The following is a 112,295-nucleotide window of genomic DNA, read 5'->3' on the forward strand; positions in this document are numbered from 1 at the left end:
ATCGGGGCGTTCGGCAGAGCCGAGGACAGGGTGGCCTTGGCGTATTGGGCGTCGAAGCCGGCGCCGATGTCCAGCCAGTCGGTGACCTTGGCGGCGGCGACCAGGCTGACATTTGCGGAACGCAGTTCCGAGGTCAGGGCGTCGTAGCGGGCGAAGTCGTCGGCCAGATATTTGGTGGTGAAGTTGTAGGGCGCCTGGACGGCCAGACCGACGTTGAAACGATCACCGATAGGGGTCGAGATGGCGAAGTTCGGCACGATGCCGCTTTCGACCACGTCATGGACGTGCGGATCGCCGTTGACCGGATAGGTGCGGCTGACCACGCCGACGCCGGCGACGGGCACATTGTAGGTCAGGGTCGAACCACGGTTGTCGACGCTGGAGTCCAGGATCAGGCCGTGCATGCCCGTATAGACTTCGCGCTGGGTGCCGGCGATGGCGGCGGGGTTCCACCACAGCGACTGGACGCCCTTGTCGGCGCCGACGCCGGCGTTGGCGCGGCCCTGGCCCCGCGTCGATTGTTCCTGAACATAGAACGAACCGGCCATGGCGGGCGCGGCGACGCCGGCCAGAAGCGCGGTGGTCAGGGCGATGCCGCCCGCGCGGGCGAGAGTCCTGGAGGTCATGTACCATTCCTAAGTGCAGCCCCCGCCATCAAACGCGGCGGTGGGGTGTCGGGGGAGAGACGTTGCCGCAGCGCTTTCGACCAGAAAGCGTTGCACGCATGGCCGCTCTCTGCTCCGATCCGGGCGAAACTGTGTCATCAAAGCTGCACACGATCACACCCGCGCGAGGTTCCGTTGCGGCAAGAAGCCGTCGTGGAATCACCGACTTACGCAGGGTAAGGCGCGTGGAACTCTGTTCCGCCGGATTTCCTTGCCCAGCCCTGTCGCCCCAAGATCGCCTTGTGCATCCGTGATATAAGGGCCATCTGCGGCGCGCCCCGCCATCAAGCCTGATCGAAGCCCATGTACGAAACGCCCGAACTGGAAACCGACGTCCTGGTCCGCTCCAGCGCCATCCGCATCCACAGCCCTGAAGATTTCGAGGGGATGCGCAAGGCCGGCCGGCTGGTCGCCGAGGCCCTGGACATGGTCTCAGCCCATGTGAAGCCGGGCGTCACGACCGGGGAGATCGACGATCTGGTGCGCGAGTTCACCCTGGACCACGGCGGCCTGCCCGCCTGCCTGGGATACAAGGGCTATGAGAAGACGGTCTGCACCTCGATCAACCACGTCGTTTGCCACGGCATCCCCGGCGACAAGGTTCTGAAGGACGGCGACATCGTCAACATCGACCACACCGTCATCGTCGACGGCTGGCACGGCGATTCCAGCCGGATGTATGCGGTGGGCGAGATCAACGCCCGCGCCAAGCGCCTGATCGACGTCACCTATGAATCGCTGGAGCTGGGCCTGGCGCAGGTCAAGCCGGGCAATACGTTCGGCGACATCGGCTTCGCCATCCAGAAGTTCGTCGAGGCCCAGCGCATGAGCGTGGTGCGAGACTTCTGCGGCCACGGCATCGGCCGGGTGTTCCACGACAGCCCCAACGTCCTGCACTACGGCCGCAAGGGCGACGGCGCCGTGCTGAAGGCCGGCATGTTCTTCACCGTCGAGCCGATGGTGAATCTGGGCAAGCCGCAGGTGAAGGTGCTGTCCGACGGTTGGACCGCCGTGACCCGCGACAAGTCCCTGTCGGCCCAGTGCGAACACACCATCGGCGTGACCGAAGACGGGCTGGAGATCTTCACGGCCTCGCCCAAGGGCCTGTTCCGGCCGAACTGATAGCGAGCGAGCGGGGTTCGTTCGGCCGCTCTTGCCAACCCGTCATTCCGGGGCTGAGCGAAGCGAAGAACCTGGAATCCAGGACTACAGTCACATCGTCGGATGCGTTCGACGCCAGATGCACGCCTCCTGGGTTCCGGGTTCGTCCTTCGGACGCCTCGGAATGACGGGGGTCTAGTGAGTGTCGCTTGTGCGGCGACGAAAGAGTTGGCGTTCTCTCGCTGCACCCAGCCACGTCGACCGATCGATCCAGCGAAGGTTGCGCACCGCAGAACAGCGACGCTAGGCTGCCGAAGCGCAATCTGGAGTCTGACATGAAGGGGGCCTATGTCGTCGTCGGCCTTTCGGCCGTGATGTCGGGGTGTGTGGCCGACCGGACGCCGCCGAAGCCCGCGATGACGGTTTCTGCGAACGTCTCGCCCGAAGTTCAGCGCTGCGTTCCGCTGCAGACCAAGGCGACCTTCAGTTGTTGGTGGTCGGGCCCGGACGCGCCGCTGACCCATTGCGTCAACTACTCCGATGACGCGCCCGCCTGTAATCTGAAAGTCCGTGGCGGCGCCTATCTGAACCGCGGGGCGCCGGGCGGCGGCAATATGCTCGAACAGCAAAAGCCGAAGTGGCAGGTCGTCAGCATCTTCGCAGACGCCGAGGGTCGGGTGGGGCTGGCGGCCGAACGGATGGACGGCACGCGGTTCCTGAGCCACCACGACCAATCGCCACCGCCGAACGGACGCTCGTCTGAGCCGGTGTGGCCGAGGTGGCCGGCCGGACTGGAGTTCGGTCCAGAACAGACGGTGCAGCGATGACGGACGAAGCCTTGCAGCCGTCGCAGCCAGACGCCGGCACGGCCAAGCCCAAGCCCCGCCACAGCGGCCATCGCGACCGGCTGCGCGAGCGGGCGGCCAAGGGGGGATTAGGCGCCCTGCCCGACTATGAGCTGTTGGAGCTGCTGCTGTTCCGAAGCGTGCCCTACAAGGACGTCAAACCGCTGGCCAAGGACCTGCTGGCGCGGTTCGGCGGGCTGGAGGGGATCGGGGCGGCCAGCCACGAGGCGGTGGAGGATCAGGTCGCGCGGTCGATGGGCTATGTGCCCGGCAAGGCGACACGGGCGGTGGCGCTGGACCTGCAGCTGATCTTTGACGTGACGCGCAGGATCGCGCGCGAACCGGCGGCGAAACGTGCGGTCATCTCGTCATGGACGGCGCTTCTGGCCTATGTGCGGGTCGCCCTGCAGCATGAGCCCCGCGAGCAGTTCCGGGTGCTGTATCTGGACAAGAAGAACCAGTTGATCCTGGACGAGGTGCAGAACCGGGGCACGGTAGATCATGCGCCCGTCTATCCGCGCGAGGTGGTGCGCCGCGCGCTGGAGCTGTCGGCCAGCGCGCTGATCCTGGTGCACAATCATCCGTCGGGCGATCCGACCCCCAGCCGCGCCGACGTGGAAATGACGAAACAGGTTGTGCAGGCCGGCCGCGCCCTTAACGTCGAGGTGCACGACCATCTGGTCGTCGGCCGCGACGGGGTGGCCAGTTTGAAGCAACTGGGGTTGATGTGACGACGACGCTGACGACGGAACGCCTGGTCCTGACCCCCGCCGGGCCGGATGACTTCACCGACATCGCCGCCCTGTGGAAGAACCTGGACTTCACCCGCTTTCTCATGGGCCGCGCCCTTTCGGATGAAGAGGTCTGGTTCCGGCTGCTGCGCGACATCGGGCATTGGTCCGCCCTGGGTCACGGCAACTGGTCGATCCGGTTGAAGGATGGCGGCGCCTATCTGGGCAGCATTGGGGTGCTGAACTATCGCCGCCAGATGACGCCCGCCTTGGATGCGCCGGAGCTGGGCTGGGGGCTGGACCCGGCGTTTCAGGGCCGTGGCTATGCCGCCGAGGCTCTGGGCGCCGCCTTGGACTGGGCGGAAAATGTTCTGGGCGTCCAGCGCACCGTCTGCATGATATCGCCGGACAACCTGGCCTCGTTGAAACTGGCCGCCCGTCTCGGCTATCGGCCCTATGCCGAGACGACCTACAGCGACCATGCCGTGCGGCTGTTCGAACGCCGCCGCCCCGTAGTCAGCCATTAAGGTTTATCGGTCACGCTGGCGGGGAAAGCTCCGAGAGTCTCGCCCATGCCCATGTCCGTCGAAACGCTGCGCCAGCATCTGGTCGAGGCCTTTCCCGACGCCGAGATCGCCATCGAGGATCTGGCCGGCGACGGCGACCATTACCGCGCCCGCATCGTGTCCAGCGCCTTTTCCGGCGTGCCGCGCGTGCGTCAGCACCAGCTGGTCTATGCGGCGCTGAAGGGTCAGATGGGCGGCGAACTGCACGCCCTGGCGCTGGAGACCTCTGCCCCGGTCCAGGAGGGGTAGGGTCATGCGCTATCGCCCGTTCGGCGTTTCCGGCTCCGCCATCTCGAACCTGACGCTCAGCTTCGGGGCGGCGGCGCTGGCGCGCGGGCGCGAGGCCGGGCTGGACCTGCTGTATTCGGCGCTGGAGGCGGGGATCAACAGCTATCGGCTGGAGACGGCAGACCCGGTGGCGGCCGAGGTGCTGGGCCAGGCCCTGTCGCACGTGGACCGCAAGCTGGTCTATGTCAGCGTGACCTTGGGCGCCGGCGAGGGACCGGGCGATGCGGGCGCTCGCGACTTCTCGGCCGAGGGGATGACCGGCGCCATAGACCGGGTGCTGCACTTCTCGGGCCTGGGCTGGATCGACATGGCCGTGCTGCACGAGCCCGGCGAGACGGAGCTGGCGCAGTCGTCGCTGGCGGCGCTGAAGGCGCTGCGCAAGACCGGGCGCATCCGCCTGTTGGGGATCGCCGGGGGTGGGCCGGTGATGGACGCCTATGTCTCGACCGGCGCATTCGACGCCCTGCTGACGCCGTTCGACATCAACGCCGGCTGGCCGATCCGCAACCGCATCCGCTCGGCGCGCGAACAGGACATGGCCGTCTTCGCCTACGACTTCTACATCGACCGGCGGACCCGCGAACCGGACGCCCCGGTGTTCAAGAAGGGGCTGTTCGGCCTGGGCGGCGGCAAACGACCCGCGGACACGCCCAAGAAGGACGCCTTCGGTTTTCTGTACCGGACCCCGAATTGGACGGCCGAGGCCATCTGCCTGTCCTACGTCCTGACCGATCCGTCGGTGTCCAGCGTGGTCGTGGGGCCGACCGACACGGACCGGCTGGCGGTGCTGGCCGCCGCGCCCGAGCGCGACATGCCGCCGGGCCTGGCCGCCCAGATCGAAATGGCGCGCGTCGTGGCGAACGCCGCCTGATAGACACGACGGATCGTCGCGCACGCCTTGACCGCGCCCCTCGCGCTCCCTAGCTGACGGGCTTCACGAAAGGCCCACCCCGTGACCGACACCGTTCAAGCCGCCGATCCCGTCCACGCCTTCATCGGCGACACCGTCGCCCAGCACGACGTGGTGCTGTTCATGAAGGGCACGCCCGACCAGCCGCGCTGCGGCTTCTCGTCCCTGGCTGTGCAGATCCTGGATCATGTCGGCGCCGCCTTCGTCGGCGTGGACGTCCTGCAGGACGAGGCCCTGCGCGAGGGCATCAAGAGCTTCACCGACTGGCCCACCATCCCCCAGCTGTATGTGAAGGGCGAGTTCGTGGGCGGATCGGACATCATCCGCGAGATGTTCCAAGCCGGCGAACTTCAGGCCCTGATGGTCGAGAAGGGCGTTCCGCTCGGCGAGGCCTGATGGCCAAAAAGACCCTGACCCCGCGCGGGGACCGGGAGGTCTTCGTCGTGCCTCTGGACGTGCGGCCCGAGCACATCGACGCCAACGGCCATGTCAACAACGTGGTCTATGTCGGCTGGCTGCAGGACGCGGGCACGGCCCACTGGAATGCGCGGTTCGATGAGACGACGCGGGCGAAATGGTCGTGGGTCGCGACCCGGCACGAGATCGACTATCTGCGCGGCATCGAGCCAGGCGCGATCGGCGTCGTGGCCCGCACCTGGGTCGGAGAGCCGCAAGGGCCGCGCTTCAACCGCTATGTCCGTATCGAGGACGACCAGGGCCGCGTCTGCGCCCAGGGCGTGACCGAATGGGTTCTGGTGGACGCCAGGACCCTGAGGCCCCAGCGCATTCCGCCAGAGATGCTGAGCGTGTTCGAGGCGGCGGCAGGCTGACCTCGCCAATGATGCGTCATCCTAGGCCCTGCGCCTGGGATCGATAATCGCGCTGTCCGACGTCAGCGCACGCCCTGGACATACCAGGAGTAAGGATCCTCGCCACACGGGCGAGGATGACGAGGCTGGATGGGCTCTAGGCTCAAGCGACCTTCAGCTCCACGCCGTTATTCCGGGGCGTCCGTAGGACGAACCCGGAATGACGATCAAAGATTTCGGCCCACTGAATGCCGATTGGCTCCGGCCGTTACTTCAACGGATTGAGGATGCGGGCGGGCGCGCCGGCCTCCAGGCCGAGGTCGGCGTAGGTCCAGCGCAGCTCGGCACCGTCGGGGACCAGGGCCTTGCACAGGTCCTGTTTGGTGCGGCGCAGGGTGATCTCGACCGGATTGTTGTCCGCCACCGCCACCTCGAAGTCCGAGGCCTGTGTGCAGCCGTTGGAATCGACGCGCACGACCAGGGCGCCGTCGGCGAAACGGGCCTCGCGGATGGCTTCGGCGGGCGGGGCGTCGTTGCGGGTGACGTTGACCGAGACGTTCTCGCCCGCGGTGCTGTCATAGATGACGCAGGCGCCCAACAGGGGGGCGGCCAGGAGCGCCGCCGCCAGACCCTTGACCACGCCCCGCATTACTGGCCCGCAGCCGGGGCGGTGATGACGCGCGTGGTCGGCTTTTCAGTCGAGACGATGATGCAGCCCGACAGCAGAGGCGCGGCGATGGCGATGGCGAGAGCGAGACGAAGCATTTGGGTTCCCCTTTGAAAGCTTGACCCTTTGTGCCGCGCGGGTCGCATCGGCACACGTGAATTATCGGCAAGCTGGATGAACAATCCGAAAGGCGCCGGTTGAACCGGTCCCCTGCGGACCTCGTTGAATAGCCTCCCCTCCCCCATCGGACGCCTTGTCATGAGCCTGCTGTTTTCGCCCCACGCCGTGGGCCCGCTGACCTTGAAGAACCGCGTGGTGATCGCGCCCATGTGCCAATATTCGGCCGTCGAGGGCGTGCCCCAGCCGTGGCACGTGCAGCACCTGGGGCGGCTGGCCATTTCCGGCGCAGGGCTGGTCATCGTCGAGGCGACGGGGGTGGAGGCGGCGGGCCGCATCACGCCCGACGACACCGGCCTGTGGAACGACGAACAGGCGGCCGCCTTCGCTGCGATCATAGCGGGCGTGCGGACCTACAGCGACACGCCCATCGGCGTCCAGCTGGGCCATGCGGGCCGTAAGGCCTCGACCAGCGCGCCGTGGAAGGGCGGCGGGGCGCTGGCGGCGGACGATGGCGCCTGGGAGACGTTCGGCCCCTCGGCCCTGCCGTTCAAGGCCGACTGGCACACGCCGACCGAGATGAGCGAGGCGGACATGGATCGCGTGATCGCGGCCTTCGTGGCGGCGGCGCGGCGGGCCGAACGCGCCGGGTTCGACCTGGTCGAATTGCACGCCGCCCACGGCTATCTGTTGAGCGAATTTCTGTCGCCGATCTCCAACCAGCGGACCAACGCCTTCGGCGGCTCGGCCGCGAACCGAGCGCGCTTTCCGCTGCGGGTCGCCCAGGCCCTGCGCGACGCCTGGCCCACGGAAAAGGCGCTGGGCGCGCGGTTCAACGGCTCGGACTGGGTCGAGGGCGGTGTGGCGCTGGACGAGGTGACGGCCTTCGGCCGGGCGCTGCACGACATGGGCTATGATTATCTGCACCTGACGTCGGGCGGCAATGTCGCGCGGGCGGCCATTCCCGGCGACCAGCCGGGGTATCAGTTGTCTTTCGCAGCGGCAGTGAAGGCGGCGGCGCCCCACGCGGCGGTCATGGCGGTGGGCATGATCTTCGACCCGAAACAGGCCGAGGACATCGTGGCGTCGGGCCAGGCGGACCTGATCGCCATTGCGCGGGCCGCGCTGGACGACCCGCACTGGGCGCACCACGCCGCCGTCGCTCTGGGCGAGGAGGAGCGGCTGCCGGAACAGTATGCGCGGGCCGGCAACACGACGTGGCCGGGATACGGCCGAAGCGTCTAGCGCGTGTTGCTCTTCGTCAGGCCGCCGCAGCGACCGTCGGCGGCTTGTCGTCCCACAGCACCCGGGCGGCGGGCTGGATTTCGGCGTCGGCCGTCTTCTGCGGCCGTCCCAACAGATAGCCCTGCACCTCGTCACAGCCCTGGTCGCGCAGGAAGCTGAGCTGATCCAGCGTCTCAACCCCCTCGGCCAAGACCGGGATGTGCAGGCTTTCGCCCAGGGCCAGGACGGCGCGGATGATGGCGGCGGATTCCGGCCCGCCGTCCAGTTCGGACATGAAGGAGCGATCCAGCTTGATCTTGTCGAACGGGAAGGCGCGCAGGGTCGACAGCGACGAATAGCCGGTGCCGAAATCGTCCATGGCGATGGAGACGCCCAGCAGCTTCAGCTGGCGCAGAACGTGGGTCGTGCGCTCCATGTCGGTGATCATGGCCGTTTCGGTGATCTCCAGCTCCAGCCGCGACGGCGAAAGGCCGGTCTCGATCAGAACCTGATGCACCAGGCGCGGCAGATCGACGTGACCCAGTTGGACCGGCGACAGATTGACGGCGATCTTGTGCGGTTCGGGCCAGAGCGCCGCCTCGGCGCAGGCGGTGCGCAACACCCATTCCCCGATCGGCAGGATCAGGCCGTTTTCCTCGGCCAGGGGAATGAAGTCGCCCGGCGAGATGAAGGTCCCGTCGGGCTGGACCCAGCGCAGCAAGACCTCATAGCCGGTGATCGCGCCGGTATCGACGGCGGCCTGAATCTGCCAGTTCAGGCTGAATTGGCCTTGGTCCAGGGCCTCGCGCATCTGCTGGGCCATGCGCCGGCGGATGCGGACGGCCTCGTCCATCTCCTCTTCATAGAAGCAGACGTCCGTGCCCAGCGAAGCCTTGGCCCGGTACATGGCCAGGTCGGCGTCATTGATCAGGGTCGAAGTATTGTCGGCGTCGTCGGGCCACACGGCGATGCCGACGCTGAGACCGCAGGAGACCTCGGCGTGATCGAGAACGACGGGCGTGGTGACGGCGACGCGCAGGCGTCCGGCCAGGTCCAGCGCATCCTCGCGATGCTGGACCGGCACGACGGCGACGAACTCGTCCCCGCCCAGACGGGCCACGAACTCGCCGGGGCGCAGGGCGGCGCGCATCCGCTCGGCCACCCGGATCAGCAGTTGGTCGCCGGCGGCGTGGCCGTGGACATCGTTGACCTCCTTGAAGCGATCCATGTCCATGGCCAGAAGGGCCACCTTGGTCGCGGCGATCGGGTCGGACGTCTGGCGCGTCAGCCACTCCAGGAAGGACGAGCGGTTGGGCAGGCCGGTCAGGCCGTCGTTGCGCGCCAGATGGGCGATGCGACGCTCCTGCGCCAGGCGGGTGCGGAGATCGCGCACCGCATAGATCATGATGTCGCTTTCGACCGCGCGGCCGCCGTCGCGACGGGCGGCGATCTCCACCGGAATTTCTGCCCCAGCCGGGCCGACCAGACGCGACTGGGTCAGGCAGCCGACCTGAAGATGGGCCAGATCGGTCATCCACCGCGCCAGCGGCTCGCCGACCAGCGTGTCGTGATCGACGCCGACCAGATTGGCGAAGGCGGCGTTGGCGGCGAGGATCAGTCCGTCCTGTTCGACCACCATGCCGTCGACGCTGCCCTCCAGCAGCTGTTCCAGACGCGCCTTGGCCTGGACGCGAAACTGCAGGTCCAGAGCATAGGTGGCGACGCCCGTGCCCAGCATCATCAGCCCCACGGCCGCGACGGCGAAGGCCAGGACCACATTGGCGTTGTCGGCGGCGGAGGCGTCAATGATCGGCGCCAGGGGGATCACTGTCATGGCCGCCATTCCGGTGAAGTGCAGGGCCACAATGCCCAGAACCATCAGCACGACCGGCGCCGCCTTGCCCGGACGCCGGGCCAGGTGGAAGGCCAAACCGCCGAAGATCAGCGCCCCGGCGACGGAGGCGGCGACATAGATCGCAGACCAGTGGATGATCGCGTCCGTGGCGAAGCCGGCCATGCCCGTATAATGCATCGCCACCACCGTCAGGCCGAACAGCACGCCGCCCAGTTCGGCGGACCCGCGCATGGCGCGCGAGGCGACCCAAAGGGCCAAGCCGCTGCCCAGCATGGCCACGCCCAGCGACAGGCCGGTCAGCAGCGGTTCGTAGTTGACGGTCGCGCCGGGCTCATAGGCGATCATGGCCACGAAATGGGTGCACCAGATGGTCGCCCCGGTCGCCACGGCGCCCATGAAGCTCCAGGCCAGACGGGTGCCCTTCTCGGCCGCGCGCAGACGGCGGAACAGACGGAAGGTGATGATCGACCCGATCAGACACAGGGCGGCGGCGAGCCCGACCAGCCAAAGGTTATGGTCGTCGGTCAGGCAGGTGAGGAAACGCATGAAAGCCAAGAACCGGGAAGGAAACAGCCCGGCTGATTAGCGCACGAGTTTTAACCAGACGCGCCCGAACAGGCTTAACGAAACCCTTCGCGCGGGGCGGTCAGGAGCGTGGAAGCTGGTAGGGGTTGTTGACGCTGACCGGCGCGCCGGGCGTCAGGCCCAGTTCCTGAAACGACCATTTCAGCTCGACCCCCTGGACCAAGTCCTGGCGGCATTTGTCCTCGTCGATGCGACGCAGGGTGATGACCGCCTGTCCGCCCTGCAGACTGACGATGGGGATCAGATCGTCCTTCTTGGTGCAGCCGTTGGAGCTGACCCAGAAGATGGCTTCGTCCTTGGTGAAGGTCGCGGCGTGGATCGGCTCCAGTTCGCCTGGCATGCCGCGCGTCGAGACGGTGGGTTCGGTCGTGGCGCAGCCGGACAGGACCGCAGCGCTGGCGGCGACGGCGCATAGGACGATGCGTGCGATGATGGAGCCGCTCAACCGACGACCTCCCCAGATCTCCAGGCCCGATGGCGTAGAGTGCGCCTGTTCGCCCGTGAAGGGAACAGGGCGAAAGACGAAGGGCCCCGGACGAATCCGGGGCCCTTCCAACTCAAACGGTCGAAACGCGACTTACGAGGCGTAGTATTCGACGACCAGGTTCGGTTCCATCTTCACGGCGTAAGGCACGTCCGACAGTTCCGGCACGCGAACGTAACGGACCGAGAACGAACGATCCGACAGTTCCAGATAGTCCGGCACGTCACGTTCCGACGACTGCTGGGCTTCCAGCACCAGCGCCATGTTGCGCGACTTTTCCTTCACGGTGACGACGTCTTCCGGCTTCACGCGGTAGGAGGCGATATCGACCTTCTTGCCATTGACCAGGACGTGGCCGTGGCTGACGAACTGACGGGCGGCCCAGACGGTGGGCACGAACTTGGCGCGATAGACGATGGCGTCCAGGCGCGATTCCAGCAGGCCGATCAGGTTTTCCGAGGTGTTGCCCTTGCGGCGAGCGGCCTCGTCATAGGTCTTGGCGAACTGCTTCTCGGTGATGTTGCCGTAGTAGCCCTTCAGCTTCTGCTTGGCCTTCAGTTGCAGGCCGAAGTCGGAAACCTTGGATTTGCGACGCTGACCGTGCTGACCGGGGCCGTAGGAACGCTTGTTGACCGGCGACTTGGAGCGGCCCCACAGGTTTTCACCCATGGCCCGGTCGATCTTGTACTTGGCGCTGTGGCGCTTGGACATTCTATTCTCTTTTCGACGATGCGGCCCGGCATCCCTGGATTGGGAATGCGATCTCAACGGCGGTCCACGCATCTTCCGTCATGACCGCGCCCGGCGGCGAACCGTCGGACGTGGAAGGCGGCGCTTATGGCCAGACGCGCCCACAGAGTCAAGGCGCGCGGGCCGTTAAGCACGATGGACGGGAACGAAGGCGCGATCCTCCGCCTTCTGTCTGATGACGCAACCGAGCCCTGCACCCGAACAAGGAGGAGTCGAATGCATCGCGAAGACAAGAGCTTCCAGACCGGCCTCTCCGAACAGGCGGTCGAGGCGCTGAAACGACAACTGGTCGACCTGGTCGAACCGCTGTCGGATGGTCAGCTGCTGGAGCTGGCCGACGGCATCCATGAGATGCTGCGCCAGCGCCGCATGGTGCGCCGCCACCACGCCGAGCGGATGCAGGATCTGATGCCGCCCGGCGTGGACCTGCTGGTCTGAGGCCTATTTGGAAGCCGACTGGGTCGATTGGGCTTCCGAGATAAACATGGCCCGGCCCTCGCGCGTGGCGATCTTGCCCAGGCCCGGGAACGGGAAGTGATAGGCGTAGATGTGGGCGCCGGAGTTGCGCAACGCCGTCACCTCGTCCAGCCGCGCCTTCTCGCCCGCCGCCTGATCGTCGTCATAGCCGACCTTCCAATCGGGATGTTCCACCGACAGAATCCAGTGATGCATCAGGTCGCCGGTATAGAGCAGTTGGTTCTGAGCATCGGCGATCAGATAGGCGACATGGCCCGGCGTGTGGCCGGCCGTGTCCTGGGCCGTGACGCCGGGCGCCACCTCCCCGCCGGGGTTGAAAGCCTGGACCTTGGGCGTGATGATCCGCACAAGATCGGCCATCTCGGTATTGGCGCGCAGAGAGGCCCATTCCGCCTGCGACATCCGAATGGCGGCGTTGGGGAAGGCCAGGGCGCCGTTCGCGACCAGACCGCCGACGTGGTCAGGGTGACCATGCGAGATCAGGACATCGGTGATGGCGGACGGATCGACGCCAGCGGTGCGCAGGCTCTGCATCAACTGGCCCTTGCCCTGACCCAGGCCGGTGTCGAACAGCATCGTCCGGGCGCCGTTTCTGACCAGCAGCGGATGGATTTCGAGCGTGATGGGATCGGCCGGCTGGCCGGCGGCGGTCAAGGGGGCGGCCACCGCCTGGGGCGTCAGGCCGACGCCGAACACCTTGTTGTCGTTCGGCACGGGGTTCTGGCCGTCGAACAGGGCGATGGCGTCCAGCCCCCCGATCTTGAAGCGATAGACCGGCTTCTCCGCCGGGGCCGCGACCGTCTGGGTCGGGTTGGGCGGGGCGGGATCGCCGGCCTTCTGCTCGCCGGCCGGCTGCTGGCAGGCCGCCAGGGTCAGGCAGGCCAGGGCCGCCCCCGTCATCATCATCCGCATCGCATTCGTCTCCGTTGGAATGAGATGAATCGAAAACGCCCGCCGGAGGTTCCGGCAGGCGTCGTCATGTCTCGATCTGGGGCCGGCTTTACTTGGCGGCGGCGTACAGTTCGTTGACCTTGTTCCAGTTCACCACCGTCCAGAACGACTTCAGATAGTCTGCGCGGCGGTTCTGATATTTCAGATAGTAGGCGTGTTCCCAGACGTCCGCGCCCAGGATGACCTCGCCGCGTTCGTCCACGACGTCCATCAGCGGGTTGTCCTGGTTCGGGGTCGAGGTGATCTTCAGCTTGCCGTCCTGAACGATCAGCCAGGCCCAGCCGGAGCCGAATTGGGCGGCGCCGGCGGCGTTGAAGTCTTCCTTGAACTTGTCCATCCCGCCCAGATCGGCGTCGATGGCGGCGGCGAGGTCAGCCGACGGTTCGCCAGCCTGATCGGCGGGGGCCAGCAGTTCCCAGAACAGGCTGTGGTTCCAGTGGCCGCCGCCGTTGTTGCGAACGGCCTTGGGCGCGGTGGAGATGCTGGTGAAGATTTCCTCCAGCGACTTGCCCTGCAGGCTGGCGTCGGCGTCGACGGCCTTGTTCAGATTGTCGACATAGGTCTGGTGGTGCTTGTCGTGGTGGAAGGTCATCGTCTCCTTGTCGATGGCCGGCTCCAGCGCGTCATAGGCGTAGGGCAGCGGGGGCAGGGTGAAGGCCATGGAGAGCTCCTTTTTCCGACAGTCTTGATGGGCGACACATAGGCGCCCGTTCGTGAAACCCAAGCGACAAAGCCCGGATTCGTTCCGACTTATCGGTCCCTAAAGGTCAAGCTGGCAAGTTCGCCTTCAGACAGTCGCGCACGGCCCGCTTCAGATCGCCCGGCGCATTGGGTTCATCCACGCCCTCGGCCGCGAAGACCGCGCGCACGGCGGCGTCCAGACCCTTGGGCAAAGCCTCGATCACACGCTTCTGACCCTTTTCGTGCAGGCAGAAGCCCACCTCGCGGCACAGGGCGGAAAACATCGGTTCGTAGGCGTCGAGAGCGTTCATGCCGCCCCTCTAGCATCAGGGAAGAAGCCGTGACAGCCAGTGCAGCAGGTTCAGGGCGAACTGCTGGTCATCATGACCGGACGTGTTCAATCCCATGAGGCGCGGCGCCCGCCCGTCCGAGAAACGCAGCATCTGCGCCGTCAACATGCCCGCCTCGCCCAGGACCACAACGCGCCCAGCCCCGAAAGCGAACGCCAGTCCCTGCGCCGACAAGGCGGGACGCGCCATTTCCATCGTGACAAGTCCTGCATTCTCACCGGCGCGCAGACGGTCACGGATCGCCTGCAGCGTGGTCAGATCAGGCGCTTCCAACGCATCGTCGCTCATGGCCAGAAGGACTGTGGCTGATCGTGGTCCGCTAATAGACTGCCCCGTGAAGGTCCGCACCAAGCCTATAGCTTCGGAAGGCGTGCGCCCGCGCATGATCGGATGATCGCCCAAGGCCGGCGAAGGAAAAACGAGATTGGTCGTCAGGTCCGCCCCGGCGAGTTGAAAGGCGTACCCCTTGCCCATGCTCACGCCGAAACGGCGGCCCAGCGCTTCCGCCGCAGCGCCGTAAGGCGCGTGATCGACCGCAAGAAGCAGCGCACCGCCCTGTTCGACCCAAGCCGCGACCGCCTGAATTTCCTCCTCTGAGAACGCCGACCCCATCCGCTGGGACGACGAAAGACGAGGATTGGAAATGACCAGAATGTCGGCGCCGTGAAGGGCGCCTGGAGCGTCGAAACCTTGGCGCAAGGCTTCCACCCTATAGCCGTCAGCGCGCGCCAGCGTGGCGAAACCCGCATATCGGCCCGCCACGGTCTGGAGGGTGTCATGCGCCTCGTCGATCAGAATAACAGGCCCTGAAGCGGGGGCGTAGCCAGGCGACGACAGCTCTGGCCGCCAGTCGAGATCAGGCGCCTGTTCCTGCGCCGCGACATTCCGCGGCCAGGCCGCCAAGGCGGCGAACCCGACAAGAAGGCTGCGCCGCTGCACCGATCAGCCCTTCAGACGCCGCGCATGGAAGGCCACATGGTCGGCGATGAAGCTGGCCATGAAGAAATAGGAGTGGTCATAGCCCGGCTGCATCCGGATGGTGATCTTCTGGCCTGTCGCGTCGGCGGCGGCCTGCAGCAGTTCGGGCTTCAGCTGGTCGGTCAGGAAGCTGTCGGCGTCGCCCTGGTCGATCAGGATGTCGTCGTACACGTCCTTCCCCGCGCCGGACGCCATCAGTTTGGCGGCGTCATGCCGATCCCATACGGCGCGATCGTCCCCCAGATAGGCCGTGAAGGCCTTCTCGCCCCACGGCACGACCGACGGCGACACGATGGGCGCGAAGGCCGAGACAGAGCGAAACAGGTCGGGATATTTCAGCGCCAGGGTCAGGGCGCCATGCCCGCCCATCGAATGGCCCGAGATCGCGCGTACGCCCGTCGTCGGGAACTCGGCGTCGATCAGGCGGATCAGTTCGCCGGCGACATAGGATTCCATGCGGAAGTTCGGCGCCCACGGCGCCTCGGTCGCATCGATGTAGAAGCCCGCGCCCTGCCCCAGATCATAGGCCGGATCGTCGGCGACCCCTTCACCACGCGGGCTGGTGTCGGGGGCCACGATGATGACCCCATGCTCGGCGGCGGCGCGATAAGCCCCGGCCTTGGTGGTGAAGTTGTCCTCGGTGCAGGTCAGGCCCGACAGCCAGATCAGGACAGGAAACGGCCCCTCTCCGCCCGGAACGAAGACCGACAGGGTCATGGGCGTGCCGGTCGTCTCGCTGTCGTGCTTCAAATAGCGAAGGGTTCCGCCGTGGACGATGTGCGTCTTGGTGGTTTCAAAGGTCATGCGATCGATTCCGGAAAATTCAACAAGCGAACATCCATCCCCTCAACCACGCCCAGCTTTCGAGCCAACTTGAGGTCGGCTGTGACGAGCGGCACACCGCGCCGCCGCGCCATCACGGCATAGAGGCAGTCAGTCATGGAATGGTTCAGGTCGCAGGCCATGGCGAAGGCCTCAGGGATCAGGCCTCGGTGATCGACCAGGTCGACCACCTGCGGGATAAGGGCCAGGTTCTCTGCCGCCGACGACGACTGCAACTCGCCACGGACGACATATCGGCGGAAGACGTTCGCCACTTCGATCAGCATCAGATCAGGCGCAACTGTGGAAGCGTAGGTCCTACGCGCCTGAATCGCCGCGTCAGCCAAGGGATCATCCACGAACCATTTGACGATGACGCTGGCGTCGAAGACCGCGCTCACCGATCACGATCTTCGCGGATCAGGGCCGTGGAGTCGAGCGACGAGCCCCTCGTCTGCTCACGAGATCGACGGGACGCTTCCTCGAAGCGGGCCTCGACATCCATGGCTTCGCGCGCCGCCATATCCCTGAACTTCTGCTCCAGGGATATGTTCTGCGCCTTCGCCATCACCTTGAGGCGGGCGACGATACGATCATCCAGATCACGCACGAGAACCTGAGCCATACGCTTATGATAGCGTAGCGCTAGCATAGAGGCAAGCTCGTCACCCCTCGCGGTGCATGGCGCAAATCTTGTTGCCCGAAGGATCGCGCAGATAGGCCAGAACCATCGGGCCGTAGGGTCCGTTGCGTTCGCCCGGCGGGTCTTCGATGGCGCGGCCGCCGGCGGCGACGCCCGCGTCGTGGAACGCCTGAACCGCCTCGGCGTCCTTGGCGAAGAAGCCGATGGTGCCGCCATTGGCGTGGCAGGCGGGCTCGCCATCGATGGGCGCCCCAACCGCGAAGGCGCCCAGCCGCGTCCGCCACCAGTAGCGCCCCTTCGGGTCAGGCCCCTGCCCCGGCCCGACGCCAAGCGCGCCAAGCGCAGCATCGTAGAACCGACGCGACGCTTCGATGTCGTTGGCGCCGACGGTGACGTGTGTGAACATGGCGAGCCCTCCTGATCTGTGGCCGGCTAACGATAGCCATGACCGTTTCTTTTGACAACGAGCCCCATCACCAGGGAACGGGCTGACCCTCGCGGTCCAGATAGCGCAGGCCCGGACGCCCTCTCTGGCCCAGGATCACCTCGACCAGTTTGGGAATGCTGTCCTCGATCGTATAGGGCGCATCGGGGCCGCCGAGATCGGTCTTTATCCAGCCGGGCGCCAGCAACAGCAGGGCGCGGGGGTCGTCGGCGTGTCGCGCGGCATAGCTGCGCATCAGCATGTTCAGGGCCGCTTTCGAAGCGCGATAGGCGTCCAGCCCGCCGCCCTTGTTGCTGGCGAGGCTGCCCTGCCCCGAGGACATGACGCCGATCACCCCGTCCTCCGCGACCTGGCCGCCCAGCGCCTCGACCACCTGTAGCGGCGCCCAGGCGTTGATGGCCATCAGGCGAGTGAAGTCATCAAGCGAGGTGGCGGCGATGGAATCGGGCGCATCGGCCACGCCCGCATTGACGAACAGACAGTCGAACCTTCGATCCGAGAGCCGGTCCGAAAGCGCCCTGACTTGGGCGCCGTCCGCGATGTCCAACGCCTCGATTTCTAGCGCCGGATGGTCGGCCGCCAGGGCGTGCAGGGGCGTTGCAGAGGACCGGACGGTGGCGACGACGGACCAGCCCAGCCCCAGGAAGGCCTCGGCCAGGGCCAGGCCCAGCCCCCGCGACGCCCCGATCAGCAGGATGGAGCCCCTCGTCGCCCCTGCCATGGTCAGAACACCACGACGCTGCGGATGCTCTTGCCCTCGTGCATCAGGTCGAAGGCCTTGTTGATGTCTTCCAGCCCGAAGGTGTGGGTGATCATCGGGTCGATCTCGATCTTGCCGTCCATGTACCAGTCGACGATCCTGGGCGTGTCGGTACGGCCGCGCGCGCCGCCGAAGGCCGAACCGCGCCAGACGCGGCCGGTCACCAGTTGGAACGGACGGGTGGCGATCTCCTTGCCGGATTCCGCCACGCCGATGACCACGCTCTCGCCCCAGCCGCGGTGGCAGGCCTCAAGCGCCTGGCGCATGACGACGGTGTTGCCGGTGCAGTCGAAGGTGTAGTCCGCGCCGCCGCCGGTCAGTTCGACCAGATGGGCCACGACGTCAGGCACATCCTTGGGATTGACGAAATGGGTCATGCCGAAGCGACGGCCCCACTCCTCCTTGTCGCCATTGATGTCCACGCCCACGATCATGTCGGCGCCGACCATCTTCAGCCCCTGGATGACGTTCAGGCCGATGCCGCCCAGGCCGAAGACCACGGCGTTGGCGCCCGGCTCGACCTTGGCCGTATTGACCACGGCGCCGACGCCGGTGGTCACGCCGCAACCGACGTAGCAGGCCTTGTCGAACGGCGCGTCCTTGCGGATCTTGGCCAGGGCGATCTCGGGAAGAACCGTGTAGTTCGAGAAGGTCGAGCAACCCATATAGTGGGCGATGGCCTGGCCCTTGTAGGAGAAGCGGCTGGTGCCGTCGGGCATCAGGCCCTTGCCTTGTGTGCCACGGATCGAGGTGCACAGGTTGGTCTTGCGCGACAGGCACGACTTACACTGGCGGCATTCGGGCGTGTACAGCGGGATGACGTGATCCCCAACCTCGACCGAGGTCACGCCCGGCCCCACCTCAACCACCACGCCCGCGCCTTCGTGGCCCAGGATGCTCGGGAAGATGCCCTCCGAGTCCAGACCGTCCAGCGTATAGGCGTCGGTGTGGCAGATGCCGGTGGCCTTGATCTCGACCAGCACCTCGCCCGCGCGCGGCCCTTCCAGATCGACCTCGACGATTTCGAGGGGACGTTTGGCTTCGAACGCAACGGCGGCGCGGGTTTTCATGATCTCAGGTCCTCTGGAGCCCCCATCGCTCGCCGCGCGGCGGCTCGCTGCTTGAGGGGGATTTGGTGCGTTACTACGCCCGTTAGAGCGCGGTCGAAACGGCGACAAACGCAAAACATTATTGCTGAACGGGGATAATCGTGCACGATCATCCGCATGAGCAGCCGCTGGGACGGGATCGACGAGTTCACCGCCGTGGCGGAGCAGGCCAGCTTCTCCGCCGCCGCCAGACGGCTGGGCCTGTCCACATCCGCCGTAAGCCGCGAGATCGCGCGCCTGGAGGATCGGCTGCAGACGCGGCTGCTGAACCGCACGACGCGCCGGGTCGAACTGACCGATGCGGGACGCGACTTCCTGGCCCGCTGCCGCCGCCTGATCGACGAGCGTGACGAGGCCCTGGCCGCCGTCCAGCCCGACGACAGCGCCCCGCGCGGTCTGTTGCGGATGACCTGTTCGGTCTCCTATGGCGAACGGTTCGTGGCCCCGGCGGTCAACCGCTTCGCCCGCGCCCATCCCGAACTGTCCATCGAACTGGACCTGGACAACCGTCTGCGCGACCTGGTCGGCGACGGCTATGATTTGGCGATCCGGTTCGGCCATCTGACCGATTCGCGCCTGATCGCCCGCAGGCTGGCGTCGCGGCGGCTGATCCTGTGCGCCAGTCCCGACTATCTGGCGCGGCGAGGGGCGCCGCGCGATCTGTCCGAGATCGCCAGCCATGACGGACTGCTGGGCTCATCCGAACACTGGCGTTTCACCGAGGGCGGGCGCGAGGTGACCCTGCGCCCGACCGGCCGCTGGCGCTGCAACTCGGGCGCCGCCGTGCTGGATGCGGCGCTGCAGGGTCTGGGCTTGTGCCAACTGCCGGACTTCTATGTGGCCGAGGCCCTGGCGTCGGGCGCCCTCATGCCTGTCCTGCCCGACCATCGACCGCCCGACGAAGGCGTCTGGGCCGTGCATCCCCATCCGCGCCACGTGCCGCCCAAGGTGCGGCTGATGATCGACTGGCTGCGCGCCAGCCTGTCGGTCCGGGCCTGAGCGCCTATTGCGCGGCCTCGTGCGCCTGCACGCGCGACCGGATGTCGGCCAGCACCCCATCCAGTTCAGCCCGATCCAGCAGGCGTCCGTCCCGCACCACCGCATTGATCCGGCGCGTGGCGGCGATGTCGGTCAGCGGGTCGGCGTCCAGCACGATCAGGTCCGCCGCCTTTCCGGGCGCGACCGCGCCGTAACGGTCGCTGACGCCCATCAGGGCCGGGCCGTTGATCACCGACGCCTCCAGCGCCTCACGCGGGGTCAGACCGTTGGCGACGTAGAGGGCCAGTTCGTCGTGCAGCGAAAAGCCGGGATAGTTGAATGAATTCAGGAAGCCCGCGTCCGTCCCCGCCAAGATCCGCACCCCGGCCTCACGCAGCAGGGGCAGGGTCTTCAGGGTCGTCGCCTCGACCTGATGGCGCGCCTGGACCTGTTCGGGCGTCGCGCGGGCCGCGCGCTCAACCCGCCATCCATAGGTGCCGCGAATGCCCGGACCAATATAGGCCAGTTCGGGGTCGCGGCTGTGGTCGTCGCGGTCCAGCCAGGCCAGGGTCGACGATCCATGCTGGGTGGGCGAGGCCATGACGCCCAGTTCGGCCAGGCGGCTATAGACGCGGCGCGCCGTGGCGGGATCGAAGGTCGCGGCATAGCGGGCCATGGCCTCGGCATAGGTGTGGCGCCCGGCCAGATAATCCGCCGAAATCGCCGCCTCGTCGCGCGATCCCGCCTTCATCAGATAGCTGAGGTGTTCGATGGTCGACAGGCCGGCCTCTGCGGCGTCCAGCACCGTGATTCCCATAGGAATATGGCCCGAGGTCTTCATGCCCCGCGCCTTGGCCTGACGCACGGCGTAGAGGAATAATTCGGGCTTAAGGGTGCTGTCGGTGATCTTGACGAAATCCACCTTCAGACCCTGCAGACGGTCCAGGGCCGCGTCGACATCAGCCTCGCCGCCGACCTCGATCACGCCTTTCCAGACCGGCGCGATCCCCTCGATCTTTGGACCGGAGGTGAACAGGCGCGGCCCGATCGGGCGCGGCGGCGCCGCCCGCCAGTCCAGCACCGTCTGAGCCAGGTCGCCCGCCGCATCCCGCACGGCGACCACGCCGTTGGCGACATAGAGGGGCAAGAGGTCGGCGTTTTCGTCCTCCAGACCCGCGCCGCCGAAATGGACATGGTTGTCCCACAGTCCGGGCATCACATAACGGCCCGCCGCCTCATAGGTGCGGGCGGCGGTGAAATTCTGCGCCGCCTCGGCGTCCGGCGTCACGGCGAAGATGTCATGGCCCCTCACCAGGACCGTCTGGCCGGGCGTGACCTGTCCGGTCTTCACATCAATGACATTGGCCGACCGTATCATCAGATCGACGGTCTGAGGCGCTGCAACAGCAGGCGACGGCAGGCCGCATGCCACAACGGCGCTGGCGGCGAGAGCGGACATGAAGGTCAGAATCTGGCGCATGATTGGCTATAGAATCGGTCTTCAGCCTCGCCAAGGCGAAGCCGTCGTCGTCCCCAGCCGGAAACCTGCATGAACCTCGTCATCCTCACCGGCGCCGGCATCTCGGCCGAGAGCGGCGTGCCGACCTTTCGCGCATCGGACGGGCTGTGGTGCGGACACAGGGTCGAGGACGTCGCGACGCCGGAAGGTTACGCCGCCGACCCGGCCCTGGTTCAGGACTTCTACAACCAGCGCCGTCGCCAATTGGCCGAGGTTGAACCCAACGCCGCCCATCGCGCCCTGGCCGATCTGGCGGCGCGCTGGGAGGGGGATTTCATGCTGGTGACCCAGAACGTCGACGACCTGCACGACCGCGCGCACGAGGCGGCGCCCCCCGCGCCGGGATTCGAACTGATCCACATGCATGGCGAACTGCTGAAGGGGCGCTGCACCCGGTCGGGCGTGGTCAGCGACTGGCCCGGCGACATGGCGGCGGACGAACCTTCGCCGGATCACCCGCAAGGCCGCATGCGGCCGCACATCGTCTGGTTCGGGGAAACGCCGCTGCACATGGATCGGATCGAGGCGGCGCTGGCGGCGTGCGACCTGTTCGTGTCGATCGGCACGTCTGGGGCGGTCTATCCGGCGGCGGGGTTCGTGCAGGCGGCGCGCCACGCCGGGGCCCGGACGGTGGAGATCAATCTGGAGCCGACCGCCGGGGCGCGCCTGTTCGACGAGGGCGTCTATGGGCCGGCGACTGTCGCCGTGCCTGGCTTCTTCGACGGTCTGTAGACACGAAGACGGCGGCCGCTGCGAAGCGGCCGCCGTTCCAATGTTCGGCGCCGAAGCGGATCAGGCCAGGACGACGATGGTCACGCGGCGGTTCTGCGACCGGCCTTCGGGCGTATCGTTGGAGGCCACCGGCTGTTCCTGACCATAGGAGATGGTCGCCATACGGTTCAGGGCCACGCCCTGACGGTTCAGGAAGCGACGCACGGCCTCGGCGCGCTGTTCGCCCAGTTGATCGTTATGCTGGGGCGTGCCGGTCGCGTCGGTATAGCCCTGGATTTCCAGATAGACGTTGCGGTTCTCGCTTTGCAGGCGCTGGGCGAACTGGGCCAGACGTTGCTCGGCTTCGGGCGACAGGGCCGCCGCGTCGGTGGGGAATTTCACGGAGTCGTCGGACAGCACCACCTGATAGAGGAACTTGCCCTCGGCCAGCTTGTGGGCGTCGTTGGCGCGCTGAAGCGCCTGGCCCGCCGTGCCTTCGACCGTGGTCACGCGGTTGTCGACGACTTCGACCTGATCACGCACGAAACGATGGCTGGCGCAGCCGCTGGCCGCAAAGCCGAGGGCGATGAGGGCGCCGCCGACGACCGCCGTCCTGAGTTTCGATCTGCTCAAGTTCTGTCTCCTTCTTGCCGGGGGCGCCACGCCCAGTTCATGCGCCAGATGAAAATGGCGTAGGCTGAAAGGCGGAGTAATGACGTGCGTTGGGCAGGAAGATGTCAGCTTGACCATAAGCGAACGGGCGCATTTCAGCGATTTTCGCCAGATCATGGAACCGGCGGGCGAGATGCGACGTTGGTCCGCCGACGGCCATGCCGGAGGGCGGGCCGACTAATCTCGACGAAACCTGAAACGTCGCCCGGTTGTATTGGGCCTGCGCCTCTTTCCTGACGCGCCCGAATGTTTTCAACGGGGCGTCGTGATTTTTTACAGGCGTTTCGTTGCGATGACCATGCGACCAAGGCTGTCGGCCTCATCACGGATCGGCGATTGAGACCGGCGCGGACACGGCGATGGGCGCTGGCGGCGACGCCGATTCTGGCGGCGCACCTGGGCCTGGGTCTGTTGATGACCGGGCAGCCCCCGACCACGCCCGAGCTTTCGGAGCCGCCGTTGGTGATGGTGGAGCTGGTCGATCCGCCCCTGCCGCCCCTGCCGCCCCTGCCGCCGCCGCCGCCGCCCGCTCGCGTGATCGCGCCCCAACCGTCGCCCAAGCCGGACGCGCCAGCCGCCGCCGCGTCCGCCGCACCGCCCAGACCCGCGCCGCAGCGTCGCCCGCCGGCCGTGGCGGCGGCCCGGCCGCGCCCGGTCATGGTCAAGCGCCCGCCCGACGTCGAACCGCTGCACGTCGCCCCCGCCCCGCCGGGGCCGCCCCTGCCCCTGCTGGGTCCGGCCGAGATCGCGGGGGCCCTGACCGTGGGCGCGGGGCCGGGAGGCGGCGGCGGTCAGGGCGTCGGCGCGGGCGTAGGCGCCGGGCCGGGCGGCGCCGGAACAGGGCGCGGCGGCGGATCATGCGACATGGTGCGCTGGGTCCAGGATGCGGTGCGGGACGACCAGGACGTGCGCCGCGCCGTCATCGACGCCGCGCAGCAGATGAACGCCTCCGGTCGCGCCATCCTGGTGTGGAACGGCGACTGGCTGCAGAGCCGAAACCAGTCGGGCAAGGGCCTGGCCGGGGTGCGCCAGGCCATCGCCCTGGAGGTCGCCTTCGCCCCGGCCGAATGCAAGGCCCAGCGCATGACCGGCCTGGCGGTGTTGAAGCTGGAAGACCGCCCCGGCGGCGCGCAACTGGCTTTGGGCAAGGGCAACTGGCGCTGGTCGGACCTGTTGGGGGCGGGTTAGACCGCGCGCGGCCCGACCAGGATGATCCCCGCGCCGACCAGGCAGACCAGCCCGCCCAGCACGTCCCACCGATCAGGCGGCGTCTTTTCGATCACCGCCATCCAGATCAGCGAGGCGCAGATATAGACGCCGCCATAGGCCGCAAAGGCCCGCCCCGCCGCGTCGGTGGGGATCAGGGTCAGCAGCCAGGCGAACGCGATCAAACAGACGACGCCCGGCGCCAGCCACAGCGGCGAACGCTCCAGCTTCAGCCACGCCCAGAAGGCGAAACAGCCGCCGATCTCCGCCAAGGCCGCAAGGGGATAGATGAGGATCGGCGTCATGGGCTTTTCCTACGCCGTCTTTTCCCCCTCCGTCATCCTCGGGCTTGACCCGAGGATCGGATTGTCCGCACGCAAATCGCCGGTGGGATAACCGACGCCTGTCACACCCGATCCTCGGGTCAAGCCCGAGGATGACGGAGGAAGAGGAGGGGCGATCCCCTATTAGTCCGTCTTTTCCTTCGCCGCCCGCTCGGCCGCCAGCTTGGCCAGCACCCGGCCGCGACCGCGCGACAGGGCGTGGATGGCGCCGCGCATGGTGGCGACTTCCTGTTCGGTGAAGGCGGCGCGGCCCAGCATGACGCGCAGGTTCTGGCTCATCGAGCGTTTCTTCTCGGGCGGATAGAAGAAGCCGCCGTTTTCAAGCTCTTCCTCCAGATGCTCGTACATGCCGACCAGCAGGGCGTTAGACGCCGGCGGTTCGCTGTCGCGGAAGCGGGGCGGCGGGGCGTCCAGGATCAGGGTGCGCCATTCATAGGCGTTGATCGCCACGGCCTGGGCCAGATTCAGCGAGTGATGTTTGGGATCAATCGGAATGGTGACGATGCCGGCGCACAGGGCGATGTCGGTCGTCTCCAGACCGGCGCGCTCGCCGCCGAACAGGAGGCCCGTCTTCAGGCCCGAGGCGGTGTCGTCATAGAGAACCCGGCCAGCTTCGCGCGGCGTGCGGACGGGCTGGCGTGTTTCGCGCGGGCGGGCGGTGGTGGCGAAGACGGTGTTCAGGTCGGCGATGGCTTCGGCGACGGTCGAGAACACCCGCACCCCATCCAGCACCCAGTCGGCGCCCGAGGCCGTGGCCCAGGCCCGTTCTTGGGGCCAGCCGTCGCGAGGGCTGACCAGGCGCAGGTCCGTCAAGCCGAAGTTGGCCATGACCCGCGCCACGGCGCCGATGTTCTCGGCCATCTGCGACTTGTCGAGGATGACGGCGGGGGGTGTGAAGTCGGACATGGGCGCTGCTTAACGCCTCGGGCCACGCTCGCAAAGCACCCCTCTTTTTCGTCATCCTCCGGCAAGCCGCGCAGCGGCGCAGACCGGGGGGATGATGAAAGTAAGGGGGCTCAGTCCTCGCCCACCATGGCGATCCAGGGGTCGGCGGTTCCGGCCTCGACCTCGGCGACCTTGACGGCGGGCCAGCCTATGGAGGCGCTGCCGGACGCGGTCCAGGCGGAGACGATGAAGTCGCGCAATTCGCCCGCGCCCGCCGCCAGGCGTTCGTTGACGAAGGCCGCGCCGCGCGGGTCCTGATCCTTGAACCCGCCCGCCTTCTCCAGGCGGTAGAAGGGGATCACCGTGCCCAGGGTGGTCTTCAGATAGGCGACGGTGCGCGTCTTGGGATCAAAGCTGTCAAGCCGGGCGGCCGGCATGGCGGCCTCGATGGCGTCCAGGCGCGCGACGCGGGCGGTGAACTCGCCCTCGAACAAGGCATGGGTCTGACGCGAGTTGGTGAAACCTTCCGGGTTCGGGAAATCGCCCCAGCCGTTGAAGTGAATGCTGGTGTGGTGCGGCTGAGAGCCGTCGCCGACGTAGTGCCCCATGACGCCGATGTCGCGCAGGATCAGGGCCTCGCGACGCAGGCGGTCGGCGCGGTACCAGGCCTGGCGCTCCATGTTCGTCTCGCGCTTCTCGGCGGCGTTCAGCACGCGCCAATAGGCGAAGTCGCGGCCCAGCTGCTGCCAGCCGTCGATCATGGCGTAAGGCAGATATCCGGCGTCATTGACGCTCAGGCCAGCCTTGGTCAGCGCGGTGTCGTATTCGGATTTGAGGCGCGGCAGGTCGTCGATGCTCATGCCGCGCTGGTCAAAGACGCGGCCCTGGTCGTCCAGGTCGATGAAGTGGGCGGTGTCGCGCTCGCGGTCGTGGGGCTGGCCGGCGCCCTTCCAGCGATCGGGCTCGCGCGCCAGCTCGCCCACGTCGGCGATGGCGGACGGCGTGCGCAGGAAGGCGGGCAGATCGTCCGGCAGGGCCCGCATCGCCGCCACCCCGATCAGACGGTGGCCGGTGTTGCCCCAGGCGGTGACGGTGATGGCGGGCGCGACTACGGCGAGCATGGCCACGGCGGCGATGGCGAGACGTTTCATGGGGAGCGACCTCGAAAGACGGGAACGGCTCGCTCTAGCGCATCGTCACGCGCGCCTCCAGCCGCGTCAGGCGTCGGCGGTTTTTACAGGCGCAGGGGGCCCGGCCTCGTCCTCGTTAAGCAGACGGCCTTCGCGGCGGGGCTTGATGTAGGGCGCGGGCTGAGGCGTCGGCATATTGCCGCGCATCAGTTGGCGACCGGCGGTGACGCCGCCGGTCAGCTGCAAGTCCAGACGGGCGTCGTCGCGGCGGCGCACGTCGCCGATAGTCTCGGCCGCCTCACGCTCGTCCAGGCCCAGTTCGACCAGGGCGCGTTCGCCGAACTTCAGGGCGGATTCGAAGGTCTCGCGAATCTGGTAATCAACCCCCGCCTGGATCAGCCGTATCGAATGGCCCCGGTCGAAGGCGCGAGCCATGATCCTGGTGGTCGGGAACTCGGACTTGACCAATTCGACGATGCGGTCGGCGGCCTCGGGCTTGTCGACGCAGACCAGGACGATCTCGGCCTCTTCCGCGCCGGACGCCCGTAGAGTGTGAAGCTGGGTGCCGTCGCCATAATAGACCTTGAACCCGAACTGAGAGGCGGCCTGGATCATCTCCACGTCGTTTTCGATGATGGAGACGTCCACGTCGCGGGCCAGCAGAGGTTGGGACACCACCTGGGCGAAACGGCCGAAGCCAATGATCAGCACCTGGCCGCGCAGGTCCTTGGCGAAATCGACGCCCTCGGCGCTTTCGGCGTCCTGGACCGGATGGGGCGACAGCCGTGCGATCAAGAGCGAGGTCAGGGGCGTCAGGGCCATCGACAGGATGACCACCGCCGACATCATCGCCCCGATCCGGGCGTCGAACAGGCCGGCGGCGACGGCGGCGCCGTAAAGGACGAAGGCGAACTCGCCGCCTTGCGCGAACAGGCCGGCACGCTCGACCGCCTCATGATGCGGGGCTCTGAACAGGCGCGCGATCGCATAGATGCCCACGCCCTTGACCAGCATGAAGGCCACGACGCCGCCGATCACCAGCCGCCAGTCGGCGACCACCACCGACACGTCCAGCGACATGCCGACCGACAGGAAGAACAACCCCAGAAGGATGGCGCGGAACGGCTCCACATCCGCTTCCAGCTGATGGCGGAAGGTGGATTCCGAGAGCAGCACCCCGGCCAGGAAGGCGCCCATCGCCATGGACAGGCCGCCCAGCGACATGGCCCAGGCGGCGCCCACCACCACCAGCAGGGCGGCGGCCGTCATCACCTCGCGTCCGCCGTACCGCGCCAGAAGGCGGAAGATCGGATTGACCGCATACCGGCCCGCCAGCAGCACCCCGCCGACCGCCGCGAGGGCGAAGCCGATGGTCTGCCACAGGGGCGGTGCGTGTTCGGCGGCGCGGCCGGTCAGCGAGGCCAGGACGGCGACGATGGCCAGCAAGGGCACGATGGCCAGGTCTTCCAGCAGCAGGATGGACACCGCGCGCTGGCCCGGCCCGCCAGCGATCTCGCCCCGCTCCTCCAACATCTGCATGATGACGGCCGTGGAGGACAGGACGAAGCCCATGGCCCCCACGAAGGCGACCGAGGGCGAAAAGCCGGCCAGCATGGCCGTGCCCGTCAGGATCAGACCGCAGAACAGGACCTGCGCCGCGCCCAGGCCGAAAATCTCCTTCCGCAGCCCCCACAGCCGTTTGGGCCGCATCTCCAGCCCAATGATGAACAGGAAGATGACCACGCCGAACTCGGCGACATGCAGGATGGTCTGGGGCTCGCGGAACAGTTTCAGGCCGAAGGGGCCGATGGCGAGGCCCGCCGCCAGATAGCCCAGCACCGACCCCAGGCCGATGCGTTTGAACACCGGCACGGCGAGCACGCCTGCCGCCAGCAGGGCCGCCGCCGCGCCCAGATCCAGTCCCGCCGTCGCTTCGGCCATCGCGTGTCCCATCAAGCTTGGCGTCTATTGTGGGGAAGGCCGCGCGCGATTGCGAGAGGACGCGAAAGACACGGCGCGCGATCCGATGTCGGCGCGCGTCGCGGGCGCCACAGTTTCGCCCCAGGACCGAAGATCAGTGTTGTTCAATCAACAACCGGAGGACGTCATGCCCCGTCTGGCCAGGATCGCCGCCCTGTCGCTGCTCAGCATCTCGTTCGCCGCACCGCCGGTCGCCCTGCCCTCCGTGGCTTTGGCCAAACCCCTGGATGGGGAGGCGACGCCGGCGGCCTGCGGCCCGCTGGGCTTCGACCTGGGACAGCCTGCGCCCGTGGTTGCCCCTCCGGTGGTGCGGCGGGTCGGGCCGCCGACACCGCCCATGAACATTGCGCCGACCCGCAGGGAGGACCGCGTTCCCTACGGCGCACCGCCTCCGCCGCCTCCGCCTCCGCCGCCGGCGCCTATGCGGCCGAACGTCATTCAAGGTTCATCGTCAGGGTCAGGCGCGGTGAACGACATCGTCGTATCCGGTTCTCGGGTCATGGCGTCGCCGGGCATGACGCCGCCGCCGGCCGACACCGAACGCTATCCCGACGCCACGCCCAATCCGGTGAAACGGACCAGCGACCAGCCGGTCTCGACCTTCTCCATCGACGTGGACACCGCGTCCTATTCCAATGTGCGCCGCTTCATCAGCGAAGGCCGGACGCCGCCCAAGGACGCGGTGCGGGTCGAGGAGCTGATCAACGCCTTCGACTACGACTACGCCCGGCCCACGTCGCAGAGCCAGCCGTTCGCCGTCACGACGGCCGTCGCGGCCTCGCCCTGGGCGACGGGCCGGCAGATCGTGCACATCGGCCTTCAAGGATATGAACTGCCGACGGACCAGCAGCGGCCGCTGAACCTGACCTTCCTGGTCGATGTGTCGGGGTCGATGCGGTCGCCCGACAAGCTGGACCTGGCCAAGAAGGCGATGAACCTGGCCATCGACCGGCTGCGGCCCCAGGACACCCTGGCCGTCACCTACTACGCCGAGGGGGCGGGCACGACGCTGCAGCCGACGCCCGGCGACCAGAAGCTGAAGATGCGCTGCGCGGTGGCCAGCCTGCGCGCATCCGGCGGCACGGCCGGGGCGACCGGCATGACCAACGCCTATGACCAGGCCCAGGCCAGCTTCGCCCGCGACAAGGTCAACCGCATCCTGATGTTCACCGACGGCGACTTCAACGTCGGCGTCACCGACGACAAGCGGCTGGAGGACTATGTCGCCGACAAGCGCGGGACCGGCGTCTATCTGTCGGTCTATGGCTTCGGACGCGGCAACTATCAGGATGCGCGGATGCAGGCCATCGCCCAGGCCGGCAATGGGGTCGCGGCCTATGTCGGGGACCTGAGGGATGCGCGTCGCCTGTTCGGCCCGGCGTTCGACAAGGGCGCCTTCCCCATCGCCGACGACGTCAAGATACAGGTCGAGTTCAACCCCGCCCGCGTCGCCGAATGGCGTCTGATCGGCTATGAGACCCGGCTGCTGAACGAGCAGGACTTCAACAACGACCAGGTCGACGCAGGCGAGGTCGGATCGGGCGCCAGCGTCACGGCCCTGTACGAGATCACCCCGGTCGGCGGGCCGGCCCAGATCGGCGAGCGCCGCTATCCCGACAATCGGATCGGCGTGGGCGGCGGCGATCCGAACGGCGAGATCGGCTTCATCCAGGTGCGTTACAAACAGCCGGGCCAGAGCCGGTCGGACTTGATCCAGCAGCCCCTGACCAATCGCACGACCGGCCCCGTCAGCGCCCAGCCGCCCGAGGCCACGCGGTGGGCGCTGGCCGTCGCCGCCTTCGGGCAGAAGCTGCGGGGCGATCCGTGGATGGCCGGCGATTATGGCTGGGACCGGATATTGGATCAGGCGCAAGGGGCCAGGGGCGACGATCCCTATGGCGACCGTGCCGAATTCGTCCAACTGGTGCGGGCGGCCGAGACCCTGCCCCCGCGGCGAACGCCCTGATCGGAACCGCCACGCTCGCGGCGGGTTTTCAGCGCAACCTTCAGCTCAGGAAACCCGCCATGAAAATTCGCGACGTGATGACCAAGGACGTTCACCTGGCCCGCCCCGGCGACACCCTTCAGGACGTCGCCAGCCGCATGGCCAAGGGCGGCTTCGGCTTCGTGCCCGTGGCGGACGGCGATCAGTTGATCGGCACGATCACCGACCGCGACATCGTGGTGCGCGCCCTGGCGACCGGCGCCGCGCCGTCGGCGACGGTGGTGGAGTTCATCACCCGCGACGCCCAGACCGTGCTGGACACCGACGACCTGAAGGTCGTGCTGGATCTGATGGGATCGAAGCAGATCCGCCGTGCGCCCGTGGTGGACAAGCACGGCCGCGTGGTAGGCGTGGTGTCGCTCGGCGACCTGTCGACGCGGGTGAAGGAGAAATACGCCGGCGAGACGCTGGAAAGCATCTCGCGTTAAGGTCTGCGTAACCGCGCCCTGACACCGCGCGTCAACGATCGTCATCCATCCTGGCCGTTGGTTTCGGAGAATGGCATGGCGCGCGCGCAGTTCCAGAAGGGTCAAAAGGTCTGGGTCGAGTGCGTCGGCGCCTGGGCGTTCGTCGAACAGGTTCAGCCTGTCTGGGCCAAGGGGTTCGACGAGCCCGTGCGCGTCACCTACGACGTCGGTCTGGGGCGCGAGTTCACGGCCAACGAACTGATGCTGGCCGCCGACGATCCCGGCGCGGACCAGGGCGGCGGCGACTGGCGCGTGCTGCGCGCCCGCAACAAGTGGCAACAGCCTGAGGATTGCCTGCATCACCCCCAGCCCGGCACCTATCCGGTGGTCGTGACGGACCGCGCCGACTGGGGCGGCTGGCGCGTGCCGGGCGCCGAATACGACCGCGACCCCCAGCAGATCGAGCGTCAGGCGCGTCTGATCGCGTGCGCGCCCCAACTGATGCAGGTGGCGCAGGGTCTGGTGGACCTGGTGTCGGAAAACCCCGACGACGCCCCGCCCGCCGTACTGGGCCTGGCGCGGCAGGCCCGCGGCCTGCTGCAGGGCGTGAACCGGGTGCTGGAAGCCGCGCCCGAGCGCCTGCCAGCCCCGGCCGTCCTGGCCTAAATCGGCCGAAAAGACCCCGCGAAGGGTCGACACGAATCCGCGACGCAGCCTAGATTCCCGTCTCAGCCGGTATTGGTCGGGAGGGGTGGCTTGCGCGACGCGGAGCGGCGGGAACATGGGCGAGGGCGGCGCGCGTCCGACCGCGCCCCTGGCGCGCCCGCCTGGCTGCGCATCGGCGTGCTGGTCGCCGCCCTTCTGTCCACGGGCTTTGGGCTTCTGGCGTCTCGTGAAATCAGTCGGCCAGCGCGCGAGGCGGATCGACTGACGGCCGAGAACCTGATGCTGAACGCCGGCCTGGCCGCCAGCCGCATCGAGGTCCTGACGCGCGCGGCCGACGCGGGCCTGACCGCAGCCGCCGCCGCCGCAGGCCGCCCCGCCGTGGAAATGATCGATGCCGCACGTCGCGCGGCGCCGGATGTCGGCTTCACCCTGATCGGGCCGGACGAAACGGTGCTAGCCCAGGCGGGCGACGGCGCCCTGCCCGCCGCCTCGGCCCTGACCCCAGCCGGTCGTCTGGAGGCGCGCATCACCGCGCCGCTGGCCGAGGCGAAGGGCGTGCGGATCGTCTCGCCCGCCGGCGTGGTTCTGGCGTCGCCCCGCGCCGCCGAGATCGGCCAGCCGATCCGCGCCCTGATCGGCGCGGACATCGCGACGCTTGCGCCCCTGACCGCGCCCGCCCCCCTGTCCATCGGCGGCCAAAACCGGCTGACGGCGACGGCGCGCGCGGGGGCGCAGGGCCCCTATGTCGTGGCGGTGTCAGACGATGCGACGGCGGGGATGATGGACGACGCCTGGCTGATCGGCGCGCCGCTGCTGCTGGGTCTGGCGGTCATAGGTCTGTTCGGCCTTTACGGCCTGCGCCGCAATCGCCAGCACCGCGAGCGGATCGCCACCGAAAAGCGGTTCCGCATCGCCGTGGAGGCCGCGCGGTGCGGCGTGTGGGAGTGGGATCTGGCCAGGAACGAGGTGTCCCTGTCCGACTATATGGCGACCCTTTTGGGCTTCTCACGCGGGGGCGCGGCCGAGGCGGAGGAGGTGATCGCCCGCGTCCATCCCCGTTTCCACGAGGATTTCCGCCACGCCCTGCGCCAGGCGGCGGCCTATGGCGCGTTCGAGATCACCTTCCCCGTACCCGGCGCGGACGGGCGCACGCGCTGGATCGACGCGCGAGGCCAGGCGCGCGGCCCGCGCGGCGACACAGGCTTTACGGCCATTCTGGGCGTGGCGCTGGACATCACCGAGGCCCGTCGCGCCAGGGCCGCCGCCCAGGCCGCCGAGAGCCGCCTGCGCGACGGGGTGGAAAGCATTTCCGAGGCCTTCGTCCTGTTCGACCGTCAAGGTCGGCTGATCCTGTGGAACCAGGCGTTCGAGGACGCCTTCGGCTTTGGGCGCGGCGTCGTGCGGCGCGGGGCGCTGAAGGACGAGTTGAACCGCATCGCCGCCCTGGCCATCAAGGCCGAGCATCCGCCGGCCGGCGGCCGGGCGGGGCTGCGCGAGGTCGAACTGCACGACGGGCGCTGGCTGCAGCTGTCGGAACGTTTCACCTCCGAGGGCGGCTCGGTCGTCACCGCCGCCGACATCACCGCCATCAAGCGCGAGGAGGCCGAGCGCCGTCGCGCCGCCGACGACCTGCGCGCCACGGTCGATCAATTGGAATCCAGCCAGGAGAAGCTGTCGCTGCTGGCCCGCAAATACGAGGTCGCCATGACCCGGGCCGAGGCCGCCAACCAGGCCAAGTCCGAGTTCCTGGCGAACATGAGCCACGAGTTGCGGACCCCGCTGAACGCCATCAACGGTTTCTCGGAGATCATGGCCAGCGAGCTGTTCGGGCCGCTGAACGAGAAATACAAGGGCTACGCCGCCGACATCCTGAAATCGGGCCAGCATCTGCTCAGCCTGATCAACGACGTCTTGGACATGGCCAAGATCGAGGCCGGCAAGATGACCCTGCACTATGAGGCCGTGTCGTTGCAGGCGGTGTGCGAGGACGCGGTGCGCCTGATGCGCGGCAAGGTGCAGGACGCGGGGCTGACGATCGCGGTCGAGGCCGACGACCTGCCCGACATCGAGGCCGATCAGCGCGGCGTCAAACAGGTGATGCTGAACCTGATCTCCAACGCGGTGAAGTTCACGCCCGAGGGCGGGTCCATCGTCGTGTCGCTGCAACCGTTCCAGGGACCGGCGGGCGAGGGGCGCGTCCGCGTCGCCTGCGCCGACACCGGCATCGGCATCGCGCCCGAGGACCTGGTGCGCCTGGCGCGCCCGTTCGAACAGGTCGAGGGCCAGCATTCCAAGACCACCCAAGGCACCGGCCTGGGCCTTGCCCTGACCAAGTCCCTGATCGAAATGCACGGCGGTCAGCTGAGCATGGAAAGCCAGCCGGGCGTCGGCACCGTGGTCAGCTTCGACCTGCCGGTGAAACGCCCCGATCAGACGGTGCAGCCGATCCGGGCGGCGTTCGCGGCTTAGGGCGTTTCTCCATCGAAGCAGGGATTATCTAGCTTCAAAAAGGCCAATTGTGACGTAGGGCATGCGAAAAACTTATCCCCAAACAACCTCACCCTTCGCAACCACAAGTTTACAATAGCTGTGCGATCTGCATCGCCGCATTGATAACTGGAAAACGCTGCATGACTGTCGATTGGTCGACTACCACGGATTGGGTTCAAGCTGTTGGAAGCATAGCTGCGGTTTGGGCAGCATTTGCAATTTTCTCCCGACAAAACAGAGAGCATATCGCCCGAGAGAAAGATGCTGCCGAAGCAAAGATTACCGCTGTTCGCGCCGTGCTAACACGCTCCTATGAAGCTGTCAGGCGAGCGCATTCTAAAATGACGCGGAACGCTAAGGCGACGTTCGCCCTCGGGAATGTCAGCGCCACCGAAGAAGACTTAGACGAGTGCATTGATCTGCTCTGCAATGTCCCATTGTTCGAAATGCCTAGTACCGACCTCGTGACACGAGTGATGGACGCCAGGTACTGGTTGATCACCGCCCGTCGACGAACTGAGAAGGTGCGTCAAACCCTTGAGAAAGGCACTTCGATGGATAAGGATCTCTACAAGGTCCCGCTTGAACACCTGACCAAAGCCGCGGACTTCTGAGGCGCTTTAAACCAACTCCACGCCCATCGCTGTCGCTTCGCCGCCCCCGATGCAGAGGGCGGCCATGCCTTTGGTCTTGCCGTGGGCCTTCAGGGCGGACAGGAGGGTGGTCAGGACGCGGGCGCCCGATGCGCCGAGCGGGTGGCCCAGGGCGCAGGCGCCGCCGTTGACGTTGATCTTGTCGTGGGGGATGCCCAGTTCCTGCATGGCGATCATCGGCACGATGGCGAAGGCTTCGTTGACTTCCCACAGATCGACGTCGTCGGCGGTCCAGCCCGCCTTCTTCAGCGCCTTCTGCAGGGCGAAGACCGGGGCGGTGGTGAACAGGTGCGGTTCGTGGGCGTGGGCCGCCTGGCTCACCACGCGGGCGACGGGCGTCAGGCCCAGGGCCTCGGCCGTCGACTGGCGCATCATGACCAGGGCGGCGGCGCCGTCCGAGATCGAGGCGGCGGAAGCGGCGGTGATGGTGCCGTCCTTGCCGAAGGCGGGCTTCAGATTGGGGATCTTGGACGGGTCGGACTTGGTCGGCTGTTCGTCGCGGTCGACGGTGATCGGACCTTTGCGGGTCTTGACCTCGACCGGCGCGATCTCGGCGTTGAAATCGCCGGAATCCTGCGCCCGCTTGGCGCGTCCGGCGCTTTCGATGGCGTAGGCGTCCTGCTGCTCGCGCGTGAACTGATAGACCTTGGCCGTGTCCTCGGCGAACTGACCCATCAGCTTGCCGGGGGTGTAGGCGTCCTCCAGCCCGTCCAGATACATGCTGTCGGAAATGACGTCGTGGCCGATGCGCGCGCCGCCGCGGTGCTTCTGCATCAGATAGGGGGCGTTGGTCATGGACTCCATGCCGCCCGCCACGATGACGTCTGCGGAACCGGCGGCCAGGGCGTCATGCGCCATCATCGCCGCCTGCATCCCTGAACCGCACATCTTGTTGATGGTGGTCGCCTCAGCCGAGACGGGCAGGCCCGCGCCCATGCCCGCCTGGCGCGCCGGGGCCTGGCCCAGACCGGCGGGCAGGACGCAGCCCATGATGATCTGCTCGACCTTGGCGGCGTCCAGACCGGCCCGCTCCAGCGCCGCCTTCACCGCTGCGGCGCCCAGGTCGGTGGACTTGGCGTCCGACAGCGCGCCCTGAAAACCGCCCATCGGGGTGCGGGCGTAGGAGACGATGACGACGGGATCGGCGGACGACATGGCGGTTTCCTGTTTAATCTTGGAAAGACAGATAGCGAACCGACCGGATCAGGAGAAGTGCAGTCGGCGATACTTGCCCCGGAAATAAAGCAGCGGGTCGCGGCGCGGTTCGAACCGGGCGCGGGTGACGCGGCCGATGAAGACCAGATGGTCGCCCGCCTCTACGATCTGGTCGGTGGCGCATTCGAAACTGGCCAAGGCGCCCGACAGAATGGGGGCGCCGGTGTCCCAGGCCTCCCACGCCACGTCCTGGAACCGGTCGCCGGGGCGCGCGAAGGCGCCCGACGTCGGTTGCTGGCCGATGTGCAGGACATTGATGGCGAAATGCGCCGCCTGGCGGAACCGCTCCACATTGGCGGACGACCGGGCCAGGCAGAAGAGGATCAGCGGCGGGTCCAGCGACACCGAGGAGAAGGAGTTGGCCGTCAGGCCGATGGGCTGCCCCTCCTCGTCCAAGGTCGTGACCACCGTCACCCCCGTCGCGAAACAGCCCAGTGCGTCCCGCAGGGTGCGCGGGTCGGACCCGGCGTGATAGTGCAGCGCCTCGCGCGGGGCATGACGTTCCAGAAAGCCGATCAGGGCGTCTTCCGCCTCGCTGGTGTCAGCGCCGTCGTCGCGGGCCATGAGCCGAACGGGCAGGTCGAGCGCCGCAGGGTCCGGTGGCGACTGCACCGGCGCATCGGAGGCCGAGATCACCAGACAACTGGCCAGGGCCGCGCCGGTGACCTGCAGCGCCGGGATCACGGACGGCAAGCTGGCCTCGGCGCAGATCAGGGCGGGGCGGGACGGCAAATCGGTCAAGAGGCGCCGAAGCTGGCCCGTCGGATCGTCCGCCCTATCGAAGGCGGGGGCGATCAGGACGTGGCGGCCGGCCTCCGTCAGCGCACGCACCGACCGCCGCCAGTCGCCGAACAGGGCGTCGGGCCGACCGATCAGCAGCACGATGGGATCCTCGGGATCGCCCCAGCTTTCGACGTCCTGGCCCCCGATGCGGGGCGGCGATTGGGTCATGGCGTCAGAACGGTCCGGTCACGGGGGCAACGGCCTCTCATAAGGGAAGTGGACGGGTCGATGCTAGCGGCGGCGGCCGGTTCGGCGGCAACCAAGCGCGCCGACCGTCGTTCTTTCGGCTCGAAACAGAACACGAAGGCTATCTATCATGACCTCTCCCCGCACCGTTCCGACCCGTCTGGCGCTGGCCGGCGCCACCGCCCTGGGCCTGACGCTGACGGCCGGCGCCGCCTCGGCCCAGACCCCGACCAATCAGGATCGACTGGGGGCCGTCGTCGGCGCCCTGTTCGGCGACCGGCTGGGCTTATCGGCCATGGACCAGGCCTGGCTGCGCGGCGGTCGGCCCTTACGTGACGGCCAGACGCAGTTCACCGGCCGGGTGGATGCTGGCGTCCGCGCCGGAACCGTGTCCGCCTCGGCCGCCACGCGGTTGAGGGCCGACTACACCGCCCTGGTCGATCTGGAGAATCGCTACGCCGCCGACGGCATTTCGGCCCAGGAACGCGCCGATCTGAACGCGCGCTACACCGCCCTGACCCAGACGCTGGACTCGGGCGCGGCGGGCTATGGCGACGTCAGCACAGTCGCGGAAGGCCGCGCCGCCTTCGACGCGCGGGTCGACGCCGCCGTCACGGCGCGCCGCATCACGCGCACCGAGGCCACGCGCCTGAAGGCCGATTATCAGGCGCTTATCCAGGTCGAGAACCGCTATAAGGCCGACGGCTCGATCAATGCGACGGAGCGCGCCGATCTGGACGCGCGCCTGGATGCGCTGGACCTGCGCGTCGGCGACGGCCCGGCCGGCCAGACGCCGACCACCGCCCTGCCCGCCCGCACCCGCCTGGCGAACCTGGAAGCCAGCGTGACGACGGCCGAACGCGCCGGCGCCGTCACCCGCGCCGACGCGGCCGACATCCGGGTTGAACTGGGCGACCTGACGCGTCTGGAAGCCGCCTACAGCCGCACCAGCCCGTCCTCGGACGACACCGCCTATCTGACCCGCCGCATCGGCGATTTGGAAAGCCGCGTCCGCCGCTGATCGAAGACGTCGCCCCGGGCCGGATGATCGGCCTGGGGCGTGGCGTCAGACCGCTTCGGCCCGAACCTGCATGACCAGCGACAAGGTCTGTCCCGGCGCCAGAACGGTCAGGCCATGGTCCTCGTCCCTCGGGGCGTTGTGAGCGTCGGGACGGTGGGTGACAGGTTCCACGCATACGAAGTCGGCCACGACCGGGGCGTAAACCTGCACCCATCGCGCCGGGGCTTCGGACGATAGGATGATGCGCCGGTCGGCGCCGCTCAGGACGGCGGCGCCGTCCCACCCCGCATAGGCATGATCCACAAAGGACGCGGCCTTCAAGGCCCGCCCCCCGGACCAATCGGCGACCGCGCCCGGCTGGACCAGACGATGCGGTATCGCCCGGTCGTCGGTCGCCCAGACTCCGGTGGCGTTCAGCGTCAGAACCGCATCGGCGGATCGATGGAAATAGGGGTGCAGGCCCAGGCCCGCCGGCATCGCCTCGTCGCCCGTATTGATGATGGTCAGGGTGATCGTCAGCCCGTCCGGCGCCAGCGAAACATGCTGATGCGCGCGCCACGGCCAGGGCCAGCCCTCAGGATCGCCCGGCCACTCCAGCTCCATCTCGACCGCTTCTGGCGTCTGGCGCGTCACGGTCCATGATGAAAGCCACCCGTCCCCATGCAGGGCGTGCGGGGCGAACCGCTCCAGCGGGGTCAGCCGGACGGACCGGCCGCCGAACGCAAAGCGGCCGTCCGCGATCCGGTTGGCGTAGGGGACCAGAGGAAAACAGGCCGTCTGCAGAATGTCTTCGCCCGCGTCCGGCGTCGGCCGAAATACCGGACGGCCCAGCCAATCCAGACTGAGCATCGCCCCGCCTCGTTCCGGCGCCACGGTCGCGCGCCAGTCCCCGGCCTGAAGGACGATCACAGGCGTATCCGATGGAGCGCCAGGCCGGGCGTCTCGACCCGGACGTGATAAAGCCCGCCCAGGGTCGGTTGTTCGGCGCGCTTGTCCGCATTCCCCAGCCAGGCCGTGGTCATATAGAGGTCGCGCAGGTCAGGCCCGCCAAAGGCCGCCTTGGTCACCGTCTGAACCGGCGCTTCGATCTTGGCCAGAGGCGCGCCGTCGGGCGCGAAACGCGCCACGCCCCAGCCGTTGAACAGGCCGACATGCAGCACCCCGTCGGCGTCCATGCTAGGTCCGTCGGCATAGCCGTCCTCGGTCATGGCGAAGACGCGGCGGTTAGACAGGGCGCCCGCCTCATGATCGAACGCCAAAATCGTCTTCTTCACCGTGTCGTGGTGATAGAGGGTTCGGGCGTCCGGGCTGAGGCAGGGGCCGTTGGTGACGCCATAGCCGTCGTCGTGGCGCGTCAACTCGCCCCGGAACCAGCGATAGAGGGCCCCGCTCTCGACCTGTTCGCTGTCGTCCATCGAACCGAACCACAGCGAGCCGTCGGGCGCCACGAAGCCGTCGTTCAGCCGGTTCTGCGGTCGGTCCTCTTCCACCGGCTGAAAGCGCGAGAAATCGCCTTCGTCGGGATGGAAGCGATACAGGCCGCCACGCACGCCGCAGACCAGCGACCCGTCCTCGGCCGGCAGGGCGAATCCGGTCTGGTCAGGCGTGTCCCAGGACCGCTTTTCGCCCGTCGTCGGCGTATAGCGGTGCAGCTTGCGGCCCTTGATATCGACGAACCACAACACCTGGCGCTCGACATCCCAGACCGGGCCTTCGCCCAGTTCCGCCTGGAGATCCCAGACAAGTTCGGGCATGCTGCTGCTCATTGGCTTGGAAACTCCATCGTTCGCGCCGGTCGAAGCACGAGACGTCGACGTCGGTTTAGTGGTTGTCGCGCGGCAGGCCCAGGGTGTCGACGATGCGGTGGTATTTGACGGCGGGTTCCAGCACAGCGCCGGTCTCCAGTTGTCCGACCACGGCGCGCTGCATCTCCTGCCAGGGCGTCTGGGAGGCGGGATAGCTGTAGCCGCCCGCCGCCTCGAACGCCTGGCGACGTTCGGCCAGTTCCTGATCCGAGATCAGGATGTCGGCGCGACCCGTGTTCAGGTCGATGCGCACCCGGTCGCCGGTCTTCAACAGGGCGATGTTGCCCCCAGCCGCTGCTTCGGGCGAGGCGTTCAGGATGGAAGGGGAGCCGGAGGTGCCCGACTGACGCCCGTCGCCGATACAGGCCAGGGCGCTGACGCCCTTTTTGATCAGATAGGCCGGCGGCCGCATGTTCACGACCTCGGCCGCACCCGGATAGCCGATGGGACCAGCGCCGCGCATGAAGAGCAGGGTCTGCTCTGTGACGCCCAGGCTCTCGTCGTCGATGCGGTGGTGGTAATCCTCTGGCCCGTCGAACACCACGGCGGGGCCTTCGAAGGCGTTCGGGTCTTCGGGATTGGACAGATAGCGTTCGCGGAACTCGGGCGAGATCACGCTCAGCTTCATGATGGCCGAGTTGAACAGGTTTCCGCTGAAGACGACGAAGCCGGCGTCAGTCTTGATCGGGGCGTCGAAGGTCTTGATGACGTCGGGCAGGACGATCTCGGCGCCCTTGCAGTTTTCGCCCATGGTCTTGCCGGTGACGGTCAGGGCGTCTTCGCGGATCAGTCCCTGTTTCATCAGTTCCGACACCACCGCCGGCACGCCGCCGGCGTGGAAATAGTCCTCGCCCAGATATTCGCCGGCGGGCTGGAGGTTGACCAGCAGCGGCACGTGCAGCCCCTCGGTCTGCCAGTCCTGCAGCGGCACGTCGACGTGGGCGTGGCGGGCCAGGGCGGTGAGATGGATCGGGGCGTTGGTGGAGCCGCCGATGGCGGAGTTGACAACGATGGCGTTGTGGAAGGCGTCCTTCGTCAGGATGTCGGACGGCTTCAGATCCTCGCGCACCATCTCCACGATGCGCAGGCCCGTTTCGTAGGCCGACTGGGCGCGCTCGCGATAGGGCGCCGGAATGGCGGCCGAACCGGGCAGCGACATGCCCAGGGCCTCGGCCAGCGAGTTCATCGTCGTCGCCGTACCCATGGTGTTGCAATAGCCGACCGACGGGGCGGACGAGGCCACCAGTTCGATGAAGCCGTCATAGTCGATCTCTCCGGCCGCCATCATCTGACGCGCCTTCCAGATGATGGTGCCGGACCCGGTGCGCTCGCCCTTGTGCCAACCGTTCAGCATGGGGCCGACCGACAGGGCGATGGCGGGAATGTCCACGGTGGCGGCGGCCATCAGGCAGGCGGGCGTGGTCTTGTCGCAGCCGATGGTCAGGACGACGCCGTCCAGCGGATAGCCGTAGAGGCTCTCCACCAGCCCCAGATAGGCCAGGTTGCGGTCCAGGCCCGCCGTTGGCCGTTTGCCGGTTTCCTGGATGGGGTGAACCGGAAACTCCATGGCGATGCCGCCCGCCTCGCGGATGCCCTCGCGCACCCGCTCGGCCAGGACCAGGTGATGGCGGTTGCACGGCGACAGGTCCGAGCCGGTCTGGGCGATGCCGATGATCGGCTTGCCGGACTGCAGCTCCCTGCGCGTCAGGCCGTAGTTCAGATAGCGCTCCAAATACAGCGCCGTCATGTCCGGGTTCTCGGGGTTGTCGAACCAGGCGCGGCTGCGGAGCGGCTTCTTGGGCTTTGAGGTGTCGGTCATTCAGGTCCAGCCGCCGTCGACGACATAGTGTTGATTGGTGATCGCCCCCGCCTCGTCAGAGCTCATGAAGACGACGACGCGGGCGATGTCGTCGGGCACGAGCCGGCGCTTCAGGCACTGGTTGGCGTAGATGTCTTTCTCGGTCTCCGGCGTGACCCACAGCTCCAGCTGGCGCTCGGTCATGATCCAGCCGGGTGCGACGGCGTTCACCCGCACGCCGAAACCGCCGAAGTCGCGCGCCAGCGAGCGGGTCAGCCCGATCACCGCGGACTTGCACGCCGTATAGGCCGCCATGCCGCCCTGGCCGATGACCCAGGAGGTCGAGCCCAGATTGACGATGGCGCCCTTCCCCGTCGCCTTCATGTCCGGCAGCACGGCCTGGGCGGCGAAGAACTGGTGCTTCAGGTTCACGGCCATGCGGCCGTCCCAATAGTCCTCGGTGACGTCCAGCGTCTCGTGACGTTCGTCGTGGGCGGCGTTGTTGATCAGGATGTCGATGGGGCCGAAGGCGTCGCGGACCGTCTGGATGGCCGCCTTCAGCGCGGAAATGTCGGTCAGGTCACAGGCTGCGAACCGGGCGCCGGCGCCGAGCTCGGCCGCCATGGCCTCGCCGCGCGCCGTGTCGATGTCGAGAAAGCCGACCCTCGCCCCCTGGGCGTGAAACGCGCGAACGATCGCCGCGCCGATGCCGCCGGCGCCGCCCGTGACGATGACCACCTTGTCTTTCAGGTCCGAATAGATGGCGGCCATCAGCGTTCTCGCGCCTCCCAACGCCCGCCAACAAGGCCGACGCGCGACATTTCACAAATGAAAGTCGTTACTGTCAGCGAAAATGACGGGCGTCGACGATGGTGTCAACGGCGTTTGATCACGCCTGCGAAACCGCGCTCATCTGAGAAGAAATCGCCGAGGCGGCGCCCACCAACCGGGAGGCCGCTTCATCCTTGGTGCAAAGCATCGGCGCCTGCTCGATGAAGGGAGTGATCAGGGTGGCGATCACGCCGTCCGCCCCCATGATCGGCGCCACCAGATCGGTCACGCCCTTCACGAAGTCGCTGGCGCGCTCGACATGATCGCCCTGAGTCATGGCCATCGCGCGTTCGATGAAGGCTTCGACAGCCTCTGGCCCGTGTTGGGCGACAAGGCGGGCCTTCAGATGCGCGCGCGCCTGATCGTTGGCGCGCGAATAGAACATCAGGCCGGAGGTGGCGTGCAGGATGCTGCGGCGATAACCGATCCGCACCGAATACCCCAGGTCGCCAGGGCTCTCGATGCGGGCGATCACCACGATCTGGTCGCCCGAAGGCACCACCAGATGGCAGGACTGCAGGGTTTCAGCGGCCAGGTCCCGCATCGCCGGCAGGGCGACATCGGCCAACGACTTAATCGGCGCCTGAGTCATGCCCAGCGTGAACAAGCGGTTGGTCAGGCTGTAACCGTCCGAGGACTGTTCGATATAGCCGCGAAACTCCAGCACCTGGATCATGCGGAACAGTTCGCTGACCGACCGGCCCAGCGTGACCGACATCTGCGACGGGGTCATAGCCTGCCCCTGAGCCGACAACAGTTCCAGCACGTCCAGCCCCTTTTCCAGCGCAGGGGCCCGGTATTTTCTCTCGTCGTCGGGAGGCAGATCCGTCATGGTGATCCTGTCGCAAACGGTTGCGGCGCACGCTCGCCCATGTCGAGCCTGAAATCCAGCGCCAAGCCCGCTAGATTACCGCAGATGAAACTGCGGCGCATATATAAAATCCCGTTGCGGGAATGTCAGGCCTGACATAGGCTGCGTTCGAACGCTCGATTTCAGGGCGCAGGGGGAATACGCACCATGTCGCTCGCGGGCATCGATCTGGCGATCCTGGCCATCTACGCCGTCTTCATCTTCGGCCTGGCCCAGTGGGTGTCGCGAAGCAAGAGCGGCGAGCAGAAGACATCAACCGACTATTTCATGGCGTCCAAGAGCCTGCCGTGGTGGGCCATCGGCGCGTCCCTGATCGCCGCCAACATATCGGCCGAACAGATCATCGGCATGAGCGGATCGGGCTATGTGATCGGCCTGGGCATCGCGTCATATGAATGGATGGCGGCGCTGACCCTGCTGATCGTGGGCAAGTTCTTCCTGCCGATCTTCCTGCGCAACGAGATCGTCACCATGCCGCAGTTCCTGCAGCAGCGGTACGGACCGACGATCCGCAACGTGATGGCGGTGTTCTGGCTGCTGCTCTACGTTTTCGTCAACGTGACCTCGATCCTGTGGCTGGGCGCCATCGCGGTGCACACCGTCACGGGCTTCAACCAGGACTACGCCATCATCGCCATCGGCGTCTTCGCCCTGGCCTATCAACTGTGGGGCGGGCTGAAGGCCGTGGCCCTGACCGACATCGTGCAGGTGGCTCTGCTGGTCTGCGGCGGTCTGATCATCGGCTTCATCGCCCTGTCGACCATCGGCGGCGCGGGCGGCGCCGTGGCGGGCTTCCACACCCTGCTGACCGAGTTCCCTGACAAGTTCGACATGATCCTGTCCAAGGACAATCCGCACTATCAGGAACTGCCGGGCATCGCCGTTCTGCTGGGCGGCCTGTGGGTCATGAACATCAGCTACTGGGGCTTCAACCAGTACATCATCCAGCGCGCCCTGGCCGCCAAGTCGCTGCCGGAAGCGCAGAAAGGCATCGCCTTCGCCGCCTATCTGAAGCTGCTGATGCCGGTGATCGTGGTGCTGCCGGGCATGGCCGCCCTGATCCTGGCCCCCAATCTGGCCGCGCCGGACCAGGCCTATCCGACCATGATGAACCTTCTGCCGGTGGGTCTGAAGGGTCTGGTCTTCGCGGCCCTGATCGCCGCCATCATCGCCTCGCTGGCGTCCAAGGTGAACTCGATCTCCACCATCTTCACCCTGGATCTCTACGCCAAGATTCGGAAGGACACGCCCGAGCATCAGTTGGTCACGGTCGGTCGCATCGCCGCCGTCGCCGCCGTCATCATCGGCATCCTGACCGCCCGTCCGCTGCTGGGCGGTTTCGATCAGGCGTTCCAGTTCATCCAGGAGTTCACCGGCTTCTTCACCCCCGGCATCGTGGTCATCTTCATGCTGGGCCTGTTCTGGAAGCGGGCGTCCGAAGCCGGCGCCCTGACCGCCGCCGTCGGCTCGGTCGCGTTGTCGGCCATCTTCTGGTGGCTGCAGGAGACGGGGCAGTTCATCTTCCCCTTCATGAACCGGGTCGGCGTTGTCTTCGTCGTCTCCCTGATCGCGGCGGTCGTCGTGTCCCTGCTGGTCCCGGCCAAGCCCGACGCGATGAAGATCAAGCTGGACCAGATCAGCTATCGCACCTCGCTGGGCTTCAACCTGGCGGCCGTGGGCGTCGTGGCCTTCCTGATCGTCGTCTACACGATCTGGTGGTGAGGTGAGCGGGCCGCGCCTGATCGGCGTCGATTGGGGCACCAGCAATCTGCGCGTCATGCGGATCGCCGAAGGCGGCGCAGTGCTGGACAGCCGATCCGATCCGCGCGGCGCCGGCGGCCTGAGCCGCGATCAGTTCCGCCCGGTGCTGGAAGAGGTCGCCGGCGACTGGCTGAGCAACGGCCTGCCGGTGATTGTCGGCGGCATGGCGGGCGCCCGGGGCAGGTGGCGCGAGATGGCCTATGCGCCCTGCCCCGCCGGTATCCAGGAACTGGCGCGTGCGGTGGAGCGGCCCGACGACGCCGCCTTCGTCGCCCTGATCCCCGGCGTCGCCGCCTATCGCGACGGGCGGCTGCACGATGTGATGCGGGGCGAGGAGACGCAGGTCATGGGCCTGGACGCACCCTCAGACGCGGTGGTCGTCGCGCCGGGCACGCACAGCAAATGGATTGAGACCCAGGCCGGCCGCATCGTCGGTTTCCGAACCTTCATGACGGGCGAACTGTTCGGGGCGATCCGCAAGGGCACGATCCTGGGCGCCGACATGGGCGAGCCGGGCGTAGACGACGACGCCTTCGCCGCCGGGGTCGGGCGCGCCTTCGCCGATCCGGCGATCACCGCCGTCCTGTTCTCGGTCCGGATCGACGGCCTGGCTGGGCGGCTGACGGCCGGGGCGGCGGCGGACTATCTTTCCGGCCTGCTGATCGGGGCCGAGGTCGCCGCTCAATCCGCCATGAACGACCGCCCGGTCGTCCTGATCGGGGCCGAGGCCCTGTGTCATCGCTACGCCGCCGCCCTCGCCATGGGCGGTTTTCAAGATGTCCGCACGGCGGACGGAGCCGCCGCCACGGCCCGAGGTCTGTGGCGCATTCACGAGGCCGCATCCCGATGATCCCTGTCGCCATCGAAAGCCTGGACGCCCTGCCGCTGATCGCCATTCTGCGCGGGCTGACGCCGGACGAGGCGGTGGAGGTGGGCCAAGCCATCGTCGCCGCAGGCTTCACCTGTCTGGAAGTGCCGCTGAACTCGCCCGAACCCCTGGAGAGCATTCGCCGTCTGCGCGCCGCCTTGGACGGCCGCGCCCTGGTCGGCGCCGGCACGGTGCTGAGCGTCGAGGCCGCGCGACAGGTGGCGGAGGCGGGCGGCCAGCTGATCATTTCGCCCAACACCAACGCCGAGGTGATCCGCCAGACCAAGGCGCTGGGCCTTTTGTCCCTGCCCGGCTTCTTCACCCCGTCCGAAGCCTTCGTGGCGCTGGACGCCGGAGCCGATGCGCTGAAGCTGTTCCCCGCCGAAATCGCGGGCCCCAAGGGGCTGAAAGCCGTCCGCGCCATCCTGCCGGCCGATACGCGCGTCTATGCGGTCGGCGGGGTCGATCCCGACAGCATGGACAGCTGGCGCGCCGCCGGCGCCTCGGGCTTCGGCATCGGCTCGGCCGTGTTCAAGCCGGGCCAGGACGCCGAGCACGTCAACCGCAACGCCCGGTGCTTCGTCACAGCCTGGCGTCGCGAAGCCTGACGCCCCTTACGCCGGCGCGCCGCTGGCGTGACGCAGGATGTCAGGGATCAGGGCGAACGGCGCCGAACCGTGGTCGGCGTTCGGAGCCTGTTTGAAGACCGCGCCATCGGGTTTCGCGGCCACCCAGCCGGCGATGCGGTCGCGCATGTCGCGCCCCGTCTCGGCCTCGCCGCAGCCGATCAGCAGGTCGGGCGTGGCGATCATTGGCGAGGGCGTCGACCACCACAGGGACGGGCTGACGGCGATCCAGCGGGCGAACAGGGCGGGGTCGGCTCGAAGCGTCTCCAGCACGAACAGACCGCCCGCCTTCCTTATCCTGATTTTCCGCAGCGGGGCGCGGGGATGAGCCTTATCGTCGAGCATCTGACCGCCCGCTATGGCGAGAGGACAATCCTGTCGGACGTGGCGCTGCAGCCGCTGGCGGCGGGTCAGGTCGTGTCGCTGATCGGTCCGAACGGGGCGGGCAAGACCACCCTGATGCGCGCCGTCGCGGGCCTGACGCCGGCGGCGGGACGGGTCATGCTGGACGGGCTGGACCTGAATCGGATGTCCATCGCCGAGCGGGCGCGCCATGTCGCCTATATGCCCCAGACCCTGCCGCAGGACGTGGCCCTGACGGTGCTGGAGACCGTGATCGCGGCGCTGGAAGCGTCGCCCTCCGCCTCCGGTTCGGCCCAGGCCGAGGTCCGCGCCCTGGCGGCGCTGGAGCGGGTCGGGGCGGTCGATCTGGCGCTAAAGCGTCTGGACCGGCTGTCGGGCGGCCAGCGCCAGATCGCGGGCCTGGCCCAGGCCATGGTCCGCCAGCCGCGCGTCCTGCTGCTGGACGAACCGACCAGCGCCCTGGACCTGCGGCATCAGTTGGAGGTGTTTCGCCTGGCCCGCGACTATGCGCGCGAGAACGGGGCGGTGGTGGTGATTGTGCTGCATGACCTGCAGGCCGCCGCGCGCGTTTCCGATCGGATCGTGGTGCTGGCGAACGGCCGGGTGCAGATAGAGGGCGCGCCGGCCGAGGCCGTGACTCCCGCCGTCCTGGCCGATGTCTGGCAGGTGCGCGCCCGGGTGGAACCCTGCGCGCGGGGTCAGATCCAAGTGATGGTGGACGAGGTGCTTTAACCGCGACGTGCGCTGACGATCCAGGCGGCGCCGTCGATCCAGACGCCATCGAGACGGAGCTTGCCGGCGAAGGCCAGACGCACCGCCGCCATGGCCTGAGCGCGCACCGGGCCCGATACGCCCCTCAACGCCCGCTCCAGCGGCCCGACGCGGATCGCATGATCGACCGCATCGTCCAGTGCGGCGTCGGCCGTGTCGCCCACGCCGAAATGGACCGGACTGTCGAACGGCCGGATATCGATGTCGGCATAGCCGGCGTCGAGAAGAATGCGTGCGATCCGGTCGCGGTCGCCGAAGGCGAAGGGTCCGGGCGCCTCGGGATCGGCCGGGGCCGGCGCCGACACGAGGTCGCGTATCGCCGCCATCGGCAGGCGGGTCCAGTCGTTCTCGGCCGCGCCGCGCCAGCAGACGAAGGCCAGCCGCCCAGCCGGCTTCAGCGCGCGGCGCAGATTGGCGAAGGCCGCGACCGGATCGTCGAAGAACATCACGCCGAAGCGCGAGACGATCCGGTCGAAGTCGGGCGTGAACTCGGCCCGGGCGGCGTCGGCCAGGCGAAACTCCACCGCCTCGCCACTTTGCGATGCGGCCAGGTCCAGGGCGCGCCCGATCAGGGCCGCCGAGATGTCCATCCCCACGACCCGACCGGAGGGGCCGACGCGGGCGGCCATGTCGAAGGTGGTCGCCCCGGCGCCGCAGCCGACATCCAGCACATGGTCGCCCACGACCGGGGCGGCGGCGCGCGCCAGGGCCGCGCCATAGGCCGCCAGCATCCGGTCCAGCCGGTCCTGGTTCTCGACCCACCGCCGCCCGTTGTCGCCGTTCCAATCCAGCGAAGGCGAGACCGCCGGCCCGCTCATCGTCAGGGCCGGATCAGGGTGACGGTGTCGCCCGCCGGATCGACAGGGACCGGTGTGCCGGCCGGGGCGTTGCGGGGCAGGCCCCGCGCCTTGTTGGTCACATAGACGGCGTTGGTCGCCGGATCGATGGCGATGGTCTGGGGGAAGGTGCCGGTCTGGAGATTGGCCAGCACGGCGTAGTCACCGCCGCCCACCACCGTCACGGTGCCCGCCTGGCGGTTGGCGACATAGACCTGATCGTTGCGGGGATTGTAGGCGACGCTGAGCGCGCCCTCCCCCGTCGGAACCTTCTTGATCACGGCGCCGTCCGCGGCGTTCATGACGGTCAGATCGCCGGTGCCCTGGCTGGCGACGAACAGACGACCGCCCGCCGCGTCGAAGGCGACATTGGTCGGCTTTTCGCTGCCGGTCGGCCAAGTTCCGACCGACCGGCCCGTCGCCAGGTCGATGACGCCGACGTCGTTGGAGCTCATGCCCGTCACGAACAGGCGGTTGTTTTGCGAGTCCAGCGCCGCGCCCGTCAGTCCGCCGACCGGGGCTGCGATCTTGCGCTCGATGGCGTTGGTCGCGCCGTCGATCACCCAGATCTGGTTCGGGCGGCTGGCGTCGTTCGCTTCGCCGCCGACGATGGTGACATAGGCCTTGTTGCGCGTCTCATCGACGATGACCTCGCGGACGTGGGCGGACTCGTCGTCGCCGTCCTTGATGGTGGCGACCAGGCGGCCGGTTCGGACATCGACGACCCCGACCGAGCCGGAGCGCGTCGCCGTGCCGTAAAGCGTCTGGGTGCGGCTGTTGAAGCCCAGGCCGTAGAGCGGATTGGCCGAGACGTCGATGGACTGGCCCGGCGTCAGATCGGCGTTCAGGCGGGCGATGGCGCCGCGCGTCTCGCCGCGCGGACCGACGGCGGCGATCAGGATGTTGCTGTCGGTCGGGTTGAAGACGATCTCATATAGACCGCCCGGCTCGACCTTCACCGACTTGACGATGGCGGGCGCGCCGGCGCTGGCGGCGGGTGGGGTCGGGGCGGTCGTGTTGGCCAGCGCCGGAGCGGCGACGGTCGCCAGCAGGGCGGCGGCCGCAGCGGCGGCGAAACGAATGGAGGTCATCGGCATAGTCCTTCTTCGGTCTTCGGGGGGATAGGTCAGGCGGGCGTCAGGTCGGCCCAGTAGTCGCCGCGATAGGGCACGGCCAGAAACTGCTGATTGATCTGGTCCAGGGTGGCGCGCGGGTTGAGGTCGGCGAACAGTTCGGGCTGAATCCATTTGGCCAGGATCTCGGTGGCCACGATGTCGATGGGCGAGTTGATCAGTTGGTGCGACAGGCCGTGCGCCCGGCCCTGACGCACCGCCTTCAGCGTCGATATTCCGGGGCGGCCGGTCACGCGACGCAGGCCCGCCTGCGACTGTTCTGCGTTGAAGTCCGGCCCGACGACGAAGCCGCCGGCCTTGGCCAGGTGCGGGCCGCCGGTGGCGATGTAGACGTCGGGGTCGCGCTGGATCACATATTCCAGATTCAGCTTGCCCGTCGGCGCGGTCAGGACGTCGGCCCCGATGTTGCGCCCCCCGACGAAGGCGATGTAGTCGCCGACATTGCCCCGCCCCGGCGAGTTGCAGCAGTCGGGCGTGATCATGGCGTGCGGTTCCAGAAAGACCGTCGGCCGCTGGTCCATCGGCACGGTCGCCACCTTGGCCGAGATCGCATCCAGCCGAGCCTTCTTGAAGGCGTTGAAAGCGGCGGCCTGTTCGCCGCGCCCGATCAGGGCGCCCAACAGGGCCAGGCTGCGGGCCTGGTTCTCGAACGGGTGGTTGAAGAAGTCGATGAAGGCCGCCGGCACGCCCGCCGCCTGCAGCTGGCCCACCTGTTCGTCGCTTGGGCCGGAATCGATCGACACCACCGCCGTCGCCGGCTGCGCCGCCAGCACGGCCTCCAGATTGAACGGCTCGCCCGAGCGGGGAATCTTGGGCAGGGTCGCCAGGGCCGGGAACTTATCGACATAGGCCTTGTACATATCCGGGCTGATCCGGTTGACGTCGCCGCTCCAGGCCGCCAGCAGAGACACGGGATCGGGATGGATCAGCGCCAGGGCGATCAGATAGCGGCCGTCGTCGATGCTGATCTTCTGGCCCGGCGTCAGGGGGCGGACCGGCCGGTCGCGCAGGTCCTTCAGCCCGGATGTCGTCGCCGCCGTCTCGCGCGAACCGCAGGCCGCAAGCAGGGATAAGCCGCCCAGCGCCAGCAGGGCCGAACGGCGAGACGGAATGCAAGGCGTCGGGTCGGTCATCACAGGGGCTCTCCGGGCGCCGGGGCGACGCCGGCCAGGGACAGAAGGGTCGGGATCAACGAGGCGGCCAGCATTCCGCCGTGGCCCTGGCCCGGCAACTCGCCGAACCGAACATCGACCCCCGCCCCCGCCAGTTGGGCCGCCAGGTCATGCGTCGCGCCTGCGGGAACCGAGGTCCACATCGGATGGGTGTGCGGTCGCGAGCCGCGTCCCCGCACCTCGTCCTCGCCCACCAGCAGGGTCAGGACCAGGTCGGGCCGCAAAGACCGCGCCAGGAAGGGCGGGGCGTCGTTCAACACCGCGCCATAGCCCCACCACAAGGACGGGCTGGCCGCGACGAATGTATGATAGGCGTCCGGCCGCGTCAGGGCCGCATGCAGCACGCACAGCCCGCCGTAGGAATGGCCCCAGATCAGGCTGCGCGCCGGATCGACCGCGACACGACGGGCCACCTCCGGCGCGATCCGATCCTTCAACAGGGTCAGGAAGGCGTCGGCCCCGCCGCCCGGCCGCCCCGCCGGATCGACCGCCGGGCCGTCAGAGAGCGGGGGCGTATAGTCAAAGGCGCGCGCCAGGACGTCGAACTGGCGATCGCCCTCATAGCCGATGGTGACGATGACAGGCGGATCGCCGGCGTCCAGCCGCGCCAGCAGCCCCTCGTCGATTTGGGCCAGGGCGGCGTCGCCGTCCAACAGCCAGGCGACCGGATAGCCGCCGGGGGGCGCTGTCTTTTTCGGCGTGGCGATCCAGACGCGATAGACCCGCGCCCCGTCCTCGGACGTCACCGACAGCCTTTCGAACCCATAGTAGGCCGAGCCGACATCGGCGATGGTCCGGTCCACGCGCGCCGCCGCGGCCGGCTGGGCTCGAGCGGGCGCGGCCGCCAGGACCGCAAGACCGCAGACGGCGATGAGCAGGGCGCGGCGCATCAGAAGCTGTAGTTCACGCCGATCCAGCCGCGACGCCCGTCGCCCTGGAAGTCGTAGTCGGCGACATTGATCGCCTCGTCGCCCAGATTATAGACGCCCGCCTTCAGGCTGACGGCCGGGGTCACGCGCCAGTTCGCCCCGACGTCGACGGTGGTGTAGCTGGGATAGCGACGGCCGACCTGGGTCGCGCCGTTCAGGATGGGCTGACCGTTCGCCCCCACGCGGAGGCCGGCGTTCAGCTCCGCGCCATGATAGTTGACCGCGCCCCACAGGTTCAGCCGCTCATTGGCGTCATAGTCGGCGCGGATATTGGCCATATGCTCGGGCGTGCGCGACAGCGGCAGACCCTGGTAGGTCCCCGAATTCTGCTCGGAGTCGGTATAGGTATAGCCCGCCTTCAGACCCAGCCGGTCGATGGGCCGCCAGCGCCCCGACAGCTCCACGCCCTGCAGATCGGCGTCCTGAAGATTGTACCAGTAGTAGAGGCGATAGTTCGGGTTCTCGCTCCAACGGGCGATGGTCCCATTGGCGTTATAGACTAGGGCGCTGTCGATCTTGTCCTTGAAGGCGGTGCGGAACACCGTCGCGCTGGCCGACAGTGTGGTGGACGGGCTCCACAGCACGCTGATCTCATAGTTGGTGCTGGTCTCGGGCTCGATGTTCGGATCGCCCAGGATGACGCCGCACGTCCCGTTCGGACCAACCGAACAGCTGGCCCCGCCCGTGGTGTAGGCATAGCCGGTCGCCACCTGGCGCAGTTCGGGCGCGCGGAAGCCGGTGGAGACGCCGCCCTTGATCGTCCAGGCCTCGGCCGGGGTCCAGACCCCATACAGACGCGGGCTCCAGTGGGAGCCATAGCGTTCGTGGTCGTCGAAGCGCAGGCCAACGGTCAGGGCCAGTCGGTCGTTCAACCGCCATTCGTCCTCGACGAACAGAGCGCGCTGCCACACGGTGAAGGTTCCCGGCTGGGTCGCGCTGACGCCGGGGTTCAGATCGACCAGCTTGTTCTCGATAGACTGACCGCCCACGACCAGTTGGTGGTCGCCCAGACGGGTCCCCTCCAGCGGGATGTTTAACAGGGCGTCATAGACGGTGTTGGTCAGTTCGGGCGCGCGCGCGTCCTGGGTGAACGAACCGCTGCGTTGGGTGAATGTCTTTCGCTGGGTCTGTTCGCGCAGCATAGACAGGGCGCTGGTTCCCCAGTCCCACCGGCCGTTCCACCCCAGCGACGCGGCCGTCCGCTCATTGGTGTTGTAGTTGGACGCGGCCGTGGCCGCCAGGGTCGCGCCGGCCGTGTTCTCGCGCCGGACATCGGTGCGATCCACCTGAAGCAGCACCTCATGATCCGCATTCGGCGTCCAGGCCAGGCGGCCGGTCAGGTTCCAGTCCTCCCCGCCGTTGACGCCGCCCAGGATGCGATCCTCGTCGCGCCTATAGGTGCGGCCCCATATCTGCGCGCCCAGCACGCCGTCCACCAGCGGCCCGGCCAGATAGCCCTGCGCCTGACGCCAATCGCCCGAAGCGCCCTTCTCCTGGGCCACATAGTCGCCGCCGATGGAGCCGCCCCAGCGCTCGGGCACCTTCTTGGTGATGATGTTGATCACGCCGCCGAGGGCGTCGGATCCATACAGCGACGACATCGGACCGCGCACCACTTCGATCCGCTCGATGGCGCCCGATGGCGGGGTGAAGCTCTGTTCGAAGCCGGCGTTGCCGTTGACCCGGCTGTCGCGCGTGGACTGGCGCTTGCCGTCCACCAGGACCAAGGTGTAGCTGCCGGGCAGGCCCCGAATGAAGACGTCCTGATTGTTCGACCCGCCGCTGATCGACACGCCCTCCACGTCCCGCAGCGCATCGGTCAGGTCCGCGTTCGGTCGATTGGCCAAGGTCTCCGCCGTCACCACTGAAATCGAGGCCGGCGCCTCCACCACCCGCTGCGCCCGCGTCGAGGCCGTGACCACCACATCCTCAAGCGCCGCAGGCTGCTGCGCCTGGGCAAGGGCCGAAACGGGCGCAAAGGCGAAAACGGTGGCGAGCAATAGGCGACGGCGCATAACGAATCCTCAAATCCGCCTCGCTGGTAATGCGAATAGTTATCAAATGCAAGAAAGAGGGATGTATGCTGCTCAGTTCAACGCATCGGCGCTGGCGTCGCCCAGGTCGTTGCCGCCGTCGACGTTCAGGATGGTTCCCGTCACGTAAGCGGCCGCTTCGCTAGCCAGATAGAGGGCCGCCTGGGCGATGTCCTGCCGAGTTCCGTAATCGCGCAGGGCCAGACGCGCCTTCAAGGCGGCCTCCGACGCCGGATCGGCGGTCAGACGGGCCATGCCTTCGGTATCCTTGATGGGTCCGGGCGAAATGGCGTTGACCCGCACGCCGGCCGGTCCCCATTCCAGCGCCAGGCATTTGACCACCATGTTGACGCCGGCCTTGGCCGCGCAGGCATGCACCTGGAAGGGCATCGGATTGACGGCCTGGCCCGCAGTGATGGCGATCAGGGCCGCGCCCGGCTTCCGCAGATGGGCGAAGGCCGCGTGGAAGACGTTGAAGGTGCCCAGGAGGTCGATGTCGACCACCGTCTTGAACCCATTGGCCGACAGCTTGGCCGCCGGCGCCAGGAAGTTCCCGGCGGCGCCGGACACCAGGACGTCGATGGGGCCATGGGTTTCGGCGACCTCGGCGTAGATCGCCTCCAGCCGCTGATGGTCGCGGACATCCCCGGCATAGGCCGTCGCGTCGACGCCAAGCGCGCGCAGACCTTCGGCCGCCGCCTCGATCCGTTCGGGATTGCGGCTGAGGATGACCACCCGCGCCCCGGCCCGGCCATAGGCCTCGGCGATGGCCAGGTTGATCCCCCCGGAGGCGCCGGCGATGAAGGCGACCTTGTTCTCGAACGACGGCTTCATGTCGCGTCTCCTGGCGCTGGGCCGCGCATCATGGCGGCGATGTCTGGATGCTCCTTGATCCTGGCGGTCATTCTCTCAAGGAACAGCAAGGCGACCTTGGGCGGGCGAGAGAAGATTTCGAAGACCGAGATCAGGCCCTGATCGTTCAGCCGCACCCAGTCGACGCCCGACATGGTCTGCCCCTCCACCTCGGCTTCGAAGCGCAGGATCAGGATGTCGCCGTCCGCCACGACATCGGTGTAGCTCAGGCGATCGAACGACGCGGCCGCGAACCCGAGAAGCGGGGCCACAAGCCCCCTGCCCCTCCAGGATTTTCCATAGGTCGGGGGACGCAACTCCACGTCCTCGGCCAACAGACTGTCCAGCGCCCCCGTCGCCTTGTCCTGAAACGCCGCGATGATGCGGGCGCTGATCGCGTCTGTCGGCATGGTTTCCGGCCTCGTGCTGCGCGCTCCGCGGACGGGGCAGACGGCTATTTCGCGCCCATGCGGATGGCGCCGTCCAGACGGATCACTTCGCCGTTCAGCATGGGGTTGGCCACGATCGACGACACCAGATGGGCGAACTCTTCCGGCTGTCCCAGACGGCTGGGGAAGGGGACCTGCTTGCCCAGCGAATCCTGCGCCTCCTTTGGCAGGCTTTCCAGCAGGGGCGTCCAGAAGATGCCTGGGGCGATGGTCATCACGCGAATGCCGTAACGGGCGAACTCGCGCGCGACCGGCAGGGCCATGCCGACGATGCCCGCCTTGGACGCCGCATAGGCCGCCTGGCCGATCTGACCGTCGAAAGCGGCGACGCTGGCGGTGTTGATGACCACGCCGCGCTCCTCGCCCACCGGATCGGCGTCATGCAGACGGGCGGCGAACTTGGACATCACATTGAAGGTGCCGATCAGATTGATGGCGATGATCTTCTGAAACAGTTCCAGGGCCAGGGGCTGGCCATCCTTGCCGATCACCTTGTTGGGCGGGCCGATGCCGGCGCAGTTGACCAGGATGCGCGCCTTGCCATGCAGACCCTCCGCCTCTTCCAGGGCGCCGGCGACCGCCTCGGCGTCGGTGACGTTCACCTGAAGAAAGGCGCCGCCGATGCTGTCGGCCAGGGCCCGGCCGGCTTCGGCGTTCAGATCGAAGATCGTCACCTTGGCGCCGCCCTCGGCGAGGGCTCGCGCCGTCGCGGCGCCCAGGCCGGATGCGCCGCCGGTGACGATGGCCGGGATGGCTTCGGTGATCATGGTGTTCTCCAGCTGGAATGCGAACGGGGACGACGCCCGATGGCGGGAATCGAAGGGAAGTCTGGCGACGCGGCGCAGCCGCCTCGTTCGGGCGCGACTAGACCGAGGCGGGCGCCGCCTCGCGTTCGGCGGCCTCGATCAGGACGCCGCGCACGACCTTGCCGGTCGGGGTGCGCGGCAGCTGGTCCAGGATCATCAGCTGGCGGGGATGCTTGTATCGGGCGATCCGGCTTTCCAGGAAGGTGCGGACAGTCGCCAGGTCCACGGTCGCGGGGTTCACCCCGGGACGCAGAACGGCCGCCGCCGCGATCCGGCTGCCCCAGCGGGCGTCGGGCACGCCGAACACGGCCGTCTCCTGAATGTCCGGGTGCTCCAGAAGCGCCGCCTCGACCTCGGACGGATAGACGTTCTCGCCGCCGCTGATCATCATGTCGCGGGTGCGGTCGACCACGGTGACCAGGCCCGTCTCGTCCACGAAGCCGGCGTCGCCGGTCATGTACCAGCCGTCGCGGAGAACCTTGGCCGTCTCGGCGGGGCGACGCCAATAGCCGCCCATGATGGAGGCGCCGCGAAGGGCGATTTCGCCCACCTCGCCCGTGGCGGCTTCCTCGCCACGCTCGTTGAACACCTTCAGCTCCAGGCCCTTCTGCACGCGCCCGGCAGCCCGAAGGGGCGGGTTTTCGCCCAGATGATCGTCCGGCGACAGGCTGACGGCCGCCGCCGTGGTCTCGGTCGCCGCATAGACCTGGGTGAACTGGCAGCTGAACACCGTCATGCCGCGCTGAAGGGTGGCCAAGGATATCCCCGATCCGCCATAGATGATCGACTGCAGCCGCGCGTGGTCCAGCGCCCGCACCCGCTCGTCGCGGCTCAGCATGTCGATCAGGGTCGGCACCAGAGGCATGCGCGTCACCCCGCCCTGGTCCAGCGCCTTGAGCGCGCCGTCCGGCGAGAACTCGCGCAGCAGATAGACGGCCCCGCCCTGCAGCAGGGTGAACAGGGTGAAGTTTGCGCCGATGGCGTGGAAGATCGGAAGAGCGATCAGGCAGACGTCGCCCGGCGCCCACTGGCCGATGCCGCTGTCGGCCCAGGCGCGGTAAGCCGCCATATGGTTCAGGTGCGTCTGGGGCACGCCCTTGGGCACCCCGGTCGTGCCGCTGGTGTAGAGTTGCAGGAAGGGCGCGGCGGCGTCGCCGACCGGGGCGATCTCGGCGGCGTCCTGGGCGGCCGAACGCAGGGACGGCAGCACGCCATCGGCGCCCTCGCCCGCGACCCAACCCTTTCGGCCGCCTTCCGCCAGCGGCGCGGCGAACTCTTCCGACACGACGACCAGGCGCGGCTCGCTGTCATCGAGAATGGCCTCGACCTCACGGAGGGCCAGTCGCCAGTTCACCACGACCAGAACCGCCCCGATGCGCGCCGCGGCCAGCACCAGCGCCACATAGTCGACGTGGTTTTTGCCCCACCAGACGATCCGGTCGCCCGGCTTGACGTCCTGGCTCAGCAGGAAGGCCGCCAGCCGATCCCGCTGCTGTGCCAGATCCGAAAAACTATGGACCTCGTCCTCGAACAGGACCGCAGGGCTTTGCGGGTTGGCCTGAACCTGGGCGGCGAAGGCCGCATCGATCGTGTCGAATTGCTCGAAGGGCGAGAGCGCCATTCACTTGTCCTCCACATCGGCGGCGTTCGGGCCGGAGATCGGCCCGCCGCTGCCTGTCGTTGAACCCGAACCTTTGCCGATCGGATGGGGCCGCACCCCATACCAAGGTCGGGGTCGCGCGGCGGGCCGCCTGCGTCAGATCGCCCGCCGCGCGCCTTTGTGACGGCTAGAGCGCCTCGATGATGGTCGCGTTGGAGACGCCGCCCGCCTCGCACATCGTCAGCAGGCCATAGCGTTTGCCCCGCGCCCTGAGGGCATGGACCAGGGTTGCGGTCAGCTTGGCGCCCGAGGCGCCCAGCGGGTGGCCCAGGGCGATGGCGCCGCCGTTGACGTTCATCCGCTCCGGGTCCGCGCCCAGGGTGTTCGCCCAGGCGACCGGCACGCTGGCGAAGGCTTCGTTCACCTCGTAAAGGTCGATGTCGTCCAGCGAAAATCCGGTGCGCTCCAGCGCCCGGCGCGTGGCGAAGATCGGTTCTTCCAGCATGATCAACGGATCGCCCGCCGTGACGGTCATGTTGTGGATGCGCGCGATCGGCGTCAGGCCGTGGGTCTTGAGCGCGCGTTCGCTGACCACCAGGACGGCGGCGGCGCCGTCGCAGATCTGGCTGGCGTTCGCGGCCGAGATCACGCCGCCGTCCTGCAGCAGCTTGACCGAGCCGATCGACTCCAGGGTGGCGTCGTAGCGGATGCCTTCATCCCGGCGGTGGACCTGCGGCCCTTCGGGCGTTTCGACGGTCAGTTCGACGATCTCCTTGTCGAAGGCGCCCGCCTCGGTGGCCTCAATGGCGCGACGGTGGCTTTCCAGGGCGAAGCGATCCAGGGTGTCGCGGTCCAGTCCGTGCTTCTTGGCCAGCATTTCCGCGCCCAGGAACTGGCTGAAGTTCTGAACGCCCCATTCGGCCTTCAGCTTTGCGCTCAAAGGCCCTTCACCGATCCCGGCCTTCTCGTGCAGGGTGAAGTTGGAGAACATCGGCACGCGCGTCATGCTTTCGGAACCGGCGGCGATGACCACGTCCTGGACGCCCGACATCACCGCCTGGGCCGCGAAGGACACCGCCTGCTGCGACGAGCCGCACTGACGGTCGATGGTCACGGCGGGCGTCGAATTGGCCAGGCGCGAGGACAGGACGGCGTTACGGCCGAAGGCGAAGGCCTGTTCGCCGACCTGCATCACACAGCCCATGATGACGTCATCCACCCCTGCCGGGTCCAGCCCGCTGCGGTCGACGACCGCATTCAGAACCTCCGCGCCCAGATCAACGGGGTGCCAGCCCGCAAGCCGTCCCGCGCGCTTGCCGCCTGCGGTGCGAACCGCCTCAACGATGTAGGCCTCAGCCATGATCCGATCCTTCCGGTGTTGCGAGGGTCAGCCCGGACGCCTCTCTGAACCAGAGGCCTAGGACCGGGCGACGCACCGCGCCCCCGACGAAAGTATGGCGGGCGCCGACCGGGATTCGACGGGGATCGGGCGGGGTCAGATCAGGTGAAGGTCGCGCGCCAGCCGCACTGCGCTGGCCCGATTGCGGACCTCGATCTTGGAGAACAGGTTATGCAGGTGCCATTTGACGGTCGGCACCGCGATGCCCAGACGCACGCCGATCTCCTGATTGCTCAGGCCGCCGTCCAGAAACTCCAGCATTTCGCGCTCGCGCTCGGTGATCTGGAACCCGGCGTCGTGCGCCTCGGCCGTCTGAACCAGGCGCGCCTCGGCCCGGACCTCCAGCCCCAGCAGGTCGCAGAATCGCCGCCACGCGCGGGGATCATTGCCCAGAGGCGTGCGTTCTCCGGCTTCGGCCAACTGTTTGAACATCGGCTCGATGAAGCGGCGTTCGCGCAGGAACGGTCGGTACAGCCCGTCGCGCACGGCCGTCTCGGCGCATTGGATCACCAGCCTGAGCGCGGTGGCCTGTTTGCCCATCCGGTACAGGGCCGATGCGCGCAGCAGGGTCAGTTGCATGTCCGCCAGCCCCCTGCCCTTGCGCTGGGCGTCGGTGATCCCCGGCACCAGCAGGTTCAGCGCCTGCTCCAGATTGCCGCGGCGGATCTGAAGGCGGGCCTGGATGCCGATATTCAGGTCGCGCAACTGCCAGCCATGCGCCAGGAAATGCGGGTCGGCGCTCTTGGCCGCGTCCATGCGGGCATCGAACACCGCCACCGCGTCTTCCAACACCGCCAAGTCCACGTCCTTCTGGGTCACCGCCTCCAGCCTGTAGGCCTCGCGGATCAGATTGATCGCCGGAGATCGCAGATGGTTCTCCAGCCGGCGCTCTTTCCAGTTCAGGCCCAGGGCGCGCGCGACGGAGGCCGCGCAGACGACGATCAGGGGCAGGCCGTGTTCGTCATCGGACTGTTCCGCCTTCTCCAGGTCCGAAATCGCGCCCTCGTCGTCGCAGGCGTACCACTCGACCGATGCGGCGACCAGGCGGGCGACGCGGGCGATGGGGGCGTGCGGCCCCATCAGGGCCTCGACGGTTCGGATCGCCTCCCGGGCCTTCAGCCCGCCCTCGTTGACCTTGCCCTTCAGCAAACTGGTGAAGGCCGTCAGCGCCAGGACCCAGACGCGGCCATAGGAGAAGTCGGTCTTGTCGATGGCGAAGCGGGCGCGGTGCATCGACTGCTGCGCGCTGTCGAACGACCCCTGAGCCAGTTCGGCGACGGCGGCGGCGCAGTACATGACGCATTGGTTGAACGCCGAACCGGGCGCGCCATCGGCCAACCAGCGGTCCACCGTCCGCCGCAGAGTCGGCTGATCGTCGCTGAAGGCCGACAGGGTGGCGGCGATCACCGGATGGGCCGCGTCGTCCAATCGGTTCTGCACCGCCAGGGCGTCGCGCCAGCGCCCGCTGAACACCAGGCTCCACAGCCACCAGTGCTTGACGCCGTCGCTGAGCTCGGTCCCCCGCTCGACCAGGGTGTCGATCCACTGGGTGAACAGGAACACCTTGCCGTCCAGCGCCAGACGGCTGTCGCCATAATCCTCGATCATGGCCAGGACATCGTCGCCCCCGGCCTTCAGGGCGTAGCCGATGGCCTGTTCGTGCTCGCCCCGCTTCAGATGCCAGGCGCTGGCGCGCGCATAGACGTCGCGGGCCGCTTCGTCGGCGCCGGCCTGTCGCTGCGACAACAGGAAGTCGCGAAATAGCGAGTGAAACCGATAGCGGCCTGAACCTTCGACCGTCTCGGTGATGAAATAGTCGTCCTTGGGCAGGTCCTGGAACCGCTGCTGCGTCTCCTGGCGCCCGAATACGTCGTCGATCATCTCCGCCGTCATCTCCTCCAACAGGGCGATGTCGCGAAGAAACGCCTGACGCGGCGTCGGCAGGTGATTGAAGAAGGCCTTGCTGAGATAACGGGCCACATCGGATTTCGGCCCCGACAGGTCCATGCCCCGCGCGGCGGCGCCGTCCGTCTGATCCAGGGCCAGGCGCAGAAGCTGGACCGCCGCCGGCCAGCCTTCGGTCATCTCGACCAGGCCGAAGAGGGACAGGGACAGGTCGCGCCCGCCATCCGGCGCCAGAATCTGGGCCGCCTCGTCGTTGGTGAAGGCCAGGTCGCGCGCGCCCAGTCCGGTGAAGGCGCCCGCCATGCGCCAAGTCTCGAACATGAACTCCGGCACGCCGCGCGACGAAACGACGAAATTGACCAGCTCATCCGTCTCGATCAGCAGTTGGTCGAAGAACCGGTTGGTCGAGGGCGCCTCGATGAAGTTCCAGTTGTCGATCAGGACCACGACCGGGGCGGCGGCGGGGCCGGCCTGCGGCCCCATGCCGACGGTGGCGCGATAGGCCAGGGAGGCGAAATCCTCGCCAGGCAGGGCCTCGAGCGAAAACAGGCGGGCCAACTGGGCGGTCAGCATCCGCGACAACCAGGCCGCGTCGCGATCGGCCTCGGTCACACTCAACCATAGGCAGGCGGAGCCCGCGTCGCCCAGCGCCCGAAACGCCTCGCTCATCAGCGTCGTCTTGCCATAACCCGACGGGGCGCAGATCAGGGTCAGGCGCTTGGTCAGGGCCGCCGTGCGCACCCGCTCGGTCAGCGTTGGGCGGGCGATCTGATTGGGATGGGCCCGGGGCGGACGGACATGGGCGGGCAAGGCGGCGCGTACATCAAGCGGATCCTGACGCCCGTTCAACTTGTCGGTCATGCAGCGCTCCCCCGCCGAATCTTCGTCCGCGTTTGTTGCGGGCGTTCGACCCCGTTTTTCCGGGATCGCCATTGCGCGTCATGCCAGCATCCGCCTCTCGTAAGGTCAAGAGACGCGGACGCCTGCGGGGCCGCTTGAGGGAGGCGCGGTTCGCGCGCCTCCCCCCGTCGTCACGCATCAGAACCGGTATCTGGCGTTCAGGCCGTAGGTGCGCCGTTCGCCGCGCACCAGGAAGTCCACGCCGATCGAGTTGCGAAGGTCCAACCCGTAGGAGAAATATTCCTCCTCGAAGATGTTCTTCACATAGGCGCCGATCGACAGCGGTCCGCGCTCATAGCTGGCCTGGAGGTTGGCGACCCAATAGCCGTCCTGCTGAAGATTGGCGTTGCCGTTCTTGTCGTTGAACGGCGAAAGCCAGGTGTGGCCGGTGTAGACCACGTTCGGCCGAACGATGAAGGCGCTTTCGCCATTGTCGAACAGACGGATTTCCGCATCGGCGTTCAGCGTCATCTCGGGCGCGTTCGAGAAGACGTTGCCGCTCAGATCCACGCCCGCCAGCACCAGCTTCTTGTACTCGCTGTCCAGGTAGCCGAAGCCCAGATTGAAGGTCAGGGCGTTGGTGGCGGCGAAGGTGGCGTCGAAATCCACGCCCAGCACCTGGCCTTCCGGCGCATTGCGCAGGAAGGGAACGATGCCGACGATCTCCTGCAACTGCTGATTCTTGTAGTCGTAGAAGAAGACCGCCCCGTTCATGCGCAGTCGCCGATCCAGGAAGCGGCTCTTCAGGCCGATCTCATAGGCCGTGACCTCTTCCGGCTCGACGAAGGTCAGTTGCGCCGGCGACGCATAGGCGGTGCCGTTGATGGCGCCGGAGCGATAGCCGCGGCTGTAGCTGACATAGGCCAACACGTCTTCGGCCACATCGTAATTGAGGATCAGTCGGCCCGTCACGCTGCTGGAGTTGGTCTCAAGCGACGGGCAGCCCGGCGTATCGGGGCATTTGGAGCCGGGCGGCGCCAGGAAGGGAATGAAGTTGAACTGCGGCACGCCGGCATAGTTGCGGGCGGTCGAGCTGACATCGGTCAGTTCCAGATCGTCGCGCGTATAACGCAGGCCCGCCGTCAGGGTCAGCCGGTCGGTGATGTCCCAGTTGCCGTCGCCATAAATGGCCGCCGACTTGCGCGTCTGGGTGAAGCGGTGATCCACGTTGAACCCGCTGAAGACGCCCGGCACGCCGCCGAACAGGCCCGGATAGGGCGGAGGGGCGAAGATGTTGGGCGGATCGAACGCCGGCAGGCCCGGCACCCCTTCCAGGAAGCCGAAGAAGTCGTAGGTGTTGAAGGTCTTGTTCTGATCCCAGCCGTAATAGGCGCCGATGATGCCGCGCACCGGGCGGCTGGGATCGGACGCAATACGGATGTCCTGGCTGAACTGTTCGTAGTCCGAATACCAGTTGATGTTGAACTCATCGACAGGACCGCCGTCGGCGTCCTGATCGACGCGCAGTTCACCCTTGTCGTAGGCGGTGATGGAGATCAGGTCCCAGGCGCCGAGCGCCAGCTTGCCGGTTACCGAAACGCCGCTGGCCTGAGCGCGATTATGACCGACATAGTTGGTCGCGGTCTCGTAGAAGCCCATGTCCTTGGGCCGCGAATAGCCGGTGATGGGGTTCACGCCGCCGGGACCCGAACCGATCACGAAGGGCGGCTCGCCGGTCGGATTGCTTTCGCCGGCATAGGCCCGCACCAGGAATGACAGGTCGTCCGTCGGCTTCCACAGCAGCGAACCGCGAATTGCGTAGTTGTCGATGGAGCGTTCGTCGGGATTTCCGGGGAAGAGGTTCTTCAACTGGCCGTCACCCTTTTCGACCGTTCCGGCGATACGGAAGGCTAGTCGGTCCTCGACCAGGGTCCCGCCCGCCGCGCCCGTCAGGGACCAGCGGTTGAAGTTGCCGTATCCGCCCTCGACGAAGCCGTTCAAAGGCGCGAATTCGGCCTTTCGGGTGATGATGTTGATGGCGCCGCCGACGGTATTGCGGCCGTAAAGCGTACCCTGCGGTCCCTTGACCACCTCGACCCGCTCCAGATCGAACAGGTTCATGCCCTGGGCGAACCGGGCGCTGAGATAGACCTCGTCCAGATAGACGCCGTTGGGCGACGCCTGGTTGGCGTTGAACTCATTGGCGACCGAAACGCCGCGCAGGCTGAAGTTCGGCTGGGTCTTGCCGTACGGCGAACTCACCTGAAGGTTCGGCACGATGGCCGAAAGCGAGGCGGTGTCGACGATCCCCTTGTTCTCCAGGGCCTCGCCGCCGATGGCGTTGATGGCCATGGGCACGTCCTGAAGGTTCTGGCTGCGACGGTTCGCCGTCACCACGATATCGTCGACCGTGGCCGCCTGCGGCTCGGCGGGCGGGGTCGGCGACGCCGTCTGGGCCATGGCCCCCCCGGCGCCGAATCCGCCCGCCAGGGCGACGCTCAACGCCAGAATCGAAGTCTTCGTTTTGGTCTTCATGGTTTCCCTCCATCGTCGCAATTATCGCGATCTTGAGAGGGTGGTACGCGGCCCGCCGAGGCCTGGCCCCATACTTAAGGTTTGGCCTCGGCGATATCTTTGAGCCGCGCCTGGGTTCCACTGGACATATCGAGAAAGCGATCAGCCAGAATCCGGTCGGAGGCCCAACCCTGGGCCGCCAGACTGTCGGCGCAACTGTCGACCATGATCGGCGGACCACAGAGATAGGCGTGCCCCGCCGCGCCGCCGAAACCCTTGAACTGCTCAAGCGCCGACGCGGCGAATCCACGCATCCCGCTCCAATCGCTATCCTCGGCCTCGGCCGACAGGATCGGCGCGAACCGCCAATTCGCAGGCCAGCGCTCCGCCAGGGCCTGGATCCGCTCCAGTCCGAACAGATCCGCCTGAGACCGCACCGCCAGGAAGAAATGCACATCGCGCGTCTGGCCGCTGTCGAGCGCGTGCTGCAGAACGGCCAGGATCGGAGCCAGGCCCGTTCCCCCCGCGACGCACAGCATCGGCGCTTCGTCTTCCGACAGGCCGAATCCGCCCAGCGGCCCCTCTACCGTCGCCTTCTCGCCCGTGAAGTCCCTGGCGAACAACGCCTCGGTGAACTGCCCCCCAGGCGCCAGGCGGATCATGAACTCCACCTCCTGCCCGACCTGCGGCCGGCACGGCGTGGCGAACGAGAAGGACCGCGCCACCGGCACGCCCTCCAGACCGACATGGGCGTACTGACCCGGCCGATAGGTCATCGGCTCATCCAGCACGATCCGCAGCCCCATGATGTCCGAGGTCAGGCGGGTCTGGCCCGCCACCCGGCCGGACACCTTGGCGAAGTCCGCCTGAGAGCCCAGATCGACCTCGATGGTGACGTCGGTTCGAACCGAGCTCTGACAGGCCAGGATATAGCCGGCCCGCAACTCTTCCCCCGTCAGGGGCGACAGGGCGAAGTCCGTCAGCTCGACGATCTTGCCCTCGGTCAGGCGGCATTTGCAGGCGCCGCAGGTGCCCACTGTGCAGTTATGCGGCAGAGGCACGCCGGCCAGCAGCGCCTCTTCCAGAAGAACCCCGCCTTTTCTGGCCGAAAACTGGCGGCCCGCCGGCGACACGGTGATCGTGCGCGGCGGCGCGGGGCGGAACAGATTGAACATCGTCGGCTAACCTGATCAGCGCGCGGCGACGATGGTCGCGGTCGCCGGCTTGTCTACCCATCCGGCGCGGACATTCTCGGCATGGGCCAGGGCGCGCTCCTTGTCGGTGGCGAACCGCTCGTCCCAGTCCTGAAGACGGGGCCGGATCACAGCGAACCAGGCCGGCGGCACGAAGGCCAGCAGCACGCAGACCAGGAAGTGCGGCTGCTGCGGCCCTGTGCGGTCCGGCTCCAGCAGATAGAAGGGCTTGTAGCTGTCGACGTGATGGCCGGCGTGGTTGGTGATCTCGAAGCTGAGCACCCGCACCAGGGGGCTGAGGTGGTTCCACGTGTGACGCGGCGCGAACCGGCCCGGATGCTCGGTCACCAGACCGTAGTGGCCCACGTAGTTGAAGATCTCCAGGCTGACGCGCGGGATCAGACAGGCCCCCGCCACGCACAGGGGCGCGACCCACCCGCCGCCGATGACGGCCGCGGCGATCAGGAAGGCCGAAACGGCCAGGACCGCGCGAAAGACCATGCCGTGCCGGGAAATCATTCCGACGCCGCGCTTGGTGCAGACCATCCGGTCCAGCTTCCAGGCGTCCAGCATCTGATGCGCCAGGGAGCGCGGCAGGAAGGCGTACAGATTGTCGCCGCGACGCGCCGTGTCTGGGTCGTTCGGCGTGGCGACATGCAGGTGATGGGTCACCACATGGGTCCGCTCGCGCAGGGGATCCAGGATCAGCATCTGGCTCCAGCGGCCGAACACCCGCTGCCAGGGCGACCGGCGGTGGAACAGTTCGTGGATGGCGGCGGTGATCGGCACGAAGCCGATCAGACCGGCGTTCAGACTGGCGCTGACGATGGTCCCCGTCGTCCATCCGGCGCGGCCGACCTGCCAGGCCAGGACCGCGATCTGGACGAAGCCGAGCAGCACCGTGAAGATGATCACCGTGTCGTAGAGCGCCGGATAGCGTGGATCGCGACGGCTGAAATCACGCGGCAGCGCGATATCTATGACCAGCAGGGAGAGCACCAGGGCGGTACCGGCCCAAACCCAGGCCCCGCCGGCCAACAGCCCAGCGATGCTTACGCACACCACGAATGGCGAGATCAGATATTTGGCAGGATCTTTCACAGGCGCCTCCATCATTTTGACGGCAAACTAGCCCCTGGGGCCGGATCGCACCCCCACCGGAAGTTCGGGGTCGCCGCCCCACCCGCCGCCTATGGCTGGCGCCACGTTCAAACGCGGCGACGAAGAGAGGCGAACATGGCGATCGATCTGACCATCGAGGGCAAGACGGCGCGGATCGTCCTGAACCGGCCCGAGGTCGGCAACGCCCTGGACACCGACAGCTGCCGCGCCCTGCTCGACGCCGTTCATCGGTGCGAGGCCGATCCGGCGATCCGGGTCGTCATACTGACCGGCGCAGGGCGGATGTTCTGTGCGGGCGGCGATGTCGCGGGATTTTCGTCGGCCGGCTCGGACCTGCCCCGCCTGTTGCGCGACCTGACGGCGCCGTTGCACATGGCCGTGGCGCGCCTGGCGCGGATGCCCAAGCCGGTCATCACCGCCGTCAACGGCGCGGCCGCCGGCGCCGGTCTCAGCCTGGCCCTGATCGGCGACATCGTGCTGGCGTCCGACGCCGCCAGTTTCTCTGTGGCCTATCCCGGCGTGGGCCTGTCGCCGGACGGCGGAGCGACCTTCCTGTTGCCCAGGCTGATGGGTCTCAGGCGCGCCCAGGCCTTCATCCTGCTGAACCGCAAACTCTCGGCGTCCGAGGCCCTGGACCAGGGCCTGGCGACGTTCGTCTGCCCGAGCGCGGATCTGGCCGCTGAAACCCAGGCCATGGCGGAACAACTGTCGGCGGCCCCGACCCTGGCCATCGGGCGGTCCAGAATGCTGCTGGCCGACAGTTTCGCCGCCGCTCTCGAAAGCCAGCTGGAAGCCGAGGCGCGCGCCATCTCGGCCTGCGGGGGCGAGCCTGACGCCCTGGAGGGCGTCGCCGCCTTCGTCGGGCGTCGCGCCCCGGTGTTCGACCGCGACTGAACGCCAGGGCGAAGCCGCTTAGCGCCCATTCCAACCCCCAGACTTTGGATGGGGGGCATGCGGAGGGAAAGGGCGCAACACTCGGGTCAAACAGAAACGCGAGGAGACCCCCTGTGAAAGCCGTCGCCGCGGTTCTTAAGGAACCGAACACCCCCTTCGTGCTGGAGGAGCTGGATGTCGCCCAGCCGCGACCGGACGAGATTCTCGTCCGCATCCAGGCCGTCGGCATCTGTCACACCGACCTGGTCTTCGCCAGCGGCGCCATGGGCACGAACTTCCCCCTGGTGCTGGGCCATGAAGGCGCGGGCGAGGTCGTCGCCATCGGCGAGAAGATCACCAAGGTCGCGCCGGGCGACAAGGTTCTGCTGACCTTCGATTCCTGCGGTCACTGCGCCAACTGCGAAGCCGAGGCGCCGGCTTACTGCGACAGTTTCACGGGTCTGAACTTCGCCTGCGCCCGGCCCGACGGCACGTCGCCGCTCAGCAAGGACGGCCAGGCGGTTTCGGGCGTCTTCTTCGGCCAATCCTCCTTCGCCAGCCTGGCGGTGGCGCATGAGCGCAATGTGGTGAAGGCGCCGTCCGACGCGGACCTGTCGCTGCTGGCGCCCCTGGGCTGCGGCGTTCAGACCGGGGTCGGGGCGGTGCTGCGTTCGCTGGAGGCGCGCAAGGGCAGCGCCTTGGTCGTCCTGGGCGGCGGGGCGGTGGGCCTCAGCGCGGTGCTGGGCGGCGTTCTGGCCGGGTGCGACCCCATCATCCTGATCGAGCCGCGCCCCGAACGGCGCGCCCTGGGCGCGGAGCTGGGCGCCCACCATGTGATCGACCCGGCCGCTGGCGACATCACCGAGGCGGTGCGCGCGATCTCGCCGCGCGGCGTCGACAACATCGTGGACACCAGCGGTGTGGTGAAGGCGCTGGAAGGCGCCCTTGGCATGCTGGCCCCCAAGGGCGCCCTGGCGCTGATCGGCGTTCCGGGATCGCTGGATGCGGTCCTGCCCGTGCCGATCGTCGGCGCCATCACCTATGGCTTCACCGTCAAGGGTGTGATCGAGGGCGACAGCGATCCCGACGTCTTCCTGCCGCAACTGGTGGAGTGGACCCAGTCCGGCCGGCTGCCGCTGGAGAAGATCGTGCGACGCTATCCCTTCGCCGACATCAACCAGGCCATCGCCGACGCCCATGACGGACGTTGCGTGAAGGCTGTGCTCATTCTCGACTGACCGCGTTCCTGGAGCTTGTTCATGACTGACTATCTTCCCATGACCGTCGGCGGCGTCGATCTGGACGCCGAGAATCGACTGCAGATCCTCAACCCCGCAGACGGCTCGCCAGTCGGCGAAACCCCCGACGCCGGCGAGGCGGAGCTGGAGACGGCCATCGCCGCCGCCCAGGCCGCCTTCCCGAAATGGGCGGCGACGCCCTGGGCAGAACGCCAGGCCGCCGTCGCCGCCATCGGCCAGACCCTGCTGGACAACGCCGACGAACTGGCGCGGATGCTGACCCACGAGCACGGCAAGCCGATCGACCAGGCCGCGTTCGAGATCAACGCCGCCGGACAATGGTGTCTGGCCACATCAAGCTACGGCGATCCGGTCACGGTGGTGGAGGACACGCCGGAACACCGTATCGAAACCCACCATGTGCCCATCGGCGTCGTGGGGGCGATTTCACCGTGGAACTTCCCCGTCCTGCTGTCGATGTGGAAGATCGGCCCCGCCCTGCTGGCGGGCAACACCATGGTCTTGAAGCCCTCGCCCTTCACCCCCATGACGGTGCTGAAGATCGGCCAGCTGCTGCGCTCGGTCCTGCCGGCCGGCGTGCTGAACCTGATCACGGGCGGCGATCACCTGGGACCGCTGATGACCTCGCACGAGGCGTTCGGCAAGATCAGCTTCACCGGATCCACCGCGACGGGACGCAAGGTGATGCAGAGCGCGGCGCCGACGTTGAAGCGTCTGACGCTGGAGCTGGGCGGCAACGACGCCGCCATCGTCTTCCCCGATGTGGATGTGCGCGACACGGCCGAGAAGCTGTTCTGGTCCGCCTTCACCAACGCCGGTCAGATCTGCGTGGCCACCAAACGCGCCTATGTTCACGAAGAGGTCTATGACGCCGTGCGCGACGTCATGGCGGAAATGGCCCGGACCCTGCCGATCGGCGACGGGTCGCAGCAGGGCGTGGCCTTCGGTCCCGTTCAGAACCGCCCGCAGTACGACCGCGTGCGCGACCTGATCGCAGACAGCCGCGCCTCGGGCCACACGGTGATCGAGGGGGCCGCCCCGCCGCCCGGCGACGGCCTGTTCGTGCCGGTCACCCTGATCGACAATCCGCCGGAATCCAGCCGGATCGTCCAGGAGGAGCAGTTCGGCCCCGTCCTGCCGCTGATGCGCTTCAGCGACGAGAACGACGTCATCGCCCTGGCCAACGCCAGTGAGTTCGGCCTGGCCGCGACCGTCTGGACCAAGGACGAGGATCGGGCCATGCGCGTGGCTTCGCGCCTGGAGGCTGGCAGCGTCTGGATCAACGAAGGCCTGGCCCTGTCGCCCTTCGCCGCCTTCGCCGGCCACAAACAGTCCGGCGTCGGTCAGGAGAACGGCCTGGGCGGCCTGCTGGAATACACCAACCCCAAGACCGTCACCCTGCGGCGCGCACCCGTCGCGGCCTGACCGTCCGACATCCCTATCCTGCACGGCGGTCGAGCCTCTCGACCGCCTTTCTTTTCACAAGAGCACAAGACCCATGAGCCAAGCCTACGCCGTCGTCGAGCGGGACGGACCGTTGACGATCATCACGATCAATCGACCCGAGGCGCGAAATGCGCTGAACGGTCCGGCGCACGAGGCGCTGGGCGACGTCTTCGACGACTTCGCCTCGGACCCGGATCAATGGGTCGCCATCCTGACCGGCGCGGGCGACAAGGCCTTTTGCGCGGGACAGGATCTGAAGGTCCAGGCCGAGGGCGCCGCCCTGACCCTGCCGAGGCGCGGATTCGGCGGGCTGACCAGCCGCACAAGTCTGGACAAGCCGGTGATCGCGGCCGTCAACGGCTTCGCCTTCGGCGGCGGTTTCGAACTGGCCCTGGCGTGCGATATCGTCGTCGCCGTCGAGGGCGCCGCCTTCGCCCTGCCCGAACCCAAGGTCGGACTGGCGGCCCTGGCCGGCGGGCTTCAACGCCTGCCGCGCGAGATCGGGCTGAAACGCGCCATGGGCCTGATGCTGACGGGCCGTCCCGTCTCGGCGCGCGAAGGCTTCGCCCTGGGTTTCGTCAATGAGGTCGTCGAGGCCGATGTCCTGGGCGCGGCGCGCCGCTGGGCCGACGACATCCTGAAATGCAGCCCGATGTCCGTTCGCGCCACCAAGGCCGCCGTACTCGCCGGGCTGGACCAACCGCTGGACCAGAGCCTGGCCGAGGTCTGGACCGCCCCCGCGACGCTGAAGATGCTGGCCTCTGAGGACGCGCTGGAGGGGCCAAGGGCCTTCGCCGAGAAGCGCGCACCCGCCTGGAAGGGACGCTGAACCATGATCCTGTCCGAAACCCAGACGATGATCCGCGACGCCGTGCGCGACATGGCGCGCGAGCGGATCGCCCCCCACGCCGCGGCCTGGGAGGCTGCGGGCGCCTATCCGCCCGATCTGTTCAAGGACCTGGCCGACCTGGGCCTGATGGGCATGACAGCGCCCGCCGAACATGGCGGCGCCGAGGCGGACTATGTGTCCTACGCCCTGGCCCTGATGGAGTTGGCGGCGGCCGACGGCGGCGTGTCGACCGTGGTCTCCGTCCACAACGCGCCGGTGGTGGCGGCCCTGTTGCGCAACGGTACGGACGCACAGAAGGCCGCCTTCCTGCCCCGGCTGTGCGCGGGCGAAATCATCGGCGCCTTCGCCCTGACCGAGCCCGGCGCGGGGTCCGACGCCTCGGCCCTGAAGACCCGCGCGGTGCGCGATGGCGACGACTGGCGCATCGACGGAACCAAACAGTTCATCACCTCGGGCCGCATCGGCGGACTGACCATCGTCTTCGCCGTCACCGACCCGACGGCGGGCAAGCGCGGCCTGTCCGCCTTCCTTGTTCCCGCCGACACCCCCGGCCTGACCGTCGCCAAGCCCGAGCACAAGATGGGCCAGAAGGCGTCGGACACCTGCGCCCTGTCGTTCGACGATATGCGAATCAGCGATTCGCTGCGCCTGGGCGCGGAGGGGGACGGCTATCGCATCGCCCTGGCCAATCTCGAAACCGGCCGCATCGGCATCGCGGCCCAGAGCGTGGGCATGGCGCGCGCGGCTCTGGAGATCGCGGTCGCCTACGCCAAGGAAAGGGTCGCCTTCGGCAAGGCCATCCTCGAACATCAGGCTGTCGGTTTCCGCCTGGCCGATCTGGCGGCGCGGCTGGAGGCGGCCCAGCAACTGGTCCTTCACGCGGCGTCTCTCAAGGACGCCGGCCTGCCGTGCCTGACAGAGGCGTCCATGGCCAAGCTGGTGGCGTCCGAGCTGGCCGAGGTCGTGGTGTCCGGCGCGATTCAGACCCTGGGCGGCTATGGCTATCTGGAGGAGTACGGCCTGGCCAAGATCTATCGCGATGTCCGGGTGTGCCAGATCTACGAGGGCACGTCGGACATTCAAAGGATGGTGATCGCCCGCGCACTCTGAGGCTGATGCAGGGCGGCTTCGGTCGCCCTGTCCTGCCAAGACGCCGCACCCCGCCCCCAACTTTCGTACAGGTCGCCCGTCGCCCGCATCTCCTAGCGTCACTGCAAACGGCACAGACCGTTTTCTGATAACGCAATGGGAGGATTGCAATGAGGGGACCAATCGGTCGAAATTTTACCGCGATGCTGATCGCATCTTGCTCTGTCCCGGCCTTGGGGACGGCCGCGCTGGCGCAGACCGCACAGACCGAACAGTCGCAGCCCGAGACAGTATCGTCCGTGGACGACATCGTCGTGACGGCGCGCAAACGCTCTGAAACGGTCAATGACGTGCCGCTGACGATCCAGGCGGTTTCGGGCGAGGCCCTGACCCAGGCGGGCGTCAGCGACACCTCCAATCTGGTTCAGATCATCCCGGCCCTGAACTACAGCAAGTCCAGCGCCAACACGCCGATCTTCACGGTGCGCGGCATCGGCTTCAACACGCCGAACCTGTCGTCGACCTCCCCGGTCGGCATCTATGTGGACGAAGTCTCCTACGCCTATCCCTATATGGCCAACGGTCCGATCTTCGACGTGGCCCGGGTGGAGGTGCTGAAGGGTCCTCAGGGTCTGCTGTACGGTCGCAACACCACGGGTGGTCTGGTCAACTTCATCACCCAGAAGCCAGGTCAGTCGTTCGCCGCCTCGGCCACCGCCGAGATCGGCAACTATCAGACGCGCAATGTCGAAGCCTATGTCAGCGGTCCGCTGTCGGACACGGTGGGGCTGCGCATCGCGGTGCGCGCCGAAAACTCGGGCGAAGGCTGGCAGGAAAGCGTTTCTCGCCCCGGCGACCGCCTGGGTGAAAAGGACCGGACGGCGGCGCGTCTGACCCTGACCGCCAACCCCAACGACCGGCTCAGCCTGGACTTCACCGCCAACTACTGGCGCGACCAGTCCGACACCGTCGCGCCCCAGGCCATCCAGTTCCTGCCCGACCAGGCCGCGTTTGCGGTCCCCGGACTGTCCAAGGCGATCATCGCCAACCCCGGCTCAAAGAACGCGGACTGGGATGCGCCCGAGGCCGGCAAGCCTCCGTTCGCCACGGATTCGCGCTTCTGGTCGGCGGCGCTGCGCGGCGAACTGGCCCTGTCCGATTCCATCAGCCTGGTGTCCCTCACCGCCTATAACGATCTACGTCGGCGCGACTTCAACGACCTGGACGGGACGCCGTTCGAGACCCTGGCCTATGGGTCGAACGGCACGATCACCTCCTTCTCGCAGGAACTGCGTCTGATGGGGGATGCGGGACCGGTCGACTGGATCCTCGGCGCCTACTATTCCAAGGACAAGATCGTCGATGACCAGTTCGCCTATTACGGCCAGTCATCGACGGTCAGGCTGCTGCGCTTCCTCGGCGCCAATCGGGTGGTCCAGAACCAGTACACGCCGGCCCAGATCGCCTCGGGCATGCGCAACTTCCTGAACAATACGGCGCAGGACAGCCAATCCACCTCGGTCTTCGCCAACATCGACTGGAAGCTGGCCGAAAAGTTCACCCTGTCGGGCGGCCTGCGGTATTCGGACGACAGCCTGTCTTACCGGGGCTGCACCCGCGACATCGACGGTCGGGTCCTGCCGGTATGGAACACCGGGGTCGCCTTCGTCGTGCGCGCAACGCCCAACGTCCAGCCGAACGAATGCCTGACCTTCAACACCAACTTCACCGACAACGTCCCCATCGTGGAACGATCGCTGGACGAGGACAGTCTGGCGGGCCGACTGAACCTCAGCTTCGCGCCCAACGCCGACACGCTTCTGTATGCCTCGATCAGCCGCGGCTACAAGTCGGGGGCCTTCCCTGTGCTGGCCGCCAACAACGAAGCCCAGCTGGAAGCCGCCCGTCAGGAAGAGGTCCTGGCCTATGAGGTCGGGCTGAAGGCGACGCTGGACAGCGGCCGCCTGCAGTTCAACACCAGCGGCTATTTCTACGACTACAAGGACAAGCAGCTTTTCGGCGAAATCCCCGACCGGGTCTTCACCACCCTGACCCGCATCCTGAACGTGCCCAAGTCCGAGGTTTATGGCGCCGAAGCCGATGCGTCATGGCGGCCTGCGCCGTCCCTGCTGCTGAAGATCGGCGCCTCCTACACCCGCACCGAAATCACCGAATTCACCGGCTTTGATCGGGCGGGCGTCTCCACCGACTTCGCCGGCGCCCGCTTCCCCTACACGCCAGAATGGCAGGTGAACGGCCTGGTGAACTGGGATCATCCGGTCAGCGAGACCCTGGGCGTCAGCGCCACCCTCAGCGCCGCCTATCTGTCGGACGCCGAAGGCTCCATCGAAGCGGAGCCGGAGTTCCACATCGACGCCTACACCCTCGTGAACGCCAATCTGTCGCTCTACGCCCTGAACGACAGCTGGCGCGTGGGGGCTTATGTCAGGAATCTGTTCGACAAATACTACTGGACGAGCGCCGACACCAATGTGGACACGGTCGTCCGCATTCCCGGCATGCCGAGAACCTTCGGCGTCACACTGACCAAGTCCTTCTAAGTTCTCCCCGCTGACTGCGCCCCCGTTTCGACGGGGGCGCTATTTTTTTCGGGTGAAGACCGTTCGCAAGGACCATGCGGCCCCGCAGTCCGAGCGCGCGAGGCGTGGCGCGCCGCACATTTCCAGCTATGCTTCATCCCCTTGACGCCGGTCAGGGTGATCGGCCCAGGGAGGGCGGGCGTCGCTTGCGGGCCGCCAGTACGCTGGATCAGTCATCCCTAAAACTATGGCGTCTTGGCCGGCGACGCCTGCGCCAATGCGTCGTGACCTTGGTCTATCAGGGCTGGGGCGCGGCTGGGCGGCCGCCGCCTTCAACATTCTGTCGCTGCTGGAGGTCGAACTGCAAGGCGTCGGCCTTCAGGCTCGAACAGTGGCCGCGGTTCTCATGATGGAATGTCGGTTGCGCCTTTGGCCTCGAACGCATCCCGGATGTTCGGCCTGCCCAGCAACAAGAGCGACATCGTTCTCGGGATCGTCCAGGACGGCCCCGGTTTTTCGCACGGCAACCTTCCCCGATGCGTGTCGTTGTCAGACCCTCCCATGCGGCCCGGACCGCAATCTTCAGTCACGGTTAGATCAGAGGGATCGCGATGCCGGTCATCGTCGTCACAGGGGCCAGCGCCGGCATAGGTCTGGCGATCGCGGAACGGTTCGCTGAAGCAGGCTGGCAGGTCGTCGTCGTCGCCAGACAGGCCAAGCGTCTGTCGCAAGCCGTCGAACGGCTGAAACGCTCGGACGGCCGCGCCACTGGCATTGCAGGTGATGTTTCCAACCCAGAGTTCGTCGAGCAGGTCGGCCGCGATGTGACGCAAGCCTTTGGCGGCATCGACGTCTGGGTCAACAACGCCATGTCCACGGTCATCGGGCGCGATGAGGATCTGACCGACGCTGATTACCGCCGCGTCGCCGAGACGACCTATCTTTCGCAGGTCTACGGAACGCGGGCGGCGCTCCGGGCCATGCGGCCGAAGGACCACGGGGCGATAATCCAGATCTCGTCAGGCCTGGCGTTGCGCCCTGCCCCGCTGCAGGCTGCCTATTGCGGGGCCAAGGCGGCTGTCGATGGATTTACCGAGGCCATCCGGGCCGAACTGATCGCCGCCTCCTCGAACGTCACATTGACCACTGTCTATCTGCCCGCGGTCAACACGCCCCAGCCGCTGTGGTCGCGTAATCGCACGGACCGGGCGCAGATCATCCTCGATCCCCTGTTCGATCCCCGCCTCTGCGCGGACGCGGTCTGGTCCGCGGTGCAGAACCCGAGCCGCAAGATCTACGTCGGCCGCTCGACATGGCTGATGGCCCTTGCGCAACGACTGGCGCCGGCGCTGGCGGACCACAAGGCGGCAGACATGGTCGCCGCGCAGCAGGGCGGGCCCCAACTTCCTCGCCTGGGCAATCTCGATCAACCCGAAGAAGGACCGGCGGCGATTGATGGCCCTGATGCCGTACGGGTCATCATGCCGTGGATCGGCTTCATATCCAGTCGCCAGACGGCTGCGCTAAAGATCGCGGCGCTCGGCGTGTTTACGGGCCTTGCGCTGACGACGGGCTTTGCGATCGGGTCTTCGAAGCGATGATCGCGACGCCCTTCACGCCCCATCCCGCGCGTTCCTCAGACTCGCTACGGCCCGATGGATACGCCGCCCTGGAGAATTACGGCGTCTTGGGCGAGGGTCGCACAGTGGCCTTGTCAGCCCTGGACGGCGGCATCGATTGGTGGTGCGTGCCGGCGATCGACGCCCCGCCCCTGTTCGACCGCCTGCTCGATCCTGACGGCGGGCGGTTTTCCATCACACCCACCCAAGCCTTCACGGCGACCCGCCGCTATCGGTCTGACAGCAATGTGCTGGAAACGGAATTCACCACGGCCGCCGGCCGCGCCCGCCTGACCGAAAGCCTCAACAGCGGCACGGCCGGGCGGTTGCCGTGGTGCGAACTGGCCCGGCGCATCGACGGCCTGGAAGGTCAGGTGACGTTCGCTCTGGACATGCGTCTGGGGCGGCGGGGCGATACGGCCAATCCCTATCACTCCAAGATCGGCGAACACACGGTCTTCCATGTCGAGCGGGTGCTTGGTCTGTTCGTGCATGATCCACGCATCTCGTGCGACTGGTCCGACGAGGGCATTGTCGGAACGATCGTCGTCGGCGCGGGCGAGCGTCGCACGGTGGCCATCGTCGCCGGACGGGACGAGCCGCTGGTCGTTCCCTCCATCGAAGAGATCGACGCCCGCATAGATCTGTCTGATCAGGAGTGGCGGGACTGGGCGGCGCGATTGAACTGCCCCGGCCTGTATCGCGACGACTTCGTCCGCAGCGCCCTGGCGTTGAAGCTGCTGCTCTATTCCCCGTCGGGCGCCATCGCCGCGGCCGCCACCACCTCCCTGCCCGAGCGTCTGGGCGGCGACAAGAACTGGGACTACCGCTACGCCTGGCTGCGCGATGCGGGCTACACGATTGAGGCCTTCCTCGCGGCCGGCGCCCAGGCCGAGGCCAAGGCCGCCTTCAGTTGGCTGCTGATGCAGCTGAAGAACCATGGCGCCAAGGTCTGCTACAGCCTGGACGGCGCACTCGTGCCGCCGGAGACCGGCTGGGACATGCCGGGGTATCAGGGCTCGCGTCCGGTCGTCACGGGCAATCGGGCCGCCGATCAGGCTCAGCACGGCGTGTTCGGCGACATATTCGAGACGGCGTCCCGCTTCGTCGGCTGCGGCAACATTCTGGACAGCGCCAGCGCCCAACAGTTGTCCGAACTGGCGGACCAGTGCGCGGACGCCTGGCGTCAGCCGGACGCCGGCATGTGGGAATTAGAAGAGACCCAGCACTACACCATGTCCAAGATCAGCTGCTGGCAGGCCCTGGCCCGCGCGGTCGAACTGGCCGACGGCGGACAACTGCCGACGACCTGCAGGGACCGCTGGCGGCGGGAGCGCGACCGGATCTTCGACTGGGTCGAGACGCACTGCTGGTCCGAAAAGCTCCAGGCCTTCGTCATGTATCCCGGCAGCGAGAAGCTGGACGCCGCCGTCGCCCTGGCCGTCCGGTTCCGCTTCGACGGCGCGGACCGGCTTCGCGCGACCCTTAAGGCGCTAGACCGCCATCTCGGCGCCGGCGTGTTCCACTATCGCTACACCGGCATGCAGGACGAGGAAGGGTGTTTCATCGCCTGCTCCTTCTGGATCGCCGAAGCTTGGGCGACCCTGGGCGAGCCGGACAAGGCGCGGGCGCGCATCGACGGCCTACGCCAGGCCCTGGGCGGTCGTTGGGGCATGCTCACCGAAATGATCGACCCGCATACCGGCGCCTACCTCGGCAACATGCCGCAGGGGCTCAGCCACCTCGCCCATCTGACCGCCCTGACCGCCATCGGGCAGGCGCAGACTTCTTCCCCCCAGCCCGAAACGGAGACGTTCCATGACTGATCGCCTGACCCTGCAGGACCCGCGCGAGCAATATCCGAAGCCGCCGTTCCCCCGCCAGCCTCAGCCCGTCCCCGGAGAGGCGCGGGAGATGGACCCCAAGCCGGATCACGGCGAAACCAGCTATCAGGGCGCCGGCAAGCTGAAGGGCCGCAAGGCGCTGATCACCGGGGCCGACAGCGGCATCGGCCGGGCGGCGGCCATCGCCTACGCCCGTGAGGGCGCCGACGTCGCGCTGTCCTATCTGCCCTCGGAGAAGAAGGACGCCGCCGAGGTGATCGCCCTGATCGAGGCCGAGGGCCGCAAAGCCATCGATCTGCCAGGCGACATCACCGACGAAGCCTGGTGCCGGAAAATGGTCGAACAGGCCGTATCGGAGCTGGGCGGTCTGGACATTCTGGTCATCAACGCCGGGCGTCAGCAATACCGCGAAGATATCTCGCAGGTGACGTCGGAGGACTTCGACAAGACGTTGAAGACCAACCTCTACGCCATGCACTGGATCGCCCAGGCGGCCGCGCCCCACCTGCCGGCGGGCGCCTCGGTCATAACCACCGCCTCGATCCAGGCCTATGAGCCCTCGGCCATCCTGCTGGACTACGCCACGACCAAGGCGGGGATCGTCGCCTACACCAAGGCGCTCGCCGCCCAGCTGATCGAAAAGGGCGTACGGGCCAATGTGGTGGCACCCGGTCCGTTCTGGACGCCGCTGCAGTCGTCCGGCGGGCAGCCGCAGGAGGCGGTGATGAAGTTCGGCGAACAGGTGCCGCTGGGCCGTCCCGGCCAGCCCGTCGAGATCGCCCCCGTCTATGTGCTGTTGGCCTCGCAGGAAGGCAGCTACATCACCGGTGAAGTGTTCGGCGTCACCGGCGGCAAGGGCGTCGCCTGACAAAAACCATTGGCGGCGGGGCCCCCGCCGCCAATCGCTGTCTCTGCGGCGTCTAGCTGGCGACGGTGGCGACGGAGCCTGAATCCACTCGAATGCCGGCGCCATTGATGAAGCTGGCCCGCTCCGAACACAGGAACGCAACGGCCGCCGCAACCTCTTCCGGCCGGCCTCTGCGATCCAGCGTCATGCCGGGGCGTTCTTCCTTCAAGAAGCTCTTGATCGCCTCCTCGAAGGTTTCGCCCCGTTCCTTGGCGCGCTTCTCCATCATGGCGTCGGTCATCGGCGTGGCGATGAAGGCGGGCGAGACCGTGTTCACCAGCACATTGTCGCAGCCGTAGGCCTTAGACAGCCCCTTCGCCAGGCTGAGAATGCCGGCCTTCGAGGCGCAATAGGCCAGTTCATCGACGTAGGGCTGAACCGCATCCTCCGAGGCGAACAGGACGATACGTCCCCAGCCCGCGCGACGCATCGCCGGAATGGCCTGGCGGCACATCCGCACCGCGCCCATCAGATTGATGTCGAGCGTCTCCTGCCAACCGGCGTCATCAACGTCCAGGAAGTCGCCGGTCGCGCCCGTCACGCCTGCTGCGTTCACATAGATGTCTGGATCGCCCAGGCGGTCTCTGACCTCCGCCCAAAGCCGTTCGACATCGTCAGCCTTGGTCACGTCGCCGGTCACGCCGATGCACTCGCCCAAGGCGGAAAGCTCTCGGACGGCCTCGTCCAGCGTCCCGTCCGGCTTGTCGGTCAGCGCGACCCGCACGCCGGCTTCCAGCAGCAGCCGCGCCGTCTCCTTGCCCATGCCGGAATCGGCGCCGGAAATCAGGGCGACACGCCCCTTGATCCCGAGGTCCATTAAAACTCTCCTGTTTGTTGACGTTCAAGGAAGTGATCGGCCGTGCGCAGGGCCACGGCCATCAGGGTCAGGGCCGGATTGCGCGGTCGCGCCGGCCATCTCGGTGAAGTCTCGGATCAGGTCGGCGAGACGCTCCGGCTGTTCCTGGGGGATCAGGTGCGCCGCCTTCGGCACGACCACCACTTGGGGCCAACCGAAATGCAGCGCATTGCACCGGCGCTGCGCCGCCTCGCCCAGATCCCCGTCCTCCGCGCCGGCGATGATGAGGGCAGGCAAAGGAATGACGCCGGCCTGGGCGGACCAATCCTCGCGCGATCCGTAGGCCAGCCATCCCCGCCAGGCGTCGGCCGACGTCCGGCGAAAATCTGTGAGCGCCTGTTGAAAGGCGTTTTGCGGCAGGCCCTTGGCGGTATTGGCCTCGATGAACCGGCGCCCCCTGCCCTCCAGTTCTGTTGGATCGTCGAACCAAGTCAGCATGTCGGCGCGCCGATCCTCGTCCATCGGCTCCGAGGACGGCGGCGAACCGGCGACAAGCGCCACGCCAAGCAGCCCGCTTAAACCTGCCGCCCCGTCGCGCGCGCGCGCCGCAATCAGGGTCGCGAACTTGCCGCCCATGCTGTGGCCGACGATGACCCAGCGCGCGAGATCGAGATCGGTCAGACGGCGGCAAAGATCGTCGAGCACGACCTGCACATCGCAATAGCCTTCCGCTGCTCGGTCGCCGAACCCCGGAATATCCATCGCGACCGTCTGCATTTCATCGGAGAGCCGGCCGATGACGTCGTCCCATTCGCGACGGCTTGCACCCAACGAATGGAGGAATACGATAGTGGTGCGAGGGTCTGGGCGCATTGAGACGGCTTTTCGAGAGCGAAGACACGACACCGCGCGCCGTGGATCGGCGGGCGGTTCGTGCGGTTAGTTTTTGCGATGACCGGCGCCTGGCTCGCTCGTTTTCGGCGCCTTGCCGTCCTCGATACGAGCCTCATTTCGCAGATCGCGACCTGCCGGGACCTTGCGCTGCGCTTCGGCGCTGTCGCCCTGTTCGTCCAGTTCTTCTCTCAGAAAGCCCGCGGCTTCCTTGATCCGACCTTTGGGGCTCATGGACATTCTCCTGACCACCGCAATCGGGTGCGGTCGATCAGCGCGCCAGCGTCGCAATGGCTCCCGACAAAACCGACCTCGGACGTCAAAATCGGATGCAAGGCGTCTGGTCCTCAGGCCGCCGCGAGTTCGGTCAGAAGCCGTTCAATGAAAACCGCATCATGGGGTCGGTCGTTGGCGGCCTCCACGATGAGACGGCCGTCGGACCAGCGCCGGTCATCGCGCGCGGGAAAGGCCGTCTCCATATCGCGTCGGCGCGCTTCAGCAATCCGCAACGCCGTCGCCTTCGGACCCGACACGATCTCGGTGACGCCGGCGTCTCGGGCCAGCGCCGCGAGGCGGCGGGAGGCGAACAGATCCTCCGCAGGGTCTGGAAGCGGGCCGAACCGATCCTCCGCCTCGTCTCGCAAGGCGTCGACGTCCTCGGCCGTTCCTGCGCGCGCCAGTCGGGCGTACAGATTGATGCGAACGGTCGCGTCGGGGATGTAGTCCGCTGGGAAGCCCCCGGTCGCGCCGACGTTCAGGCTGGGAGCCGCCTGATCGGGGCCGCGGTCGCCTTTCGCCGCAGCGAGCGCGCGCGCCAGAACAGACTGATAGAGGGCCGAGCCGATCAGCCTGACGTGTCCAGCCTGTTCTTCGCCCACCAGATCGCCGCCGCCGCGCAGGTCCAGATCGCGTCCGCTGATCGCAAACCCGGCCCCTAACCGATCGAGGGCTTCCAAGGTCTGCAGACGGGCTTCCGTCGTCGGCGCCATCGGCGCATCGGGATCCGAAAGCAGATAGGTGAAACCCTGTCGCCGCCCTCGTCCGACACGGCCACGAAGCTGATGAAGCTGGGCCAGGCCGAAGCGGTCCGGCCGCCAGATCAGCATCGTATTGGCGCGTGGCACGTCGAGGCCGGTTTCGATGATGTTCGTCGCCAGAAGCACGTCCCCCTCCCCGTCGGAGAAGCGGCTCATGACATTGTCGATTTCAGCGGCCCCCAGGTCGCCGTGCGCCGACACCACCGATAGTTCGGGCGTCAGGGTTCTCAGACGTTGCGCCAGGGGTTCGATGTCGTCAATTCTCGGCACGACGACGAAACTCTGTCCGCCGCGCGCCTTCTCCCGCATCAGCGACAGGCGCACCGCGCCCGCGTCGAACGGGGTCATGAAGGTTCGGATCGGGCGACGGCGGGCGGGCGGGCTGGCGATAAGGCTGACGTCCTGGATTCCGACCAGGGCGCCCTGCAGGGTCCTCGGGATCGGCGTGGCCGACATCGACAGCAGATGCGGCGCCTTTCGCGCCAGGTCCGCCTTCATCTGGGCGCCGAAACGGTGCTCCTCGTCGATGATGACCAGCCCGAGTTCCTGGACCTCCAGCGCATCCGACGCCAAGGCCTGGGTGCCGACCACGATCCGCATGGACCCGTCCGCCAGCCCCGTCTTGACCGCCTTCGCCTCTGCAGCGTCCGCAGCCCGCGACAGATGTCCGATCTGGATGTCCTGGTCCTTAAAACGCTTCCTGAAGACCTCGAAATGCTGACGCGCCAGCACCGTCGTCGGCGCGACCACCATGACCTGCTTTCCGGCAAGGGCCACGGCCGCCGCAGCGCGCAAGGCGACTTCGGTCTTGCCGAAACCGACGTCGCCACAGACAAGCCGGTTCATGGGCTTGCCCGAGCCGAGATCGGCCAGAACCGCCTCGATCGCCTGCGCCTGATCTGGCGTTTCGGGAAAGGCGAAGCCGGCGGCGAAGCGCGCGAGCGCTTGACGTGGCGGCGCGATGGGCTCCGTCCTCAAGGCCGCGCGCGCCTCGGCCCGGGCGGACAGGGCCGCCGCGGCCTCGTCGATCTGGGCGCTAACCTTGGCGCGACGCTTGAGCCAGCCTTCGGTGTTCAGCCGATCCAGCGACACCGCGTCCGGCTCCGAGCCGTAACGCCAAATCTTGCCGAACTCCTCGATCGGCGCGAGGACTGCGCCCCCGCCGTGATACTCGATGCGCAAGACGTCGCGCTCCATCCCGTCGGCGGTGACGCATTCCAGCGCCTTCAGCACGCCAAGGCCGTGGTCTTCATGAATGACCACATCGCCCAGCCGAAGTTCAGTGTCCCCGAAAGCGTCGACGGAACCGGAAGATCCGCGCGCGATCCGGCCGCCGAAGATGTCCGACGGGGTCACGACGACGAGACCGGCTTCCCGCTGTTGAAAGCCGGTGTCCAGGTCAGCGACAACAAGGCCGATCCGCCCCGGCGCGAGCGACGCGATCGCGTCCCAGTCCTCCAGGGCCACGGGCGCCTCGACGCCCTGGCGGCGAAGCAACCGCGCGAGACTTCGGTGCTCGTGCGCTAATCCCGTCAGGACCACGCGATCGCCCGCGTCACACCGGTCGGCGATAAAGCGTTTCAGCGCCCGCCCTGGCGCTCGCTCCAAGGCGAAGACGGGCGCCGACGCGAAGGTCTCGACGGCCAAGGTCGTCGCACCTTTCAAGGCCCGACCAATCTCGGCGTCCGACAAATAGACACGGTCGGGTTGGAGAGGCGGCGCGCCGTCGCTGAACCGCAGGCGGGTGTCATAGGCCTCGATCACCTGCGCGCCTAGGCGTGCGAACCGATCATCCAGACCGATGTCGGTCAGGATCGCCGGGTCGGCGAGGAAATCGAACACCGTCGTCGCGCGCGCCCCGTCCCGCGACGCCCTCGCATCGGGATCGTCGTGGTCGTCGCGCGCACCCGCGCCTGGCCCCCATTCGGAGGCTGGCGTCAGACAGAGCGTCGCGGTCTCCGCCTCTCGACGCTGCGACACGGGATCGAAGGCGTGGATCTCGATGATCCGGTCCGCCTCATCGAGGGTCAGGCGATAGGGTTGGGCCGAGGCGGGCGGGAAGACATCGATCACCGCGCCCAGCACCGCATATTCGCCGGGCTCATCCACGCGCTCGTCCGCCGCGTAGCCCGCATCGCGCAGGAAGGTCTCGAACGCCGCGCGATCCAGCGTCTCGTCGGCCTTCACACGCAGGCGGGCGTCGATCCGTTCACGCGGCGGGGTGCGTTGCGCCACCGCGTCCGGAGAGGTGATCAGAAAGGTCCGACGGTCGCCCGTTTCGGCCAAGGCCGCCAAGACCGCCATTCGCCGGCCCATGCTCTCACGCGAGGGCGCTGCGCGGTCATAGGGCAGGCAATCCCAAGGCGGCAGGACCAGAACTTCGGCGTCACCGACCATGACGGCGAGCGCGGCCGCGATCTCGTCAGCACGACGTTCGCTCGTTGCGACAAAGACGACAGGCTGCAACGGCGTCGTCTCCCTTTGCGCCAGTGCGGCTGCAACGGCCGACGCCGGCATCTTCCAATCCTTCCGATCGTCGGGGCGAGGCACTGGCCCCTCGACCAGAACCTGTTGGCCCGTGGCGGTCATGTCGGGGATGTCGGGTGAGGCGATCATCCTGGCTCAACACCAAGGATCGGCCGGGGTTGCGCCCGCTTCCGTACGCCCGTCCCAGCAATCGCGACCGCGCGCGCCCGAGGCGCATCAGAAGGGATCCGCAGGACCTTTGCGCGCGGCGGCGATCTCGTGCGGGGTAGGCGCGCGACGGATCGTCAATCGGTCCGATGACCAATCGATCAGGCCACGTTCCGCCATCGCGCGTAGCCAGCCGTCCATCGGCCAGATCGACCACTTAGCGTGAAAGCGGTTGGCGTTGGCGATCAGGGCCTGGAAGTGCTGCAGAGGCGGATCATAGCCCTCGTGATGCTGGTGGAAGACCGGCGCGCCGCCGGCGAAGAGGAGCGGCAGGCCGTCTCGCGCGATGCGAAAGCCCAGGTCGGTGTCCTCGGCCCCGTAGCCGACATAGGCCTCGTCGAAGCCGCCAATCCTATGAAAGGTCGAGCGACGGAGCGCGAAGGCCAGCGACCAGAACAGGCCGGGATTGCACTCCAGTCGTTCGCCATCCTGCGGGAAAGGCCGCACAGGGTGGGGACGCCCGGCCGTCTTCAGCTCCGTGGTCGAGAGCGGCCCGGGCGGGATGGCGTCGGCGGGAAGATAGAGCACCTCCGGACAGACGACGGCGTCGTGATCGGCGAGCAAGGCCTTCATCCGGCCGCAGACCGCCGACGACACGATGCAATCCACATCCAGGAACAGGAGGACGTCGCCTGCGGCCGAGGCGGCGGCGAGATTGCGCGCGGCGGCCAGGGGCAAGACCCCGCCGGGCAGGCGTTTGACCGAGACCGGGAAGTCCAGCAGCGGCAGGGTCACGGGCGCGTCGCTCATGTCGATCACGATCAGTTCGTCGGGCGGCGACGCGCTCAGGCTCAGCCCCTCGACCAGCCGGTCCAGGTGCGCCTGCCGGTTGCGCACGAGCGTCAGGGCGGACAGCGTCGTCATTGGCGGCTCCAGAGATCCAGCCGATAGTTCGGATGTCGCTCGGCGACATCCACCGTCATCATGTCAGACAATCCAATCCAGAGCCGCTCGACGGCCGCATCGGCGGTTTGGGGATAGTCCGTGTCGCCGGTCCAGTGGACGAGAAGGAGGCGCCCGCCCCCAACTAGGACCTGGGCGATGCGGCGCGCCGCCAGGTCGAGGTCGGCGTCGCTCCAGTAGTAGGCCACCTCGGACAGGACGACGAGATCCAGACCTTCAAGAACCGGGCAATCGCGGGGAAAGGCGGCGGTCTCGAACCGGACATTCGGCCGTTCCGACAGACGCTGTCGCGCCCGCGAAAGCGCGGTCGGGCTGACATCGATCGCCACCAGATGATCGCAGATCACGCTGAGCCGTTCAGTCAGGACGCCGCCCGCGCAGCCCACCTCCAGGGCGCAAGCGGCCCGCCGCGAAGACAGCGCGGCGATCGTGCGGTCGAACTTGGCCGCCTCATAGGGGCTGGAGGCCAGATCCCATGGATCGGCGTCGCCGGCGAAGATATCCTCGAAATAGGCCGGGGGGAGCGAGCGTTCAGCCATAGGCGTCGCGCCGATACAGGGTGTCGGAGGCGGCGCGCAGACGCCCAGCCCGGTCGAGGCGGAACCCTCTGCCGAACTTCGGCGTCAGCTGGCTTTGATGGGCCGACAAGGCATAGGCCCTGAGGCCGGCGCTCAAAGGTCGCGTCGTGATCCGCACCTTCGCCCCGGACGAAGCCGCCCCCCATACCGCATAGTCGAACACCGCCACAGGCCGACGGGCCATCCCCGCCGCGTGGCGCGTGAGCCCGGCCGCCGCCTGATGATCGCAATGCGGGTCGTCCGGCCCTGTGACGGCGATCGCATCCACGCGCCGATCACGGCACAGCGTGGCGAGGCGACGCGCAGCGGCCTCGAACATCGGACTGCCGGGCGGGGCAGGATGGGCGTCCATCCAATCCAGAAAGACCGGCGACGCGGCCGCCGACCCCGCCAGGCGTCGGACGGCGCGCCCCGCCTCCAGGCGTCGAAGCCGGACCAACCGTGCGCGCGAGGCCGCGTCGGGGTGATCGTGCGAGCCAGCGCCGTCGGTGAGGACCACGACCCCCGCCAGGCGTCCAGTCTCGGCGACTTGATGGATCAGAGCGCCAGCGCCCAGCGTCTCATCGTCGGCGTGCGGCGCGATGACCAGCCAACGCGCGGATCGCCAAGGCGAGCGTTCCAGCGCCAGGGTCGCCAACCGACCGGTCTTTGCGCTCACCATAGGGCGTCGCCCTCGCCCCAGAGATCACGGTCCAGCCAGGTCCGCCCCGCCTGGTCCTTCGCATAGTCCGGTCCTGCCTGCCTCAGATAGAGGCTCAGATCACGGCTGATCTTGTCGATCCGCTCCCCGTCGAAGGCGCTGCGCGTCCCCACCGCCCGCGCCGCCAACTCCATGACATCCAGGGCGCTGCGTTCCACGACGCCCCGCGTGGCGCGTGCGAAATCCTCGGCGTCCGGCGCTTCGGACGCCGCCCGCATTGCGGCTTCGCGCACCCAAAGCCAAGCCGTTCGCGCGGCCACGACCGCATCGGCGAACCGCGCGCGCTGGATCGGATCGCCCCGCGCAGCCTCGGACAGGGCCTCGCGCAGAGCCAGGACCAGGCCTTCGATTCCTCCCAGCTGCACCGCCGTGAAGCGCCATGCACCGGCCGTGAAGCGCGGCTCGCGATCATAATCGCCCGCACGCCCCAGCCGCTGTTCGGGCTCGATCTCCAACCCTGTCAGATCATAGCGCCCGCTGGTCGTCGCGCGCATGCCGCGCACGCGCCAGCCGCTCAGGTCGGCGCGCTCCGCCTCGTCAGCCGGCACGATGATCAGTTGACGAGCGCCCTGCTCGGGTTGGGCGGTGACGACGGCATGGCGCAAACCGCCCGCGCCCGTTGCGAACATCTTGGCGCCGTGCAGACGATCGCCGATGAGACGAACGCCGGGCGGCGGCTCCGTCGCCCAGACGCCGAACCAACCGCCCTGAGCCAGAACGGCGCCGAGCCAGGCCTTCTGGCGCGTATCGCCATACCAATCGAACAGCGCCAGGGCGTTCACATGGCCTTCGAATAGTCGCCCTACGCTGAGATCGGCCCGCCCGACGCATCGTAAGGCGTCCATCAGGGCGAGCGCCCTGCCGGCCGGTCCGTCGTAGACCGTCCCGCCGCTTTCCACCGGCGCGAAACGTCGGCCCCAGCCCTGACGCGCGAGCAGGGTCATGCTCTCGATGGGATAGTGCGGCGAAGCGTCGTAACGCGCGCCAAGATCGGCAAGCCGACGTTCAAGGTCGATCAGCGGCGCCTTCCCGGCGGCCTTGGTCAGGTGGCTCACGCGCGGCCTCGCATTTTCGATGCAAGGCCGAGCAGCCATTCGCCTGCCGCCTTCAACCCCTCGCCAGTGACGGCCTGGCGGTCGGACGCGCGCAGGGCCAGACTGCCCTCGAGGATCGCCGGCCATCGGGACGCCTCCGGCCAGTGGTCGAGCACGACCGCCGCCCCGGCGCGCGCCAGGGCGGCGGCCTTGGTCATCTGCTCGCCATAGGCGCGCGGCTCAGGCAGGCAGATGAACGGCTTGTCGGCCGCGATCACCGCATTCACCAGACCATCGCCCGCCGCGCCCACCACGATCTCGACCTTGTCCATCTCCTCGGCCACGCTTTCGATCCAGCCGCGAAGCTGGAGGTTCGGCGGAAGGACAGGCGGAGAGGTGATGGGGCCGATGCCCGTCCAGAGCCGGTCGGGCGTCATGGCGGCGGCCTCGACCAGCCGCGCCCCGTCCAGCGGCCGCCCTCCGCGGCCATGGACGACCAGAACGCCTGAGCCTCGGCGGCGACGGGAGGCGTCACGGGGCGCGACATAATGCGTCTTTTGTCGAACCCAGTCCGGCGCGAGGCTGTCCAGGGTCTCGTGGAAAGGCGCGAGCAGAGCCGCCGCGCCCCGAAAGGCGTCGAGGTGGGCGGGGTCCGACCGATCGCCCGACAGCCGGACATAGACGACGGGCGTGGAGCAGAGCCTCGCCAACATCGCCATCTCCACCGAAACATCGATCACGACCAGCGCCGGCGACGTTCGGGCGATCCAGTCGGCGAAACGGGCCGCCCGCGCCCGGACGCCTGGGTGGTGATAGGGCGCATAATGGAGGGCGTCAGGTCTCGCCAGCGCATCGTCTCGGCCCGAGAAGGCGTCGTCCGCATCAGGTCGATCATCGTCCAGATCGACGCTGGCGACGCCCGGTGTGCGCCCCGTCAATCCGGTGCCGAGCAGGACGAACCGCTCCGGCGCAGCGGATGCGATCTCGAGCGCCCGCTGGCGATGCCCGTCGCCCTGATGATGCACGTAATAGCCGATCAAATCGCTCATGCGGCGCCTGCATGACGCTGGCCTAGGTCGGCGCAGTCGGCCCAGGACCGCAGATTCAGATCGAGCGGCATCGGCTCCAACTGGGCCTCGAGAAGGGACAACCCCTGATCGCCGCCGGCGCGGGCGCGTTGCGCGCGTCGCCAGACCGCCCTCCGCCGCCAGTGTCGGAAGTCCGGCGCCAGGATCGGATCGCCGTCGCGCGCCTGGACGAAGAGGCGCGCCATGTGCTCAGCCATGCCGCCGGCGGCGCGCCCCGTAAGGCGGGGCGAGACCCGCGTCCAGACCGAGAGGGGATGGACAAGCCGTGCGCCCTTGGCCTGGGCCGCGATCACAAGCCCCCTATCCTCCCCCGTCGGCAGCTCCGGCACGCCACCAGCTTGCCGATAGGCCTCGGCGGTGATGGCGAGGCTAGCGCCGGTATGGTCGCCATGGCGTGGCGACGGATCGTGTGGCGACGGGTCAAGATCGTCCTCGATGGCGCGGACGGCGGCCCAATAGGCGTCCCATACCTGCTGCAAGGCGACCATCGATCGCGGGAGGTCTTCAGCCTCGTCGATCACCAGCCGTCCGCCGACCATGTCCGCGCCCGTGGAGAGGGCGGCGAGATTGGCCGATAACCAGGTCCGCGGCGGGCGGGCGTCGGCGTCCGTCGAGATGAGAACCCCGCCCGGCGCCGATCCCAAACGCGCAAGACCGGCGCCCATGGCCGCGCGCCGCGCGGCGCCGGCGTGGGCGCGATGGGGCGCGAACCATTCCACCTCGACGCGGACGTCCAGCCGCTCCCGCCAGCGGTCAGCCGCCTCCTGCACGACCTCGACCGAACCATCGGTGGAGTTATTGATGCAGACGGCGACGGGTATGGGCCCGCGATAATCCTGGGCCGCAAGCGCCGCCAGCAGGACGGGAAGACGCTGCTTTTCGTTTCGGGCGGGCACGCAAACGCAAAAACGCAAAGACGACGTCATGCGATCAAGCGGTCCTCAACGGCGTCATTGGCGCGCACGGCCGAGGCGTGGTGCATCTCGACAAGCTCGACATAGAGCTGCTCGTAGGCGTCGACCATGCGCCCCATGTCGCAGGCCGCTTCCGCCCTGGCGCGACAGGCCGACCGTGAAAGACTGATGGCCTCCACGATCGCGCGCGCCAAGTCCTCAACGTCGTCGGGTCGGGCCAAGGCGCCGCAGTCCTTTGTGAGGATGTCGGGAATGGCCCCACGAGCGAAGGCGGCGACGGGTGTGCCGCACGCCAAGGCCTCCGCCACCACCAGCCCATAGGGTTCATCCCAAAGAGGGGTGCAGACGAAGGCGGCGGCCTTTCCGATCTCTTGCGACAAGGCGTCGTGGTCCAGGTGACCCAGATAGAGGGTGTTCGACGTCAACCGCGGCGCAATCTCGGTGGCGAAATAGGTCTCGTCCAGGATGGGCCCTGCGAACCGGAGGGGAATTCCGGCGCGCGCGGCGGCGTCGAGCCCCAGATGAAGCCCTTTTTCCGGGACGATCCTGCCGAACCAGATCAGATGGGGCGGGTCGTCGATGCGGTCGCCCCAGGCGAAGCGCTGCAAATCGATCCCATTGGGAATGACCCGGTCGATGGCGCGGACATGGCTCCATTGCCGACGCATGGCTTCCGAAACGCTGACGAACCTGGCCATCGGCGCGCGCGCCTCGCGAATACCGCTCTCCAGCCAGCAAAAGGGGGGCGTATGCAGCGTGGTGACCATGGGCATCGGCAGGGTCTCGGCCATCGAGACCGGGAGATAATGCAGGCTGTTGTTATGGATTATGTCGAACGCACTGCGCCGAAGTCGGCCCATCAGGGAGAGATAGGCGTGATGCTCCTTGAAGAAGGCGACATCGCTCGCCTCGGCGGTGCCGACCTTCGAGATTTCCGTCTGATCGCAGACGGCTTCAAGACCCAGCTCCGGGTTGGAATGCGTCGCCGCAAACAGCGTGACCGCATGACCCTTCTTGCGAAGTTGCTGACAGAGGAGATGGGTGTGCATTTCAAGGCCGCCCGCAAACGGCTCGGCGATCGGATATTTGAGATGGGCGATAACGCCGATGCGCATCAATGCCGTCCGTGACCGACAACCCGATCCCCCTCGGATCGGTCCATGGCGTTACGCCTGGGTTTCAAAGTCGATGCGGGGCCGTTCGTTCCTGTGTGCGGTTTCGCTCCCGGCCTCGTCGAGGCTGGAGTTGTCGGTCGACCGTCCAGCGCCGCCCCCACACAATACGGCTATGGCCGTCAGGATCCAGCATCGAGCGCATCCTGAGGGCGCAAGGGTCATCGCCGACGCCTGAACTGCGCAACGACGACGAAACGCCCGGAACGCCAACTCCTGTTCAAAGGCGATCCGGCCCGATCCGGGCGGCCGCCACGAGAGTCGATGTCAGCGGATCAGGCGACAGAGCCCAGCGTGTGAGCGCCGCCTCAAACACGGTCGGGTTGATCGCCACGGCGGCGAAGAGCGTCATCGACGACCGAAACTTGAGATCATCCGGCGATCCGAAGAGCTGGCGCAACGACGCCGCCGGCGCCGTTGTCGCTGTCTGGGCGGCGCGGCGCAGCCGCTCGCTCAAGACGGGATCCGCCATATAGGCCTGCGCCTCAGCAAAAGATGTGATCCCATAGAAGGCGGCAGTCGAAGACCGCCCTAAAGATCGGGCTTGCGGAAAGATGAACCACATCCAATGGCCCGCCTTGCGACCGGCGGCGAGCTCGGCCATCGCCCGCTCGAACACCGGGTCTTGCGCCTCGACGAAGCGGTTCAGCCCTGCCGTCATTCGCGCGTATCGCCCAAATCTTCGAACCAGTCTGCATAGGGGGTGTTCAGCGCCATGTGGCGGTTGAAATCGGGCGAGCCGTCGGCCCACCAGACCGGTCCCCGTTCGCCTAAACCGACCTTGGCCTTGTCGACCGCGCGCCGCGCCGTGGCCAGCGCGTCCGCGTCCCCGCTCACCCCGGCCGAGCGCACCGCCCGGCGCGCCGCCATCAACTCGCGGACGAGGCGGTCTCGTTCCCGCGCCGATAGACCGGGATCGGCGCATCGCCAGAGGCGGCCCCGCACCACGAAATACCGACCGTCCGGGGTGGCGGGATAGGACGAAGACCGTGTCATCCCCCCAAAACGCTCAGAACGCGCAATGGCGCCGCTCTCCTCGCGGCCAGCGTGACCGCCCATGCCTTGGCATTGTCGAACCGCAGGAAGTTCTCGCTCGCAACATGCCCATTACACCAAACGGGGGCGCGCCACCGACAGACTTTTGGCCGCGGATCGAAGCCATGCTACGGGTGCAGAAGGGCCCAGTGAGTTGTCGCAGAGGGGCGATTATCTTCGGAAAAGCGCGTAATGGCGTGGCCTGACGCCATCCCCTCTGACCCTACGGAACAATGTCGATAGACCAGGCACGCACACTCTCCGTCGCCCCGATGATGGACTGGACCGACCGGCATTGCCGGGCGTTTCATCGGGCGCTGACGGGGCGGGCGTTGCTTTATACGGAGATGGTGACGGCGCCGGCGGTGGTGCATGGGGATCGCGAGCGGTTGCTGGGGTTCGACGTGGTCGAGCATCCGGTGGCGCTGCAACTGGGCGGGTCCGATCCGGCGCAGTTGGCCGAGGCGGCCAGGATCGGCGAGGCGTTCGGCTATGACGAGATCAATCTGAACGTCGGCTGCCCGTCCGACCGGGTGCAGTCGGGTCGGTTCGGCGCGTGTCTGATGCGCGAACCCGAACTGGTCGCCGACTGCATGGCCGCGATCCGCGAGGCCGTCGCCGTGCCCGCCACCGTCAAATGCCGCATCGGGGTGGACGATCAGGACCCCGAGGTCAGCTTGTTCGCCACGGTGGACGCCTGCGCCGCCGTCGGGATCGCGGTCTTCATCGTCCATGCGCGCAAGGCCTGGCTGAAAGGTCTGTCACCCAAGGAGAACCGCGACGTGCCGCCGCTGGACTATGGGCTGGTGCGTCGGTTGAAGCGCGAGCGGCCGCATCTGAACGTGTCGATCAACGGCGGGATCGCGTCGCTGGGCGCCGCCGAGAGGTTGCTGGCCGAGGAAGACGGGGTGCGGCTGGACGGCGTCATGCTGGGGCGCGCGGCCTATCACGAGCCGGCCATCCTGGGTCAGGCGGATCGGCGCCTGTTCGGAGAGGCCGTCGCCGATATCGACGCCTTCCAGGCGGTGGAGCGCTATCGGCCCTACATGGCCGCGCGTTTGGGCGAGGGCGTCGCCCTGTCGGCGATGACGCGCCATATGCTGGGGCTGATGCACGGCCGACCGGGCGCGCGGGCGTTCCGGCGCATCCTGACGGTGGAGGCGATCCGGCCGGGCGCGGGGCTGGAGGTGTTGGATCGCGCCGTCGAAGCGGTGCGCGAGGCCGAGGCGCGGCGCGATCAGGCGACGTAACTCATTCTTCAAGAGCGGCGGGCAGGATGGCGACAATCCCCTCTTTCAGTTCCCGGAAACCGCGTCATGTCTCGCCATCTTCGACTGACCCCGCTGGTCATCGCCGCCTGTCTGATCCCGTGCGCGGTTCAGGCCCAGTCCAACGAGGGGGGCCGGTTCGCCGTAGGCGCCCAGGTCGGGACGCCCGGTCTGGGACTTCAGGCGCAATGGACGCTGGGCCCCAGGGTGGTGCTGCGCGGCGGTTATGACGTGCTGGATTGGGATCGCGACCAGACCTACAAGGGCATCGATTACGACGCCAAGATCGACTTCAAGTCGCCCGGCGCCTTCGTGGACCTGCACCCGTTCGAGAATGGTTTCCTGGTGTCGGCGGGCGCCTATTTCGGCAGCCGCAAGATCGATCTGGACGCCACCCCGACCGGCAATGTGAACATCGGCGGCGCCACCTTCACCCCTGCCCAGGTTGGAACCCTGACGGGGCGGATCGATCTGGAGAAGACCGCCCCCTTCATCGGCGTCGGCTACGACAACACCTTCACCCTGAACGGCCGCTTGGGCTTTCGCCTTCTGGCCGGCGCGGCGTTCGGCGACAAGCCGAAGGTCGATCTGGATGCGCGGGGCGGAACCCTGTCGAACGACCTCGTCTTCCGTGCGCGTCTGGACGACGAAGAGCGCCAGATTCAGGACGAGGCCGACAAATACAAGGTCCTGCCGGTCGTCCAAGCCGGCCTTAATTTCAGATTCTAGCCGTCAGAGAGCGGATTGGGGCGATCATGCCGAACGCGCCAGCTCGCCTGAAATATTCTTTATTTTTCGAAGGTTAACTACGAAACAAATCGTAACGCGCCGCGCATCGGGCGCGTTCGCCGCTTTCTCGCCACAAGTTAACGCGAAAAGACGCCCGCCGGCGGCGTTGGGAGCCGGCGCCTCCTGAGCCAAGCCTATGATCGGCGCGTCCGCTGCTCTCGCCATGTTTTGGGCCGCCCTATCGTCGATGACGAGCGGGCCTGTCCCCTACAATGTCGCAGTCGCGGCGGATCAGGTCAGGGCTGAAACCCCTGCCGAAACGATCAGTTCCGAAGCCGTCGAAACGGCCTTGAACGCCGAACAGACCGAACTGATGGCCAGCGATCCCGACTGGCGCGCCTCGGCCCGCCTCTATCATGCCGGCGGCGGCGGCGCGACGGGCAACGATTCCCTGGGCTGCCGCCCGATCGCCATGCGCACCGTCGCGGTCGATCCCCGCGTCATTCCGCGCCGCACCAAGCTGTTCATCCGCGAAACGGTAGGCATGCGTCTGGCCGATGGCACCATCCACGACGGCTACTGGTATGCTTCCGACACGGGCGGCGCGATCAAGGGCCAGAAGGTCGACCTGTTCACCGGCAACGGCCGCGGCTCGATGACCCAGGCGCAACGTCTGAATATGCGGACGCTGACCATCGTGGACGCCGGCGATTTCGACGGCTGCCCCCCGGCCTGGACAAACGCCTCCAACTGATCCTGCCTGAAACGGAAAACGCCGGCTGACCGATCAGGTCAGCCGGCGTTTTCGCGCCTGCGACGCCTGGCGGGCGTCAGTCCAACTCGGACACTTCCAGCGTGGATTGGACCATGCTGTCGTTATAGGTGCCGACCCAGATGTCGTAGCGACCGCTCTGGGGATTGGTGATGGTGACCTTGGGGTCCAGGTCGCCGCCGCTGTCGTCGTCACAATAGAAGCGGCCGTTCGGCGTGTTCACCAGCAGGGTGGTGTCCTCCGAAGAGCGCACGCGGAAGGTCAGATCCCCCTCGCCCGGTTCGAAGAAGATCTGGATGTCCGGCGCGGCGCTGACGGACCCCTGGCATCCCGCCTTGGCCGCCGAGGCCGGCACGGAGCCGCCGGCCATGATCGACTTGGTCCACGGATCGGGCGTGAATCCGCCACGCAGGGTGGCCGTTCCATAGTTGGGCTCCAGGTCGATGTCCGGCGCGGCGCCGGACGTGCTGTCGGAACCGCCTAGTTCGCTGATCTTCAGCGTCGATTGAACCATGCTGTCGTTATAGGTGCCCAGCCAGATGTCGTAGCGGCCGCTTTCGGGGTCCGAAATGGTCACGAGCGGGTTCAGCTCGCCGCCGCCGTCGTCGTCGCAGTACCAGCGCCCGCCGGGGGTGTTGATCAGCAGGGTGGTGTCCTCGGACGCCGCCGCGCTGATCGTTAGGTCCAGATCGCCGGCGGTGTAGTTCAGTTGCAGGTCGGGGGCGGCGCTGACCTTGCCTTCGCAACCCGACTTGGCGGCCGAGGCGGGGATGGAGCCGCCGGCCAGAATCGACTTGGTCCAGGGGTCGGGCGTGAACCCGGTCTCCAGCCGCACCGAACCGTAGTTGGGCTCCAAGGTGAAGTCGGGCTTGGCGCCGCCCTTTTGGGCGAAACTGACGCCGGGGGCCAGCAGGACCGAAGCGGCGGCGACGAAGGCGATGGATTTCATTGAAGCTCCCTCCAGCAACGGCTGACCGCCGCACGCAGGCATCCTAATGGCTTTCAGGTAATGGCGCAGCTTGAAATCGAAGCCGGTCGTCAAAACCGTCGGCGGCCCGAGATGGTTTCGAAGAACAGGCGGAAGTCACCCATCAGGCTCCACAGCGGATATTTGAACGTCGCCGGACGGTTCTTCTCGAAGAAGAAATGCCCGACCCAAGCGAAGCCGTATCCTACCAGAGGCATGGCCAGCAGCCACCAGCCGTTCTGCGTCGCCAGAAAGGCTGCGAAGGCCAGGATCACAAAGCCCGTGCCCACGACGTGAATGCGCCGACAGATGCGGTTGGAATGCTCGTGGATGTAATAGGGATAGAAGGCCTCAAACGAGGCGTATCGTCCCTCGGGCGCGGACGGGGTGCTCATGGACACAGCCTGCGCCCGGATTTGGCGGGTGGCAAGTCACGCGATCCGCCCGAATGCTCCCGTGTCATCCTGGGGCTCGAGCCCACGATCCATAAGCTTGGCCTCGAAGACCGCGTATGACGGCGACCATCGGGAATATGCATCCTCGCCACGAGGGCGAGGATGACGGGGAGCGTAGAACGGCAGATTCAGCCCTTCGGCTTGCCCTTGAAGCCGTCCTTCTTGAAGCCCGGCTTGGCCTTGAACGGCTTCTTGGCGAAGGGTTTGTCGCCGGCGGGCTTGCCGCCTTCGGCCGCCTTGGGCGCCCAGGGTTTCTTCTTGAAGGGCGGGCGAGCGTCGCCCTCGCCTTCGGCGCGTTTATAGGGGGTCTTCTTGAACGGGCGATCGCCGTCTTCGCGGTTCGACTTGCCTGCGAAACGGCTGGCCTTCATCGCGCCTGGCGTCGGGGCCTCCGAAGGGGTGATGCGGACCTCGTCCTTGGACGCGGCGATGGCTTCGCGGAACGCCTTTTCGTGGGTCTTGGCGATCTCGAACCGGGTCTCTTCGGGGAAGGTGCGAATGGCGCCGATCTGGGGTTTCGAGATGCCGCCGATGCGGCAGATCAGCGGGATCAGCCATTTGGGGTCGGCGTTCTTGTTGCGGCCCACGTCCAGGCGGAACCAGGTCACATCGTCAGCGCCCAAGCGCTCGCCGGGCCAGGGCTGAGCCGCCGTGCCGTCGTCGTTTCGGACCATGCGGTCGCGCTTGGCGGGGCCGCGATCGGCGCCCGGATCGGACAGTTCTTCCGGCGCCGGCTGCTCCTTGCGCAGCAGACGCACAAGGGCGGCGGCGATCTCGTCGGGCGTGCGCTCGGCGATCATGCGCTTGGCGACGATCATGTCCTCGTCGGTGACTTCGGCCTCGAAGAATTCGGGCGACAGCAGGCGGCCTTCATCGGCCTTGCGGATTTCGTCGAAGGTCGGAGCGCCCGACCAGACGGCGTCGACCCCGGCCTCGTCCATCAGCCGCTCGGCCTTGCGACGACGCGAATGCGGCACCAGCATCACGGAAACGCCCTTCTTGCCCGCACGGCCGGTCCGGCCCGAACGGTGCAGCAGGCCGGCGCGGTTCATCGGGAGTTCGGCGTGGATGACCAGACCCAGGTCCGGCAGGTCCAGACCGCGCGCGGCGACATCGGTGGCGACGCAGACGCGGGCGCGGCCGTCACGCAGCGACTGAAGCGCGTCGGTGCGCTCGCGCTGACCCATTTCGCCCGACAGCGACACGGTCGAGAAGCCGCGCTCCAGCAGCGAGGATTGCAGGTGACGCACGCTGTCGCGTGTCGAGCAGAAGACCATGGCGCGCGGCGCCTCGAACCAGCGCAGGGTGTTGACCACCGCGTGCTCGATCTCGTTGGGCGCAATGCGATAGGCGCGGTATTCGATGTCGGCGTGCTGGCGCGTCTTGTCGGTCGCGTCGATGCGGACCGCGTCCTTCTGATAGCGTTTGGCCAGGGTGGCGATATCGCGCGCGATGGTCGCCGAGAACAGCAGGGTGCGGCGTTCGGCCGGCGCCTGATCCAGAATGAACTCCAGATCTTCGCGGAAGCCCATGTCCAGCATCTCGTCGGCCTCGTCCAGGACGGCGACCTTCAGCTCCGACAGGTCCAGGTTGCCCCGGTCGATGTGATCCTTCAGGCGGCCCGGCGTGCCGACGACGATGTGAACGCCAAAGCCCAGGGCGCGGGCTTCGCGACGCGCATCCATGCCGCCGACGCAGGTGGCGATCTTGGCGCCGGAATCGGCGTACAGCCACTGAAGCTCGGACGCGACCTGCATGGCCAGTTCGCGGGTCGGGGCGATGGCCAGGCACAGCGGCGCGCCGCCCGGGCCGAAGATCGGCTTGTCGCCCAGCAGGGTCGGCGCAGCGGCCAGACCGAAGGCCACCGTCTTGCCCGATCCGGTCTGGGCCGAGACCAGCAGGTCGCGATCCGCATGTTCGCCTTCCAGAACGGCGGCCTGAACCGGAGTGGGTTCGGCATAGCCCTTGTTGATCAGGGCGCGGTCGAGCGCGGGGTGGACGGCGGGAAAGGGCATGGGAAACCTGGGCAAACGGACAAGGGCGGTCGCCGAAACGACCGCGCCCGGCCGAGGTCAGACCTCAGGCCGGGCGAATGGTGACGCTCTATACACGGATAAAGGCTGAAGCGGGGCGGAAAACGCCGTTCACCCTGATCCTTCAGGCGGCGTTGACCTGAAAGACGCACTTTGGGGACCGAACGCCCCTCGCCCGGACCCCGCCATGCAAATCCTGTCCATCGCCGCCGCCGGAATGACGAACGCCCAGACCCGTTTCGACACCAGCGCGCGCCGAACCGTCGCCGCCCCGCTGGACGACTTCGCGGGCGAAATCGCAGAACGCCTCCAGGCCAAGACCACGTTCAACGCCAACGCCGCCGTCGCCCGCACCGCAGACGACATGACCGGAACCTTGCTGGACATCCTGGCGTGACCCGTCAGCCCAGGATCAGCGCCCAATCCTAGGTCGCGCGGTCTTGTCCGAACGCAAATCGTCCTGAGGCATTGTCATGGATCGAGGAGAACCGACATGGCCGCGCGTCCCACCTGGCAAGGACATCTGAAGCTGTCGCTGGTCACCTGTCCGGTGGCCCTCTACACGGCGACGACCAGCACCAATGACGTGCGGTTTCATCTGATCAACCCCGACACCAACAACCGCATCCGCATGGTGCCGACCGATCCCGACACCGGCCCGGTCGAGCGTAGCGACCTGGTGCGCGGATATGAGGTGTCCAAGGACGAATACGTCCTGTTCGACGACGCCGACTTCGACAAGGTGAAGCTGGAAAGCACCAAGACCATCTCGATCGACAAATTTGTCGATGAGGCGGACATCGACCGGCTGTATTGGGACGATCCCTTCTTCGTGGTCCCGGAGAAAGGCGCGGGCGTCGAGGCCTTCGCCGTCATCCGCGACGCCATGAAGAAACAGGGCAAGGTGGCGCTGGGCCAGTTGGTCCTGCGCGGAAAGGAGCGCCAACTGGCGCTGGAGGTGAGGGACAAGGGGCTGGTCGCCTACACCCTGCGCGCCCATGACGAGGTTCGCGATTCCGACGACTATTTCGACGACATCCCGACCGTAAAAGCCGATCCCGACATGGTCGAGATCGCCGCCCGCATCATCGGCCAGAAGGAAGCTGACTTCGATCCGTCCGACTTCAAGGATGGCTATGACGATGCGCTGCGCGCCATGATCAAGGCCAAGTCCAAGGGCGGCAAGGGCGTGGTCGATGTCGCCGAACCGGACGACACCAATGTCATCGACCTAATGGCGGCCCTGCGAAACAGCCTGACGGGATCGGCGACAGGCGCGAAGACGACGGGCAAGAAGGCGCCAGCGAAAAAGGCTGCTCCGAAGAAGAAGCCGGCGCCGAAGAAAAAGGCCGCCGCCTGACGCATTTTCACTTCCGCTCATCCCCGCTTTCGCCGGGAAGTGCGGGGTCAGAGCATGCCCATCTTTTTCAGCCCCGGTTTCAAACTGACCGCTGCGGCCCGGAAATCCGCCCACGGGTCGGGCTTTTTCAGCAGCGTCTGATAGGTCCACAGGTTGAACGCCGCCGGGTCCAGACCGGCCCGCACCTGCCCCCACGACAGCGGAAACGCGATCCCCGCCCCCGGCCTCGCCCGGGGCGACCAGGGCGCAACCGCTGTCGCCATCCGCCCGTTCCGCAGATAGTCGATGAAGACCTTTCCGCCCCGCGCCTTCTTGGCGAGGGTCGTGGTGAACCGGTCCGGCGCCTCGACGCGAATGGCCTCGGCCACCGCCTTGGCGAAAGCCTTGTTCTGGTTCCAGGTGACGCGCGAGCGGGCGTCGGTCCTGATCGGCACGACGACGTGCAGCCCCTTGCCCCCGGTCGTCTTGACGAAGGCGGCCAGGCCCAGCGCCTCGATCTTCGCCTTCACGACCTTGGACGCGGCGATCACGTCGGCGAAGTCCAAGCCCTCGTCGGGGTCCAGGTCGAAGGTGATCTGCTCAGGGACTTCCGGCTGGCCGGGCGCACAGCCCCACGGATGCAGTTCCAGCCCGCCCGACTGAGCGATGGCGACCAGGCCGCCAACATCGACGGCCGCGACGTAAGGGGTGCGCGCCTTGACGTCGATCAGCTTCAGCCGAGGGTTAGACCCCGCCATGGCGTGCCGCTGGAAAAAGGTCTCCCCGCCGATCCCCTCGGGCGCGCGGATAATCGAGGTCGGCCGCTCCGCCACATGGGCCAGAATCCGCTCGGCCGTCGCCTCATAGTATCGCGCCAGATCCGTCTTGGTGACCGCCGGCCGGTCGCCGACGCCGGGCCACAGCACCTTGTCAGGGCTCGAGACGGTCACGCCCGCCACCACGACCTTGCCGGGCTTGCCGGTCGACCGCACCGTCGTGGCGGCCTTTTTCGGTTCGGCCAAGTCGGCAGGCGGTTGCGGCGCCTCAGTGACTTCGCCGGCCGTCTTGTCCTCGCGCAACCCCTTGAACGCCGCCTGCCGCAGCGAGCCGGCTTCGGTGTATCCGCCATGTTCGACCTCGGCGACCAACACGGGCCTGACCCAATGGATGTCCCTGGCCGCCTTGGGCGCGCCCGCCCCGGCGAAGGGCGACTTCTCCCCCGCCACGGCCTTCAGCGCCGGAACCAGCGTCTTCGTCACCGCCTCGCCATAGCCGGTCCCGACCCGGCCCAGATAGCGCAGGCCGCCCTTATCCCTGACACCGACCAGCAACGAGCGAAACCGCGTCCCGCCCTCCGACGACCAACCGCCGATCACCACCTCGTCGCGCCCCCGGCATTTGGACTTCAGCCAGGTCGACGACCGCCCCGCGTGATAGGGCGCGTCCAGCTTCTTGGAGATCACCCCTTCCAGATCCATCCGACAGGCGCTCTCCAGCACCGCCTGCCCGGTCGACGCGAAATGTTCGACGTAGCGCAGCCGCCCTGCGCCCGCCCCCGACCCTGAGGCTCCTATCCGCTCCACATAGGCCTGTAGCCGCGCCTTGCGATGCGACAGCGGCAGCTTGCGCAAATCCTCCGCGCCTTCGAACAGCAGGTCGAAGGCGAAATAGACCAGACCGTCCGTCTTCTCGTCCGAGATCGCGGCCTGCAACGCCCCGAAGTCCGGCATGTGATCGTCGTCCAGAGCGCACAGCTCCCCGTCGATCACCGCATCGGGCCAGGTCGCCGCGTCCGCCGCCAGGTCTGGGAAACGGTCGCTCCAGTCCAGACCTTTGCGCGTCCGCAACACCGCACGACCGCCGCCGACGCCGATCTGGATGCGGTATCCGTCGAACTTTATCTCGTGCGCCCACCCCGCGCCGCCCGGCGGATGATCGGCGACCTTGCATAGTTGGATCGGCGCGAAGGCCGGCGGCTTCTTCGCCTTCTCGGCCGCCTTCGACGGCCTGGGCCTGGCTGGACCTTTACGCCCCGTCGGCTTGGACGCCGTCCATTCCTTGCTCCCGTCCGCGATCTCGGCCAGCGACCGCCCTGTCGTGACCGATGCGTCGATCTGGGCCAGAGCGTCCCCCTCGCCCGCCACGGCGAAGTCGTCCTTCTCCTTCAGCAGCAGCCAGTTGTTGCGCTTGGACGGCTTGCCTCGATCGCTCTTCAAACGGATCAGGGCCCATTTGCCCTTCAGCCGCTCGCCGTGAAGGATCATCTTGATCTGACCCTTGGTCCAGGCCGCCTCCAGGTCCGGCTCCTGCGGCTCCCAGGTCCCAACGTCCCACATCTGCACCGTGCCGGCGCCATAGTTGCCGGCGGGGATCGTGCCCTCGAACGATCCATAGTCCAGCGGATGATCCTCGACCTCGACCGCCAGCCGCTTGACCGCCGTGTCGCGTGACGGCGCCTTGGTCACGGCCCAGGACTTCAGCACCCCGTCCGCCTCAATGCGGAAATCGTAATGCAGCCGGGTCGCGGCATGGCGCTGGATCAGATAGCGAAATCCGCTCTTGGCCCACGCAGACCTGGCGCCCTTCGGCTCCGGCGTTTCGCCGAACCGGCGCTTGGCCTGATAGGTCTTCAGTTCACCGCGCATATTGGCGTAATCCGCCCCGCGCCAAAGCGTTGCCTCAGCGACAGAAGCGCGTGTCGGTCGCCTCCAGGTGCAGGTGGTCGTGGTGGACGGCGTTGTAGTCGGGGCTCAGGGTCGTGCCGAAGATGCGGCAGGCGTCGTCGCGGATGCGGCGCAGGAAGCGCGCTTCGGCCGTGTCGCCTGACCAGTCCTTCGTGACGGTGATGCGCCGCCCGTCCCTCAGCCGCACCCCGGCGAAGTCCAGCGCCGCCGCCTGGGCATGGGCGCTGATGCGGCTCGACCCCACGCCATTGTTCACATTGCGACAGGCGTAGGCGCCCATGTGATCGATCTGGACCACGTCCGAGCCCAGGATCTCGCGCGCCGCCGGCTCCAGCGACTGACGCCGCCAGATGCTCAGCGCCAGCGCCGTCTGGCAGGTCATCTCAACATCGCCCGGCGTCATGCGCGCCACCGTGCCCAGATCGGCGCCCAGCACCCCGCCTTGATGCAGGCCGCAGGTCGCGGTGTTCTGACGATCCGGCACAGGACTGAACCGCACGCGCGCGGCGTTCAACTCGGCCAGACACCGGCCCAGATCGCTCCCCTCGCGCACCACCAACGCCTGGGTGCCGCCGTCGATGGCGCGATCCACCAGCCCCCCCACCAGCGGCGCCTCCGTCCGCGACGGATAGGGCGAGGACGGCCGCAACGGCTCGGGCGGCCGCCGCACGCATCCGCTCAGGACGAGCACGGCGCCGAGCGCTATCACAAGGGGCGACAGGCGTGAGGGGAAGAGCATGGTCGGGACGCTATCTGATTCCCTCTTCGCCCGTGGTCACGACGCGGAGAGCCGTCTATCGGCGGTTTTCGGAAGCCCCCTTGGCCCTGCAGCGATCCGAGCAAAACCGCACATGCTCCCAGTTCCGCGCCCACCTCTTGCGCCATGCGAAAGACAGCCCGCAGGCGGCGCAGACCTTGGTCGGCAGATCGGCCTTGGCCGGCGCCGTGCCCAGATTGACGTGCTTTCGACCCATATCGCCCGCCAAGAAAAAGGGCGGCCCTTTCGGCGCCGCCCTTGATCGTCTTCAGCTGTCGAGGAAGGACCGCAGTTTGCGCGACCGCGACGGGTGCTTCAGCTTGCGAAGCGCCTTGGCCTCGATCTGACGGATGCGTTCGCGCGTCACCGAGAACTGCTGACCGACCTCTTCCAGCGTGTGGTCTGTATTCATGCCGATGCCGAAACGCATCCGCAGAACCCGCTCCTCGCGCGGCGTCAGCGAGGCCAGAACCCGCGTCGTCGTTTCGCGCAGGTTCGACTGGATGGCGGCGTCGATCGGCAGGACGGCGTTCTTGTCCTCGATGAAGTCGCCCAGGTGGCTGTCTTCCTCGTCGCCGATGGGCGTTTCGAGGCTGATCGGCTCCTTGGCGATCTTCAGGACCTTGCGCACCTTCTCCAGCGGCATGGCCAGCTTTTCGGCCAGTTCTTCCGGCGTCGGCTCGCGGCCGATTTCGTGCAGCATTTGGCGGCTGGTGCGGACGATCTTGTTGATCGTCTCGATCATATGCACCGGAATTCGGATGGTGCGCGCCTGATCGGCGATGGAGCGGGTGATCGCCTGACGAATCCACCAGGTCGCATAGGTCGAGAACTTGTAGCCGCGACGATACTCGAACTTGTCGACCGCCTTCATCAGACCGATGTTGCCTTCCTGGATCAGGTCCAGGAACTGCAGGCCGCGGTTGGTGTATTTCTTGGCGATGGAGATCACGAGGCGCAGGTTGGCCTCGACCATTTCCTTCTTGGCCTGACGGGCTTCGCGTTCGCCCTTCTGAACCGTCTGAACGATGCGGCGATAGTCGTCGATGGGCAGGCCGGCTTCCAGCGCCACGGCGGCGACGTCGGAACGGATGGTCGCGATCTGGCTGGCTTCGTTTTCGCTGAACTTGGTCCAGCGCACGCCCTGCTCCTTGATCCGGTCGGTCCAGGTCGGGTCCAGTTCAGCGCCGAAATAGGCCTTCAGGAACTCAGGACGCGAAATCCCGTAGCTGTCGGCCAGACGCAGAAGGCGGCCTTCCAGACCGATCAGGCGCTTGTTGATGGCGTAAAGCTGCTCGACCAGCGCCTCGATGCGGTTGTTGTTCAGCTTCATCGTCTTCAGACGATCTGAAATCGCCACCGTCAGGGTGCGATAGGCTTTTTCGTCCTTGGCGCTCAGGACCTCGCCCTTCAGACGGGTCTGAACCAGCTTGTCCTGCAGACCGCGGAACTCGCCGAAGTCCGCGGCGATGAGGTTCAGAACCTCCATCACGCCGTCGCGCAGCTCGGCTTCCAGCGCCGAAATGGACATGCCGCCGCCGTCGTCGAAATCATCGTCATCGTCGTCGTCGGACTCAGGCTTCTCTTCCGCCACCGGCTTGTTTTCGGCCTCTTCCTCCTCTTCGCCCTCCGGCTGGGCTGCGCCCGGCAGGGACGATGGATTCAGCACGCCATAGGTGGCGTCCAGGTCGATGACCTCGCGCAGCAGGATGCGGTTGTTCTCAAGCTCGTCGCGCCACACCATGATGGCTTCGAACGTCAGGGCGCTCTCGCACAGGCCCGAGATCATCGCGTCGCGACCGGCTTCGATCCGCTTGGCGATGGCGATTTCGCCCTCGCGGCTCAGCAGTTCGACCGAACCCATTTCGCGCAGATACATCCGCACCGGGTCGTCGGTGCGGTCATAGGCGGCCTTGGCCGGGGTTTCGGCGACGCCGGTGGAGGCGGCGGCGGCGACGTCGGTGGACTGCTGCTCCTGCGCGTCCTCTTCCGCCTCGACGACATTGACGCCCATTTCGGACAGCATCGCCAGGGTGTCTTCGATGGCGTCGGGGGTGACCTCTTCGGACGGCAGGACCTTGTTCAGCTCCTCCATCGTCACATAGCCGCGCGCCTTGGCCTGTTTGATGAACTTCTTGACGCCGGCGTCGGTCAGATCGAGCAGGGGCCCGTCGGTCGAAACCTCGGCGTCCTGCGTCTCGGTCTGTGCGTTCATAGTCAGTCTGTCTCCAGCCGGAGGGGGTGATCAATCCGCCCCGGCGAAAAATACAATGCCTGGCGAGGCGTAAGGTTACGCGCCCGCGCTGTCTTCCCAAATCGTCCCGGCTTTGATCGCACGGCGAAGCGCATCCCGCTCGGCCTTCAGCCGGCGGAAAGCCTCATCCTGCCCAGGCACGCCACGCGCCTGGGACAAGGCGTCCTCCAACGCGGCGACCCGCGTCGAAGCGTCGAACGCCTGCGACCATCGGACCCTTGCCTCGGCGAGGGGCGCATTTGCGGCCAGGAATGGCGCGCCGGACTTCGCCGCCGCCTTCTCGACCTCGCGCACTAAGGCATCATGACCCGATTGCGCCAGATGGCGTCGCAGGGCGGCGGAGTCAAGGGATCGTCCCGACAGACGCAGACGAACCAACTCCTGCGCCAGGCCATCCAACCCCTTGTCGCCGAAACCATGGGCCGAAATCTCCTCCAGATGGTCGTCCATCCGCTCGGGATCCTCGATAGCGCCGTGGGCCAGGGCGGCCGGCACGGGTTCGATGGCGCGAAACAGCGACTGCATCGCCTGCGCCCCTTCCGCCGTCTGCCCCAGTTTCGGCGGCGGGCCGAAACCCCGCCTGCCCTGCCCCGGCGCCCAGGGCGCGCGCTGTGAACTGCGGGGGAACAGGGCGTCAAAACGTTCGAACAGATCGCGTCTGTACTGTTCGGCCAGATCCTTGTCCTGAATGGCCGAGGCGGTGTTGCGAAGACGCGCCTTGAACCCGGCCTTCCGCTCGGGCGTGTCCAGCGGCTCCAGATCCTGTTCGCGGCGGAACAGCACCTCGGCGAAGCCGTGAGTCTCGGCCAGCGCCTGGCGCAACGCGGGCGCGCCTTTGTCACGCAGGATGTCGTCCGGGTCCTGCCCCCCGCTGAGCAGCGAGAACCGGAACGACCGCCCCGCCTTCAGCAGCGGCAAAGACCGTTCGATGGCGCGATAGGCGGCGCGCAGACCCGCCGCGTCGCCGTCGAAGCACAGCACAGGCTCATGCGACACCCGCCACAGCCGCTCCATCTGTTCTTCGGTCAGGGCGGTGCCCATGGGCGCGACGGCCGGCAGGCCCGCGCGCTGGCAGGCGATGACGTCCATATAGCCCTCGACCACGATGATGGCCTGGTCGTTCTTGGATTCCGCCCCAAGGATTCGTCGCGCCTCTGGCAAGCCGTAGAGGGTCGCCCCCTTGTGAAACAGCGGGCTTTCGGGGCCGTTCAGGTATTTGGCGCGATCGTCGGGGTTCATGGCCCGACCGCCGAAGCTGACGATTCGGCCGCGCGCATCCAGGATCGGAAACATCAGCCGGTCGCGGAACCGATCATAGGGCTGGCCGCCGCTCTCGGGCGCGATCAGCAGGCCGGCCTCGACCAGATCGGCCGGCCGCGCGCCGCGTTGGACCAGCGCCTGTTTCAGCCCCTCGCGGTCGTTAGGCGCATAGCCCAGCCCGAACCGCTCCCACTGATCTTCCGGCAGGCCGCGCTTTTCCAGATAGTCGCGCGCCGCCTTGCCCGGCGTACGGCGCAGGTTGGCGGCGAACCATTTCTGGGCCAGGTCCATCCAGTCCGACAGGCCTGCTCGCTTCTGCTCGCGCTCGGCCTCCTTGGGGTCTTCGGCGGGAAGCTGCATCCCCGCTTCGCCCGCCAGCCGCTGCACCGCCTCGACGAAGCTCAGCCGCTCCGTCTCCTGCAGGAAACTGATGATGTCTCCGTGTTTGCCGGACGAGAAGTCGTGGAAGAACCCCTTGTCGTCATTGACGAAGAAAGACGGCGACTTCTCCTTGGAGAAGGGCGACAGGCCCACGTATTCCCGGCCCTGACGTTTCAGCTTCACCGTCCGCCCGATGACGTCGGACGGCCGAAGGCGAGCCTTCAATTCATCGATGAATCTTTCGTCGAAACGCACCCGGCGATCCTTAGGCGTTCAGCCCTTTCACGTCGACGGATTAAGGGGCGATCAGGCGGTTCGTCCAGTCATCCCCCGATAACCGAACGAACCGCCGCATCGCAGAAGGCGTAAACCGCAGCGTCCCCCAACGCCTTGGCTTAACGAAGTCCTAACGCCTCGCGGACCTGCATCTGACGTTGAGAGCCCGCCGCTGTCGAGAGGGCGACAAGCTTTACCGTAACGATCAAGGCAAGACTGTGTCTTTTACGCCGCGCACGGTTTGACTCATCGGGCGCCGAATGGAACGATCTTGTTGGCGCCATCATGCCCGATATCGGCCGATCCCAGGTAGGCTATGCCTGACCTCAGGCACCAGTATCGAACGATCTCTTCCGGGGTTTGACCAAAATCGGGATCATTCTCCGGGATTTCGGACACTCGCCCAAGGCGAATTCCCGCAACCCGCCTTATGCTGGCCTGGCCCGTCAGGTGAAACATCATGCGGTCCACGCGATAGGCCGCCTCGGCCACCTCCTCCAGCATCAGCACATGGCCCGTCAGATCAGGCTCCAGAACCGTGCCGAGCAGCTGGTCGATGATGGTCAGGTTGAACGCGACGGCGGGACGCGGATCATCGGCCAGCGACGGCTCGATCCAGTCGCTGCGCCCGGCGCTCAGCCAGGCGACGGCGCCCGCAGCCGTCTCGTCATGGCGCACGGAATCCGACGCCATCGGCCCGTGAGCCAGATGCTGGAACCCGGCCTTGTACATTCCCGCCAGCAGACTGCCGGCGTCGGAATAGCCGAGGTAGCGCTTCTTGCGCGCCACCGCGTTCAGCCGGGGAATGACGGATTCAGCGATGCGGCAAGACCCGTATCCGCCGCGTGCGAACCAGATGGCGTCGATGCGCGGGTCATTGGCGAACTCGACGAAGGCGTCGGCCCGCGCCCGGTCGTCGCCCGCGAAATGGCCGTGCTTCAGGAAACAGGCGGGATGAAAGACCACCGCCACGTCACCGTCGGGATGGTGTTCGGCGAACCAGGCATTGACGGCGTCGGCCCGCTCGCTCGAGAAGCGGGAACTGGCGCAGACGACGCCGATCTTGAATCCCGTTTTCATGCCGCCCCCAGGCCGTTCAGCGTCTGCGCGGTCGAGCGGACGCGGGCGATGCGAGGCAGAATCTTCGTGGTCGCGAAATCATGCGCCTCGGCGGCGAAACTGCTGCAGGCGTCCTCGACCACCACCATGCCGTACCCAAGGGACCAGCCTTCGCGGACGGTGGATTCCACCCCCATATTGGTCGCCACGCCCGCCACCAGCACCGTCTCGACCCCCAACCGGCGCAGGCAGGGATCCAGGTCGGTCCCGAAAAAGGCGCCCCACTGGCGCTTGGTGACGATAAGGTCGGGGGCGAGCGCCAGAATCTCGGGTCGCAAATCTGCAAAGTCGGCGGGCAGGTCGCCCATAGGCGTCGTGTCGGTCGCCCCCTTGGGCGCCAGTTCGCCCCCGGCGCCAAAATCCACGCGGACAGCCACGACCCGCCCGCCGGCCGCCTTCACGGCCTTGGCCAGGGTCACATTGCGGTCGACCACCGTCTCGACGTCATGCGGCAGGCGCGGAGTCGACAGAATCCCCTTCTGCAGGTCGATCATCACCAATGCGGTCTTGCGGGGATCGAGTTCGAGGGCCACGACGTCTCCTGACGGAATCATCTGCATCACTGCGCGCCGCCGTCGGGCGCGACGGGTCTTCCTAACGCACCATGACCGACAGCGCCTCCTACTTCTTCTGCGGCATCGGCGGATCGGGGATGCTGCCCCTGGCCATGATCGTCCAGGCGCGCGGAAACGTCATCGAAGGCTCCGACCGCGCCCTGGATCAGGGTCGTACGCCCGAGAAGTTCGACTGGCTGCGCGCCCATGGCGTGACCCTGCATCCCCAGGACGGATCGGGCGTGACCCGCGCGGATCAGACCGTAATCGCCACCGGCGCCATCGAGGAGACGGTGCCGGACATCGGTGCGGCTCGCCGCGCGGGCGCAACCATCAAGACCCGCCCCGAACTGCTCAGCGAACTGTTCAACGCCGCCCCGACCTCGGTCGGCGTGGCCGGCACCAGCGGCAAGTCCACCATCACCGGCATGATCGCCTGGATCCTGCATCAGACAGGCCGCCAGCCGACCGTGATGAACGGGGCGGTGATGAAGAACTTCGCCGACGCCGACCATCCGTTCGCCAGCGCCCTGATCGGCGGGCCGGACCTGTTCGTGTCGGAGGTGGACGAAAGCGACGGCTCGATCGCCCGCTACGATCCGACCGTCGCGGTGGTCTCCAACATCTCGCTGGACCACAAGTCGATGGAGGAACTGCGCCATCTGTTCGGCGGCTTCACCGCCCGGGCGACCACGGCGGTGCTGAATATGGACAACCCCGAGACGGCGGCCCTGGCCCAGACCCTGCCGCCCGGCAAGGCCATCACCTTCGGTCTGGGCGAGGAGAAGGCCGACCTGTCCGCCCACGACCTGCAGCCCCTGCCGACCGGAATGAAGTTTCGTCTGATCGCGGGGTGGAGCGAATATGACGCCGTGCTGCACGTGCCCGGCGCCCATAATGTCGCCAATGCTCTGGCGGCGCTGGGCGCGGTCAAGGCGCTGGGTGTCCCGGTGGGCGAGGCGGTCAAGGCGTTGGAGACTTTCGTCGGCATCCGCCGTCGCATGGAGGTGGTCGGTACCGCGAACGGCATCACCGTCATCGACGACTTCGCCCATAACCCGGACAAGATCGCCGCCACCCTGAAAACCCTGCACGCCTTCGACGGCCGGCTGTTGATCCTGTTCCAGCCGCATGGGTTCGGCCCGCTGAAGCTGATGAAGCCGGAGTTCATAGACGGTTTCGCCGGCCTGATGCGCGAGGACGATGTGCTGCTGATGCCCGAGCCGGTCTATTACGGCGGCACCACCGACCGCAGCGTGGGCTCCGAGGACATCGCCTCTGGCGTCCGCGCCGCCGGGCGCAACGCCGAGGCGCTGGCGACGCGCGCCGACTGCGGCGACCGGATCGTGGACATCGCAAAGCCCGGCGACCGCATCATCGTCATGGGCGCGCGGGACGACACCCTGTCCACCTTCGCGGCGGAACTGTTGGGGCGGCTTGGCTAATCCTTGGCGCGTCATCCTCGCCCTTGTGGCGAGGCCCCCTACGCCCGGTGGGGGCCGTGTGTCACCGTCATCGACGGAGCCTATGGATGCTAGGCGCAAGGCCTAGGATGACGAGCTGTTGGCAGGTTCAGTAAACGTCGCGCCGATATCGGCCGTCTTCCAGCATCGTCAGCACCACGTCCAAACCCAGCGCCTTTTCCAACGCCGCATGGACGCCTTGCGACATGCCTTCCAGACTGCCGCACACATAAATCGTCGCCCCGCGCCCGACCCACTCGCGCAGTTCGTCCGCCGCCGCCGCGACCAAATCCTGCACATAACGCCCGTCGCCCGGGTCGCGTGAGAATGCGCGGTCCAGCCGGCGCAGCACGCCCGACGCCAGCCAGGCCTGAAGCTCGACGTCGAAGAAGGCGTCGTGCGCCCGGGCCCGTTCGCCGAACAGCAGCCACGCCCCACCGCCCGTCGCCGTCCGCGCCTTCAGATGCGCCCGCAGGCCCGCGATGCCGGTGCCGTTGCCGATCAGGATCATCGGCGTCTCGTCCGCCGGGCTGTGGAAGCTGCGGTTGGGGCGCAGCCGCATCCCGATCTCTCCGCCGAGCGCCAATCCTTGCGTCAGCCATCCCGAGGCCAGGCCGGGCGTCCCATCGGTATGGCGCATCAGGCGGATCAGGAACTCCACCCGGCCGTCCGATGGCAGAGAGGCGATGGAATATTCGCGCGAGCCGGGCGTGGCGCCGTCCCGCTCAGGCAGGCCGATCTCGGCGATGTCGCCAGCCGACCAGACGGGCGTCTCGCCCACAGCCTCGAACGCCAGGTGATAGGCCTCGCCGCCCGGACTGCCGCGATTGACCAGCGTCCGTTCGACCAACCGCCAGGGGTCGTAGGCGGGCGGGGTCCAGTCGGGCGCCGTCACGCTGCCGGTGATCTGGTTCAACTGATGCTGCCAGTGACGGATGGCGCCGGCCTCGCCGTCATCGACCTCGACCATGTCGAACAGGGGGTCGGCGCCCGCGCGCCGCAGCCAGCCGTCCACCGCATGGCCGAAGCCGCAGAACTGGTCATAGCTTCGGTCGCCCAGGGCCAGCAGGCCGAACCGCAGCGAGGCCAGGTCGGCGCCGGCCGTCATTGTCGTCCTGACGAATCTTGCGGCGGCGTCGGGCGGATCGCCCTCGCCCGTCGTGGAGACGATCAGCAAGGCCCGGTCCGCCGTCTCCAGCGTCTCAATATCCAGATCGGCGAACGACCGCACCCGCGCGCCCACGCCGCCGTCGCCCAGCGCCCGCGCCGTCATCCAGGCCAGTTCCTCGGCGAAGCCTGTCTGGCTGGCGAAGGCGACCAGGATCGGCTGGCCCTGCCCCGATCCAGCCGAGGCCATGGCGTCGGACCGGGCGCGGGCCAAGGCCGCCGCGCGCCGCTCGCGCCAGACCGTCACGGCGATCAGGACCAGCCAAAGCACAACCGCCCCGACCGCCCACAGCCAGCGCTGCGGATCGGCTGTCACCCCGGCCGGTCTCCATCGGGATCGTCCATCATGGCGGCGAAGGCCGGCGTCATCCGCTCGACCGGCCCGCGCTCGGTGCGCTCGACGAAGTGGGCGGCCAGACCCGCCGCCTCGGCGTAATCCGGGCCGTCGAACGGCCCCATGACCGTTAACGCCGTGGCGTAGGCGTCCGCCATCATGGCCGAGGAATGCAGCACGGTGACAGAGGTCAGGTTGCTGTTGACCGGACGGCCGGTCGAACCATCCAGAGTGTGGGGATAAAGCCGCCCGTCATGCACGAAGGCCCGACGGTAATCGCCGCTGGTCGCCACCGCCAGGTCGAACAGGGCCGCCACCGTTCGCGGCGCGGGGCTGTCCTTGACGCGCTCGATCTCGACCCACCAGGGTTGGGCGTCCGGCTTGACGCCGCGCCCCTTCAACTCGCCGCCGATCTCGATCAGGTGAGAGGTCGCGCCCATGGCCGTCAGCCGATCCGACACCCGATCCACCGCATGGCCCTTGGCGATGCCGGAGAAGTCCAGCTTCATCCCGCCCATCTGCATCACGCCGCGCGCATCGGGATTCAGCCGCAGCTTTTGCCAGCCGGACACGGCCATGGCCGCCGCGATCTCGTCCTCGGACGGAATGGGCAGCAGCGCCGAGCGCGGTCCGGGCGGGCCGAAGCCCCACAGATCGACCAGGGCGCCCAGGGTCGGATCGACCGCCCCGTTCGTCTCGTCGCCCAAGATCATAGCCGCATCCAGCAGGTCCCAGAACGGCTGCGACACCGCCCAGAAGCCGGCCGGCGCGGTGTTGAAGCGGCTGATCTCGCTGGACGGCTCCCACGGGCTGAACAGGCCGACGACGGCCGCCAGCTCTTGCTCGATCGCCTCGCGAACGGCCGCTTCGCCCACGCCGCGCGGGGCGATGACGCGCGCACTCCAGGTCGTGCCCATGGTCTGGCCGTCCAGCGCATGGATCAGATCGCTGGGCGGACGCGGCGGCGCGCCGTTGATCAGTGGGACCAGGACGCGATTGTCGGCCCGGTCCGCGAGCGGACCGGGATCGCCGATGGCGACGGCGGAGGGAGCGGCGCGCGAGCCGCGCGAGAA

At 67.4% G+C, this 112,295-nt stretch carries 107 protein-coding genes (2 of these 107 running past the window's edge); 38 read left to right on the forward strand and 69 right to left on the reverse strand.

What is annotated here, in order from left to right:
* On the reverse strand, positions 1–626 hold the start of the coding sequence (locus ACYX4P_RS16160; RefSeq protein ID WP_248120491.1) for an OmpP1/FadL family transporter. The gene continues 727 nt to the left of window position 1, outside the view; the window shows 626 of its 1,353 coding nt (coding positions 1–626); it begins with the start codon at positions 624–626; the stop codon falls past the left edge of the window.
* A gap of 342 nt (positions 627–968) precedes the next feature.
* On the opposite strand from ACYX4P_RS16160, the gene map reads away from it, so the two are divergent.
* The 8 genes from map to ACYX4P_RS16200 all read left to right on the forward strand — a co-directional run bounded on the left by map (position 969) and on the right by ACYX4P_RS16200 (position 5,936).
* On the forward strand, positions 969–1,787 hold the full coding sequence (map, locus tag ACYX4P_RS16165; RefSeq protein ID WP_248120493.1) for a type I methionyl aminopeptidase: 819 nt from the start codon (positions 969–971) through the stop codon (positions 1,785–1,787).
* A 314-nt stretch (positions 1,788–2,101) separates the two neighbouring features.
* The gene (locus ACYX4P_RS16170; protein WP_248120495.1) at positions 2,102–2,593 is read left to right on the forward strand and encodes a hypothetical protein; all 492 of its coding nucleotides are present in this window, start codon (positions 2,102–2,104) and stop codon (positions 2,591–2,593) included.
* Positions 2,590–3,342, forward strand: a complete 753-nt coding sequence (gene radC, locus ACYX4P_RS16175; protein WP_374322550.1) for a RadC family protein — start codon at positions 2,590–2,592, stop codon at positions 3,340–3,342. Before ACYX4P_RS16170 ends, radC begins: the two co-directional genes overlap by 4 nt.
* Positions 3,339–3,869, forward strand: a complete 531-nt coding sequence (locus tag ACYX4P_RS16180; RefSeq protein ID WP_248118123.1) for a GNAT family N-acetyltransferase — start codon at positions 3,339–3,341, stop codon at positions 3,867–3,869. The genes radC and ACYX4P_RS16180 overlap by 4 nt, the downstream gene beginning before the upstream one ends.
* 45 nt (positions 3,870–3,914) lie before the next feature.
* Positions 3,915–4,157, forward strand: a complete 243-nt coding sequence (locus ACYX4P_RS16185) for a BolA/IbaG family iron-sulfur metabolism protein (RefSeq protein ID WP_248118125.1) — start codon at positions 3,915–3,917, stop codon at positions 4,155–4,157.
* A gap of 4 nt (positions 4,158–4,161) precedes the next feature.
* Positions 4,162–5,067 (forward strand): aldo/keto reductase, encoded by a 906-nt coding sequence (locus tag ACYX4P_RS16190; RefSeq protein WP_248118128.1) that lies wholly within the window; start codon positions 4,162–4,164, stop codon positions 5,065–5,067.
* A gap of 81 nt (positions 5,068–5,148) precedes the next feature.
* On the forward strand, positions 5,149–5,502 hold the full coding sequence (grxD, locus tag ACYX4P_RS16195) for a Grx4 family monothiol glutaredoxin (protein WP_248118129.1): 354 nt from the start codon (positions 5,149–5,151) through the stop codon (positions 5,500–5,502).
* Positions 5,502–5,936 carry an acyl-CoA thioesterase gene (locus tag ACYX4P_RS16200; RefSeq protein WP_248118131.1) on the forward strand — a complete coding sequence of 145 codons (435 nt, stop codon included), beginning with the start codon at positions 5,502–5,504 and terminating at the stop codon, positions 5,934–5,936. The genes grxD and ACYX4P_RS16200 overlap by 1 nt, the downstream gene beginning before the upstream one ends.
* A gap of 247 nt (positions 5,937–6,183) precedes the next feature.
* Here ACYX4P_RS16200 and ACYX4P_RS16205 read toward each other — a convergent pair whose 3' ends face one another.
* Positions 6,184–6,564 (reverse strand): hypothetical protein, encoded by a 381-nt coding sequence (locus ACYX4P_RS16205; RefSeq protein WP_292074822.1) that lies wholly within the window; start codon positions 6,562–6,564, stop codon positions 6,184–6,186.
* A gap of 276 nt (positions 6,565–6,840) precedes the next feature.
* On the opposite strand from ACYX4P_RS16205, the gene ACYX4P_RS16210 reads away from it, so the two are divergent.
* The gene (locus tag ACYX4P_RS16210) at positions 6,841–7,944 is read left to right on the forward strand and encodes an oxidoreductase (protein ID WP_248118136.1); all 1,104 of its coding nucleotides are present in this window, start codon (positions 6,841–6,843) and stop codon (positions 7,942–7,944) included.
* A 16-nt stretch (positions 7,945–7,960) separates the two neighbouring features.
* On the opposite strand, the gene ACYX4P_RS16215 is transcribed toward ACYX4P_RS16210, so the two are convergent.
* From ACYX4P_RS16215 to rpsD, 3 genes are all read right to left on the reverse strand, one after another.
* Positions 7,961–10,324, reverse strand: a complete 2,364-nt coding sequence (locus tag ACYX4P_RS16215) for a bifunctional diguanylate cyclase/phosphodiesterase (RefSeq protein ID WP_248118138.1) — start codon at positions 10,322–10,324, stop codon at positions 7,961–7,963.
* A 100-nt stretch (positions 10,325–10,424) separates the two neighbouring features.
* On the reverse strand, positions 10,425–10,808 hold the full coding sequence (locus tag ACYX4P_RS16220) for a hypothetical protein (protein WP_248118139.1): 384 nt from the start codon (positions 10,806–10,808) through the stop codon (positions 10,425–10,427).
* 132 nt (positions 10,809–10,940) lie between these two features.
* Entirely contained in the window at positions 10,941–11,558 is a 618-nt protein-coding gene (gene rpsD / locus ACYX4P_RS16225; protein ID WP_017504690.1) for a 30S ribosomal protein S4, read from the reverse strand.
* A gap of 255 nt (positions 11,559–11,813) precedes the next feature.
* Here rpsD and ACYX4P_RS16230 point away from each other — a divergent pair, with 255 nt between their 5' ends.
* Entirely contained in the window at positions 11,814–12,035 is a 222-nt protein-coding gene (locus ACYX4P_RS16230) for a hypothetical protein (RefSeq protein ID WP_248118141.1), read from the forward strand.
* Between the two features lie 3 nt (positions 12,036–12,038).
* On the opposite strand, the gene ACYX4P_RS16235 is transcribed toward ACYX4P_RS16230, so the two are convergent.
* The 10 genes from ACYX4P_RS16235 to ACYX4P_RS16280 all read right to left on the reverse strand — a co-directional run bounded on the left by ACYX4P_RS16235 (position 12,039) and on the right by ACYX4P_RS16280 (position 18,774).
* Positions 12,039–12,986 (reverse strand): MBL fold metallo-hydrolase, encoded by a 948-nt coding sequence (locus ACYX4P_RS16235; protein WP_248118142.1) that lies wholly within the window; start codon positions 12,984–12,986, stop codon positions 12,039–12,041.
* A gap of 88 nt (positions 12,987–13,074) precedes the next feature.
* Positions 13,075–13,686: a superoxide dismutase gene (locus ACYX4P_RS16240; protein WP_248118144.1), complete on the reverse strand. Its 612-nt coding sequence runs from the start codon at positions 13,684–13,686 to the stop codon at positions 13,075–13,077.
* Between the two features lie 106 nt (positions 13,687–13,792).
* Entirely contained in the window at positions 13,793–14,017 is a 225-nt protein-coding gene (locus ACYX4P_RS16245) for a hypothetical protein (RefSeq protein WP_248118146.1), read from the reverse strand.
* A gap of 15 nt (positions 14,018–14,032) precedes the next feature.
* Entirely contained in the window at positions 14,033–14,995 is a 963-nt protein-coding gene (locus ACYX4P_RS16250) for a DUF4350 domain-containing protein (protein ID WP_248118148.1), read from the reverse strand.
* A 3-nt stretch (positions 14,996–14,998) separates the two neighbouring features.
* Complete coding sequence (fghA, locus tag ACYX4P_RS16255; protein WP_248118150.1) at positions 14,999–15,838, reverse strand: S-formylglutathione hydrolase; 840 nt, start codon at positions 15,836–15,838, stop codon at positions 14,999–15,001.
* On the reverse strand, positions 15,835–16,257 hold the full coding sequence (locus ACYX4P_RS16260; protein WP_248118152.1) for a type II toxin-antitoxin system VapC family toxin: 423 nt from the start codon (positions 16,255–16,257) through the stop codon (positions 15,835–15,837). The genes fghA and ACYX4P_RS16260 overlap by 4 nt, the downstream gene beginning before the upstream one ends.
* Positions 16,254–16,466 (reverse strand): hypothetical protein, encoded by a 213-nt coding sequence (locus ACYX4P_RS16265; protein ID WP_248118154.1) that lies wholly within the window; start codon positions 16,464–16,466, stop codon positions 16,254–16,256. Before ACYX4P_RS16265 ends, ACYX4P_RS16260 begins: the two co-directional genes overlap by 4 nt.
* Positions 16,467–16,521: 55 nt before the next feature.
* Positions 16,522–16,905: a VOC family protein gene (locus ACYX4P_RS16270; protein ID WP_248118156.1), complete on the reverse strand. Its 384-nt coding sequence runs from the start codon at positions 16,903–16,905 to the stop codon at positions 16,522–16,524.
* 67 nt (positions 16,906–16,972) lie between these two features.
* Entirely contained in the window at positions 16,973–17,665 is a 693-nt protein-coding gene (locus ACYX4P_RS16275; protein WP_248118157.1) for an SDR family NAD(P)-dependent oxidoreductase, read from the reverse strand.
* Positions 17,666–17,667: 2 nt separating this feature from the next.
* Positions 17,668–18,774, reverse strand: a complete 1,107-nt coding sequence (locus ACYX4P_RS16280) for an S-(hydroxymethyl)glutathione dehydrogenase/class III alcohol dehydrogenase (RefSeq protein ID WP_248118158.1) — start codon at positions 18,772–18,774, stop codon at positions 17,668–17,670.
* Between the two features lie 156 nt (positions 18,775–18,930).
* Here ACYX4P_RS16280 and ACYX4P_RS16285 point away from each other — a divergent pair, with 156 nt between their 5' ends.
* On the forward strand, positions 18,931–19,812 hold the full coding sequence (locus ACYX4P_RS16285) for a LysR family transcriptional regulator (RefSeq protein WP_248118159.1): 882 nt from the start codon (positions 18,931–18,933) through the stop codon (positions 19,810–19,812).
* A gap of 4 nt (positions 19,813–19,816) precedes the next feature.
* Here ACYX4P_RS16285 and ACYX4P_RS16290 read toward each other — a convergent pair whose 3' ends face one another.
* On the reverse strand, positions 19,817–21,271 hold the full coding sequence (locus ACYX4P_RS16290) for an amidohydrolase family protein (RefSeq protein WP_248118160.1): 1,455 nt from the start codon (positions 21,269–21,271) through the stop codon (positions 19,817–19,819).
* Positions 21,272–21,340: 69 nt separating this feature from the next.
* Here ACYX4P_RS16290 and ACYX4P_RS16295 point away from each other — a divergent pair, with 69 nt between their 5' ends.
* On the forward strand, positions 21,341–22,042 hold the full coding sequence (locus ACYX4P_RS16295) for an NAD-dependent deacylase (protein WP_248118161.1): 702 nt from the start codon (positions 21,341–21,343) through the stop codon (positions 22,040–22,042).
* A gap of 60 nt (positions 22,043–22,102) precedes the next feature.
* On the opposite strand, the gene ACYX4P_RS16300 is transcribed toward ACYX4P_RS16295, so the two are convergent.
* Positions 22,103–22,654, reverse strand: a complete 552-nt coding sequence (locus tag ACYX4P_RS16300; RefSeq protein ID WP_248118162.1) for an OmpA family protein — start codon at positions 22,652–22,654, stop codon at positions 22,103–22,105.
* Between the two features lie 37 nt (positions 22,655–22,691).
* Entirely contained in the window at positions 22,692–22,949 is a 258-nt protein-coding gene (locus tag ACYX4P_RS16305) for a hypothetical protein (protein WP_312572956.1), read from the reverse strand.
* Positions 22,950–23,029: 80 nt separating this feature from the next.
* Here ACYX4P_RS16305 and ACYX4P_RS16310 point away from each other — a divergent pair, with 80 nt between their 5' ends.
* Positions 23,030–23,881, forward strand: coding sequence for a hypothetical protein (locus ACYX4P_RS16310; RefSeq protein ID WP_248118163.1), 852 nt, complete (start codon positions 23,030–23,032; stop codon positions 23,879–23,881).
* Here the strand turns inward: ACYX4P_RS16310 and ACYX4P_RS16315 are convergent.
* The 4 genes from ACYX4P_RS16315 to ACYX4P_RS16330 all read right to left on the reverse strand — a co-directional run bounded on the left by ACYX4P_RS16315 (position 23,878) and on the right by ACYX4P_RS16330 (position 28,199).
* Complete coding sequence (locus ACYX4P_RS16315) at positions 23,878–24,204, reverse strand: YnfA family protein (protein ID WP_248118164.1); 327 nt, start codon at positions 24,202–24,204, stop codon at positions 23,878–23,880. The two genes, ACYX4P_RS16310 and ACYX4P_RS16315, sit on opposite strands and share 4 nt — an antisense overlap.
* Positions 24,205–24,366: 162 nt before the next feature.
* On the reverse strand, positions 24,367–25,149 hold the full coding sequence (locus ACYX4P_RS16320) for an RNA methyltransferase (RefSeq protein ID WP_248118166.1): 783 nt from the start codon (positions 25,147–25,149) through the stop codon (positions 24,367–24,369).
* A 110-nt stretch (positions 25,150–25,259) separates the two neighbouring features.
* Positions 25,260–26,279: a phospholipase C/P1 nuclease family protein gene (locus tag ACYX4P_RS16325; protein WP_248118169.1), complete on the reverse strand. Its 1,020-nt coding sequence runs from the start codon at positions 26,277–26,279 to the stop codon at positions 25,260–25,262.
* A 66-nt stretch (positions 26,280–26,345) separates the two neighbouring features.
* The gene (locus tag ACYX4P_RS16330; RefSeq protein WP_248118171.1) at positions 26,346–28,199 is read right to left on the reverse strand and encodes a monovalent cation:proton antiporter-2 (CPA2) family protein; all 1,854 of its coding nucleotides are present in this window, start codon (positions 28,197–28,199) and stop codon (positions 26,346–26,348) included.
* A 166-nt stretch (positions 28,200–28,365) separates the two neighbouring features.
* Here ACYX4P_RS16330 and ACYX4P_RS16335 point away from each other — a divergent pair, with 166 nt between their 5' ends.
* The 5 genes from ACYX4P_RS16335 to ACYX4P_RS16355 all read left to right on the forward strand — a co-directional run bounded on the left by ACYX4P_RS16335 (position 28,366) and on the right by ACYX4P_RS16355 (position 34,420).
* Positions 28,366–30,204: a vWA domain-containing protein gene (locus tag ACYX4P_RS16335; protein ID WP_248118173.1), complete on the forward strand. Its 1,839-nt coding sequence runs from the start codon at positions 28,366–28,368 to the stop codon at positions 30,202–30,204.
* Between the two features lie 59 nt (positions 30,205–30,263).
* Positions 30,264–30,671 (forward strand): CBS domain-containing protein, encoded by a 408-nt coding sequence (locus ACYX4P_RS16340; protein ID WP_248118175.1) that lies wholly within the window; start codon positions 30,264–30,266, stop codon positions 30,669–30,671.
* Positions 30,672–30,746: 75 nt separating this feature from the next.
* A complete protein-coding gene (locus ACYX4P_RS16345) occupies positions 30,747–31,316 on the forward strand; it encodes a hypothetical protein (protein ID WP_248118176.1) in 570 nt (189 codons plus the stop codon).
* A 90-nt stretch (positions 31,317–31,406) separates the two neighbouring features.
* Positions 31,407–33,785 carry a PAS domain-containing sensor histidine kinase gene (locus tag ACYX4P_RS16350; RefSeq protein ID WP_248118178.1) on the forward strand — a complete coding sequence of 793 codons (2,379 nt, stop codon included), beginning with the start codon at positions 31,407–31,409 and terminating at the stop codon, positions 33,783–33,785.
* A gap of 161 nt (positions 33,786–33,946) precedes the next feature.
* Entirely contained in the window at positions 33,947–34,420 is a 474-nt protein-coding gene (locus ACYX4P_RS16355; protein WP_248118180.1) for a hypothetical protein, read from the forward strand.
* Between the two features lie 6 nt (positions 34,421–34,426).
* On the opposite strand, the gene ACYX4P_RS16360 is transcribed toward ACYX4P_RS16355, so the two are convergent.
* The gene (locus ACYX4P_RS16360; RefSeq protein ID WP_248118182.1) at positions 34,427–35,614 is read right to left on the reverse strand and encodes an acetyl-CoA C-acyltransferase; all 1,188 of its coding nucleotides are present in this window, start codon (positions 35,612–35,614) and stop codon (positions 34,427–34,429) included.
* 48 nt (positions 35,615–35,662) lie between these two features.
* Positions 35,663–36,625 carry a flavin reductase family protein gene (locus ACYX4P_RS16365; RefSeq protein WP_248118184.1) on the reverse strand — a complete coding sequence of 321 codons (963 nt, stop codon included), beginning with the start codon at positions 36,623–36,625 and terminating at the stop codon, positions 35,663–35,665.
* Positions 36,626–36,773: 148 nt separating this feature from the next.
* Here ACYX4P_RS16365 and ACYX4P_RS16370 point away from each other — a divergent pair, with 148 nt between their 5' ends.
* A complete protein-coding gene (locus ACYX4P_RS16370) occupies positions 36,774–37,664 on the forward strand; it encodes a hypothetical protein (RefSeq protein WP_248118186.1) in 891 nt (296 codons plus the stop codon).
* A 45-nt stretch (positions 37,665–37,709) separates the two neighbouring features.
* On the opposite strand, the gene ACYX4P_RS16375 is transcribed toward ACYX4P_RS16370, so the two are convergent.
* The 5 genes from ACYX4P_RS16375 to ACYX4P_RS16395 form a co-directional block, all read right to left on the reverse strand.
* Complete coding sequence (locus tag ACYX4P_RS16375) at positions 37,710–38,573, reverse strand: aldose 1-epimerase (protein WP_248118187.1); 864 nt, start codon at positions 38,571–38,573, stop codon at positions 37,710–37,712.
* A complete protein-coding gene (locus ACYX4P_RS16380) occupies positions 38,570–39,418 on the reverse strand; it encodes an SMP-30/gluconolactonase/LRE family protein (protein WP_248118189.1) in 849 nt (282 codons plus the stop codon). Before ACYX4P_RS16380 ends, ACYX4P_RS16375 begins: the two co-directional genes overlap by 4 nt.
* 67 nt (positions 39,419–39,485) lie before the next feature.
* Positions 39,486–41,288, reverse strand: coding sequence for an IlvD/Edd family dehydratase (locus ACYX4P_RS16385; RefSeq protein WP_248118191.1), 1,803 nt, complete (start codon positions 41,286–41,288; stop codon positions 39,486–39,488).
* A complete protein-coding gene (locus tag ACYX4P_RS16390) occupies positions 41,289–42,038 on the reverse strand; it encodes an SDR family NAD(P)-dependent oxidoreductase (RefSeq protein ID WP_248118193.1) in 750 nt (249 codons plus the stop codon). It abuts the gene before it with no gap.
* Between the two features lie 118 nt (positions 42,039–42,156).
* Positions 42,157–42,930: an IclR family transcriptional regulator gene (locus tag ACYX4P_RS16395; protein ID WP_248118195.1), complete on the reverse strand. Its 774-nt coding sequence runs from the start codon at positions 42,928–42,930 to the stop codon at positions 42,157–42,159.
* 186 nt (positions 42,931–43,116) lie between these two features.
* Between ACYX4P_RS16395 and ACYX4P_RS16400 the strand changes: the two genes are divergently transcribed.
* The 3 genes from ACYX4P_RS16400 to ACYX4P_RS16410 are packed head-to-tail and all read left to right on the forward strand — an operon-like array spanning position 43,117 to position 46,206.
* The gene (locus ACYX4P_RS16400; protein ID WP_248118196.1) at positions 43,117–44,691 is read left to right on the forward strand and encodes a sodium/sugar symporter; all 1,575 of its coding nucleotides are present in this window, start codon (positions 43,117–43,119) and stop codon (positions 44,689–44,691) included.
* Position 44,692: 1 nt separating this feature from the next.
* Positions 44,693–45,580 carry a 2-dehydro-3-deoxygalactonokinase gene (locus tag ACYX4P_RS16405; RefSeq protein ID WP_248118198.1) on the forward strand — a complete coding sequence of 296 codons (888 nt, stop codon included), beginning with the start codon at positions 44,693–44,695 and terminating at the stop codon, positions 45,578–45,580.
* A complete protein-coding gene (locus ACYX4P_RS16410; RefSeq protein WP_248118200.1) occupies positions 45,577–46,206 on the forward strand; it encodes a 2-dehydro-3-deoxy-6-phosphogalactonate aldolase in 630 nt (209 codons plus the stop codon). The genes ACYX4P_RS16405 and ACYX4P_RS16410 overlap by 4 nt, the downstream gene beginning before the upstream one ends.
* Positions 46,207–46,212: 6 nt before the next feature.
* On the opposite strand, the gene ACYX4P_RS16415 is transcribed toward ACYX4P_RS16410, so the two are convergent.
* A complete protein-coding gene (locus ACYX4P_RS16415; protein ID WP_248118202.1) occupies positions 46,213–46,569 on the reverse strand; it encodes an alpha/beta hydrolase in 357 nt (118 codons plus the stop codon).
* Here ACYX4P_RS16415 and ACYX4P_RS16420 point away from each other — a divergent pair.
* The gene (locus ACYX4P_RS16420) at positions 46,549–47,319 is read left to right on the forward strand and encodes an ABC transporter ATP-binding protein (protein WP_248118204.1); all 771 of its coding nucleotides are present in this window, start codon (positions 46,549–46,551) and stop codon (positions 47,317–47,319) included. The two genes, ACYX4P_RS16415 and ACYX4P_RS16420, sit on opposite strands and share 21 nt — an antisense overlap.
* On the opposite strand, the gene ACYX4P_RS16425 is transcribed toward ACYX4P_RS16420, so the two are convergent.
* The 14 genes from ACYX4P_RS16425 to ACYX4P_RS16490 all read right to left on the reverse strand — a co-directional run bounded on the left by ACYX4P_RS16425 (position 47,316) and on the right by ACYX4P_RS16490 (position 66,120).
* Complete coding sequence (locus ACYX4P_RS16425; RefSeq protein ID WP_248118206.1) at positions 47,316–48,176, reverse strand: class I SAM-dependent methyltransferase; 861 nt, start codon at positions 48,174–48,176, stop codon at positions 47,316–47,318. The genes ACYX4P_RS16420 and ACYX4P_RS16425 overlap by 4 nt on opposite strands.
* A 2-nt stretch (positions 48,177–48,178) precedes the next feature.
* Positions 48,179–49,285, reverse strand: a complete 1,107-nt coding sequence (locus ACYX4P_RS16430; RefSeq protein ID WP_248118209.1) for a YncE family protein — start codon at positions 49,283–49,285, stop codon at positions 48,179–48,181.
* A 35-nt stretch (positions 49,286–49,320) separates the two neighbouring features.
* The gene (locus tag ACYX4P_RS16435; RefSeq protein WP_248118211.1) at positions 49,321–50,460 is read right to left on the reverse strand and encodes an ABC transporter substrate-binding protein; all 1,140 of its coding nucleotides are present in this window, start codon (positions 50,458–50,460) and stop codon (positions 49,321–49,323) included.
* On the reverse strand, positions 50,460–51,389 hold the full coding sequence (locus ACYX4P_RS16440; RefSeq protein WP_248118212.1) for an alpha/beta hydrolase: 930 nt from the start codon (positions 51,387–51,389) through the stop codon (positions 50,460–50,462). Before ACYX4P_RS16440 ends, ACYX4P_RS16435 begins: the two co-directional genes overlap by 1 nt.
* Positions 51,389–53,443 carry a TonB-dependent receptor domain-containing protein gene (locus ACYX4P_RS16445; protein WP_292047347.1) on the reverse strand — a complete coding sequence of 685 codons (2,055 nt, stop codon included), beginning with the start codon at positions 53,441–53,443 and terminating at the stop codon, positions 51,389–51,391. The genes ACYX4P_RS16440 and ACYX4P_RS16445 overlap by 1 nt, the downstream gene beginning before the upstream one ends.
* 72 nt (positions 53,444–53,515) lie before the next feature.
* The gene (locus tag ACYX4P_RS16450; RefSeq protein ID WP_248118216.1) at positions 53,516–54,295 is read right to left on the reverse strand and encodes an SDR family oxidoreductase; all 780 of its coding nucleotides are present in this window, start codon (positions 54,293–54,295) and stop codon (positions 53,516–53,518) included.
* Complete coding sequence (locus ACYX4P_RS16455; RefSeq protein WP_248118219.1) at positions 54,292–54,723, reverse strand: nuclear transport factor 2 family protein; 432 nt, start codon at positions 54,721–54,723, stop codon at positions 54,292–54,294. Before ACYX4P_RS16455 ends, ACYX4P_RS16450 begins: the two co-directional genes overlap by 4 nt.
* Positions 54,724–54,767: 44 nt before the next feature.
* Entirely contained in the window at positions 54,768–55,529 is a 762-nt protein-coding gene (locus ACYX4P_RS16460) for an SDR family NAD(P)-dependent oxidoreductase (protein WP_248118221.1), read from the reverse strand.
* A 97-nt stretch (positions 55,530–55,626) separates the two neighbouring features.
* The gene (locus ACYX4P_RS16465; protein WP_292047345.1) at positions 55,627–57,189 is read right to left on the reverse strand and encodes a class I adenylate-forming enzyme family protein; all 1,563 of its coding nucleotides are present in this window, start codon (positions 57,187–57,189) and stop codon (positions 55,627–55,629) included.
* 166 nt (positions 57,190–57,355) lie between these two features.
* On the reverse strand, positions 57,356–58,528 hold the full coding sequence (locus ACYX4P_RS16470; protein ID WP_248118225.1) for an acetyl-CoA C-acetyltransferase: 1,173 nt from the start codon (positions 58,526–58,528) through the stop codon (positions 57,356–57,358).
* Positions 58,529–58,663: 135 nt separating this feature from the next.
* Positions 58,664–61,333, reverse strand: a complete 2,670-nt coding sequence (locus ACYX4P_RS16475) for a winged helix-turn-helix domain-containing protein (protein ID WP_248118227.1) — start codon at positions 61,331–61,333, stop codon at positions 58,664–58,666.
* A gap of 177 nt (positions 61,334–61,510) precedes the next feature.
* A complete protein-coding gene (locus tag ACYX4P_RS16480) occupies positions 61,511–63,847 on the reverse strand; it encodes a TonB-dependent receptor (RefSeq protein WP_248118229.1) in 2,337 nt (778 codons plus the stop codon).
* A gap of 74 nt (positions 63,848–63,921) precedes the next feature.
* A complete protein-coding gene (locus ACYX4P_RS16485; RefSeq protein ID WP_248118231.1) occupies positions 63,922–65,001 on the reverse strand; it encodes a 2Fe-2S iron-sulfur cluster-binding protein in 1,080 nt (359 codons plus the stop codon).
* 15 nt (positions 65,002–65,016) lie between these two features.
* Positions 65,017–66,120: a fatty acid desaturase gene (locus ACYX4P_RS16490; protein ID WP_248118233.1), complete on the reverse strand. Its 1,104-nt coding sequence runs from the start codon at positions 66,118–66,120 to the stop codon at positions 65,017–65,019.
* Between the two features lie 135 nt (positions 66,121–66,255).
* Here ACYX4P_RS16490 and ACYX4P_RS16495 point away from each other — a divergent pair, with 135 nt between their 5' ends.
* From ACYX4P_RS16495 to ACYX4P_RS16535, 9 genes are all read left to right on the forward strand, one after another.
* Complete coding sequence (locus ACYX4P_RS16495; RefSeq protein ID WP_248118235.1) at positions 66,256–67,035, forward strand: enoyl-CoA hydratase/isomerase family protein; 780 nt, start codon at positions 66,256–66,258, stop codon at positions 67,033–67,035.
* A 113-nt stretch (positions 67,036–67,148) separates the two neighbouring features.
* On the forward strand, positions 67,149–68,252 hold the full coding sequence (locus ACYX4P_RS16500; RefSeq protein WP_248118237.1) for an NAD(P)-dependent alcohol dehydrogenase: 1,104 nt from the start codon (positions 67,149–67,151) through the stop codon (positions 68,250–68,252).
* A 21-nt stretch (positions 68,253–68,273) separates the two neighbouring features.
* Entirely contained in the window at positions 68,274–69,698 is a 1,425-nt protein-coding gene (locus tag ACYX4P_RS16505) for an aldehyde dehydrogenase family protein (protein ID WP_248118239.1), read from the forward strand.
* A gap of 73 nt (positions 69,699–69,771) precedes the next feature.
* On the forward strand, positions 69,772–70,548 hold the full coding sequence (locus ACYX4P_RS16510; RefSeq protein ID WP_248118241.1) for an enoyl-CoA hydratase-related protein: 777 nt from the start codon (positions 69,772–69,774) through the stop codon (positions 70,546–70,548).
* Between the two features lie 3 nt (positions 70,549–70,551).
* Positions 70,552–71,679 carry an acyl-CoA dehydrogenase family protein gene (locus ACYX4P_RS16515; RefSeq protein WP_248118244.1) on the forward strand — a complete coding sequence of 376 codons (1,128 nt, stop codon included), beginning with the start codon at positions 70,552–70,554 and terminating at the stop codon, positions 71,677–71,679.
* A gap of 182 nt (positions 71,680–71,861) precedes the next feature.
* On the forward strand, positions 71,862–74,219 hold the full coding sequence (locus ACYX4P_RS16520) for a TonB-dependent receptor (protein ID WP_476070046.1): 2,358 nt from the start codon (positions 71,862–71,864) through the stop codon (positions 74,217–74,219).
* A gap of 590 nt (positions 74,220–74,809) precedes the next feature.
* A complete protein-coding gene (locus ACYX4P_RS16525) occupies positions 74,810–75,799 on the forward strand; it encodes an SDR family oxidoreductase (protein WP_312570477.1) in 990 nt (329 codons plus the stop codon).
* Positions 75,796–77,643: a glycoside hydrolase family 15 protein gene (locus ACYX4P_RS16530; protein WP_248118250.1), complete on the forward strand. Its 1,848-nt coding sequence runs from the start codon at positions 75,796–75,798 to the stop codon at positions 77,641–77,643. Before ACYX4P_RS16525 ends, ACYX4P_RS16530 begins: the two co-directional genes overlap by 4 nt.
* Positions 77,636–78,529 (forward strand): SDR family oxidoreductase, encoded by an 894-nt coding sequence (locus tag ACYX4P_RS16535; protein ID WP_248118252.1) that lies wholly within the window; start codon positions 77,636–77,638, stop codon positions 78,527–78,529. The genes ACYX4P_RS16530 and ACYX4P_RS16535 overlap by 8 nt, the downstream gene beginning before the upstream one ends.
* A 52-nt stretch (positions 78,530–78,581) precedes the next feature.
* On the opposite strand, the gene ACYX4P_RS16540 is transcribed toward ACYX4P_RS16535, so the two are convergent.
* From ACYX4P_RS16540 to ACYX4P_RS16600, 13 genes are all read right to left on the reverse strand, one after another.
* Positions 78,582–79,385, reverse strand: coding sequence for an SDR family NAD(P)-dependent oxidoreductase (locus ACYX4P_RS16540; RefSeq protein ID WP_248118254.1), 804 nt, complete (start codon positions 79,383–79,385; stop codon positions 78,582–78,584).
* Positions 79,386–79,409: 24 nt separating this feature from the next.
* A complete protein-coding gene (locus ACYX4P_RS16545; RefSeq protein ID WP_248118256.1) occupies positions 79,410–80,237 on the reverse strand; it encodes an alpha/beta fold hydrolase in 828 nt (275 codons plus the stop codon).
* A 66-nt stretch (positions 80,238–80,303) separates the two neighbouring features.
* Positions 80,304–80,495: a hypothetical protein gene (locus ACYX4P_RS16550; RefSeq protein ID WP_248118258.1), complete on the reverse strand. Its 192-nt coding sequence runs from the start codon at positions 80,493–80,495 to the stop codon at positions 80,304–80,306.
* Positions 80,496–80,602: 107 nt separating this feature from the next.
* Positions 80,603–83,908 carry a DEAD/DEAH box helicase gene (locus ACYX4P_RS16555; protein ID WP_248118261.1) on the reverse strand — a complete coding sequence of 1,102 codons (3,306 nt, stop codon included), beginning with the start codon at positions 83,906–83,908 and terminating at the stop codon, positions 80,603–80,605.
* Positions 83,909–83,995: 87 nt separating this feature from the next.
* Positions 83,996–84,850 carry a glycosyltransferase family 2 protein gene (locus ACYX4P_RS16560; RefSeq protein ID WP_248118263.1) on the reverse strand — a complete coding sequence of 285 codons (855 nt, stop codon included), beginning with the start codon at positions 84,848–84,850 and terminating at the stop codon, positions 83,996–83,998.
* Positions 84,847–85,428 (reverse strand): class I SAM-dependent DNA methyltransferase, encoded by a 582-nt coding sequence (locus ACYX4P_RS16565; RefSeq protein WP_248118265.1) that lies wholly within the window; start codon positions 85,426–85,428, stop codon positions 84,847–84,849. The genes ACYX4P_RS16560 and ACYX4P_RS16565 overlap by 4 nt, the downstream gene beginning before the upstream one ends.
* Positions 85,421–86,125, reverse strand: a complete 705-nt coding sequence (locus ACYX4P_RS16570; RefSeq protein ID WP_248118267.1) for a PIG-L deacetylase family protein — start codon at positions 86,123–86,125, stop codon at positions 85,421–85,423. Before ACYX4P_RS16570 ends, ACYX4P_RS16565 begins: the two co-directional genes overlap by 8 nt.
* Positions 86,122–87,222: an acyl-CoA dehydrogenase family protein gene (locus ACYX4P_RS16575; protein WP_248118269.1), complete on the reverse strand. Its 1,101-nt coding sequence runs from the start codon at positions 87,220–87,222 to the stop codon at positions 86,122–86,124. Before ACYX4P_RS16575 ends, ACYX4P_RS16570 begins: the two co-directional genes overlap by 4 nt.
* On the reverse strand, positions 87,219–88,250 hold the full coding sequence (locus ACYX4P_RS16580) for a glycosyltransferase (RefSeq protein WP_248118271.1): 1,032 nt from the start codon (positions 88,248–88,250) through the stop codon (positions 87,219–87,221). Before ACYX4P_RS16580 ends, ACYX4P_RS16575 begins: the two co-directional genes overlap by 4 nt.
* Positions 88,247–89,185: a glycosyltransferase gene (locus ACYX4P_RS16585; RefSeq protein ID WP_248118273.1), complete on the reverse strand. Its 939-nt coding sequence runs from the start codon at positions 89,183–89,185 to the stop codon at positions 88,247–88,249. The genes ACYX4P_RS16580 and ACYX4P_RS16585 overlap by 4 nt, the downstream gene beginning before the upstream one ends.
* 26 nt (positions 89,186–89,211) lie before the next feature.
* Positions 89,212–90,318 carry a glycosyltransferase gene (locus ACYX4P_RS16590; RefSeq protein ID WP_292047323.1) on the reverse strand — a complete coding sequence of 369 codons (1,107 nt, stop codon included), beginning with the start codon at positions 90,316–90,318 and terminating at the stop codon, positions 89,212–89,214.
* A 277-nt stretch (positions 90,319–90,595) separates the two neighbouring features.
* A complete protein-coding gene (locus tag ACYX4P_RS16595) occupies positions 90,596–91,036 on the reverse strand; it encodes a DUF1810 domain-containing protein (protein ID WP_282438845.1) in 441 nt (146 codons plus the stop codon).
* Positions 91,033–91,371: a hypothetical protein gene (locus ACYX4P_RS16600; RefSeq protein ID WP_248118275.1), complete on the reverse strand. Its 339-nt coding sequence runs from the start codon at positions 91,369–91,371 to the stop codon at positions 91,033–91,035. Before ACYX4P_RS16600 ends, ACYX4P_RS16595 begins: the two co-directional genes overlap by 4 nt.
* A 272-nt stretch (positions 91,372–91,643) precedes the next feature.
* On the opposite strand from ACYX4P_RS16600, the gene dusA reads away from it, so the two are divergent.
* The 3 genes from dusA (at position 91,644) to ACYX4P_RS16615 (ending at position 94,161) form a co-directional block, all read left to right on the forward strand.
* Positions 91,644–92,660, forward strand: coding sequence for a tRNA dihydrouridine(20/20a) synthase DusA (dusA, locus tag ACYX4P_RS16605; protein ID WP_248118277.1), 1,017 nt, complete (start codon positions 91,644–91,646; stop codon positions 92,658–92,660).
* Between the two features lie 66 nt (positions 92,661–92,726).
* Positions 92,727–93,407, forward strand: coding sequence for a hypothetical protein (locus tag ACYX4P_RS16610; RefSeq protein ID WP_248118279.1), 681 nt, complete (start codon positions 92,727–92,729; stop codon positions 93,405–93,407).
* Positions 93,408–93,603: 196 nt separating this feature from the next.
* Positions 93,604–94,161, forward strand: a complete 558-nt coding sequence (locus tag ACYX4P_RS16615) for a 3D domain-containing protein (RefSeq protein WP_312571008.1) — start codon at positions 93,604–93,606, stop codon at positions 94,159–94,161.
* Positions 94,162–94,237: 76 nt separating this feature from the next.
* Here ACYX4P_RS16615 and ACYX4P_RS16620 read toward each other — a convergent pair whose 3' ends face one another.
* The 3 genes from ACYX4P_RS16620 to ACYX4P_RS16630 all read right to left on the reverse strand — a co-directional run bounded on the left by ACYX4P_RS16620 (position 94,238) and on the right by ACYX4P_RS16630 (position 97,616).
* Complete coding sequence (locus ACYX4P_RS16620) at positions 94,238–95,128, reverse strand: hypothetical protein (RefSeq protein ID WP_248118283.1); 891 nt, start codon at positions 95,126–95,128, stop codon at positions 94,238–94,240.
* Between the two features lie 89 nt (positions 95,129–95,217).
* Complete coding sequence (locus ACYX4P_RS16625; protein WP_248118285.1) at positions 95,218–95,541, reverse strand: Mpo1-like protein; 324 nt, start codon at positions 95,539–95,541, stop codon at positions 95,218–95,220.
* Between the two features lie 188 nt (positions 95,542–95,729).
* Complete coding sequence (locus tag ACYX4P_RS16630; RefSeq protein WP_248118288.1) at positions 95,730–97,616, reverse strand: DEAD/DEAH box helicase; 1,887 nt, start codon at positions 97,614–97,616, stop codon at positions 95,730–95,732.
* A 205-nt stretch (positions 97,617–97,821) separates the two neighbouring features.
* On the opposite strand from ACYX4P_RS16630, the gene ACYX4P_RS16635 reads away from it, so the two are divergent.
* Together ACYX4P_RS16635 and ku are read left to right on the forward strand one after the other, a co-directional pair.
* On the forward strand, positions 97,822–98,031 hold the full coding sequence (locus ACYX4P_RS16635) for a flagellar hook protein FlgE (RefSeq protein WP_248118289.1): 210 nt from the start codon (positions 97,822–97,824) through the stop codon (positions 98,029–98,031).
* Positions 98,032–98,127: 96 nt separating this feature from the next.
* Entirely contained in the window at positions 98,128–98,994 is an 867-nt protein-coding gene (gene ku / locus ACYX4P_RS16640) for a non-homologous end joining protein Ku (protein WP_248118291.1), read from the forward strand.
* A gap of 47 nt (positions 98,995–99,041) precedes the next feature.
* Here ku and ligD read toward each other — a convergent pair whose 3' ends face one another.
* The 7 genes from ligD to ACYX4P_RS16675 form a co-directional block, all read right to left on the reverse strand.
* A complete protein-coding gene (gene ligD / locus ACYX4P_RS16645) occupies positions 99,042–101,618 on the reverse strand; it encodes a DNA ligase D (RefSeq protein WP_248118294.1) in 2,577 nt (858 codons plus the stop codon).
* A 34-nt stretch (positions 101,619–101,652) separates the two neighbouring features.
* On the reverse strand, positions 101,653–102,327 hold the full coding sequence (locus ACYX4P_RS16650; protein ID WP_248118296.1) for an extensin-like domain-containing protein: 675 nt from the start codon (positions 102,325–102,327) through the stop codon (positions 101,653–101,655).
* A gap of 124 nt (positions 102,328–102,451) precedes the next feature.
* Positions 102,452–102,631 (reverse strand): DUF2256 domain-containing protein, encoded by a 180-nt coding sequence (locus tag ACYX4P_RS16655; protein WP_248118298.1) that lies wholly within the window; start codon positions 102,629–102,631, stop codon positions 102,452–102,454.
* 51 nt (positions 102,632–102,682) lie between these two features.
* The gene (rpoD, locus tag ACYX4P_RS16660) at positions 102,683–104,629 is read right to left on the reverse strand and encodes an RNA polymerase sigma factor RpoD (RefSeq protein ID WP_248118300.1); all 1,947 of its coding nucleotides are present in this window, start codon (positions 104,627–104,629) and stop codon (positions 102,683–102,685) included.
* A 75-nt stretch (positions 104,630–104,704) separates the two neighbouring features.
* A complete protein-coding gene (gene dnaG, locus ACYX4P_RS16665; RefSeq protein ID WP_248118302.1) occupies positions 104,705–106,564 on the reverse strand; it encodes a DNA primase in 1,860 nt (619 codons plus the stop codon).
* A 267-nt stretch (positions 106,565–106,831) separates the two neighbouring features.
* The gene (locus ACYX4P_RS16670) at positions 106,832–107,665 is read right to left on the reverse strand and encodes an LD-carboxypeptidase (RefSeq protein WP_248118304.1); all 834 of its coding nucleotides are present in this window, start codon (positions 107,663–107,665) and stop codon (positions 106,832–106,834) included.
* A complete protein-coding gene (locus ACYX4P_RS16675) occupies positions 107,662–108,237 on the reverse strand; it encodes an isochorismatase family protein (RefSeq protein ID WP_248118306.1) in 576 nt (191 codons plus the stop codon). The genes ACYX4P_RS16670 and ACYX4P_RS16675 overlap by 4 nt, the downstream gene beginning before the upstream one ends.
* A gap of 71 nt (positions 108,238–108,308) precedes the next feature.
* Between ACYX4P_RS16675 and ACYX4P_RS16680 the strand changes: the two genes are divergently transcribed.
* Entirely contained in the window at positions 108,309–109,703 is a 1,395-nt protein-coding gene (locus ACYX4P_RS16680) for a UDP-N-acetylmuramate--L-alanine ligase (protein ID WP_248118309.1), read from the forward strand.
* A gap of 127 nt (positions 109,704–109,830) precedes the next feature.
* Here the strand turns inward: ACYX4P_RS16680 and ACYX4P_RS16685 are convergent, their stop codons facing one another.
* Together ACYX4P_RS16685 and ACYX4P_RS16690 are read right to left on the reverse strand one after the other, a co-directional pair.
* On the reverse strand, positions 109,831–111,204 hold the full coding sequence (locus ACYX4P_RS16685) for a sulfite reductase subunit alpha (protein ID WP_248118311.1): 1,374 nt from the start codon (positions 111,202–111,204) through the stop codon (positions 109,831–109,833).
* Positions 111,201–112,295, reverse strand: partial view of an FAD:protein FMN transferase gene (locus tag ACYX4P_RS16690; RefSeq protein ID WP_248118313.1) — the 3' portion only. 15 nt of this gene lie beyond the right edge of the window; 1,095 of the gene's 1,110 nt are visible here — the last part of the coding sequence; the start codon falls outside the window, past its right edge — the gene reads right to left on this strand; the stop codon is at positions 111,201–111,203. The genes ACYX4P_RS16685 and ACYX4P_RS16690 overlap by 4 nt, the downstream gene beginning before the upstream one ends.

The sequence above is a fragment of the Brevundimonas sp. ABV4_179 genome (assembly GCF_056311945.1).

Excerpts from the sequence above, each read along its gene's own strand:
- ACYX4P_RS16170 (WP_248120495.1), top strand. The coding sequence starts at position 2,102 with ATGAAGGGGGCCTATGTCGTCGTCGGCCTTTCGGCCGTGATGTCGGGG.
- ACYX4P_RS16395 (WP_248118195.1), bottom strand. The coding sequence starts at position 42,930 with ATGACGGATCTGCCTCCCGACGACGAGAGAAAATACCGGGCCCCTGCG.
- ACYX4P_RS16495 (WP_248118235.1), top strand. The coding sequence starts at position 66,256 with ATGGCGATCGATCTGACCATCGAGGGCAAGACGGCGCGGATCGTCCTG.
- ACYX4P_RS16670 (WP_248118304.1), bottom strand. The coding sequence starts at position 107,665 with ATGAAAACGGGATTCAAGATCGGCGTCGTCTGCGCCAGTTCCCGCTTC.
- ACYX4P_RS16470 (WP_248118225.1), bottom strand. The coding sequence starts at position 58,528 with ATGGCTGAGGCCTACATCGTTGAGGCGGTTCGCACCGCAGGCGGCAAG.
- ACYX4P_RS16200 (WP_248118131.1), top strand. The coding sequence starts at position 5,502 with ATGGCCAAAAAGACCCTGACCCCGCGCGGGGACCGGGAGGTCTTCGTC.
- ACYX4P_RS16520 (WP_476070046.1), top strand. The coding sequence starts at position 71,862 with ATGCTGATCGCATCTTGCTCTGTCCCGGCCTTGGGGACGGCCGCGCTG.
- ACYX4P_RS16325 (WP_248118169.1), bottom strand. The coding sequence starts at position 26,279 with ATGAAACGTCTCGCCATCGCCGCCGTGGCCATGCTCGCCGTAGTCGCG.
- ACYX4P_RS16580 (WP_248118271.1), bottom strand. The coding sequence starts at position 88,250 with ATGAGCGATTTGATCGGCTATTACGTGCATCATCAGGGCGACGGGCAT.
- ACYX4P_RS16680 (WP_248118309.1), top strand. The coding sequence starts at position 108,309 with ATGACCGACAGCGCCTCCTACTTCTTCTGCGGCATCGGCGGATCGGGG.
- ACYX4P_RS16210 (WP_248118136.1), top strand. The coding sequence starts at position 6,841 with ATGAGCCTGCTGTTTTCGCCCCACGCCGTGGGCCCGCTGACCTTGAAG.
- ACYX4P_RS16390 (WP_248118193.1), bottom strand. The coding sequence starts at position 42,038 with ATGGCCGCCATCTATTCGGACCTGAAAGACAAGGTGGTCATCGTCACG.
- ACYX4P_RS16480 (WP_248118229.1), bottom strand. The coding sequence starts at position 63,847 with ATGAAGACCAAAACGAAGACTTCGATTCTGGCGTTGAGCGTCGCCCTG.
- ACYX4P_RS16560 (WP_248118263.1), bottom strand. The coding sequence starts at position 84,850 with ATGACGACGCTGTCCGCCCTGACGCTCGTGCGCAACCGGCAGGCGCAC.
- ACYX4P_RS16430 (WP_248118209.1), bottom strand. The coding sequence starts at position 49,285 with ATGACCTCCATTCGTTTCGCCGCCGCTGCGGCCGCCGCCCTGCTGGCG.
- ACYX4P_RS16320 (WP_248118166.1), bottom strand. The coding sequence starts at position 25,149 with ATGTCCGACTTCACACCCCCCGCCGTCATCCTCGACAAGTCGCAGATG.
- ACYX4P_RS16185 (WP_248118125.1), top strand. The coding sequence starts at position 3,915 with ATGCCCATGTCCGTCGAAACGCTGCGCCAGCATCTGGTCGAGGCCTTT.
- ACYX4P_RS16340 (WP_248118175.1), top strand. The coding sequence starts at position 30,264 with ATGAAAATTCGCGACGTGATGACCAAGGACGTTCACCTGGCCCGCCCC.
- ACYX4P_RS16630 (WP_248118288.1), bottom strand. The coding sequence starts at position 97,616 with ATGCCCTTTCCCGCCGTCCACCCCGCGCTCGACCGCGCCCTGATCAAC.
- ACYX4P_RS16230 (WP_248118141.1), top strand. The coding sequence starts at position 11,814 with ATGCATCGCGAAGACAAGAGCTTCCAGACCGGCCTCTCCGAACAGGCG.
- ACYX4P_RS16410 (WP_248118200.1), top strand. The coding sequence starts at position 45,577 with ATGATCCCTGTCGCCATCGAAAGCCTGGACGCCCTGCCGCTGATCGCC.
- ACYX4P_RS16315 (WP_248118164.1), bottom strand. The coding sequence starts at position 24,204 with ATGACGCCGATCCTCATCTATCCCCTTGCGGCCTTGGCGGAGATCGGC.
- ACYX4P_RS16205 (WP_292074822.1), bottom strand. The coding sequence starts at position 6,564 with ATGCGGGGCGTGGTCAAGGGTCTGGCGGCGGCGCTCCTGGCCGCCCCC.
- ACYX4P_RS16380 (WP_248118189.1), bottom strand. The coding sequence starts at position 39,418 with ATGCCCGAACTTGTCTGGGATCTCCAGGCGGAACTGGGCGAAGGCCCG.
- ACYX4P_RS16445 (WP_292047347.1), bottom strand. The coding sequence starts at position 53,443 with ATGCGCCGTCGCCTATTGCTCGCCACCGTTTTCGCCTTTGCGCCCGTT.
- ACYX4P_RS16400 (WP_248118196.1), top strand. The coding sequence starts at position 43,117 with ATGTCGCTCGCGGGCATCGATCTGGCGATCCTGGCCATCTACGCCGTC.
- ACYX4P_RS16610 (WP_248118279.1), top strand. The coding sequence starts at position 92,727 with ATGTCTCGCCATCTTCGACTGACCCCGCTGGTCATCGCCGCCTGTCTG.
- ACYX4P_RS16415 (WP_248118202.1), bottom strand. The coding sequence starts at position 46,569 with ATGCTCGACGATAAGGCTCATCCCCGCGCCCCGCTGCGGAAAATCAGG.
- ACYX4P_RS16625 (WP_248118285.1), bottom strand. The coding sequence starts at position 95,541 with ATGAGCACCCCGTCCGCGCCCGAGGGACGATACGCCTCGTTTGAGGCC.
- ACYX4P_RS16290 (WP_248118160.1), bottom strand. The coding sequence starts at position 21,271 with ATGCGCCAGATTCTGACCTTCATGTCCGCTCTCGCCGCCAGCGCCGTT.
- rpsD (WP_017504690.1), bottom strand. The coding sequence starts at position 11,558 with ATGTCCAAGCGCCACAGCGCCAAGTACAAGATCGACCGGGCCATGGGT.
- ACYX4P_RS16285 (WP_248118159.1), top strand. The coding sequence starts at position 18,931 with ATGAGCAGCCGCTGGGACGGGATCGACGAGTTCACCGCCGTGGCGGAG.
- ACYX4P_RS16555 (WP_248118261.1), bottom strand. The coding sequence starts at position 83,908 with ATGATCGCCTCACCCGACATCCCCGACATGACCGCCACGGGCCAACAG.
- ACYX4P_RS16270 (WP_248118156.1), bottom strand. The coding sequence starts at position 16,905 with ATGTTCACACACGTCACCGTCGGCGCCAACGACATCGAAGCGTCGCGT.
- ACYX4P_RS16345 (WP_248118176.1), top strand. The coding sequence starts at position 30,747 with ATGGCGCGCGCGCAGTTCCAGAAGGGTCAAAAGGTCTGGGTCGAGTGC.
- ACYX4P_RS16385 (WP_248118191.1), bottom strand. The coding sequence starts at position 41,288 with ATGACCGACACCTCAAAGCCCAAGAAGCCGCTCCGCAGCCGCGCCTGG.
- ACYX4P_RS16635 (WP_248118289.1), top strand. The coding sequence starts at position 97,822 with ATGCAAATCCTGTCCATCGCCGCCGCCGGAATGACGAACGCCCAGACC.
- ACYX4P_RS16280 (WP_248118158.1), bottom strand. The coding sequence starts at position 18,774 with ATGAAAACCCGCGCCGCCGTTGCGTTCGAAGCCAAACGTCCCCTCGAA.
- ACYX4P_RS16510 (WP_248118241.1), top strand. The coding sequence starts at position 69,772 with ATGAGCCAAGCCTACGCCGTCGTCGAGCGGGACGGACCGTTGACGATC.
- ACYX4P_RS16590 (WP_292047323.1), bottom strand. The coding sequence starts at position 90,318 with ATGCGCATCGGCGTTATCGCCCATCTCAAATATCCGATCGCCGAGCCG.
- ACYX4P_RS16455 (WP_248118219.1), bottom strand. The coding sequence starts at position 54,723 with ATGCCGACAGACGCGATCAGCGCCCGCATCATCGCGGCGTTTCAGGAC.
- ACYX4P_RS16245 (WP_248118146.1), bottom strand. The coding sequence starts at position 14,017 with ATGAACGCTCTCGACGCCTACGAACCGATGTTTTCCGCCCTGTGCCGC.
- fghA (WP_248118150.1), bottom strand. The coding sequence starts at position 15,838 with ATGACCTTTGAAACCACCAAGACGCACATCGTCCACGGCGGAACCCTT.
- ACYX4P_RS16600 (WP_248118275.1), bottom strand. The coding sequence starts at position 91,371 with ATGACACGGTCTTCGTCCTATCCCGCCACCCCGGACGGTCGGTATTTC.
- ACYX4P_RS16370 (WP_248118186.1), top strand. The coding sequence starts at position 36,774 with ATGACCTCTCCCCGCACCGTTCCGACCCGTCTGGCGCTGGCCGGCGCC.
- ACYX4P_RS16215 (WP_248118138.1), bottom strand. The coding sequence starts at position 10,324 with ATGCGTTTCCTCACCTGCCTGACCGACGACCATAACCTTTGGCTGGTC.
- ACYX4P_RS16295 (WP_248118161.1), top strand. The coding sequence starts at position 21,341 with ATGAACCTCGTCATCCTCACCGGCGCCGGCATCTCGGCCGAGAGCGGC.
- ACYX4P_RS16525 (WP_312570477.1), top strand. The coding sequence starts at position 74,810 with ATGCCGGTCATCGTCGTCACAGGGGCCAGCGCCGGCATAGGTCTGGCG.
- ACYX4P_RS16440 (WP_248118212.1), bottom strand. The coding sequence starts at position 51,389 with ATGCGCCGCGCCCTGCTCATCGCCGTCTGCGGTCTTGCGGTCCTGGCG.
- ACYX4P_RS16620 (WP_248118283.1), bottom strand. The coding sequence starts at position 95,128 with ATGAAATCCATCGCCTTCGTCGCCGCCGCTTCGGTCCTGCTGGCCCCC.
- map (WP_248120493.1), top strand. The coding sequence starts at position 969 with ATGTACGAAACGCCCGAACTGGAAACCGACGTCCTGGTCCGCTCCAGC.
- ACYX4P_RS16435 (WP_248118211.1), bottom strand. The coding sequence starts at position 50,460 with ATGACCGACCCGACGCCTTGCATTCCGTCTCGCCGTTCGGCCCTGCTG.
- radC (WP_374322550.1), top strand. The coding sequence starts at position 2,590 with ATGACGGACGAAGCCTTGCAGCCGTCGCAGCCAGACGCCGGCACGGCC.
- ACYX4P_RS16505 (WP_248118239.1), top strand. The coding sequence starts at position 68,274 with ATGACTGACTATCTTCCCATGACCGTCGGCGGCGTCGATCTGGACGCC.
- ACYX4P_RS16535 (WP_248118252.1), top strand. The coding sequence starts at position 77,636 with ATGACTGATCGCCTGACCCTGCAGGACCCGCGCGAGCAATATCCGAAG.
- ACYX4P_RS16425 (WP_248118206.1), bottom strand. The coding sequence starts at position 48,176 with ATGAGCGGGCCGGCGGTCTCGCCTTCGCTGGATTGGAACGGCGACAAC.
- ACYX4P_RS16465 (WP_292047345.1), bottom strand. The coding sequence starts at position 57,189 with ATGGCGCTCTCGCCCTTCGAGCAATTCGACACGATCGATGCGGCCTTC.
- ligD (WP_248118294.1), bottom strand. The coding sequence starts at position 101,618 with ATGCGCGGTGAACTGAAGACCTATCAGGCCAAGCGCCGGTTCGGCGAA.
- ACYX4P_RS16450 (WP_248118216.1), bottom strand. The coding sequence starts at position 54,295 with ATGAAGCCGTCGTTCGAGAACAAGGTCGCCTTCATCGCCGGCGCCTCC.
- ACYX4P_RS16615 (WP_312571008.1), top strand. The coding sequence starts at position 93,604 with ATGATCGGCGCGTCCGCTGCTCTCGCCATGTTTTGGGCCGCCCTATCG.
- ACYX4P_RS16240 (WP_248118144.1), bottom strand. The coding sequence starts at position 13,686 with ATGGCCTTCACCCTGCCCCCGCTGCCCTACGCCTATGACGCGCTGGAG.
- dusA (WP_248118277.1), top strand. The coding sequence starts at position 91,644 with ATGTCGATAGACCAGGCACGCACACTCTCCGTCGCCCCGATGATGGAC.
- ACYX4P_RS16360 (WP_248118182.1), bottom strand. The coding sequence starts at position 35,614 with ATGTCGTCCGCCGATCCCGTCGTCATCGTCTCCTACGCCCGCACCCCG.
- ACYX4P_RS16330 (WP_248118171.1), bottom strand. The coding sequence starts at position 28,199 with ATGGCCGAAGCGACGGCGGGACTGGATCTGGGCGCGGCGGCGGCCCTG.
- ACYX4P_RS16365 (WP_248118184.1), bottom strand. The coding sequence starts at position 36,625 with ATGACCCAATCGCCGCCCCGCATCGGGGGCCAGGACGTCGAAAGCTGG.
- ACYX4P_RS16550 (WP_248118258.1), bottom strand. The coding sequence starts at position 80,495 with ATGTCCATGAGCCCCAAAGGTCGGATCAAGGAAGCCGCGGGCTTTCTG.
- ACYX4P_RS16235 (WP_248118142.1), bottom strand. The coding sequence starts at position 12,986 with ATGCGGATGATGATGACGGGGGCGGCCCTGGCCTGCCTGACCCTGGCG.
- ACYX4P_RS16515 (WP_248118244.1), top strand. The coding sequence starts at position 70,552 with ATGATCCTGTCCGAAACCCAGACGATGATCCGCGACGCCGTGCGCGAC.
- ACYX4P_RS16475 (WP_248118227.1), bottom strand. The coding sequence starts at position 61,333 with ATGACCGACAAGTTGAACGGGCGTCAGGATCCGCTTGATGTACGCGCC.
- ACYX4P_RS16565 (WP_248118265.1), bottom strand. The coding sequence starts at position 85,428 with ATGGCTGAACGCTCGCTCCCCCCGGCCTATTTCGAGGATATCTTCGCC.
- ACYX4P_RS16355 (WP_248118180.1), top strand. The coding sequence starts at position 33,947 with ATGACTGTCGATTGGTCGACTACCACGGATTGGGTTCAAGCTGTTGGA.
- ACYX4P_RS16595 (WP_282438845.1), bottom strand. The coding sequence starts at position 91,036 with ATGACGGCAGGGCTGAACCGCTTCGTCGAGGCGCAAGACCCGGTGTTC.
- ACYX4P_RS16540 (WP_248118254.1), bottom strand. The coding sequence starts at position 79,385 with ATGGACCTCGGGATCAAGGGGCGTGTCGCCCTGATTTCCGGCGCCGAT.
- ACYX4P_RS16420 (WP_248118204.1), top strand. The coding sequence starts at position 46,549 with ATGAGCCTTATCGTCGAGCATCTGACCGCCCGCTATGGCGAGAGGACA.
- ACYX4P_RS16485 (WP_248118231.1), bottom strand. The coding sequence starts at position 65,001 with ATGTTCAATCTGTTCCGCCCCGCGCCGCCGCGCACGATCACCGTGTCG.
- ACYX4P_RS16335 (WP_248118173.1), top strand. The coding sequence starts at position 28,366 with ATGCCCCGTCTGGCCAGGATCGCCGCCCTGTCGCTGCTCAGCATCTCG.
- ACYX4P_RS16545 (WP_248118256.1), bottom strand. The coding sequence starts at position 80,237 with ATGCGCCCAGACCCTCGCACCACTATCGTATTCCTCCATTCGTTGGGT.
- ACYX4P_RS16530 (WP_248118250.1), top strand. The coding sequence starts at position 75,796 with ATGATCGCGACGCCCTTCACGCCCCATCCCGCGCGTTCCTCAGACTCG.
- ACYX4P_RS16655 (WP_248118298.1), bottom strand. The coding sequence starts at position 102,631 with ATGGGTCGAAAGCACGTCAATCTGGGCACGGCGCCGGCCAAGGCCGAT.
- ACYX4P_RS16275 (WP_248118157.1), bottom strand. The coding sequence starts at position 17,665 with ATGGCAGGGGCGACGAGGGGCTCCATCCTGCTGATCGGGGCGTCGCGG.
- rpoD (WP_248118300.1), bottom strand. The coding sequence starts at position 104,629 with ATGAACGCACAGACCGAGACGCAGGACGCCGAGGTTTCGACCGACGGG.
- ACYX4P_RS16190 (WP_248118128.1), top strand. The coding sequence starts at position 4,162 with ATGCGCTATCGCCCGTTCGGCGTTTCCGGCTCCGCCATCTCGAACCTG.
- ku (WP_248118291.1), top strand. The coding sequence starts at position 98,128 with ATGGCCGCGCGTCCCACCTGGCAAGGACATCTGAAGCTGTCGCTGGTC.
- ACYX4P_RS16460 (WP_248118221.1), bottom strand. The coding sequence starts at position 55,529 with ATGATCACCGAAGCCATCCCGGCCATCGTCACCGGCGGCGCATCCGGC.